Annotated in this window: 93 protein-coding genes; 53 read left to right on the forward strand and 40 right to left on the reverse strand. The window is 69.1% G+C overall.

Features of this window, described 5'->3' with window-relative positions; translation table 11 throughout:
* From B0F77_RS20200 to B0F77_RS20220, 5 genes are all read right to left on the reverse strand, one after another.
* On the reverse strand, positions 1–478 hold a 478-nt coding region (locus B0F77_RS20200), incomplete at its 3' end, for a hypothetical protein (protein WP_086664570.1).
* 11 nt (positions 479–489) lie between these two features.
* Entirely contained in the window at positions 490–1,437 is a 948-nt protein-coding gene (locus tag B0F77_RS20205; protein ID WP_086664496.1) for a respiratory chain complex I subunit 1 family protein, read from the reverse strand.
* On the reverse strand, positions 1,434–3,431 hold the full coding sequence (locus B0F77_RS50575) for a proton-conducting transporter transmembrane domain-containing protein (RefSeq protein WP_086664497.1): 1,998 nt from the start codon (positions 3,429–3,431) through the stop codon (positions 1,434–1,436). Before B0F77_RS50575 ends, B0F77_RS20205 begins: the two co-directional genes overlap by 4 nt.
* A complete protein-coding gene (locus B0F77_RS20215; protein WP_086664498.1) occupies positions 3,428–3,913 on the reverse strand; it encodes an NADH-quinone oxidoreductase subunit B family protein in 486 nt (161 codons plus the stop codon). Before B0F77_RS20215 ends, B0F77_RS50575 begins: the two co-directional genes overlap by 4 nt.
* Before the next feature lie 43 nt (positions 3,914–3,956).
* Positions 3,957–4,346 (reverse strand): ArsR/SmtB family transcription factor, encoded by a 390-nt coding sequence (locus B0F77_RS20220; protein WP_086664499.1) that lies wholly within the window; start codon positions 4,344–4,346, stop codon positions 3,957–3,959.
* Between the two features lie 103 nt (positions 4,347–4,449).
* Here B0F77_RS20220 and B0F77_RS20225 point away from each other — a divergent pair, with 103 nt between their 5' ends.
* Together B0F77_RS20225 and B0F77_RS20230 are read left to right on the forward strand one after the other, a co-directional pair.
* Complete coding sequence (locus B0F77_RS20225) at positions 4,450–4,842, forward strand: response regulator (protein WP_086664500.1); 393 nt, start codon at positions 4,450–4,452, stop codon at positions 4,840–4,842.
* A complete protein-coding gene (locus B0F77_RS20230; RefSeq protein ID WP_086664501.1) occupies positions 4,839–5,246 on the forward strand; it encodes a DUF5313 domain-containing protein in 408 nt (135 codons plus the stop codon). Before B0F77_RS20225 ends, B0F77_RS20230 begins: the two co-directional genes overlap by 4 nt.
* Before the next feature lie 77 nt (positions 5,247–5,323).
* Here the strand turns inward: B0F77_RS20230 and B0F77_RS20235 are convergent, their stop codons facing one another.
* Positions 5,324–5,932 (reverse strand): CBS domain-containing protein, encoded by a 609-nt coding sequence (locus B0F77_RS20235; protein ID WP_086664502.1) that lies wholly within the window; start codon positions 5,930–5,932, stop codon positions 5,324–5,326.
* 10 nt (positions 5,933–5,942) lie between these two features.
* Positions 5,943–6,629, reverse strand: coding sequence for a CBS domain-containing protein (locus B0F77_RS20240; protein WP_086664503.1), 687 nt, complete (start codon positions 6,627–6,629; stop codon positions 5,943–5,945).
* A gap of 259 nt (positions 6,630–6,888) precedes the next feature.
* Between B0F77_RS20240 and B0F77_RS20245 the strand changes: the two genes are divergently transcribed.
* From B0F77_RS20245 to B0F77_RS20255, 3 genes are all read left to right on the forward strand, one after another.
* Positions 6,889–7,884 (forward strand): Acg family FMN-binding oxidoreductase, encoded by a 996-nt coding sequence (locus tag B0F77_RS20245; RefSeq protein WP_086664504.1) that lies wholly within the window; start codon positions 6,889–6,891, stop codon positions 7,882–7,884.
* A complete protein-coding gene (gene ppsA / locus B0F77_RS20250) occupies positions 7,881–10,127 on the forward strand; it encodes a phosphoenolpyruvate synthase (RefSeq protein WP_086664505.1) in 2,247 nt (748 codons plus the stop codon). Before B0F77_RS20245 ends, ppsA begins: the two co-directional genes overlap by 4 nt.
* Before the next feature lie 121 nt (positions 10,128–10,248).
* Positions 10,249–10,800, forward strand: coding sequence for a DoxX family membrane protein (locus tag B0F77_RS20255; RefSeq protein ID WP_086664506.1), 552 nt, complete (start codon positions 10,249–10,251; stop codon positions 10,798–10,800).
* Between the two features lie 93 nt (positions 10,801–10,893).
* Here B0F77_RS20255 and B0F77_RS20260 read toward each other — a convergent pair whose 3' ends face one another.
* From B0F77_RS20260 to B0F77_RS20310, 11 genes are all read right to left on the reverse strand, one after another.
* On the reverse strand, positions 10,894–11,127 hold the full coding sequence (locus tag B0F77_RS20260; protein ID WP_086664507.1) for a hypothetical protein: 234 nt from the start codon (positions 11,125–11,127) through the stop codon (positions 10,894–10,896).
* 102 nt (positions 11,128–11,229) lie between these two features.
* The gene (gene ppk2, locus B0F77_RS20265; protein ID WP_086664508.1) at positions 11,230–12,021 is read right to left on the reverse strand and encodes a polyphosphate kinase 2; all 792 of its coding nucleotides are present in this window, start codon (positions 12,019–12,021) and stop codon (positions 11,230–11,232) included.
* Positions 12,009–14,531, reverse strand: coding sequence for a cation-translocating P-type ATPase (locus tag B0F77_RS20270; RefSeq protein WP_245848436.1), 2,523 nt, complete (start codon positions 14,529–14,531; stop codon positions 12,009–12,011). Before B0F77_RS20270 ends, ppk2 begins: the two co-directional genes overlap by 13 nt.
* The gene (locus B0F77_RS20275) at positions 14,512–14,919 is read right to left on the reverse strand and encodes a CBS domain-containing protein (RefSeq protein WP_086664509.1); all 408 of its coding nucleotides are present in this window, start codon (positions 14,917–14,919) and stop codon (positions 14,512–14,514) included. The genes B0F77_RS20270 and B0F77_RS20275 overlap by 20 nt, the downstream gene beginning before the upstream one ends.
* Positions 14,916–15,362, reverse strand: a complete 447-nt coding sequence (locus B0F77_RS20280; RefSeq protein ID WP_086664510.1) for a universal stress protein — start codon at positions 15,360–15,362, stop codon at positions 14,916–14,918. The genes B0F77_RS20275 and B0F77_RS20280 overlap by 4 nt, the downstream gene beginning before the upstream one ends.
* 132 nt (positions 15,363–15,494) lie before the next feature.
* Positions 15,495–15,989, reverse strand: coding sequence for a universal stress protein (locus tag B0F77_RS20285; RefSeq protein WP_086664572.1), 495 nt, complete (start codon positions 15,987–15,989; stop codon positions 15,495–15,497).
* 77 nt (positions 15,990–16,066) lie between these two features.
* The gene (locus tag B0F77_RS20290) at positions 16,067–17,281 is read right to left on the reverse strand and encodes an MgtC/SapB family protein (protein WP_086664511.1); all 1,215 of its coding nucleotides are present in this window, start codon (positions 17,279–17,281) and stop codon (positions 16,067–16,069) included.
* A gap of 3 nt (positions 17,282–17,284) precedes the next feature.
* On the reverse strand, positions 17,285–17,482 hold the full coding sequence (locus tag B0F77_RS20295) for a DUF1918 domain-containing protein (RefSeq protein ID WP_086664573.1): 198 nt from the start codon (positions 17,480–17,482) through the stop codon (positions 17,285–17,287).
* A 158-nt stretch (positions 17,483–17,640) separates the two neighbouring features.
* The gene (locus tag B0F77_RS20300; RefSeq protein ID WP_086664512.1) at positions 17,641–17,832 is read right to left on the reverse strand and encodes a universal stress protein; all 192 of its coding nucleotides are present in this window, start codon (positions 17,830–17,832) and stop codon (positions 17,641–17,643) included.
* Positions 17,829–18,395 (reverse strand): CBS domain-containing protein, encoded by a 567-nt coding sequence (locus tag B0F77_RS20305; protein ID WP_086664513.1) that lies wholly within the window; start codon positions 18,393–18,395, stop codon positions 17,829–17,831. Before B0F77_RS20305 ends, B0F77_RS20300 begins: the two co-directional genes overlap by 4 nt.
* Entirely contained in the window at positions 18,374–19,066 is a 693-nt protein-coding gene (locus tag B0F77_RS20310; RefSeq protein WP_086664514.1) for a hypothetical protein, read from the reverse strand. Before B0F77_RS20310 ends, B0F77_RS20305 begins: the two co-directional genes overlap by 22 nt.
* Before the next feature lie 125 nt (positions 19,067–19,191).
* Here B0F77_RS20310 and B0F77_RS20315 point away from each other — a divergent pair, with 125 nt between their 5' ends.
* Both B0F77_RS20315 and B0F77_RS20320 read left to right on the forward strand, forming a co-directional pair.
* Complete coding sequence (locus B0F77_RS20315; RefSeq protein ID WP_169730956.1) at positions 19,192–19,419, forward strand: SHOCT domain-containing protein; 228 nt, start codon at positions 19,192–19,194, stop codon at positions 19,417–19,419.
* Positions 19,420–19,496: 77 nt separating this feature from the next.
* Entirely contained in the window at positions 19,497–20,153 is a 657-nt protein-coding gene (locus B0F77_RS20320; protein ID WP_086664575.1) for a response regulator, read from the forward strand.
* Between the two features lie 3 nt (positions 20,154–20,156).
* On the opposite strand, the gene B0F77_RS20325 is transcribed toward B0F77_RS20320, so the two are convergent.
* Positions 20,157–21,830 carry a sensor histidine kinase gene (locus B0F77_RS20325; RefSeq protein ID WP_086664515.1) on the reverse strand — a complete coding sequence of 558 codons (1,674 nt, stop codon included), beginning with the start codon at positions 21,828–21,830 and terminating at the stop codon, positions 20,157–20,159.
* A gap of 140 nt (positions 21,831–21,970) precedes the next feature.
* Here B0F77_RS20325 and B0F77_RS20330 point away from each other — a divergent pair, with 140 nt between their 5' ends.
* From B0F77_RS20330 to B0F77_RS20340, 3 genes are all read left to right on the forward strand, one after another.
* Entirely contained in the window at positions 21,971–22,969 is a 999-nt protein-coding gene (locus tag B0F77_RS20330) for an Acg family FMN-binding oxidoreductase (RefSeq protein ID WP_086664576.1), read from the forward strand.
* A gap of 153 nt (positions 22,970–23,122) precedes the next feature.
* Positions 23,123–23,815 carry a universal stress protein gene (locus B0F77_RS20335; protein ID WP_086664516.1) on the forward strand — a complete coding sequence of 231 codons (693 nt, stop codon included), beginning with the start codon at positions 23,123–23,125 and terminating at the stop codon, positions 23,813–23,815.
* A complete protein-coding gene (locus B0F77_RS20340; RefSeq protein ID WP_086664517.1) occupies positions 23,763–24,356 on the forward strand; it encodes a hypothetical protein in 594 nt (197 codons plus the stop codon). The genes B0F77_RS20335 and B0F77_RS20340 overlap by 53 nt, the downstream gene beginning before the upstream one ends.
* Before the next feature lie 39 nt (positions 24,357–24,395).
* On the opposite strand, the gene B0F77_RS20345 is transcribed toward B0F77_RS20340, so the two are convergent.
* Positions 24,396–24,905, reverse strand: coding sequence for a flavodoxin family protein (locus B0F77_RS20345; RefSeq protein ID WP_086664518.1), 510 nt, complete (start codon positions 24,903–24,905; stop codon positions 24,396–24,398).
* 132 nt (positions 24,906–25,037) lie between these two features.
* On the opposite strand from B0F77_RS20345, the gene B0F77_RS20350 reads away from it, so the two are divergent.
* From B0F77_RS20350 to pflA, 3 genes are read left to right on the forward strand one after another with little or no spacing between them, the layout of a single operon-like run.
* Positions 25,038–26,075: a zinc-dependent alcohol dehydrogenase family protein gene (locus tag B0F77_RS20350; RefSeq protein WP_086664519.1), complete on the forward strand. Its 1,038-nt coding sequence runs from the start codon at positions 25,038–25,040 to the stop codon at positions 26,073–26,075.
* Positions 26,072–28,324 (forward strand): formate C-acetyltransferase, encoded by a 2,253-nt coding sequence (gene pflB, locus B0F77_RS20355; RefSeq protein ID WP_086664520.1) that lies wholly within the window; start codon positions 26,072–26,074, stop codon positions 28,322–28,324. The genes B0F77_RS20350 and pflB overlap by 4 nt, the downstream gene beginning before the upstream one ends.
* Positions 28,321–29,049 (forward strand): pyruvate formate-lyase-activating protein, encoded by a 729-nt coding sequence (gene pflA / locus B0F77_RS20360; RefSeq protein ID WP_086664521.1) that lies wholly within the window; start codon positions 28,321–28,323, stop codon positions 29,047–29,049. Before pflB ends, pflA begins: the two co-directional genes overlap by 4 nt.
* Here pflA and B0F77_RS20365 read toward each other — a convergent pair.
* Positions 29,024–30,349: a wax ester/triacylglycerol synthase domain-containing protein gene (locus B0F77_RS20365; RefSeq protein ID WP_158102771.1), complete on the reverse strand. Its 1,326-nt coding sequence runs from the start codon at positions 30,347–30,349 to the stop codon at positions 29,024–29,026. The genes pflA and B0F77_RS20365 overlap by 26 nt on opposite strands.
* A gap of 137 nt (positions 30,350–30,486) precedes the next feature.
* Here B0F77_RS20365 and B0F77_RS20370 point away from each other — a divergent pair, with 137 nt between their 5' ends.
* From B0F77_RS20370 to B0F77_RS20380, 3 genes are all read left to right on the forward strand, one after another.
* Complete coding sequence (locus B0F77_RS20370) at positions 30,487–32,790, forward strand: phosphoketolase family protein (RefSeq protein ID WP_245848464.1); 2,304 nt, start codon at positions 30,487–30,489, stop codon at positions 32,788–32,790.
* The gene (locus B0F77_RS20375) at positions 32,787–33,812 is read left to right on the forward strand and encodes an acetate/propionate family kinase (RefSeq protein WP_086664523.1); all 1,026 of its coding nucleotides are present in this window, start codon (positions 32,787–32,789) and stop codon (positions 33,810–33,812) included. Before B0F77_RS20370 ends, B0F77_RS20375 begins: the two co-directional genes overlap by 4 nt.
* Before the next feature lie 195 nt (positions 33,813–34,007).
* Complete coding sequence (locus tag B0F77_RS20380) at positions 34,008–35,171, forward strand: globin domain-containing protein (RefSeq protein WP_086664524.1); 1,164 nt, start codon at positions 34,008–34,010, stop codon at positions 35,169–35,171.
* A gap of 45 nt (positions 35,172–35,216) precedes the next feature.
* Here the strand turns inward: B0F77_RS20380 and B0F77_RS20385 are convergent, their stop codons facing one another.
* On the reverse strand, positions 35,217–35,546 hold the full coding sequence (locus B0F77_RS20385; RefSeq protein WP_245848443.1) for an ArsR/SmtB family transcription factor: 330 nt from the start codon (positions 35,544–35,546) through the stop codon (positions 35,217–35,219).
* A gap of 83 nt (positions 35,547–35,629) precedes the next feature.
* Here B0F77_RS20385 and B0F77_RS20390 point away from each other — a divergent pair, with 83 nt between their 5' ends.
* A complete protein-coding gene (locus tag B0F77_RS20390; RefSeq protein WP_086664578.1) occupies positions 35,630–36,031 on the forward strand; it encodes an arsenate reductase ArsC in 402 nt (133 codons plus the stop codon).
* Here the strand turns inward: B0F77_RS20390 and B0F77_RS20395 are convergent.
* On the reverse strand, positions 36,028–37,215 hold the full coding sequence (locus B0F77_RS20395; protein ID WP_086664526.1) for an MFS transporter: 1,188 nt from the start codon (positions 37,213–37,215) through the stop codon (positions 36,028–36,030). The genes B0F77_RS20390 and B0F77_RS20395 overlap by 4 nt on opposite strands.
* Complete coding sequence (locus B0F77_RS20400; protein ID WP_086664527.1) at positions 37,205–38,536, reverse strand: FAD-dependent oxidoreductase; 1,332 nt, start codon at positions 38,534–38,536, stop codon at positions 37,205–37,207. Before B0F77_RS20400 ends, B0F77_RS20395 begins: the two co-directional genes overlap by 11 nt.
* Before the next feature lie 97 nt (positions 38,537–38,633).
* Here B0F77_RS20400 and B0F77_RS20405 point away from each other — a divergent pair, with 97 nt between their 5' ends.
* Complete coding sequence (locus B0F77_RS20405) at positions 38,634–39,470, forward strand: helix-turn-helix domain-containing GNAT family N-acetyltransferase (protein WP_086664528.1); 837 nt, start codon at positions 38,634–38,636, stop codon at positions 39,468–39,470.
* 460 nt (positions 39,471–39,930) lie between these two features.
* Here the strand turns inward: B0F77_RS20405 and B0F77_RS20410 are convergent, their stop codons facing one another.
* The gene (locus B0F77_RS20410) at positions 39,931–40,407 is read right to left on the reverse strand and encodes a DinB family protein (protein ID WP_245848444.1); all 477 of its coding nucleotides are present in this window, start codon (positions 40,405–40,407) and stop codon (positions 39,931–39,933) included.
* 126 nt (positions 40,408–40,533) lie between these two features.
* Positions 40,534–41,763 carry an ArsB/NhaD family transporter gene (locus tag B0F77_RS20415; protein WP_281252530.1) on the reverse strand — a complete coding sequence of 410 codons (1,230 nt, stop codon included), beginning with the start codon at positions 41,761–41,763 and terminating at the stop codon, positions 40,534–40,536.
* On the opposite strand from B0F77_RS20415, the gene B0F77_RS20420 reads away from it, so the two are divergent.
* Together B0F77_RS20420 and B0F77_RS20425 are read left to right on the forward strand one after the other, a co-directional pair.
* On the forward strand, positions 41,758–42,090 hold the full coding sequence (locus tag B0F77_RS20420; protein ID WP_245848452.1) for a RidA family protein: 333 nt from the start codon (positions 41,758–41,760) through the stop codon (positions 42,088–42,090). The two genes, B0F77_RS20415 and B0F77_RS20420, sit on opposite strands and share 6 nt — an antisense overlap.
* Positions 42,087–42,494 carry a nitroreductase family deazaflavin-dependent oxidoreductase gene (locus B0F77_RS20425; RefSeq protein WP_086664530.1) on the forward strand — a complete coding sequence of 136 codons (408 nt, stop codon included), beginning with the start codon at positions 42,087–42,089 and terminating at the stop codon, positions 42,492–42,494. The genes B0F77_RS20420 and B0F77_RS20425 overlap by 4 nt, the downstream gene beginning before the upstream one ends.
* A gap of 19 nt (positions 42,495–42,513) precedes the next feature.
* On the opposite strand, the gene B0F77_RS20430 is transcribed toward B0F77_RS20425, so the two are convergent.
* Both B0F77_RS20430 and B0F77_RS20435 read right to left on the reverse strand, forming a co-directional pair.
* Positions 42,514–42,975 (reverse strand): cupin domain-containing protein, encoded by a 462-nt coding sequence (locus B0F77_RS20430; protein WP_086664531.1) that lies wholly within the window; start codon positions 42,973–42,975, stop codon positions 42,514–42,516.
* A 14-nt stretch (positions 42,976–42,989) separates the two neighbouring features.
* Positions 42,990–43,943 carry a helix-turn-helix domain-containing protein gene (locus B0F77_RS20435; RefSeq protein WP_086664532.1) on the reverse strand — a complete coding sequence of 318 codons (954 nt, stop codon included), beginning with the start codon at positions 43,941–43,943 and terminating at the stop codon, positions 42,990–42,992.
* A 658-nt stretch (positions 43,944–44,601) separates the two neighbouring features.
* Here B0F77_RS20435 and B0F77_RS20440 point away from each other — a divergent pair.
* The 6 genes from B0F77_RS20440 (at position 44,602) to pdxY (ending at position 56,004) form a co-directional block, all read left to right on the forward strand.
* Positions 44,602–51,024, forward strand: coding sequence for a type I polyketide synthase (locus B0F77_RS20440; protein ID WP_086664533.1), 6,423 nt, complete (start codon positions 44,602–44,604; stop codon positions 51,022–51,024).
* A gap of 86 nt (positions 51,025–51,110) precedes the next feature.
* Positions 51,111–51,902, forward strand: a complete 792-nt coding sequence (locus tag B0F77_RS20445) for an SDR family NAD(P)-dependent oxidoreductase (RefSeq protein WP_158102772.1) — start codon at positions 51,111–51,113, stop codon at positions 51,900–51,902.
* Between the two features lie 29 nt (positions 51,903–51,931).
* Positions 51,932–52,768 (forward strand): SDR family oxidoreductase, encoded by an 837-nt coding sequence (locus tag B0F77_RS20450; protein WP_086664535.1) that lies wholly within the window; start codon positions 51,932–51,934, stop codon positions 52,766–52,768.
* Positions 52,769–52,782: 14 nt separating this feature from the next.
* A complete protein-coding gene (locus B0F77_RS20455) occupies positions 52,783–53,673 on the forward strand; it encodes a DUF6206 family protein (protein WP_086664536.1) in 891 nt (296 codons plus the stop codon).
* Between the two features lie 10 nt (positions 53,674–53,683).
* A complete protein-coding gene (locus B0F77_RS20460; RefSeq protein WP_211293895.1) occupies positions 53,684–55,117 on the forward strand; it encodes an MFS transporter in 1,434 nt (477 codons plus the stop codon).
* Positions 55,118–55,152: 35 nt separating this feature from the next.
* Positions 55,153–56,004 (forward strand): pyridoxal kinase PdxY, encoded by an 852-nt coding sequence (gene pdxY / locus B0F77_RS20465; protein ID WP_086664537.1) that lies wholly within the window; start codon positions 55,153–55,155, stop codon positions 56,002–56,004.
* 140 nt (positions 56,005–56,144) lie between these two features.
* Here pdxY and B0F77_RS20470 read toward each other — a convergent pair whose 3' ends face one another.
* The 4 genes from B0F77_RS20470 to B0F77_RS20485 are packed head-to-tail and all read right to left on the reverse strand — an operon-like array spanning position 56,145 to position 59,254.
* Positions 56,145–56,744 (reverse strand): DsbA family protein, encoded by a 600-nt coding sequence (locus tag B0F77_RS20470; protein WP_086664538.1) that lies wholly within the window; start codon positions 56,742–56,744, stop codon positions 56,145–56,147.
* A gap of 58 nt (positions 56,745–56,802) precedes the next feature.
* Positions 56,803–57,180, reverse strand: coding sequence for a hypothetical protein (locus tag B0F77_RS20475; RefSeq protein ID WP_143466834.1), 378 nt, complete (start codon positions 57,178–57,180; stop codon positions 56,803–56,805).
* A gap of 14 nt (positions 57,181–57,194) precedes the next feature.
* Positions 57,195–58,616, reverse strand: coding sequence for a carboxylesterase/lipase family protein (locus B0F77_RS20480; protein ID WP_086664582.1), 1,422 nt, complete (start codon positions 58,614–58,616; stop codon positions 57,195–57,197).
* Between the two features lie 44 nt (positions 58,617–58,660).
* Positions 58,661–59,254, reverse strand: a complete 594-nt coding sequence (locus tag B0F77_RS20485; RefSeq protein WP_086664540.1) for a TetR/AcrR family transcriptional regulator — start codon at positions 59,252–59,254, stop codon at positions 58,661–58,663.
* Between the two features lie 53 nt (positions 59,255–59,307).
* Between B0F77_RS20485 and B0F77_RS49900 the strand changes: the two genes are divergently transcribed.
* The 4 genes from B0F77_RS49900 (at position 59,308) to B0F77_RS20505 (ending at position 63,607) form a co-directional block, all read left to right on the forward strand.
* A complete protein-coding gene (locus B0F77_RS49900) occupies positions 59,308–60,168 on the forward strand; it encodes a GNAT family N-acetyltransferase (RefSeq protein WP_245848454.1) in 861 nt (286 codons plus the stop codon).
* 83 nt (positions 60,169–60,251) lie between these two features.
* Positions 60,252–62,021, forward strand: a complete 1,770-nt coding sequence (locus B0F77_RS20495) for a peroxidase family protein (protein WP_158102773.1) — start codon at positions 60,252–60,254, stop codon at positions 62,019–62,021.
* 9 nt (positions 62,022–62,030) lie between these two features.
* Positions 62,031–63,002: a sensor histidine kinase gene (locus tag B0F77_RS20500; protein WP_158102774.1), complete on the forward strand. Its 972-nt coding sequence runs from the start codon at positions 62,031–62,033 to the stop codon at positions 63,000–63,002.
* Positions 63,002–63,607 carry a response regulator gene (locus tag B0F77_RS20505; RefSeq protein ID WP_211293903.1) on the forward strand — a complete coding sequence of 202 codons (606 nt, stop codon included), beginning with the start codon at positions 63,002–63,004 and terminating at the stop codon, positions 63,605–63,607. Before B0F77_RS20500 ends, B0F77_RS20505 begins: the two co-directional genes overlap by 1 nt.
* Positions 63,608–63,772: 165 nt before the next feature.
* On the opposite strand, the gene B0F77_RS20510 is transcribed toward B0F77_RS20505, so the two are convergent.
* On the reverse strand, positions 63,773–64,636 hold the full coding sequence (locus B0F77_RS20510) for a hypothetical protein (RefSeq protein ID WP_086664544.1): 864 nt from the start codon (positions 64,634–64,636) through the stop codon (positions 63,773–63,775).
* A gap of 250 nt (positions 64,637–64,886) precedes the next feature.
* Here B0F77_RS20510 and B0F77_RS20515 point away from each other — a divergent pair, with 250 nt between their 5' ends.
* Together B0F77_RS20515 and B0F77_RS20520 are read left to right on the forward strand one after the other, a co-directional pair.
* A complete protein-coding gene (locus tag B0F77_RS20515; RefSeq protein ID WP_086664545.1) occupies positions 64,887–66,125 on the forward strand; it encodes a glycoside hydrolase family 62 protein in 1,239 nt (412 codons plus the stop codon).
* A 120-nt stretch (positions 66,126–66,245) separates the two neighbouring features.
* Positions 66,246–67,535, forward strand: coding sequence for an SGNH/GDSL hydrolase family protein (locus B0F77_RS20520; RefSeq protein ID WP_158102775.1), 1,290 nt, complete (start codon positions 66,246–66,248; stop codon positions 67,533–67,535).
* 147 nt (positions 67,536–67,682) lie between these two features.
* Here B0F77_RS20520 and B0F77_RS20525 read toward each other — a convergent pair whose 3' ends face one another.
* A complete protein-coding gene (locus B0F77_RS20525) occupies positions 67,683–68,375 on the reverse strand; it encodes a type 1 glutamine amidotransferase domain-containing protein (protein WP_211293896.1) in 693 nt (230 codons plus the stop codon).
* 344 nt (positions 68,376–68,719) lie between these two features.
* On the opposite strand from B0F77_RS20525, the gene B0F77_RS20530 reads away from it, so the two are divergent.
* The 11 genes from B0F77_RS20530 to B0F77_RS20580 all read left to right on the forward strand — a co-directional run bounded on the left by B0F77_RS20530 (position 68,720) and on the right by B0F77_RS20580 (position 81,013).
* Positions 68,720–69,682, forward strand: coding sequence for a pectinesterase family protein (locus tag B0F77_RS20530; protein ID WP_211293897.1), 963 nt, complete (start codon positions 68,720–68,722; stop codon positions 69,680–69,682).
* A gap of 32 nt (positions 69,683–69,714) precedes the next feature.
* Entirely contained in the window at positions 69,715–70,521 is an 807-nt protein-coding gene (locus B0F77_RS20535) for a rhamnogalacturonan acetylesterase (RefSeq protein WP_245848456.1), read from the forward strand.
* A gap of 257 nt (positions 70,522–70,778) precedes the next feature.
* Positions 70,779–72,398, forward strand: a complete 1,620-nt coding sequence (locus B0F77_RS20540; RefSeq protein ID WP_245848458.1) for a right-handed parallel beta-helix repeat-containing protein — start codon at positions 70,779–70,781, stop codon at positions 72,396–72,398.
* Positions 72,399–72,437: 39 nt separating this feature from the next.
* A complete protein-coding gene (locus B0F77_RS20545) occupies positions 72,438–73,280 on the forward strand; it encodes an SGNH/GDSL hydrolase family protein (RefSeq protein WP_211293898.1) in 843 nt (280 codons plus the stop codon).
* Between the two features lie 197 nt (positions 73,281–73,477).
* Positions 73,478–75,679 carry an MMPL family transporter gene (locus B0F77_RS20550; RefSeq protein WP_086664551.1) on the forward strand — a complete coding sequence of 734 codons (2,202 nt, stop codon included), beginning with the start codon at positions 73,478–73,480 and terminating at the stop codon, positions 75,677–75,679.
* A gap of 98 nt (positions 75,680–75,777) precedes the next feature.
* Entirely contained in the window at positions 75,778–76,449 is a 672-nt protein-coding gene (locus tag B0F77_RS20555; protein ID WP_086664552.1) for a response regulator, read from the forward strand.
* A gap of 13 nt (positions 76,450–76,462) precedes the next feature.
* Complete coding sequence (locus B0F77_RS20560; protein ID WP_086664553.1) at positions 76,463–77,563, forward strand: sensor histidine kinase; 1,101 nt, start codon at positions 76,463–76,465, stop codon at positions 77,561–77,563.
* 109 nt (positions 77,564–77,672) lie between these two features.
* Positions 77,673–78,632: a lysylphosphatidylglycerol synthase transmembrane domain-containing protein gene (locus B0F77_RS20565; RefSeq protein WP_158102776.1), complete on the forward strand. Its 960-nt coding sequence runs from the start codon at positions 77,673–77,675 to the stop codon at positions 78,630–78,632.
* Positions 78,633–78,716: 84 nt separating this feature from the next.
* On the forward strand, positions 78,717–78,899 hold the full coding sequence (locus tag B0F77_RS20570) for a hypothetical protein (protein ID WP_086664555.1): 183 nt from the start codon (positions 78,717–78,719) through the stop codon (positions 78,897–78,899).
* Positions 78,896–79,522 (forward strand): TetR/AcrR family transcriptional regulator, encoded by a 627-nt coding sequence (locus tag B0F77_RS20575; RefSeq protein ID WP_086664556.1) that lies wholly within the window; start codon positions 78,896–78,898, stop codon positions 79,520–79,522. The genes B0F77_RS20570 and B0F77_RS20575 overlap by 4 nt, the downstream gene beginning before the upstream one ends.
* Before the next feature lie 27 nt (positions 79,523–79,549).
* On the forward strand, positions 79,550–81,013 hold the full coding sequence (locus B0F77_RS20580) for an MDR family MFS transporter (RefSeq protein WP_211293899.1): 1,464 nt from the start codon (positions 79,550–79,552) through the stop codon (positions 81,011–81,013).
* On the opposite strand, the gene B0F77_RS20585 is transcribed toward B0F77_RS20580, so the two are convergent.
* Positions 81,000–83,000, reverse strand: a complete 2,001-nt coding sequence (locus B0F77_RS20585; protein WP_086664557.1) for a beta-galactosidase — start codon at positions 82,998–83,000, stop codon at positions 81,000–81,002. The two genes, B0F77_RS20580 and B0F77_RS20585, sit on opposite strands and share 14 nt — an antisense overlap.
* 152 nt (positions 83,001–83,152) lie before the next feature.
* Here B0F77_RS20585 and B0F77_RS20590 point away from each other — a divergent pair, with 152 nt between their 5' ends.
* The 8 genes from B0F77_RS20590 to B0F77_RS20625 all read left to right on the forward strand — a co-directional run bounded on the left by B0F77_RS20590 (position 83,153) and on the right by B0F77_RS20625 (position 91,579).
* Entirely contained in the window at positions 83,153–84,445 is a 1,293-nt protein-coding gene (locus tag B0F77_RS20590) for an ABC transporter substrate-binding protein (protein ID WP_086664558.1), read from the forward strand.
* A gap of 2 nt (positions 84,446–84,447) precedes the next feature.
* Complete coding sequence (locus tag B0F77_RS20595; protein ID WP_086664559.1) at positions 84,448–85,350, forward strand: carbohydrate ABC transporter permease; 903 nt, start codon at positions 84,448–84,450, stop codon at positions 85,348–85,350.
* Complete coding sequence (locus B0F77_RS20600; RefSeq protein WP_245848460.1) at positions 85,347–86,180, forward strand: carbohydrate ABC transporter permease; 834 nt, start codon at positions 85,347–85,349, stop codon at positions 86,178–86,180. The genes B0F77_RS20595 and B0F77_RS20600 overlap by 4 nt, the downstream gene beginning before the upstream one ends.
* A gap of 26 nt (positions 86,181–86,206) precedes the next feature.
* Entirely contained in the window at positions 86,207–87,247 is a 1,041-nt protein-coding gene (locus B0F77_RS20605) for a LacI family DNA-binding transcriptional regulator (RefSeq protein ID WP_086664560.1), read from the forward strand.
* Positions 87,248–87,429: 182 nt separating this feature from the next.
* Positions 87,430–88,440 carry a glycosyl hydrolase 53 family protein gene (locus tag B0F77_RS20610; protein WP_086664561.1) on the forward strand — a complete coding sequence of 337 codons (1,011 nt, stop codon included), beginning with the start codon at positions 87,430–87,432 and terminating at the stop codon, positions 88,438–88,440.
* 11 nt (positions 88,441–88,451) lie between these two features.
* Positions 88,452–89,483 carry a rhamnogalacturonan acetylesterase gene (locus tag B0F77_RS20615; RefSeq protein WP_086664562.1) on the forward strand — a complete coding sequence of 344 codons (1,032 nt, stop codon included), beginning with the start codon at positions 88,452–88,454 and terminating at the stop codon, positions 89,481–89,483.
* Positions 89,484–89,561: 78 nt separating this feature from the next.
* Entirely contained in the window at positions 89,562–90,560 is a 999-nt protein-coding gene (locus B0F77_RS20620) for a family 43 glycosylhydrolase (RefSeq protein WP_086664587.1), read from the forward strand.
* A gap of 125 nt (positions 90,561–90,685) precedes the next feature.
* Entirely contained in the window at positions 90,686–91,579 is an 894-nt protein-coding gene (locus tag B0F77_RS20625; protein ID WP_086664563.1) for an alpha/beta hydrolase family protein, read from the forward strand.
* A gap of 114 nt (positions 91,580–91,693) precedes the next feature.
* On the opposite strand, the gene B0F77_RS20630 is transcribed toward B0F77_RS20625, so the two are convergent.
* The 4 genes from B0F77_RS20630 to B0F77_RS20645 form a co-directional block, all read right to left on the reverse strand.
* Positions 91,694–93,706, reverse strand: a complete 2,013-nt coding sequence (locus B0F77_RS20630; protein ID WP_086664564.1) for a glycosyl hydrolase 53 family protein — start codon at positions 93,704–93,706, stop codon at positions 91,694–91,696.
* A 146-nt stretch (positions 93,707–93,852) separates the two neighbouring features.
* A complete protein-coding gene (locus B0F77_RS20635) occupies positions 93,853–95,367 on the reverse strand; it encodes a family 43 glycosylhydrolase (RefSeq protein ID WP_086664565.1) in 1,515 nt (504 codons plus the stop codon).
* A gap of 83 nt (positions 95,368–95,450) precedes the next feature.
* Positions 95,451–96,815, reverse strand: coding sequence for a right-handed parallel beta-helix repeat-containing protein (locus tag B0F77_RS20640; RefSeq protein ID WP_086664566.1), 1,365 nt, complete (start codon positions 96,813–96,815; stop codon positions 95,451–95,453).
* 20 nt (positions 96,816–96,835) lie between these two features.
* On the reverse strand, positions 96,836–99,562 hold the full coding sequence (locus tag B0F77_RS20645; protein WP_086664567.1) for an exo-rhamnogalacturonan lyase family protein: 2,727 nt from the start codon (positions 99,560–99,562) through the stop codon (positions 96,836–96,838).
* A gap of 116 nt (positions 99,563–99,678) precedes the next feature.
* Here B0F77_RS20645 and B0F77_RS20650 point away from each other — a divergent pair, with 116 nt between their 5' ends.
* The gene (locus tag B0F77_RS20650) at positions 99,679–101,622 is read left to right on the forward strand and encodes a DUF2264 domain-containing protein (RefSeq protein WP_086664568.1); all 1,944 of its coding nucleotides are present in this window, start codon (positions 99,679–99,681) and stop codon (positions 101,620–101,622) included.
* A 53-nt stretch (positions 101,623–101,675) separates the two neighbouring features.
* A complete protein-coding gene (locus tag B0F77_RS20655; RefSeq protein ID WP_086664569.1) occupies positions 101,676–102,746 on the forward strand; it encodes a LacI family DNA-binding transcriptional regulator in 1,071 nt (356 codons plus the stop codon).
* Between the two features lie 10 nt (positions 102,747–102,756).
* On the opposite strand, the gene B0F77_RS47995 is transcribed toward B0F77_RS20655, so the two are convergent.
* Positions 102,757–103,310, reverse strand: a 554-nt coding sequence (locus tag B0F77_RS47995) for a type 2 periplasmic-binding domain-containing protein (RefSeq protein WP_211293901.1), incomplete at its 5' end; no start/stop codon positions are given.

Below are 103,310 nucleotides of genomic sequence, written 5' to 3' on the forward strand. Positions count from 1 at the left end.
CGGTGATCCCGTTGTCCATCAACAGAAACCCGACCAGTTGCGACAGCGCGCGGCGGCGGGTCACCAGCACGAAGAACCCGATCAGCACCACGGTCATCCCGACCGGAATGGCTTGTGTCGCGGGCGACGGCGCCAAGGCCACCAGCGGCTGCGACACCGCGTAGGCCAGCAACGTCAACACGGCGGCGGCCAGCAGCGACGCGGACACGTTCACCAACGGCCTGGTCTCCCGCTGCGACTCCCCCACCAGCGCCCGGCGCAACAGGTACGGCAGCACTCCCGCGCGCAGGATCAGCACACCCACTGCCACAACCCACAGCTCGGCGGAGTTCTCGTGCACCGCCAGCACAGCCACGACCACCGCGAGCGCGACGCCCTGCAACGCGAACACCCGGATGATCACCGCGAGTTCGCGGCGCCACAGCACCAGCACGGCGGTGAGCAGCAGTGCGCCGCAGGCGAGATACAGGAGCTGCACAGGTTTCCCCTCTACGCCAGGAAGAACGAAGCCGCGACGGCCAGCAGGGCGAGCAGGAACGACCCGGCCAGCAGCTCCGGCACCCGGAACAGCCGCAGCTTGGCCACGAACACCTCACCCGCCGCGAGCAAGACCCCGAGCACCCCGACCTTCACGACCAGGGCCAGCACGCCGACCAGCAGCGCCACCGGGGTGGCTGCGGTGGCGATTCCCCACGGTGCGAACAGGTTCGCCAGCAACCCGAGGAACACCGACAGCCGCATCGCCGACGCCAGCTCCACCAGCGCGAGGTCCGGGCCCGCGTACTCCAGGATCATCGCCTCGTGCACCATCGTGAGCTCCAGGTGCGTGGACGGGTTGTCCACCGGCAACCGGCCGGTCTCCGCGATGATCACCACGACCAGGGCGACCGCGGCCAGCAGGCTCACCGGGGAGATCACCCGCGCCGGCTCGTGCAACGTCGAGGACACGATGGCGCCGAGGTTGGTCGACCCCACTCGCACCGACAACGCGAAGATCGCCACCAGCAGTGTGGGCTCGACCAGCGCGAGGATCGTCATCTCCCGGCTGGCGCCCATCCCGCCGAACGCCGTGCCGGTGTCCAGACCGGCCAGTGCGAGCGCGACCGCGCCCAGTGCCAGCAACGCCACCACTGCGAACAGATCCGCCGCCGGGTCGACGGCCGAGTCGGTGGCCACGAACGGCGCCACCACGGCGACGACGAGGGTGGTGGCCACCAGCACCAGCGGCGCGAGACGGAACATCTCGCTCGTGCCGCGCGGGGTGATCCGCTCCTTGCGCAGCAGCTTGCGCAGATCCCGCCACGGCTGACCGATCCCCGCACCGGCACGGCCTTCCAGCCGGGCCCGCACCTGCCGCATCACCCCGACCAGCACCGGTGATCCAGCCACGATCAGCAACGGCTGCACGATCCCGCCGGCCACGCCAAGTGCGCTCATCTGGTCACCGCCAGCAGAATCAGCACCCCGCACACCGCGTAGAAGCCGTAGCCGAGGTAGCGGTGCACACTGCCCGACGCCAGCCCACGCCCCGCCCGGCCCCACGCGGTGATCAGGCTCAGCACCGGCTCGTACAGGCGCCGCTCGATCCGATCAGGCACCTTCCGCCGGTACTCCACGGCCCGCACCAGGTAGCGGGACTCCTCGTGGTGGGACACGTCCACGTCCAGTTCCGGCTGCACCACGTCGTCGAACACCCGCTGCAACGGTTCAGCGAACGAGGTCGCGGTGTACTCCATCCGCGCCGACATCGGCCCACCACCGCAGTCCCACAGCCGGGCCTCGCGCCGCGCCTTTCTCCCCGCTACCGCTCGTACCGCACCGACGGTCACGACCAGCGCCGCGACGAGCCCGAGGGTGAGCAGCACGGGCGACAACGCACCGTTGACCTGACTGAGCCGCAACGTGACGTCACCGGACACCGCCGTGGCGCCGGCGGCGGCCTGCACTGCGGGCAGAACTCCCCCAGGCCACAACGCGAGCACCACGCAGGCCAGCGCGGCGACACCCATCCCGGCGAGCATCGTCGGCGGGCTCTCGTGCGCGCCCACGGCGGCCTCGCTACGCGGTTTCGCCAGGAAACCGACGCCGAACGCCTTCACGAACGTGGCCACCGCGAGCCCTGCCGTCAACGCCACCGCCGCCACCGCGACCGGCATCGCGATCGCCGCCGCCACGCCACCCGCGGGCAAGCCGTGAATCAACGCCTGCAGCAGCAACCACTCCGACACGAACGCCGTCCCCGGCGGCAACGCCGACGCCGCCAGCGCCCCCAGCCCGAACGCGGCCGTGGTCACCGGCATCACCGGCCGCAACCCGCCCAACTCGTCCAGATCGCGACTGCCGGTCGCGTGCAGCACCGACCCCGCCGCCAGAAACAGCAACGTCTTGAACGCCGCGTGACCGACGACGTGCAGCAGCGCGGCGGTCAACGCCAGCCCGGCCAGCACGCGCTCCCCTGACGAGGCGAACAGCCCGGCCGCGCCGACCCCGATGAGCACCAGCCCCATGTTCTCCGTCGTCGACTGCCCCAGCAGCCGCTTCAGATCCGAGCTCATCGCCGCCTGCAGGATCCCGTACACCGCCGACACCGCGCCAAGTGCGAGTACCAGCAGCCACCACCACGCCGCGCCACCGCCGAGCAGGTCGACCCCGACCCGCACCAGCCCGTACACGCCGAGGTTCACCATCGCCGCCGACATCAACGCCGACACGTGACTCGGTGCTTCCGGATGCGCGCGCGGCAACCACGCGTGCAACGGCACGATCCCCGCCTTGGACCCGAACCCCCCGAGCGCCGCCACGAACACCACTCCCGCCGCCGCGGGCGACAGGTGCCGGCCGGCCTCGCGCAACGCGGCGAACGAGTCGTCGCCGGCGTGCGCGACGAACACCATCAGTCCGATCAGGACGGACACGAACCCCAGGTGCGTCATCACCGCGTACCACCGACCCGCCGACGCCACCCGCGGGCCGCGCCGATGCTCGGCGACCACCAGCACCAGCGATGCCAGCGCCATCAACTCCCAGCACACCAGCAACGTGGACACGTTCGATGCCGCGGGCACCAGCACCATCGCCACCACGAACACCGGCAACGCGACCTGCACGCCCCGAGCACGCAACTCCACCGTGTCCGCATAGGACACCCCGTAGACACCCGCCGCCACCGCCACACCGCCGGTCACCGCCACGAACAACCCGCCCAACGGGTCCAACGCCAGCGACACCCCCGACAACGGCAACAACCCCGGCAGTACAACGGAAAAGGAGCCACCGGCCAGCGCCGCCACCCCCGACACCATCGCGGCCACACCCGTCAACGCGGTCCCCACACCGACCACCGCCGCCCGTTCGGGCACAACGCACGCGGCCAGCGCGGTCAGCACTCCGATGGCCACGGCAACAGCCATCCCCGTCGCGGCGAGGTTCATCGGCCGGTCAGCTTCCGCAGTCCCTCGACGATCGCCTCCGGCCGTGGCGGACACCCCGGAATCTCCAGGTCGACCGGCACGATCTCGTGCACCGCGCCAGCCACCCCGTAGGCACCGGCGAACACCCCGCAGTTGCGCGCGCAGTCCCCTACCGCCACCACTACCTTCGGGGCCGGCACCGCGTCGAACGTCCGCCGCAGCGGCTCGGCCATGTTCCGCGTCACGACCCCGGTCACCAGCAACGCGTCCGCGTGCCGCGGCGAGGCCACCAGCCGAGCCCCGTACCGCTCACCGTCGTGAACCGGTCCGAACGCCGACCCGATCTCGACCTCGCACCCGTTGCACGACCCCGCGTCGACGTGTCGGATCTGCACCGACCCGCCCAGCGCGGCGGCCTGGTCCGGCCGGTCGCCGGACAGCAGCGGCGGGGCCGGTTCGGCCACTTGTCCGGTCCGGCGGATCTTGCGCCACAAACTGAGCACGCTCTAGCTCCCACGATGGAGTCGGCAGAGAGGAAGGGTGCGGTCACCCCGCCCTTGGGGAGGGACGCGGGGTGACCGCGGCTCGACCGCCGTGCGGCACGGGCGGATCGGCGGTGCGAAGGTCTTCGAGCAGCTCGGCCTGCCCTGCCAACACGCCCGAAAGGATCTGCCGTGCCGCGGCCAGCAGTCCGGCCACGTACGGGCTGGTCAGCGAGTAGTAGACGGTGGCGCCCTCCTTGCGGGTCGCGACCAGGCCCGCTCGGCGCAGCACCGCCAGCTGCTGGGACAGGTTCGCGGGCTCGACACCCACCTGCGGCACCATCTCCGCGACCGCGTGTTCGTGCCCGCTGAGCAGCTCCAGCACCCGAATCCGCACCGGATGCCCCAGCGTTTTGAAGAAGTCCGCCTTGAGCTGGTAGAGCGGCTTGCTCACCCGCGCACTCCTTCCCGCCACGCGAAGCCGATGCCTGGTCGCAGGCTTCAACACTTGCTAATCTTAGCAAGTCTACAATCACGCATCCCGACAGGACCACACCGTGCCCCGAGTTCCCGAACCGCTCAGAGTTCTCGTGGCCGACGCCTCACCGTTCTTCCAGGACGCCTTGCGGGACGTCCTGCACCGCGCGGCCGACCTCGAGGTCGTCGCCATCGCGGGATCCGCCGACGACGCGATCAGCCTGGCCCAGCACCACCAGCCCACCGTCGCCATCGTGGACGTCCACCTGTCCGGCGACGGGCTGCACGCCATCCGCCGCATGCACCAGCTGACCCCCGAAGTCAGGATCGTCGCGCTGTGCGGCCTCATCGACGCCCCGTCCGAAACCGAACTCCGAGAGCTCGGCGTCGTCGAATACGTGATCAAAGGCGTCCCCAACAGCAAGATCCTGGCGGCCGTCCGCCGGGCAGCCGAGGAAGGCACCACCCAGTGACACCCCGTACAACCCTGCGCGGAACCAGGCCCAACCCGATCCAGTGGCTGTGGTACGCCGTCGGCGGACGCCTTCCCCAGCGCTGCAACCCCTGGGTGCTGCACGACGTCACCTGCCGCACCTGGGCCGTCCGCCATTTCCTCCGCGGCTTCGTCCAGATGTCACCGATCCTGCTGCTGCTCCTGCTACCAGGACCGCTCTACATCAGGATCCTGTCGATCCTGCTCGGCATGTTCGTCGGCTACTTCTACTCGATGACCTACATGTGGCACACGACCGAGCAGCGCCTCGTCAAACAAGGCTTCCCGAGAGGACTCGGCGAGCAGACCCGCCAGGCGAAGCACGCCGAAGAACACGCACGTGCCAAAGCCGCCTACGAACAGCGCTACCGCGGCAACTCCTGAACCTGTTCTACGACCTCCTTCCCCATCGGAAGCAGGAGATCGGCCCGGCGAAGTTCACTCCACTTCTTCGCCACCGGTCAGCTCCCCGCGTACTCGGCGAAGCGCACGTCGGTCACGCCCGCGACCGCGCGTGCCAGTACCTCGGCGACGTGACGGTCGGTCGCGTCGTTCATCTTGTCCACGATGGACACTCGGCCGCCCGTCACCTCGACCGCCCACCGGTGGGAGGAGCCGATCATGTTCAGGCGGTGCCGGATCTCCGCCTCGATGATCCAGTCGTCGCGGCTGATGGAACGCAACATGTCCCGGCGGGTCACAATCCCCACCAGACGGCCCTCGTGGACCACCGGGACGCTCCGCACGCCGTGCCGCAACATCAGGTCGGCGACCTCGGCCAGGTCGGTGCTCCGGGTCGCGGTCACCGGCTTGGTCATCACCTCGCCGACCAGGTTGGCGGGTGTGTTCCTGGGCGCGGCGGGTTCGCCGTGCACCAGCTGTCGTGGGTCTTGGGGCAGCCTGTCCCGCAGCAGCTCTGCCTCACCGACCACGCCGACCAGCGCACCAGAGGTGTCGACCACGGGCAACGCGGTGAAGCCGCGTTCCGCGAGCAGCCGGGCGGCGTCACGGGCCGCCATGTCCGGAAAGACGACCACGACGTCGGTGGTCATCACGTCTCGGGTCCTCATGGGGCTCTCCTCAGCCGAAGATCTCGGTCTGGCGGGTGTGCGTGGTGTCGTTCCACTCGGGCCGCAGCCGGTTGTGCACGTCCACCACGCCTGGCAGCACCCGGACGAGGTGCTCGGCGATGTCGACCTCGCTCTGGCGTTCGAGCTTTCCCTGCAGATCGACCACGCCTTCGGTCACCTTGACGTCGATGGTGTCCGGGTCCACCCACAGCATCCGGCCGAAGATCTCCTCGCGGATCGTCGTGCGCAGTTCCTCGTCCTCACGCAGGAAGAGCTTCAGCAGATCGCGGCGGGACAGCACACCCACGAGCGCGCCGTCGGAGTCCAGGACGAAGAGCCTGCGCACGCCGGCGGATGCCAGCTCGCGGGCGGCGGCACTCGCCGAAAGGTCGGGCGAGACGCTCTTCACCGGTGACGTCATCACGTCGCGGGCGGTCACCCCGCTCGCCTGCTCCCAGCGGTGCTTCGTCTCGCGGCCCGCGAACAGACCGGGTGCGTCCTCGGTGCCGCCGCGGAATTCTTCCTTCGGCATCAGGTCGGTCTCTGAGACGACACCGACGGGGTAACCGCCGTCGAGCACGGGCACGGCGCTGATCCTGTTGCTCTCCAGCAGCTGCACGAGTTCCTTGAACGAGCTGCCGACATCCGCGGTGATCACCTCACGTGTCATCAGCGAGGCGACTGTCGGTTCACGCATGACACCCTCCGGCGATCCTCGGTTTCTCTCTGCCTCAGCCTTCTCGGCGCAACTGCCGCCGCCCACCTGCCAAGGGCGTGGGTGAGCCGGGCGTTCCGACCCGGTGCGAGAGGACCGAAGGGCCCTGCCTCGGAGCGCAGGCCCGTTGATGCCGCGCTGAGTGCCTCGGGTCCCGGCCAGGCAGGGACGTAGGCCCCTCACCCGCAGCCGCCCGTGCTGCGAACTTCAAGACAGGACTTCGACGACGGAGGTGAGCGGGATGGACCGCGGTCAGCCCGACGAGACAACGGTGCGAGCGGCGGTGGCACTCGCCGGACGCGCGCCCTCGGTGCACAACTCCCAGCCGTGGCGGTGGGAAGTCGGTGAGCACAGCCTGCACCTGTACGCCGACCGCACCCGCGGCCTGCCCGCGACCGACCCGCTCGGCGCCGACCTGATCGTCAGCTGCGGGGCCACGCTGCACCACCTGCGGATCGGGCTCGCCGCACTCGGCTGGCGCGCCAAGATCCACCGGCTCCCGAACCCCGCTCAGCCCGACCACCTGGCCGCCATCGAGTTCGAGCCGGTGGAACCGCGTGAGTCGCATGTCGTCCTGGCGGCCGCGATCCCCCGCAGACGCACGGACCGCCGCGCCTTCTCGTCCTGGCCGGCGCCCGACGAACTGCTGCAGGACCTCGTGCAGACCGCACGCGCCGAGGGCGTGGACGCGCACGTCGTGACCGGCAAAGCACGCGACGAGCTGCTGATCGCGATCGGCAAGGCGGCCGACATCCAGGAAGCAGATCCGGCCTACCAGGCGGAGATCCGGCAGTGGAGCGGCGTGTATCCCGGTGCCACCGCCGGGGTTCCCGCCGCGAACATCCCGGCTGGCTCACGGCAGTACGGCAACCTGCGGATGCGGGAGTTCTCGCCAGGTTCTCTGCTGCAGGGCGGGCGAAGCCTGCTTGGTGAGGATGCCGGAACCCTGCTCGTGCTGAGCACGTCGTCCGACGACGACCTGTCGCGGCTGCGCGCCGGCGAGGCGACCAGCGCCGTCCTGCTCGAGGCCACCGCCGCGGGCCTCGCCACCTGCCCGCTGAGCCAGCCACTCGAGGTCGTGGAGACCAGAGAGCTGGTGCGCGACGAGGTCCTCGGCGGCTCCACCTGCCCACAGCTCGTCATCCGCGTCGGCTGGGCCGGGTTCAACGCCGACCCGCTGCCCGCCACTCCTCGCCGTCCCACCATCGACCTTCTCCGCGACCAGGAGCAGAAGTGACCGCCTACATCCGCGACTTCGCATCCCTCAGCAAGAACGACACCGACGTCGCCGGCGGCAAGGGGGCCAATCTCGGCGAGCTCACCAGGGCGGGACTGGCGGTACCGCCCGGTTACGTCGTCACCGCGGAGGCATTCCGGACGTCCATGAGCCAGGTCCGCGACGACCTCGCCGCCGAACTCCAGATCGCTCTCGACCGCGGCACCTCGCCGCAGCGGCTGGAGGAGTGCGCAGACCGGATGCGTGAGCTCGTGCGCAAGGCCGGTGTGTCCGACGACGTGCGGCACGCGGTGCTGGAGGCCTACCGCGAACTGGGCCAGGACGAGTCGGTCGCCGTCCGGTCCTCCGCCACCTCCGAGGACACCGCGGGCTCGTCGTTCGCGGGCATGAACAGCACCTTCACCAACACGCGCGGCGCGCACGCCCTGCTGGACCGGCTGCTCGACTGCTGGGTCTCGCTGTTCGACACCCGCTCGATCGCCTACCGCGCCGAACAGGGCATCGCCGACGAGCCCGCGATCGCCGTCGTGGTGCAGAAGATGGTGAACTCCGAGCGGTCCGGCGTGATGTTCACCGCCGACCCCTCCAGCGGTGACCGCGACAAGATGCTCATCGAAGCGTCGTTCGGTCTGGGCGAGGTCGTCGTCAGCGGATCGGTCGAGCCGGACACGTACGTGTTGCGCCGCAACGGCGACGCGGTATCGCTTGTGGACACACGCATCGGCCGCAAGTCGCACAAGATCGTGCGCGGCTCGAACGGCGGTGACGAGCGCATCGACCTGGACACCGAGGAATCCCACGCTCAGGTGCTGACCGAGGCAGAAGCCGTCGCGATCGGCCAGCTGGGTCAGCGGGTGCAACGGCACTACGGCGAACCGCAGGACACCGAGTGGGCGATCGCCGACGGCAAGACGTGGCTGGTGCAGTCCCGGCCGATCACGACGCTGCCGGACCAGGCCGCGGAGTTGTCGGGCCCGCTGGTGGCAGGACTGGCCGCGTCGCCAGGAATCGCTTCGGGCAGGGTCCGGGTGCTGAACTCCCCCGACGAGGGCGGCCGGTTGCGCGACGGCGAGGTGCTGGTCGCCGAGATGACCAACCCGGACTGGGTTCCGACCATGCGCCGCGCGTCCGCGGTGATCACCGACGGCGGCGGAATCACCTGTCACGCCGCCATCGTGGCCCGCGAGCTGCGCGTGCCCTGCGTGGTCGGCACCGGCTCGGCCACCACGGTGCTCGAGGAGGGCCAGCTGGTCACCGTCGACGGCAGCGCCGGAGAGGTCCGCGCGGGGTCGGCGCCGATCACGACCGCACCGAGGATCGTCGCGCCGGTGGTGCAGGCCACGGAGGCGCTGGGCACGCGGGTGTACGTCAACCTCGCACTCCCCGAGCACGCCGCCGAGGTCGCCGCGATGCCGGTCGACGGCGTCGGTCTGCTGCGGGCGGAGTTCATGCTCACCGAAGCACTCGGAGCCGAACATCCGCGGCGGTTCCTCGCCCAGCGCGGCCCCGACGACTTCATCAACGCCATGACCTCAGCGCTGCTGCAGATCACCCACGCGTTCGCGCCGCGTCCGGTCGTCTACCGCACGATGGACTTCCGCACCAACGAGTTCCGCGAGCTCAAGGGCGGCGACGCGTTCGAGAAGCACGAGCACAACCCGATGATCGGCTACCGCGGCTGCTACCGCTACGTCGACGACCCGATGCTGTTCAGCCTGGAACTCCAGGCACTCGCGCGGGTCCGGGAGCAGACGCCGAACCTGCACCTGATGATCCCGTTCGTGCGCACCAAGTGGGAACTGGAGGCCTGCCTGGAGCAGATCGACCGCAGCCCGCTCGGCCGCCAGCGCGGCCTGCACCGCTGGGTCATGGCCGAAGTTCCTTCCGTGGCCTACTGGATTCCCGAGTACGCCCGGTCCGGCATCGACGGGGTTTCCATCGGCAGCAACGACCTGACCCAGCTCATGCTCGGCGTCGACCGCGACTCCGAACTCTGCGCGGACCTGTTCGACGAGTCCGACCCGGCCGTGCTCGACATGATCGGCCGCATCGTCACCGCCGCACGAGACGCGGGTATCACGTCCTCGCTGTGCGGCCAGGCGCCGTCCAACAAACCCGAGTTCGCCGAAAAGCTGGTCGAGTTCGGCATCACCTCGATCTCGGTCAATCCCGACGCGGTTCCCGCCGCCAGGGCGGCGATTGGCTCGGCCGAACGGCGCCTGTTGTTGCGGCAGATCCGTTAGCTGTCGCGCTGGTACCGGCACAGCAGGTCGTGACGTCCCGACCGGGTCGGGACCTAGGGCCGCGTTCGCGACCGATGTTCCCGAGAAGACTCAGTTCAGAAGAACTCCCTGGGAGGTAACGATGTACGCTGTTCATGCTCCAGCTGGCACCCGGACGGAAACGGGTGCGGTGGCCCTAGCGGTGCTGCGCATCGCGACCGGTTTGTTGTTCCTGTGGGCGTTCGTCGACAAGGCGTTCGGACTCGGCTATGCCACGCAGCCCAAGAACGCTTGGTTCTCGGGCGGCTCACCGACGAAGGGCTTCCTCAGCCGGGTCGACGTCGGGCCGTTCGAGTCGGTGTTCCACGACATCGCCGGCGCCTGGTGGGCCGACGTGCTCTTCATGGCCGGTCTGTTCGCGATCGGCGCGGCGCTGGTGCTCGGCATCGGCCTGCGGATCGCGGCGGCCAGCGGCGCGGTGATGATGCTGCTCATGTGGGCCGCGGAGTGGCCTCCGGCGCAGCACACGGCGTCCGGCGAGGCGACGATGTCGACCAACCCGATCATCGATTACCACATCGTCTACGCCCTGGTGCTCATCGCGGTCGCCGCCACCGCCTCTGGCGCCACCTGGGGCCTGGCGCGCTGGTGGAACGGACTGCCGGTGGTCAAGGCCAACCCTTGGCTGCAGTGAGACCAGAAGGAGGGACGGGCGCCGCGCACGACTGCCGCGCCCGTCCTCTTCGTCGTGCAAGCAATTGCGCGCAGCAGGAAGGATGAAGCGGCTTCACCGCCCGGTCCAGTCCGGCGCGGTCAATTCCCATTCGACCTGCCACCAGCGCAGCCGGATCCTCAGGTGCGCGAACTTGACCAGGACGCCGCCCATCGTCGGAGCGTCCTCCACGAGCACCGCGTCCACCTGGGTCCGGCTCTTCTGCTCGACCTCGACGCGCGCCGTGTGCGTCGCGTAGGTCTCCGAGCCGACCGCGCCGGCGACGGGGACGGCGAGCAGCGCCACCACGACGCCCAGTGCCTGGTCTCGCCGGAAACGATGTCCGGACCGCAGGCTCGCTGCGATGCTCGGTGAGGAAGACGCGGCGCAGAGCTACTACACCGACGACGTTCAGACCAGCTTGGCGGCGTGATCCGGCACCTCGTGCTGCAACGCGCGGTCCGTGCGCTGGTAGCCGCTCGATGGCGGCCGCGCGGGGAGCTTGATCTTCGGCGCGGAGACCTCGTGGTAGTCGATGGTGCGCAGCAGGTGGGCGATCATGTTGATCCGCGCCCGGCGCTTGTCGTCGCCTTCGACCACGTACCAAGGTGATTCGGCGATGTCGGTGTGCACCATCATCTCGTCCTTGGCGCGTGAGTAGTCCTCCCAGCGCGTCAGCGACTCGAGGTCCATCGGGGACAGCTTCCAGCGCTTCAACGGGTCGTCCAGCCGCTTGCGGAACCGGCGTTCCTGCTCGGCGTCACTCACCGAGAACCAGTACTTCCGAAGCAGCACACCGTCTTCCACGAGCATGCGTTCGAAGACCGGGCACTGCCGCAGGAACAGCCGATGCTCCTCCGGCGTGCAGTAGCCCATCACGCGCTCGACGCCCGCGCGGTTGTACCAACTGCGGTCCAGCAGCACGATCTCGCCCGCAGCCGGCAGATGTGCCACGTAGCGCTGGAAGTACCACTGGGTGCGTTCTCGTTCGCTGGGCGCGGGCAGGGCCACGATCCGGGCGACGCGGGGGTTCAGGTGCTCGGTGATCCGCTTGATCGCCGAGCCCTTGCCCGCCGCGTCCCGGCCCTCGAAGGCCACCACGAGCCGGGCGCCGCTGGCCTTCACCCACTCCTGCAGCTTCACCAGCTCGGTCTGCAGCCGCAGCAGCTCCCGCTCGTACACCTCGCGCTTCAGCCCGCCCATGTGCGTTGCCGCCACTTCTCCAGCTCCACGACGACGTACGCCGCCACACTCAGGATGATGACCACGAGCCACGGCTGCCACCCGAGCGGCGCGGCGTGGAACAGCGAGTTCATGAACGGCACATAAGTCAGCAGCAACTGCAGCCCGACGGTGAGCGCGACGCCCACGAGCAACCACCGGTTCGGGCCGGTGCTGGGCCGCCACTTCTCCAACGACCGGCAGTTGGCCAGGTAGGCGATCTGGGCACCGACGAACACGTTGACCGCGACCGTGCGCGCGACCTCCAGCGAAGCACCGGCGGAGAGCTGCCAGCGGAACGCGCCGAACGAGCACGCGAGCAGAATCGCCGACACGAACACGATGCGGCCCACGAGCTGCCGGGTCAGCAACGGGAGCGACGGCGGCAGAGGCGGTCGTTTCATCACGTCTGGCTCACGCGGTTCGAACGCCAGCGTCAGTCCCAATGCGACGGCCGTGGTCATGTTGATCCACAGGATCTGCACCGGCAGGATCGGCAGTGCCGCTCCGAGCAGGATCGCGGTGAGGATCACCAGGCCCTCGGCCATGTTCGTCGGCAACGTCCAGATGATGAACTTGCGCAAGTTGTCGAAGACCGCACGACCTTCTTCCACGGCGGCCCGGATCGAGGCGAAGTTGTCGTCGGTCAGCACCATGTCCGCGGCCTGCTTGGCCACCTCCGTGCCGCCCTGGCCCATCGCCACGCCGATGTCCGCACGACGTAACGCGGGAGCGTCGTTCACACCGTCGCCGGTCATCGCCACGACGTCTCCCCCGGCCTGGATCTCCTTGACCAGCCGCAGCTTCTCCTCGGGCGCAACGCGAGCGTGGACGGACTCGATGCCGAACTCCGCCGCGATCGTGCGCGCGGTGGCCGGGTGGTCACCAGTGATCATCTTCACCTCGATGCCCGCCGCCTGACAGGCTCGCACCGCCTCGATCGCCTCCGGGCGGGCCGGGTCGCTCATGGCGACGACGCCGAGCAGCTCCACGTTGCCCTGAAGGCCTTCCTCGCTCAGCTCCACACCCGCGGCACGGCCGACCGCCAGCACGCGGAGACCCGCTCGGGCCAGTTCGTCGGCTTCACCGCAGTGCTCCGCCCCGGCAAGCGCGAGCACGCGTTCGACGGCGCCCTTGACGAACACGACGTCGTTCGCATGTCTGGTCGCCATGAACAACCGCTCCGAGCTGAACGGCAACGTCTCCACTCGCTCCGGCACGTCCGCGACGTCCAGCCCGGCTTTGCGCGCGGCCACGACCAGCGCCGCCTCGGTCGGATCGCCCACGGGCAGCCAGCGACCCCCGTCCTCGACGATGCGCGCATCGTTGCAGGCGAGCCCGGCAAGCAGGCACTCGCGCAACGCCGGAGTCACCGCGGGCGTCACCCTTCCGGACGGGTCGTAGCCGATGCCGGACAGGTCGAACCGCTCCCCTGCCACGATCACCGTGCTGACGGTCATCGCGTTGGCGGTCAGTGTTCCGGTCTTGTCGGTGCAGATGACCGTGGTGCTGCCGAGGGTCTCGACGGCGGGCAGGCGGCGGATGATCGCGTTGCGGCGGGCCATTCGCGCCACCCCGATCGCGAGCGTCACGGTCACGGCGGCGGGCAGGCCTTCCGGGATCGCGCCGACCGCCAGTGCCACGGCCGCGGTGACCATCTGCGCGAACGGTTCGCCGCGCAGCACGCCGACCACGACGCTGAGCGCCGCGAGGCCGAGGATCACCACGGTCAGCACCTGGCTGAAGCGCGCGAGCTTGCGGGTCAACGGTGTCTGCACGGTCGCCGTCGTGCCGACCAACCGGTGCACGCGGCCGATCTCGGTGTCCGCACCGGTCGCGACCACGACGCCACGGCCCCCGCCCGCCGTCACCAGCGTGCCGGAGTAGGCCATGTTCGCCCGGTCGGCCAGCGCGGTGTCCGAAGGCAGCGCCACCGGGCTCTTCGCCACCGGCAAGGACTCGCCGGTCAGCGCCGACTCGTCGACCCGCAGCTCGCTCGTGCCGACGAGCCGCAGGTCAGCTCCCACCTGATCGCCCGCGTCCAGCAGCACGACGTCGCCCGGCACGAGCCCGGTCGAGGGCACCCGTGCCGGGACACCGTCGCGCACCACCGTCACCTCGGTGCGCACCATCGACGCCAACGCGTCCAGAGCCCGTTCGGCACGGGCCTCCTGGATGAACCCGATCACGGCGTTGATCACGACGACCCCGAACACCACGGAGGCGTCCACGACCTCGCCGAGTGCGGCGGTGATCCCGGCGGCGACGAGCAGCACGTAGATCAACGGGTGGTGCAGCTGGCCCAGCAGCCGCACCACCCAGCCAGGCCCGCGCCGAGCAGGCAGCTCGTTGGGACCGAGTTCGGCCAGACGTTGCCGCGCCTGCGGTGTGGACAGGCCGGCGTGCTCGTCCGTCTCCGCGATGAGCAGCACCTCCGCCACCGGCAGGCCGTGGTGGACGACGTCCTCGCGGTCAGCTGTGGACAGCGGCACGGCCTGCCTCCACGTGCGGCTCGTGGTTGTTCCGGGCAACGGCTTGCAGGATCGAGCGCCTGGTGGCCATGCCGATCACCTGGCCGTCGTCGAGCACAGGCGCGGACAGGACTTCGTAGCGGGCCATCGCGTCGAGGACCGCGCCCGCCGGCGTGTCCCGTGCCGCCACGAGCACCGGCTGTGACATCAGCTGCCGCACGTACGGAGACTGGACGCCGACCTTGCCGCGCATGACATCGACCCGAGTCACGACACCGAGGAACACACCCTGGTCGACCACCGGCAGCATCGTCAGATCGAAATCGTCCATGAGGCCACCCGCGTGCCGGGCGAAGTCGCGTGGCCCGACCGTGACGAGCGGGCGGACCATCGCGTCGCACACGTTCATCGCGTGGTCTCCGCGAACTCGCGATCGCTCACCGGGATGACGACGACCGGCGCGTGCGCGTGGCGCACGACGTGCATGCTCGTCGAACCCAGCACGATCTGGCGGATGCGGTGGCCGGTGTGCGAGGCGACGACCAGCATCGCGGCACCCTCGGAGGCCTGTTCGAGGGTCTCGGCGGCGTCGCCGCGCAGGCTCTTGCGGACGATCTCGGGCAGCTCCTGCCTCGCCCTGGCCGCCTGCAGGGACTTCTCGATCAGCGCTTCCGACTCGGCCTGGGCCCGATGGGCGGTCGTCTCGGTCCAGTCGGTCAGAGCCTCGAAGTTCCAGGCGTTGACCACGTGCAGCGGGCAGCCGCGCACGACGGCCTCGTCCAGTGCCCACTCCAGTGCTCGGTCCGATGCGGGCGTTCCGTCGATGCCCACCACGATCGGCTTGGTGCTCATGGCTGTTCTCCCTCGGTTTCTAAGTGGTGCGCAAGCGGCGCAGGAAGGGGTCGGAGTGTCCGGCCGGTGCGACGCGGTCTCGCGCGTCCACCACCACGCACCCGGTTTCGGTCAGCAACGCCACCGCCGCGCTCACAGCAGCGGTCCGGGCGTGAGCGGGAGGGCGGGCTCGGCGACACGCTCGAGCACCGGCTCCCGGATCACGACGACCGGGCACGCCGCGTGGTGCACGCAGTAGGCGCTGACCGAGCCGATGATCGCCTCGGCGAGCCGGCCATGACCCCGATTGCCCACGACGAGCAGCGCCGCGTCCGCCGAAGCCTTGACGAGCACGTCGCGAGCGTCGCCCTCGACCAGGACGCGGCGGATCTCCACATCCTCGAAGCCCTCCACCGACCGGTCGAGGACGCTCTGCGCCGCCGCCTTCATCGCCTGCGGCGACACGTCGGCGTAGACCTCCGCCGGCAACGGCCCGATCATCACCCCGTAGTCCGCGTGCCACGCCAGCACCGCGTCGACCGCACACCCGCGCCTGCGGGCGTCCTCGACGGCCCAGCGCAACGCCGCCAGGGAAGCGGGTGATCCGTCAACTCCGACCACCACGGGCCGGGACTCGTTCTCGCTCATGTACTTCAGCCTCGCGGGCCGCGCCGCCGCGAGTGAGTGGCCCGGGTCCCGCACCGTCCGGGACCTTCGTCCCCGGCCTACCAGGCCATGCCCAGTCCGACCGCCACCACCACGGGCGCGAGCCACGCGGCGAGCCGCAGCGCGAACCGCGGACCGCCCGCGACCGTGGCCAGGGTCAGCTTCACGACGGTGTTCGTCGCCAGGGCCGCGCCGCACGCCAGCACCGCCGTGTGCACCGAGATCGACTGCGGCGCAAGTGAAGCCGCCGCGATGGCCGCGGCGTGCGCGTCGGCCAGCCCGCCCAGTGCCCCGGCCGCCACCACTCCCCCGCCGCCGAGCCAGTCCGCGGCCGCGCGGGTGACCACCAGGAACAGCACCAGGATCGCGGCCAGCGACAGCGCCGCCTTGAGCGACATCGGTCTGCTCACCACGGGTTCGTCGTTCTCGACGTCAGCGGGCTTCGTGCGCCACACCAGCCAAGCCACCTCCGCGAGCAACACCACCGCGCCCGCTCCGATCGCGGGCAGCAGCCGCAACGCGACCGGCGGGCTCGCGATGGCCGTCACAGCGACGATCTGCGCAAGGGTGGCGAGATTGACCGCCACAGCACCAGGAAAGGCAGCCGCGCCAACGGTTCGATACTTGCGCGCCAGCACAGCCGTCGTCGCCGACCCCGACACGAACCCACCGGCGAACCCGGTGACCAGCAGCCCCCAACGCTCACCGAACGCCCGCGCCGCGACGTATCCCGCCCAGCCGATCATCGTGACGGCGACGACCAGCCACCACACCCTCGCCGGGTTCAGCACCCCGTACGGGCCGAGCGGCCGGTTCGGCAACAACGGCAGCACCACGAAGGCGACGACGAACAGGATCATCGCGTCGCGCACGTCCTGGTCGCTCACCACCTTCCGGGCGAACCGGTGCAGCGGGCGTTTGGCGGCCAACAGCGCGGCGGCCGCGACACCCACCGGCACCGCGAGCTCGGGCCGGTGCCATGCGAGCGCGCCCAGCAGGAACGTGGCGATGGCCGCGATCTCGGTTGTCGCGCCCGGTTCCTCGGTGCGCAGGTACCACGCGATGACCAGCGCGGCGACCGCGCCGAGCGCCACACCGAGCGCGACCGGTGACAACGCGGCGCTCACCGCGCCGGCCAGCGCGATCAGAGGGAAGGTCCGCGAACCCGCGGGCCGGGTGGAGTCGTGCGCGTTGTCGTGCTCGCGTTCCACCCCGAGCAGCAGACCGATCGCGAGCGCCGTCGCGAGGTGGCCGAGTGCGACAGCGGTGTCCACGGCTCAGCCCGCGTGGAGGCGTGCGGCCTCGTCCTCGGCCGTGACGACGTGCGCGTGCGGGCCGGGGAACACCAGGGCCTCGTGCTCGGTGTCCAGCCAGCGCACGACGTAGGGAGGCCCGCCGTCCTCGTGCTTGAGCTGCGTGATCAACCCACGTCGTCCACCGGGGTCAACCAGCCAGTCGCCCGCTTTCGCCTTCATGACGTCCTCCATCCCGCTCTGTGCGATCAAGGGTTCGCCACGCGCGGGTGCGTCAGCAGTGCGGATGGGCTCGCTCGGCTCGTGACGTTGGTCCCTGCCGTCGTCGACGGTTCGGCGGAGTCACGCGCGGCGCTGCGGTGGGCGATGGAAGAGGCCTCTCACCGAGGCGCCATGTGGCTCGGGCGCGCGACGGCGGCGAGCCACTTGTACACGCAGGCGCGGGTGTAGGCGTGCACGAGCCGCAACGGGACCTTGTGCCAGGCGGCCTCCTGCGCTCCCCAGGATGCGGCGGCCAGGGCCGACGCGGATCCGTCGATACCGACGACGATCGGGGCGGATGGGGCCTTCAACGTTGTCCTCCAGCAAGAACTCGGGTGTGCAGGACGCCCGGCACGGCGTCCGCGAGCGCGACCAGGACCCGTTCGGTGTCGTCGTCGGTGGACTCAGCGCCGATCACGGCTTCGCCGTCGTTGACCGTGACCGTCCACTTGCGACCGCCGCCGTAGACGTCGAGCACGCGCTGGACTTCCGCGGCCACGGTGGTGTCCGTCCTGGCGAGCACCCGCACCAGGTCGCGGCGGGTGACCACGCCGATCACGGAGGAGCCGTCGACGATCGGGACGCACCGCCGGTGGTCGTCGATCATCACGCGAGCCAGCATCTCGGCGGGTGCGGCGGCGTCCATCGCGACGGCCGGGGTGGTCATCACGTCGTTGACGACGGCATTGGACTCGTCGAGGTACTTGCCGCGCACCAGGTCGGCCTCGGTGACGATGCCGACGAGCCGCTTGTCGTCGTCGACGACGGGCAGTGCGGTGAAACCGTGCGAGACCATCAGCGCTGCCGCGCCTTTGAGCGGTACGGCCAGGGTCACGGTGATCACCGGGCTGGTCATGATGTCGCGAGCACGCATGGTGGATCTCCTTTCCTCTGTTCCGGTGCCGGCCTGGCACCGACGATCGCCAGGGCCTGTGGGAAGCCGGCGAGCTGGTGCTGTTCGATCAGGCCTGCCCGCCACTCGCGCCGGTGCACCAGATGCACGACCGGCCGGACGGCCACGCCTGCGCTGCGCCCCGCGAGCACCGCTGCCTGCAACGCCGCGCCGCCGCGCACGTGGTCCGGGCGGCGGTCGTCGGCGGTGATCACGACGAGTTCACGGTCGTTGAGGGCACGCAGTTCCGTGCCGGCCCAGTGGCTGGCCCACCGCAACGCGGTCGCGTCGCCTCCTCCGCACGCGTCGCCGAGCCGGATCGCCCGGTGCAGGTCCAGGTCCTGCGAACCCGGTGGCTGGCGGCGGTCGGCCCGGACGACGACGAGCAGGTCGGGGCTGGCCATATCGGTCGGGAAGACGACATGTGGGTGCCAGCCCGCGTGCAGGACGGCGAGCACGACGTGCTCCAGGGCGGCCCCGCACGAGAGCAATCGGTCGAACCCGAGCGGATCCTGCTTCGTACTGCGTCCTGTCTGGAAGAGGTAGACCGACCGGCCGTGCAACTCCAGAGCCCACGGCCGGTCCGCGCTGTACACGGGCGCTTTGTTCGCCACCTCGGCGATCTCCGCGGCCTCTGCTGGGTTCCATCGCATGACTCAACGATTCCGCCGTCCCCGGCCGTGGGGACAGGGCGGTCCTGCTCACCTGGATCGGGCACTTGGACTCTCCGCGCCATCGCGCGGCCGGAACAAGCTGGACACGACAACCCATGGAGGCGATGAGGATGTACCCGTACTACGGCGGCCCGATGGGCTGGGGTGGCTTCGCGATGATGGCGCTGAGCATGGTGGTCTTCTGGGGCGGCCTGGCCGCCTTGGCCATCGTGCTGCTGCGCCGGTTTCCGCACACCCGCCCCGCCCACCGCATACTGGACGAACGGCTGGCCAAGGGCGAGATCGACACGGAGGAGTTCGATCGGTTGCGCAGGGCTCTCGATTCCCGGTGACAGGGTCTTTGGGCCCTGTGTGGCCCCGTCCCGCCGGGAGATCGTGATCGAACGACGTTCGAGGAGAGGTGGTTGTGGTGGTGTCGCGAGTCTTCCTGGTGGACGACCACGAGGTCGTCCGGGTCGGGATCAGGGAGCTGCTCAGCGCCTCCCCCGACCTCGAAGTCGTGGGTGAGGCGTCCTCGGTGACCGAGGCACTCACGATGGTCCCGGCGACCAACCCGGACGTGGCGGTGCTGGACGTGCGGCTGCCCGACGGCAACGGCATCGAGCTGTGCCGCGAACTGATGTCCCGCATGCCGGACCTCAAGTGCCTGATGCTCACCTCGTTCACCGACGACGAGGCCCTGTTCGACGCGATCATGGCCGGTGCGTCCGGGTTCGTGCTCAAGCGCATCCTCGGCACCGACCTCACCTCGGCGGTGAAGACCGTCGCCGCAGGACAGTCCCTCCTCGACGCCCGCTCCACCGCGGCGCTGCTCAACCGCATCCGCCGCGAGCGCGAGCAGGGCGACCCGGTCCGCGCGCTCACCGAGCAGGAGCGGACCGTCTTCGACTACATCGGCGACGGCCTCACGAACCGGCAGATCGCCGAGAAGATGTTCCTCGCCGAGAAGACCGTGAAGAACTACGTCTCGCACCTGCTCGCGAAGCTCGGCCTCGAACGCCGCACGCAGGCGGCTGTGCTCGCCTCACAACTGCGCAAGCCGACCCACGACAACGAGACCGGGTGAGCGTCAGTTCAGCGGAACCCGCCACGTCACGCGTGTGCCGCCGCCCGGCTCCTCGGCCACGGCAAGTGCGCCGTTGAGGTCCGTCGCGCGCTGTTCGAGGTTGCGCAGGCCACTGCGGGCGACTTCGGGCGGCATGCCCACGCCGTTGTCGACCATCGTGATGATCAGCGAGTCGCCCGCCTCGACGGTGAGCGTCAGCTCTGTCGCGCGGGCGTGCCGCAGCGCGTTGGTGACCGTCTCGCGCACGACCGCCTCGGCGTGCTCGCCGATGTAGTCAGGCACCAGACTGTCGATCGTGCCCGACATCCGCACCGCCGGGCTCAGCGCAGCCCCTTCGGTGATCTCCGCGACGATGTTCAGGAGCCTGCGCCGAAGTCCCGTGTCGCTGGCGTCGGCCTGCAGGTCGAAGATCGAGGTGCGGATCTCCAGCACCGTCTGGTCGAGCTGGTTGACCGCGTTCTGCACCCTCCTGCGCGCCTCCGGATGCGTCACCCAGGTCAGCGAGCCCTGCAGGCTCATCCCGGTGGCGAACAGCCGCTGGATCACGTGGTCGTGCAGGTCGCGGGCGATCCGGTCGCGGTCCTCCAGCACGTCGACCAGGCGCCGGGCGTTCTGGTTCTCGGCGAACTCGATCGCGACCACGGCCTGGTCGGCGAACGACGCCAGCAGCGGCATCAGGTCCGCTCCGAACGCCGCCGTGTCCTTGTCCCTGACCGCGAGCAGGATCCCGGTCACGGTGGTGCCGGCCCGCAACGGCAGCACCGCCGCCGCACCGGCCGTGGCGGGCAGGTCGCCGAGCTGGCCGTCGACCTCCTCGATCAACGCCGGTGCTCCCGTGTCCAGGACCTGGGCGAGCACGGGTGCATCCGCGGCGAACTCGCCCGGCGGCGCCTTGTTCCCCGCCTGCGCGGCGCTGCGGAGCTGGTCGCCGTCACGCAGCAGGACCGCCGCCCACGACGCCGAAGCCAGTTCGACCGCGCGCTGAACGATCAACTGCAGCGCGTCCTCCCCCGTCGCACCGGCGAGGAGCTGGGCGTTGATCTCCGCCGTGGCCTCCAGCCACCGCTCACGCATGCGGGAGCGTTCGAACAAGCGGGCGTTCTCCACCGCGACACCGGCCGCGGCGGCCAGCGCCTCCAGCACCACCTCGTCGTCGGCGGTGAAATCACCGCCGCCCTTCTTCTCCGTCATGTAGAGGTTGCCGAACACCTCATCCCGCACCCGCACGGGAACGCCGAGGAAGCTGTGCATCGGCGGATGGTTGGGCGGGAAACCGACCGAAGCGTCGTGCTCGGCCAGGTCGTGCAGCCGAATCGCCCTGGGATCCTTGATCAACAGACCCAGCAGGCCCTTGCCCTCCGGCAGATGCCCCATGTGAGCGCGGGTCTCGGGGTCGATGCCGACGTAGACGAACTGCGAGAGGTTGTGCCGCGAGCCGAGCACACCCAACGCCCCGTACCGGGCTCCCACGAGCTCGACCGCCGCCTGCACAATGCGCTGCAGAGTCGAGTCCAGCTCCAGACCGGCGCCGACCGCGAGCACGGCGTCGAGCAGGCTCTGCATCTTGTCCCGGGTCGACCCGATCTCGGCGAGCCGGTCCCGCATCTCGTCGAGCAGGTCGTCCAGGCGCAACCCGCCCAGCAGGCTGCGAGCAGGCGTCTCCTCGCGTTCTCCCATGGATCAAGCTTTTCACGCCGCCGTGACGCCGCCAAGCGGTCCCGGTCAGGTCAGGACCTTTGATGGTGGGTCCGGCTCGTGGCCTCGCGGACAGTGATGGGACCACAGGTTCGACCAGGCAACACGATGAGGTGAAGGACATGGCTCAGGTGACCGCGGCATTGGGACTGGGGCCTGAACAGATCGAAAGCGCGCTCACGACCGCCTCGCTCGCACCGTCCGTGCACAACACACAGCCGTGGCGGTTCCTCGTCCGACGCGACCGCATCGAGCTGCACCCGGACTCCCGCCGCAAGCTCGCGGCGACTGACCCCGAGGACCGCGAACTGCGGCTGTCCTGCGGCGCTGCGTTGTTCAATCTGCGTCTGGCCCTGCAGAGCATGGGGGTGCGTCCGCTGGTGTCGATGTTGCCCGGCCAGGACGCGCCCGGCGCACTGGCCGTCGTGCGCCACGGCGGCAAACTCAAGATCGATGCGGAGCAGCGAGCCCTTCTCGACGCGGTGCCGCGCCGCCGCACGAACCGCCGGCCGTTCCTCGAAGCACGGCTCGACCCCCGCCAGCGCCACGCGCTGGTGCGTGCCGCCGAGCTGGAGCGCTCGTGGCTGCACGTCGTGACGACGCCGGAGCAACGCGCGCAGCTCAAGCGGTTCGTCCAGAAGGCGCACCAGATCCAGCTCGGTGACAAGGGCGTGCAGGCTGAGCTCGCCTCGTTCACCGGCCACCGGCCCGGCGCGGCTGACGGTGTGCCTCCGTCCTCAGCGGGTGTGCGCCCGGAGATGCAGGACGAGTGGGTGTTCCGCGACTTCCAGGGACCCGAACGCCACCCCGGCAAGGACTACGAGTCCGACCCGCTCGTCGTCGTCCTCTGCTCTCACTACGACGGACCCCTGGGCGACCTGCAGGCCGGGCAGGCGATGCAGCGCGTCCTGCTCACCGCGACCACGCACGGGTTGTCCGCGTCGTTCCTGTCCCAGCCGATCGAGGTGCGCCGCGTCCGGGAGGATCTGCGCCGCGCCCTCGGCGGCATGCTCGTGCCGCAAACCGTGCTGCGCCTGGGATACAGCACACCCGTCCCGGCCACGCCACGCCGCCCCGTCTCCGAACTGCTGGTCGACTCCGACGAGCACGCGCCCTGCTAGCGGCGTCCATCACCGCCGGCAGGGCCACCCGCGCGACCCGTTCACCCGTGTCGGCGTCGGGGCAGCAGGCCCTCCGGTACCGGGACTTTGGTCCTCCCGCATTGGACGCTTCCCGCCCTGCTCCGAACGGCGGCGGCAAACCATTGTCAATGCATGGAACCTGTTGTGATCATCCAAGACGGCGCCAGACGTGACGAGACCGTGCTGCGCTGGGCCTCCGCCCACGCCCAGCTGCTCGGCACCGGCCTCGAGATCCACCGCCCGCAGGACGACTTCCAAGCCCGGCTCGTCGTCGTCGGCTACCGCGGGCCAGGAACCTCTGCGCTCGGATTGGGTGGCCACGTCCTGCCCGTGCTGGCCACGAGCCGCTGCGACACGGTCGTCGTGCGCGGAGCGGCCGCAGCCCTCGACGGCCGGCACCGCCACGTCACCGTCCTGGTGAGCGGTGGTCCTGGTGACGGTCGGGTGCTGCGCCACGCCGCCGACGTCGCCCACCGCCGTGGCGCGGCGTTGCGCGTTCTCCACGCCGCACCGCCACCCCCGGCGCGGTGCGGCGTGGACACGGACCACTCGTACGTCCTCGCCCGTGCGGCCGCGATCCTGAACGGCTTCCCGCACCACGCCGTGCTCGTTCGCGCGCAACCGCACGAGGCGATCGCGCGGTGCGGCGACACCGACCTGATCGTCGTCGGTTCCGGCGAGTCCCACGAGAGCGGTAGCGTCACGAGGGCCGCACTCCACCACGCGCCGTGCCCCGTTCTCGTGGTGCACCAACCGGTCCTGGAGGAACACCATGGCCCCGTCGCCGTCCCCGCTCCTCGCCGACCGGTTCGCACCCAGGCCTGAGTTCGGCCGCACCGACCACCTTCTCGTGAACGCGGATCCCGCAGCCACGTGGACATCGCTGCGCGAGCTGGACCTCATGGAACTGCACGGCAGTGCCGCGGCGTTCGCCGTGTGGTTCCGCGAGATGCCGGAACGGTGGCGAGCACGCAAGCTCGGCCCGCCTCGCGAGCGCACCAGGCTGACGTGGCACGACCTCGACGCCGGCACGGACTGGATGATCCTCGGCGAGAACCCCGGCCACGAGATCGCGCTCGGCGGGATCGGCAAGTTCTGGCGCCCGATCGTGAAGTGGTTTCCCTGCGAGCCAAGGGACTTCCCCGACTTCGCCAAACCCGGGTTCGGCAAGGTGGTGTGGTCGTTCACCGCCCATCCCTACGGCGAACGGCGCACACTGCTCTCTTCCGAGATCCGCGTGACCCTCACCGATCCGCAGGCGTGGCTGAGCTTCCGCCGCTACTGGCGGATCAGCACACCTGCGGTCGCGGTCATCAGCCGTGCCGTTCTGCGCACGGTCAAGCACAACGCCCAAGTCACGAGCTGAGCCGGCGCGCAGCCGCCGCCGGCGATCACGGTGGTGCTTCTACCCCACCTCGGCCGCGCACTTGGCTCCCCAGTTCCTGGCGCGATCGGGTTCACCTTCGAGCAGCGGACCCTGCGTGCCGTCGACGTAGAAGTTCTCCGCTGCGGTGAGCACCGGGAAATGAGCCCGTCGTAGCTGCTTCAGTGCCGCACGGGCAGCAGAGCCGGGCAACTTCGGCCGCTTCACCTTGGTGTCGAACGCGGCGACCGGCGGACGTACCGCACCATTCCCGACCTGCTCGACCCACTCACGCAACCCGGCGCCCGCGGCAGCCTCCTTGCCGGCTCCCTTGGTCGCGGCGTCGGCGCGGGTGCTGGGCCTGCTCATGCTGAACGCGTGCGTCGGACCGCCGACCACGAGCAACCCGACCTCGTCGCTCAGCTCGACCGGGGCGGAGCCGACTTCGACCACTTTCACAGTCATCGCACCACGCAGCCCTTCAGCCACGGCCTCGGCGATTTCCTTGGTGTTGCCGAACATCGACTCGTACACCACAAGCGCGTGCTTCATGCCCCGACCGTAAGTCCGCCCCGCGAAAGCAGAGGAGGTCCTTAGGTCCTGCGATGTCCGGGACCACGGGCTCTCAACCACTCGCGGCGACCTGAGAAGGCTGGAGATGACGAACCGATGAGAGGAACTGCGATGAAGGCGCTGGTCTACCACGGTCCCGGCAAGCGCGTGTGGGAAGACGTGCCCAAGCCGGAGATCAAGGACTCCACCGACGCGATCGTCCGCGTCACCGCCGTCACGATCTGCGGAACGGACCTGCACATCCTCAAGGGAGACGTCCCCGAGGTCGAACCGGGCCGCATCCTCGGTCACGAGGCAGTCGGCGTCATCGAACAGGTCGGAGCCTCGGTCACCGGCGTCAAGCCGGGCGACCGCGTGCTGATCTCGTGCATCACGTCGTGCGGCCGCTGCCAGTACTGCCGTGTCGGCAGCTACGGCCAGTGCCTCGGCGGCGGAGGCTGGATCCTCGGCCACACAACCGATGGAGTGCAGGCGGAGTACGTGCGTGTCCCGTTCGCCGACACCTCCACGCACCTGCTGCCCGACGACGTCACCGACACCGTCGCGGTCGTGCTCGCGGACATCCTGCCGACCTCCTACGAGGTGGGTGTCCTGAATGGACGGATCAAGCCCGCCGACACGGTCGTCATCGTCGGCGCCGGGCCGATCGGGCTCGCCGCGATCCAGACCGCGCAGCTCTACAGCCCGGCCCACATCGTCGCCGTCGACCTCGCGACCTCCCGTCTCGACGCGGCCAAGCAGTTCGGCGCGGACATCACCGCGGCGACTGCCGAAGAGGCGGAGCGCGTCATCGGTGAGCTGACCGGCGGACTCGGCGCGGACGTCGCGATCGAGGCGGTCGGCCTGCCGGAGACCTTCGAGCTGTGCACGAAACTCGTGCGGCCAGGCGGGCACGTCGCCAACGTCGGCGTGCACGGCAAGGCCGCCACCCTGCACCTGGAGAACCTCTGGATCCGCAACGTCACCATCACCACCGGTCTGGTCGACACCAACTCGACCCCCACGCTGCTGCGCATGGTCGCGTCCGGACGGATCGACGGCGAGCGCTTCATCACCCACCGCTTCGCACTCGACGAGATGGAGCAGGCGTACGAGGTGTTCGAAAACGCCGGTGACACCGGCGCGCTCAAGGTGGTGCTGACCCGGTGACTGCCACCACCGAGCGCACGACCACCGCTTCCTGGCGCGGGTTCCGCGCCGGGCGGTGGTGCGACGAGATCGACGTGCGCGGGTTCATCCAGGCCAACTACACGCCCTACGCCGGCGACGCCGAGTTCCTGTCCGGCCCGACGCCCCGCACGACCGCGCTCTGGCAAGGGCTCACCGACATGTTCGTCGAGGAACGCGCACGCGGCATCTACGACGTCGACGCACATACCCCCTCGTCGATCACCGCACACGCCCCGGGCTACATCGACCGCGAGCACGAGATCATTGTGGGCTTGCAGACCGATGCACCTCTCCGGCGCGCGATCATGCCGACCGGCGGGCTGCGGATGGTCGAGACGAGCCTGCACACCTACGGCTACGAGCTCGATCCTCAGGTGAAGGAGATCTTCACCAAGCATCGCAAGACGCACAACGACGGCGTCTTCGACGCCTACACACCCGAGATCCTGCGCGCCCGCAAGGCCGGGATCATCACCGGTCTGCCGGACGCCTATGGACGGGGCCGGATCATCGGTGACTACCGCCGGGTGCCGCTTTATGGGGTCGACCACCTGATCGAAGCGAAGAAGGCCGAACGCGCGGCGCTGGACGACCTGATGTCCACAGAGGACGTCATCCGCGACCGCGAGGAGCTGGCCGAGCAGGTCCGGGCGCTGGCGGAGCTGCGTGACATGGCCGCGTCCTACGGCTACGACATCTCCCGGCCCGCCACCACCGGCCGGGAAGCCGTGCAGTGGCTGTACTTCGCGTACCTCGCGGCGGTGAAGGAGCAGAACGGAGCCGCGATGTCGCTGGGTCGCACGTCCACGTTCCTGGACCTGTACCTGCAACGCGACCTCGACGAGGGCCGGCTCACCGAGCGCGAGGCACAGGAGCTCGTCGACGACCTCGTCATCAAGCTTCGGATCGTGCGGTTCCTGCGCACCCCGGAGTACGACCAGCTCTTCTCCGGCGACCCGACCTGGGTCACCGAGTCCATCGGCGGCATGGGCGACGACGGCAGGCCGCTGGTCACGCGCACCAGCTTCCGATTCCTCCAAACCCTCTACAACCTCGGCCCGGCACCAGAACCGAACCTCACGGTGCTGTGGTCCCCCCGTCTGCCCGAGGGTTTCAAACGGTTCTGCGCCAAGGTCTCCATCGACACCAGCTCGATCCAGTACGAGAACGACGACCTGATCAGGCCGTGGTTCAGCGACGACACCGCCATCGCCTGCTGCGTCTCGGCGATGAAGGTCGGCAAGCAGATGCAGCTCTTCGGCGCACGCGTCAACCTCGCCAAGGCACTGCTGTACGGGATCAACGGAGGCCGCGACGAGCTGTCCGGAGTTCAGGTCGCACCGGCGTTCCCGTCGATCACCTCCGAGTACCTGGACCCGGCGGAGGTGAGGGTGGCGTTCGACCGGATGACTGACTGGCTCGCGAAGACCTACGTCGAAGCGCTCAACATCATCCACTTCATGCACGACAAGTACGCCTACGAACGCATCGAGATGGCGCTGCACGACCATCCGCTCCAGCGGCTGCTCGGATGCGGTATCGCGGGGTTGTCGGTGGTGGCGGACAGCCTGTCGGCCATTCAGCACGCCCGTGTGCGGGTGATCCGCGACGAGAACGGACTCGCGGTCGACTACGTGGTCGAGGGCGACTTCCCCAAGTACGGCAACAACGACGACCACGCCGATGCGATCGCCGTCGAGTTGGTCGAGAGCTTCATGCGCAAGGTGCGCGAGTACCCCGCCCACCGCGGCGCCGTGCACACGCAGTCGGTGCTCACCATCACCTCGAACGTGGTCTACGGCAAGCACACCGGCAACACACCGGACGGCCGCCGCGCGGGTGAGCCGTTCGCGCCCGGTGCCAACCCGATGAACGGGCGCGACCAGCACGGCCTCGTGGCCGCGGCGCTGTCGGTGGCGAAACTGCCCTACGAGCACGCAAAGGACGGCATCTCGCTGACCGCGACGATCACGCCGTCCGGACTCGGCAGCACCGAGGACGAGCAGGTGACCAACCTCGTCGGCGTGCTCGACGCCTACACCGACGCCGGCGGGTTCCACCTCAACGCCAACGTCCTCAACCGCGAAACCCTGCTCGACGCGATGGCGCACCCGGAGAAGCACCCGCAGCTGACCATCCGGGTCTCGGGCTACGCGGTGAACTTCATCCGGCTCACGCCCGAGCAGCAACGCGACGTCATCAACCGCACGTTCCACGAGTCGCTGTGACCACCGGATCAGTCCACTCGTGGGACATCGCCACCGCGGTCGACGGACCGGGCACCCGCTTCGCGCTCTTCCTGAGCGGGTGCCCGCTGCGGTGCCTGTACTGCCACAACCCGGACACCTGGCACATGCGCGACGGCCACCGCATGACCGTCGACGAGGTCATGGCCGAAGTCGCCAAGTACCAGCGATTCATCGAGGTCGCCGGTGGCGGGCTGACGATCAGCGGCGGAGAACCGCTGCTGCAACCCGGCTTCACCGCCGCCGTGTTCCATCGCGCCAAGCAGCTCGGCCTGCACACCGCGCTCGACACCTCGGGCTTTCTCGGCGCGCGAGCATCCGACGATCTGCTCACCGACACCGATCTCGTCCTGCTGGACATCAAGTCCTGGGACCCGGCCACCTACCGGCACGTCACTGGCGGGGAAGTCGCACCAACGCTCGACTTCGCCCGCCGGCTGTCGGCGTCGGGCAAGCCGATGTGGATCAGGTTCGTGCTGGTGCCTGGCCACACCGACGCCGAGACCAACGTCGAAGGCATCGCCTCGTTCGTCAGCACCCTGAACACGGTCGAACGCGTCGAGGTCCTGCCGTTCCACAAACTCGGCGCGCCCAAGTACGCCGCGCTCGGCATCCCGTTCCCGCTGGCCGACGTCCCCTCCCCCGACGCCGAGCTCGTCCGCCGGGTGCACGAACAGTTCGCTACCCGCGGCCTGCCCGTGCGCTGATGAGGTCGAGTTCGTCGCCCAGTGCGCAGGCGATCAGGCCGGGGTCGGGAAACCGTTCCGGATCAGCCATCGCGGTGATGGTGACGGTGCCCGCGTAGGTGAACACTTCGAAGTAGACGGTCATGTTCCCGTCGCCGCCCACTCCGATCGGGATGGCCGACCGGATCGGCGAGCCGCCGAACGAGATCAGCTCGCGAGGACCACGGACGTGGCTCACCAGGGTGTGCAGCCGACGCTGGTGGTTCATGTACCAGCGAAACGCACCGAACGCGGCAAGCGGCCGGAACAGCCAGCCGAGCAGTGCGATCGGCGGCGGTCCCTGGGCCGCGGCCTTGTGCGAGCGAACCACCTCCGCGGTGCACCGCAAACGTTGGGCCAAGTCACCCACAGCCGGAACGGGCACTACGAGTGGGCTGACCAGGTTTCCTCGCGCAGGTTCTCCCGCTGTGTGACCGGAGACGGGCACGCCGATCACCACGGTCTTCAAAGACTCCCCGCTGGACGCCAGCACTCGGTTCAACGCCGCCGCCACCGCCACGAGGATCGCGTCGTTGGTCGTGGCGCCGTATTGGTGCGCCGCAGCCCGAAGTACCGCAACAGGAATGCGGACCACAGCGGGCCTGCGACTTCCTCCGATGCGCCGCAGCAGCGAGCACGCCTCGGCTCGCGGAGAGCGCAGTCCGCCCGCCGCTGCCGTTGATGCGCGCAGCAAGCGCACGGCCGTGCCGATCCGGCCGACAGCGCGGATCCGGCTCGACCACGCGTCAAGTGCCAAGCGCCAGGTAGTTGGACGCGGCCGGGGAGAGAGCGCCGTTCGTCCCGGATCAACGAGTGCGGTCAGGAGCTCGAGGCCACCGACGCCGTCCACAAGTACGTGATGCACCGCGATCACCAGCGCGACCTGCCCGTCGGCGAGCCCCGTCACGAACGCCGCGGACCACCTCGGGCCCGAACTCGGCAACGGTGTCGCCACAAGCGAATACGCCGTGTCGAGCAATGCCCGCTCATCTCCCGGTTGGGCGCACGAAACGACGCGAATTCGCCGCTGAACGTCGAATCCCGCGTCATCGACCCAGATCGGCCCGCCACAGCCGAACGGCGTCGTGACCAGTCGCTGCCGCAGCCGAGGCACCGCGCCGACCCGGTCGGCGAGCAACCTCCGAGCGTTCCCCAGAACGAACCCGTCGGCCTCGTCGAACAGCAGGATCACCCCGAAGTGCTCTGGCGTGCGTCCGCCGTCCATCGCGAGGAACGCGCGATCCGTCGTGCTCGCCCGGTCGATCACCGGCTTCCCTGCCATCTCCATTGCTCCAGAAGACCTCTGCACGCACGGACCGGACAGGGACCAACGCCCCGGCCGACGTGGACCGGATGCCCTGTCCCGCGATCGCCCGGAGCGGCAGCGTGGAGAGCACCAACCCGAGTGAGGAGCGCGAGATGGCGAACGCCGACCTCGAGCTGGTCGACGCGTACTGGCGAGCCGCCAACTACCTGTCGGCCGGCCAGATCTACCTGATGGACAACCCGCTGTTGACCGAACCGCTGACCCCCGACCACATCAAGCCCAGACTGCTGGGCCACTGGGGCACCACGCCCGGTCTGAACTTCATCTACGCCCACCTCAACCGGATCATCCGCGAGCGCGACCTCGACGTGCTGTTCGTGACCGGTCCCGGCCACGGCGGCCCCGCACTGCTGGCGAACACCTGGCTGGAGGGCAGCTACAGCGAGACGTATCCGGACGTGCCGCGCGACGGCGAGGGCATGCGAAAGCTGTTCCGGCAGTTCTCGTTCCCCGGCGGCGTGCCCAGCCACGTCGCGCCCGAGGTGCCCGGTTCGATCCACGAGGGTGGCGAGCTGGGCTACTCGCTGGCGCACGCGTTCGGTGCCGCGTTCGACAACCCCGGCCTGATCGTGGCGTGCGTGGTCGGCGACGGCGAGGCGGAGACCGGGCCGCTCGCCACCAGCTGGCACGCGGGCAAGTTCCTCAACCCGCGGAGTGATGGCGCGGTGCTGCCGATCCTGCACCTGAACGGGTACAAGATCGCCAACCCCAGTCTGCTCGCCCGCATCCCGCACGACGAGCTCGACTCGCTGCTGCGCGGCTACGGCTACGCGCCGTCCTACGTCGAAGGTGACGAGCCGAAAGCCATGCACGCCCGCATGGCCGACGTGCTCGACCAGGTCGTCGACCAGATCCAGCAGGGCGAACGGCCGATGATCGTGCTGCGCAGTCCCAAGGGCTGGACCGGTCCGTCCGAAGTGGATGGTGTGCCGGTGGAGAACACCTGGCGTGCCCACCAGGTGCCGCTGGCCGGGGTGCGCGACAACCCGGAACACCTGCGGCAGCTGGAAACCTGGCTGCACAGCTACCGGCCGAGCGAGCTCTTCGACGAGCACGGCGCGCCGCGCCCGGAGCTCACCGATCTCGTGCCGGACGGTGATCACCGGATGGGCGCCACCCCGCACGCGAACGGCGGGCTGTTGTTGCGCGAGCTGAAGATGCCCGGTGTCCGCGCTCACGCCGCCGAGGTGGTCAAGAACGGCGCCACGCACTCCGAGCCGACCAGGGTGCTCGGCCGGATGCTGAGGGACATCGTCACGCTCAACGCCGACGCACGCTCGTTCCGGATCTTCGGCCCGGACGAGACCGCGTCCAACCGGCTCGACGCCGTCTACGAAGTGACCGGAAAGCAGTGGCAGGCCGAGACGTTGCCGGTCGACGAGCACCTGGTGCACGACGGCCGCGTGGTGGAGGTGCTGTCCGAGCACCTGTGCCAGGGCATGCTGGAGGGCTACCTGCTCACCGGCCGCCACGGCCTGTTCAACTGCTACGAGGCGTTCATCCACATCATCGACTCGATGTTCAACCAGCACGCCAAGTGGCTCAAGACCCACCAGAAACTGGAGTGGCGCCGGCCGATCGCCTCGCTGAACTACCTGCTCAGCTCGCACGTGTGGCGCCAGGACCACAACGGCTTCTCCCACCAGGACCCCGGCTTCATCGATCACGTCATGAACAAGAAGGCCGAGGTCGTCCGCGTCTACCTGCCGCCGGACACCAACACGCTGCTCTCCGTCGCCGACCACTGCCTGCGCAGCAAGAACTACGTGAACGTCATCGTCGCCGGCAAGAACGAGACGCCGGACTGGCTTTCCGTGGACGAGGCGATCCTGCACTGCGCGCGCGGCGCAGGCATCTGGGAGTGGGCCAGCAACGACGAGGACGAACCCGATGTGGTGCTGGCGTGCGCCGGCGACGCACCGACCGTCGAAGTGCTCGCCGCGACGAAACTGCTGCGCGAACACCTGCCCTCGTTGCGCGTCCGCGTGGTCAACGTGGTCGACCTGATGCGCCTGCAGCCCGACACCGAACACCCGCACGGCATGCCGGACCGCGAGTTCGACGCACTGTTCACGGTGGATCGCCCGGTGATCTTCGCGTACCACGGCTACCCGTGGCTCATCCACCGCCTGACCTACCGGCGCACAAACCACCACAACCTGCACGTCCGCGGCTACAAAGAAGAAGGCACGACCACCACGCCGTTCGACATGCTCGTGCTCAACGACATGGACCGCTACCGCCTGGTGATCGACGTCGTCGACCGCGTGCCTGGCCTCGGCCAAAAAGCCGCTCGGCTGCGGCAGCTCATGCAGGACCAGCGCACCCGCCACCACACCTGGATCCGAGAGCACGGCGAGGACATGCCCGAGATCCGCGACTGGACCTGGCAGTGAACGTGCTCGTGGTCAACGCGGGCTCGTCCAGCCTGAAGCTCCGCGTGCTCGGCGAGGACGACATCGTCCTCGCCGGCACCACGATCGAACGCTGGTCCGGCGGGGACGAAACCGGCCCGCTGGAGGAGTTCCTCCGTGGCGCGCCATCGGTGAACGCCGTCGGGCACCGCGTCGTCCACGGCGGCTCCACGTTCACCAGAGCCACCGTGATCAACGACGACGTGCACGCCGATCTGGAGACGCTCACCGGGCTCGCGCCGCTGCACCAACCCCGCGCGCTCGCCGGCATCGACGCTGCTCGCCGACTGCTGCCCGACGTTCCTCAGGTGGCCTGCTTCGACACCGCCTTCCACGCCACCATGTCCGAAGCCGCCACGACTTACGCCCTGCCCGCTGCGTGGCGACGGAAATGGGACCTGCGCAAATACGGGTTCCACGGCCTGTCCCATGCCTACGCGTCACGCCGAGCCGCCGAGCTGGCGGGTAAGCCGGGCGCTCGGATCGTGTGCTGCCATCTCGGCTCCGGGGCGTCGCTCGCGGCCGTCGCGAATGGTCGTTCGGTCGACACGACGATGGGCTTCACCCCGTTGGCAGGCCTCGTGATGGCCACGCGCAGCGGCGACGTCGACCCCGGCCTGCTCGTGTGGCTGCAACGAGCCGGACTGACGCTGGACGAACTCGAAGACGGGTTGGAACACCACTCCGGGCTCGCCGGCCTGTCCGAGGTCGACGGCGACCTGCGCGACGTGCGCGAGGCCGCGGACAACGGCGACGAGCACGCGATTCTCGCGCTGCAGGTGTACGTGCACCGGCTGCGCCAGGGCATCGCCGCCATGGTCGCCTCGCTGGGAGGCATCGACGTGCTCGTCTTCACCGGCGGGGCTGGCGAGCACGACGCCGCGCTGCGCACAGACACCGTTGCCGGCTTGGAGTTCCTCAACCCGATGCAGGTGTTGGTCATCGAGGCCCGCGAGGACGTCGAAATCGCCACCCAGACACGAACGCTTCTGAAGGAGGGATGACCGTGACCAGATCGCGATCATTCGCACGTTCAGCCCGCTGCAACCGGTGATGGCCATGACATGCGTCGCCGTTCTGGTCCGCGCGGGCGTCGGGACCAAGGTCCTCACCCGGAAGCGACCTTCCTAACTGCATCCTCCCCCACCTGATCACGCAGGCTCGAAAGCGAGCAGAACACACCGTCAGAGGAGAAACCTGTGCTTTCAGCTGCTTCGGCTGCCGTTGTTCGCGCGACCCTGCCCGTCGTGCGCGACCACGCCGCCGAGATCACCGCCGAGTTCTACCCGTCGATGTTCGCCGCGCACCCCGACCTGCTGAACCTCTTCAACCAGGGCAACCAGGCCAGCGGCAAGCAGCAGATCGCGCTCGCCGCGGCGGTCGTCGCCTACGCCCAGCACCTGCTCGACGGAACCCCGTTCGGACCGATCGCCGACCGCATCGCCCACAAGCACGTCTCCCTCGGCGTGCGCCCCGACCAGTACCCGATCGTCGGCAAGCACCTCATCGCCGCCGTCGCCACCGTCCTCGGCGACGCCGTCACCCCCGAGATCGCCGCCGCCTGGGACGAGGTCTACTGGCTGTTCGCGGTCTCCCTGATCGCCGCAGAGGCCCGCCTGTTCCAGCAGGCCGGCGTCACCCCCGACACGCTCTGGCGGCCCTGGCGCGTCGCCAAGCGCGAGAACGAGGCGGTGGACACCATTTCCTTCACGCTGCTGCCCGACGACGGCGGCCCCGTTCCCACCTTCGAGCCCGGCCAGTACGTCTCCGTGGCGGTCGGCCTGCCGGACGGCCGGCGGCAGCCGCGCCAGTACTCGCTGTCGCAGGCACCGGGCCGTGACGAGCTGCGCATCACCGTGCGCCGCGTGCGCGGCGCGGGTGACTCCCCGGACGGCGCGGTGTCGAACTTCCTGCACGACCACGTGCACACCGACGACATCCTGCTCGTCGGCCCGCCGGCCGGTGAGGTCACGCTCGACCACGGCGACCGGCCCGTGGTGCTGATCAGCGCGGGCATCGGCATCACCCCGATGCTGTCGATGCTCGACCACCTGGCCGCCACCCAGCCCGAACGGACGGTCGTCGCAGTGCACGCCGAGATCTCCGCGGACCGGCACGCACACCGCGAGGAGTACAGCCGCCTCGCCGACTTCCAGCAGCTGACCTGGTATGAGAACGGCGACGAGGGAGGCCGCCCCGGCCGCATCGACGTGGAGGCGATCCCGTTGCCCGCCAACGTGATCATCTACCTGTGCGGCCCGATCGCCTTCATGCGCGACGCGCGCGCCGGACTCCTTCGCCGCGGTGTGCACACCGACGACATCAGGTACGAGGTCTTCGGACCCGGCATGCTCGAACAGTGAACTCGAAGGCGGTCCGACCACGCCGGCGGTGTTCTCGTGTTCAGGTCAGTCGCAGCACGCGCTGGTGTCGCGCAGCGGTCCTCCTGGCGCCAGCACCGCCGCGAGGGTGTCGATGGCGTCGTTGTCGATGCGGTACCAGCTCCAGGTGCCGCGCCGTTCGCGGCTGAGCACACCGGCCTGCACAAGGATCTTGAGGTGATGGCTCAGCGACGACTGCGGCATGTCGAACTGGTCGGCCAGGTCGCAGAAGCACGCCTCCTGCCCCTCGGTCCTCCGCACGAGCCCGACCAGCTCGACCCGGATCGGATCGCCGAGGGCCTTGAACAGGCGTGCGGCGGCCGTCGAGTCGAGCAGTGTCTGGTCCGGGCTCGTCATGACGATTACCATATCGGCTTGGATTGACAAAAGTCGATACACGCGTGCGCGACGACATCGACCGCCGCAACGAGGAGATGACCGTGTCCACAACCCCCGAGGTGCTGTTCGTCTGCGTGCACAACGCGGGCCGCTCCCAGATGGCCGCGGCACTGCTGCAGCACTACGGCATGGGCCGCATCGCCGTCCGCTCGGCCGGTTCCGAGCCCGCGGAGAAGGTCAACCCCGCGGCCGCCGCCGCGCTCGCGGAGTGGGGACTCGACATCACCGCCGAGGTGCCGTCGAAGCTCACGACCGAGGACGTCGAGGCGTCCGACGTGGTGATCACCATGGGCTGCGGCGACACCTGCCCCGTGTTCCCCGGCAAGCGCTACCTGGACTGGCAGCTCGACGACCCGGCCGGTCAGGGCATCGACGCGGTGCGACCGATCCGGGACGACATCGACCGCCGGGTGCGCGGCTTGGTCGCCGACCTTCTCGGCTAACGCGGCACGCTGGCGGTCGACAACACGGCCGCCAGCACTCCGACGGCGCCCAGCACCACGAACACCGCCGGGAAACCACCCAGCCACGCCGCCAGGGCGCTGCCTGCCCACGGCGAGATCGCGGCCGTGAGCATGACGGGAGCGGTGAGCAGGCCGTTGAGCTGTCCGTAGTGGACGGCTCCCCACCGGTCGGTGATCGCGGTCGCCTGCACCAGCGTGAAGATCCCGCGCGTGACACCGGCCAGGATCGAGCCCGCGATCAGCAGCAGAGCCGGGCCGGGCACCACGCCCAGCAGCGCCGTCACCACCGCGCTCACCAACAGGACCAGCAACGTGCGGGTGCGCACCGAGGTCTTCGCGGCCAACCTGGCGTAACCGAGCCGGCCGAGCACCTGCCCCAGCCCACCCAGACCGAGCGCGACCGCGGCGGCCGAGGTCGTCATGCCGCGTTCGGTCAGCAGCGGGACGAGGTTGATCACGACGGCGTACACGCTGAACGCGGCCAGGCTCATCGCCACCACGAGCACCAGGAACGGCCTGCTGCGCGCCACCGCCGACGGAGCGTGCGCGGCCTCGTGCTCAACCGCCGGCCACGGCAGCCGCAGTCCCCACAGGTGCAGCGGAATCGTCGTGACAGCAAGGAATCCAGCCAGCACGAGGTAGGTGCCGCGCCAGTCCAGGTGATCGTTCAGCACCGCGGTCAGCGGCGCGAACACGGTGCTGGCCAGCCCGGCGACCAGCGTGAGCGCGGTCAGCGCGGACACCCGGCGCGGCCCGTACCAGCGGGTCAGCGCGGCGAACGCCGGTGCGTAGAAGATCCCCGCCATCGCGACACCGGCCAGCAGCCACGCCGCGGTGAACCACACCAGCTCCTTCGCCGTCGCCAACCCGACGAGCGCGAGCACAGCGACCACGGAACCACTGGTCATGATGACGCGCGGGCCGTGCCGATCGAGCAGCTTGCCCACCGGAATCCCCACCAGACCCGCGACGATCTGACTCGCCGAGAACCCGGCCGTGATCACCGCGAGCGACCAGCCCGTGCGCGCGCTGATGGTCGGCAGCAGCACCGGGAAGGCGTAGTAGACCACGCCCCAGCTGATGATCTCGGTGGTGCACAACACGATCAGCACCCGGCGCAGTCCGGCGTCGATGCCGGGCCGCGCCGTTGTGTCAGCGTGCACTGGGCGCGAGGCCGATCGTCAGCTCACCGCGCTCCGGCGAGGCGCAGCAGCCACCCTCGTTCTTCTGCTCGGCCGGCGCGTCGAACACTCCGGCACCTCCGCACACCCCGGTTTCGGGCAGCACGAGCTCGACACGCCTGGCTGCCTCGTGGTCACCGGTGATCGCGGCCACGACAGAACGGGCTTGCTCGTAGCCGGTGAGCGACAGGAACGTGGGTGCGCGACCGTAGCTCTTCATGCCGACCAGGTAAACACCCGGCTCGGGGTGCCGCAGCTCGTTTTCACCGTGTGGGTAGACGGTGCCACAGGAGTGGACGTTCGGGTCGATCAACGGCGCCAGCTTCGTCGGCGCCTGCAACACCGGGTCCAGGTCCAGCCTGATCTCCGAGAGCCACGACAGGTCCGGTCGGAATCCGGTCAGCACAACGACTTCGTCGACACCCCCGACCCGGTGGCCGTCGAACGACTCCAGCGTCAGGCTGCCATCCGCGGCACGCTCGACCGCCGCCGTGCGGAACCCGGTCACGGTCTCGATGTGCCCGGCCTCCGCCGCCTTTCGTGCCCGCAGTCCCAACGCACCACGCGCCGGCAGCTGGTCGGCCTCGCCGCCACCGAACACGTTGCCGACCACGCCGCGCCGCAACAGCCACACGACCTTCGTGCCCGGCTCCTGCTCCGCGAGCTCGGCCAGCACCACCAACGCCGTGAGTGCGGAATGACCGCTGCCCGCGACCGCGATCCGCTTGCCCGCGTAGCGAGCGCGTTCTGCCGTGAGATCCGGCACGCGGTAAGTGATCTGCCCGGCGGCCGCCTTCTCGCCGGCCGCGGGAAGACCGTCGCCACCCAGCGGGTTCGGCGAACCCCAGGTACCCGAAGCGTCGATCACCGCACGCGCCGTGATCCGCTCTTCCCCCTCTGCGGTCTGCACATGCACCGTCAGCGGCTCGTCCTCACGTCCGGCATCGACAATCCGGTCCCTCCCGCGCCGCGCCACACCCACCACGCGCGCACCGAATCGCACCCGGTCACCCAGCACCTCGGCCAGCGGGCGCAAGTACTGCTCCGCCCACTCGCCACCGCTCGGGTAGGTGTCACCATCGGGCCGCACCCATCCCACCCGACTCAGCAGCCGCTCGGCCGCCGGGTCGACCAGCTCGCTCCACTGCGAGAACAGCCGGACATGGTTCCACTGCGACACGGCTGCACCAGCCTGATCGCCCGCCTCCAGCACGAGTACCCACTCGCCTCGTTCGACCAAGTTCGCCGCCGCGGACAAACCCGCAGGTCCGGCACCCACCACAACGACTGGCAACTCGCTCACCGCACACCCCTTGCATCGAAGAATTTCAAATCAACGCCCGGACTGTATCGACCGGGATCGATTGACGCAACCATCGATTTGCGTCGATACTTCAGCCATGACGACCACAGCGTCCACCCCAGCCGTGCTGTCCACCGGCGATGCCGCGACCTACGCGGAGTGGTTCGCGTGCCTCGCCGAGCCGACCCGAGTGCGGCTGCTGCACGCTGTTGCCATCTCGGGCCGCGCGATGACCGTGGGTGAGCTGACGGAACTGCTGGGCATCAGCCAGTCCACCTGCTCGCATCATGTGCGCAAGCTCGCCGACGTGGGCTTCGTGCGGGTGCACAAGGAAGGCACTGCCACCCACGTCAGCGTGAACCCGTCGTGCTGCACCGGCTTGCCGCACGCCGCTGACGTCGTCATGGGGGTGCTCGCACCGCGCCCGTGCTGCCCGGAGAACCTGCCGCTCGACGTGACCGTCCGCGCGATGCGCGACGAGGACTGGACCGCCGTGCGCCGCATCTACGCCGAGGGCATCGCCACCGGCGACGCGACCTTCGAAACCGACGTCCCCCAACGCAGAGTGCTCGACGCCAAGTGGCTGCGCGACCACCGCTGGATCGCCGAGATCGACGGCACGGTAGCAGGCTGGGCAGCCGCCACACCGGTGTCCACACGGGACTGCTACGCCGGTGTCGCAGAGCACTCCGTCTACGTCGCCGCCGACTTCCGCGGCCGAGGTGTCGGCAAAGCCCTGCTGCACCAACTGGTCACCGCGGCCGATGCCGCCGGCCTGTGGACGTTGCAGACCTCGATCTTCCCCGAGAACCGCGCGAGCCTCGCCCTGCACCACTCCGCGGGCTTCCGCACCCTCGGCGTCCGCGAACGCATCGCCCAACACCACGGTGTGTGGCGCGACACCGTGTTCCTCGAACGCCGAACAACCAACTAAGCAGGCTGCCAGAAGTTGTGTCCGTAACCCGATCGAGCACACCCCCACCTTGCGTTGATGGCGTCTGCAAGTACCACCAACTCAACATCAACAGGCACTTACCTACAACCAACAGGGCAATCACGCCAGGCACGCCGGTCCGGCGCACGGCGACCAGGTTGAGCGTCGTATCGCGGTCATGGTCGACTCGGCGGCAAGCAGATGTGCATCTTCATGTGGCGCGGACGGGGATCGGACATACCGGGCGGTGCCCATCTGTCCGCTGGACGTTGATGAGGGGAGCTTTCATCAACCTCAGCACAGCGGGCACACTCGGACATGCTGAACAATCCCGGCTCCAGCTCCGGGTCGAGCGCGATCAGCCAACAGGGTCCCCGCAGGGCTCATGGCACCAACGGAGGCCACACGGTTTCGGACAGGACTTCCGGCCAGTTGCTTAGACCCCAACCACACCACCGGCTCAGCTCAGTGAGAGCTGCTCACGGTGGAAGTCGAAGTGTTGCACCGGGAAGCGGTACAGGTCCGCCACCGTCATGAACTCGCGGAAAAACGGATCCCACCGCGTCGGATACGGCATCCCCCGCGCCAAGCTTCTGTCGTTCTCCAGGTCTAGACGCCGGTGCAACGCCGCGATGGTGCGGTCGCACAGGACGACCATCGCTTTGCGAGGCATCACACTGCCTCCGAGCCAGGAGCCGACGAAGTTGACCACGTCGAACGGCTTCGCACCCACGTTGAGCAGCCTCGCCCAGCCACGGCCGAACCACGCCGGCAGCCGAGCAACGAGCTTCGCCAGAGCCAGCAGCGCCCGCATGATCAGGAAGCCGAGCAACATGTGGAACAGCAACTGCCGATTGTTCCAATGCGTGCCGTTCGAGCGACGACGGAGCTGAGCCTCCGCCGCGCCAAGGAGCAGCGCGCGAAACGTCTCTCTCACGCGCTCAAGGTCATCGTGAACCGCTTGCCTGTCCACAAGTCGAGTGTGCGCCACGGGCGAAGAGAAAAACAGGCTTCTTGCCGTTGGATCATCCGAGTTCCCTTCAATCGCCCGCGTTGCCGCAGTTCAGGCAAGCACGAAGTACCTCAGCCACAGATAGGGCGCTGCGAGCAGGAGGGACAGGCCGGCGACGATCGAGCCGTAGCGGGTGAACTTCCAGAAGCTGATCGGGGTGCCGTTGCGCGCGGCGAGACCGAGCACGACGACGTTCGCGCTCGCGCCGACCGCGGTGGCGTTGCCACCGAGGTCCGCTCCTAGGGCGAGCGCCCACCACATCGACTGCGATTGCGGCGACTGCCCCTGTGCGGCAACGAGTTCGCTGACGATCGGGGCCATCGTCGCGACGTAGGGGATGTTGTCCACAATGGCCGACAGCAGTGCTGAGATGACCAGCAGCGCCATGACGGCGAGGAGTGGCTCTCCGCCGACGGAGTTGGCGAGTGCGTGGGACACCTCGTCGATGACGCCGGTCTTCACGAGTGCGCCGACCATGACGAACAGTCCCATGAAGAAGACCAGGGTCTCCCACTCGACATCGGCGATGGCGTCCTCCGTGGTGACCTTGGAGATCAGCACCAGCAGCCCGGCGCCGAGCAGTGCCACGACGGAGGGCTCGATGTGCAGCGCGCTGTGCAGTACGAAGCCGACCAGGACGAGGCCCAGGACGATCAGGCTCTGCACGAGCAGGGTGCGGTTGCGGATGGCCTCCCGTTCGGACAGCGCCATGACCTCGGCGACGCGTTCCTCGTTGTAGTCGAACGAATCGCGGAACAACCAGCGGCACACGACCACGAAGACGATCATCAGCACCACGATGAACGGCGCCAGGTGGAGCAGGAAGTCGTTGAAGGACAAGCCGGAGCGGCTGGCGATGATGATGTTCGGCGGGTCACCGATGAGCGTGGCGGTGCCGCCGATGTTGGACGCGAGCACTTCGGCGATCAGGAACGGGATCGGGTTGAGGCCGAGGCGGTCGCACACCAGGAACGTCACCGGCGCGATCAGCAGCACGGTCGTCACGTTGTCCAGGGCGGCCGACGCGGTCCCGGTGATGATGACGAACATCGCCAGCACCGCGTAGGGCTTTCCCTTGGCGCGCTTGGCCGCGGCGATGGCGAGGTACTCGAACAGGCCGGTCTGCTCGATCACCCCGACGATGATCATCATGCCGAGCAGGAGGAACACGACGTTCCAGTCCACCCCCGCGTCGAGAGAGTGAAACGCCGTCTCGCCGTCGGTGAGCCGTAGCGCCAGCATCAAGGCAGCGCCACCGAGTGCGGCCGCGACGCGGTGCACGCGCTCGGTGGCGATCAGGACACGTTCGTCGGCGTCGAGGTCGACGAGATGGGTACGACGACGCTCGACATCCGTGCACAGACCCGTGCCGTGATCGAGAACATCCGCGACGTCCTCGGCGCCGTCGGTGCACGGCTGCAGGACGCCGTCCAGCTCACCACCTATCTCGTGTCCATGAACGACTACCCCTACCCACTGGGCGAACGCCCGGCCGGCGCCGTGGTGCGCACGAGCGAGCACCTCGACACCGTGACCCGACACAAGATCTACCGCGGAAACGCCGAGCGGTTTCTGGACCGGAACCTGAGGAATGGAGAACAGAAATGAAAGAACTTCTGGACCTGGTCGACCAGAGCGGAACGACGGACAGCATCGCCGTCGAGGTCGACGGGAAGAAGACAGCCGTGATCCTGCTGCACACCACTGGCGCGAAGTCGGGAGCAGAGCGGCGAACGCCGGTGATCCGGATCGAACGAGACGGCGTTTATGCCATCGTGGCTTCGGCAGGTGGCGCCGACACCAATCCGTCGTGGTACCACAACGTCAAAGCCAACCCAGACGTCGTGGTGCAGGACCGGGCCGAGATCTCCCGGCGCACCGCACGCGAGGTCACCGACGACGAGCGGGCGCGGTGGTGGGACGAGGCTGTGCTGACCTTCCCGCCCTACGCGGACTACGCGAGCCAGACCGGGCGAACGATCCCCGTGCTGGTGCTGGAACCCCGCCGATGACGGTCGTGTCGAAGGCGCTTCACGTGGCGTACTCGTTCGAGATCTCGGTGGCGTAGTTCTTCCAGAGCGGTTCCATGGTCTCTGCGTTGACCGGTTGCCCGGAATCGATCATGGCCTTGAAGTCGCGGAAGTACTGCACATACAGGTCCGGCGTGAAGGTGTTCAGCATGACCGCGTTGTCGTCGCCGACGTTGGCGAACGTGTGCGGCGCCCCGGTCGGCACGATGACCCAGGTGCCCGGCCCGGCGTCGTAGTGGTCCTCGCCGACGGTGAACCGGAAAGTTCCCGCCAGCACGTAGAAGCCCTCGTCGTGCTGGGCGTGGCGATGCTGCAACGGGCTCGGCGTGCCCGGCGGAATGGTGACCTCGGCGAACCCCAGCCGGTGGTCGGTGTGCTCGCCGTTCTCCAGGATGCGGATCTGCTGCGCACCGCTGCCGAGGATCTCGCCCTCACCGGGGCGGACGATGTTCACCTTCGCCACGACTTCTCCTTTTGCTATTGCCTGCCTTGGTCACCACCATCCTTTCCCGGGCCGGCTGTGTGCGTCTTGGTCGTCTGTGCACGGTTGTTGGTCACCAGTGCGCGGGCGTTGTAGCCGTACGTCGCCTTGAACAGCTTGCTGAAATGGGTGGGATCGGAGAACCCCCACCGGGCGGCCACGGCGGTGACCGTACGTCCGCTTCCAGCCAGTTCGGCCCGGCAGCGCTCCAGGCGGCGACGGCGGATCAGCGCCGCGACGGTGAGCGGCTGGTCCTCGAACAGCTTGTGCAGCCGGCGTACGGAGATGTGATGGGCGGCGGCGATGCCGGGCGGGGACAGATCGGGATCGGCCAGCCGAGCCTCGATGTAGCCGGCGATCCGGTCCCGCAGCCACTCGTCCGGGGCCGGTTGTTCGTCGCCGAGCCGGGCCTCCAGTGCCACCGCGATCAGCTCGACGACCGCCGCCGCCGACCGCAACGCCTCCGCCTCGCGGAACCCGGTCGCCGACCGCGCCGACTCCCGGGCCAGCACGGAGACGAGAGCGCCCGGGCCGCGGCTGCCATCGATGCGTACGCCGATGAGCCGGTCGATCTGCGCGGGCCGGATCCGAAGCTCCCGGCGCGGAACCAGGATAGTGACATGCGCCGCGGCGGTGCTCTCGAACCGGAGCGCACGCGTGGGATCGAGCAGCACCAGGTCGGTCGGCCCGAGTTCGGCGTCGCCGCGCCCTTGCTCGATCCGCGTCCGGCCCCTGGCCATCACCTTGATCGCCAGGTTCTCGCCGTCGGAGGCGTCACGCTCCCGCCCGACGCAGGCGCTCTCGGGCGTGTCCAGGGAGACCAGCCGCAGCGGCCCGAGGTCGCGGGTGGCGATCCGGCCCCGGAAGCCGGCCCCTGCCAGCTTGTTGACCAGCGGCGGAAACCCGCTGGCCGCCAGTTCGTCCTGGAACGTCTCGAGGTTGCTGATCACCGGTCAACGATAACCGCGACACTTCTGCTCGGGCACGGTGCTCGGCAGACCCGCCACATAAGACCACAATGGACTGTCAACAGTCCATTGTGGTCGACTTAAGCCGGCATCGCTCCATTCAGCTTGTACAGCAGGCATATGATCACCCGGACGTGCTGTGATCGGATGACACATCCATTGCGATCCCTTTGGCACACAACCAAAAGGTCATTCGCAACGATGAAGAGAACGAAACGACCATATCGACCCCGGTCTGCGTGGACGAGGTTCTCCTGGGGACGACTGGCCTGTTCGAGTGAACGAGATGAACGCGACTTGTCGCACAGGTGAACAGGACTTACGGTTTCCTACCGACTCCGATTGACAGTTGCCACGCGCAGCTCGGGTCGCCTGCACCGGGGGGTTGCAATGAACGATCAGCTTGTTTACGACACCGATCTTTCCACGGCCGCTGGGGTATCCCTGCGGGGCCATCGCTGACGAACGGGTTCGAGCGAAGATCGGATATTCCGCACGGCTTCAGGTGTCAGGACACCGCGAGTAGCCGTCCTCGTGCGTCATCGACGCTGTGGACGGGTCCCGCAGGCGGTCCTGCTGCCTTGAAGGGTGCCCACCGACACCACCTTGGGGAGGGTGCAGTCATGGGTCGGGATCGAAGATGAGCAGTACCAACACATCCGCGTCAGCCACGATCGCAGCGTTGTTGCGCGCCAACGTCGAACGAGCGCCCGATGCGCTCGCCTACCGCTTCGTCGAGGACTCGGACGCCAGCCAGACGTGGACCTACCACCAACTCGACAGGTACGCGCGGGCCGTCGCGGTTCGCCTTCAGCGAGAAGGGTTGCGCGGCAAGCCGGTCTTGCTGCTGCACCAACCGGGGCTGGACCACATCGGGGCTTTTTTCGGTTGCCAGTACGCGGGTGCCATCGCCGTGCCGGCGTATCCGGTCGACACCAACCGCTTCAGCCAGTCGATGCAACGGCTGGCCGCGATGGTGCGGGACTGCGGGGCGACACACGCGCTGACCACGGGCAGCTTCGCCCAGCACGCCGAGACCCACGAACGCGAGATGGCAGCGATCGGGCTCGACGCGGTGCGGTGCCTGATGACCGACGCGGTGGACACGTCGCTCGCGGACCAGTGGGACGATCCGGGTACCAGCCGCGACTCGCTGGCGTTCCTGCAGTACACCTCGGGGTCGACCTCGGCCCCGAAGGGCGTCATGCTCAGCAACGACAATCTCCTGCACAACCTGGACGCGATCCACCGCAGGATCGGCCACGACGAGAACTCTGCGATCGTGTCCTGGCTGCCGCCCCATCACGACCTCGGCCTGATCGGGTGCGTGCTCAACGCCCTCTACGGCGGCATACCGCTGCACTTCATGTCTCCCATGGCTTTTGTCCGGCGACCGGTGCTGTGGCTGGAGACCCTGTGGCGGACCGGCGCCACCACCTCGGGCGCCCCCAACTTCGGCTACGAACACTGCCTGCGCAAGGTCACCGAAGAGCAGCGGGACGCCCTCGACCTGTCCCGGTGGAGACACGCCCTCAACGGCGCCGAGCCGGTCCGATCAGAGACCCTGGACCGCTTCGCCGAGTTCTTCGCGCCGTGCGGCTTCGACCGCCGCGCCTTCGCACCGTGCTACGGGCTCGCGGAGGCGACCCTGATGGTGACCGCGACCGAACCGGAGGCCCTGCCGACGCAGCGTGCTTTCGACGCGGCCACGGTGGCTGAAGGTGCTCCCGCGCCGGCAACCGACCAGTCCGTCCGCAGCACCTGGTTGGTCGGCTGCGGTCCCGCCGCCACCGGCGTCACCGTCGCCGTCGTCGACGAGGTCACCGGGAACCGGGTTCCTCCAGGCCACATCGGGGAGATCTGGGTGGCGGGGCCGAGCGTCGCCCAGGGCTACTGGGGCAAGGACGAGGACACCCGGCGGACGTACCGGGCGACCATCCCCGGTGAGCCCGAAACGTCCTACCTGCGCACCGGTGATCTCGGATTTCAGACCGAGGGCGAGCTGTTCGTCGTCAGCCGCGCCAAGGACGTCGTGGTCGTGCAGGGCAACAACTACTACCCGCAGGACATCGAGGCGACGGTCGAGAGGGCGATCAGCGCGTCGAGGACGAACAGCGTTGTCGCGTTCTCGATCGACGTGGACGGCGCCGAGGAGATGGTGGTCGCCCTCGAGGCGGCAGGCAGCCGGCTGGACGACACCGATGGCCTGCTCGCGGCGGTGCGGGCCCGGATCGCGGCCGAGCACGAGGTTTCGCCGCACGCCGTCGTGGTGCTCCGCCCTGGCGCGCTGCCCAAGACGACCAGCGGCAAGCTGCGACGACGCGCGTGCGCGGAATCCTTCCGCGACTTCGCGTTGCCTGTTGTGGCAGCGAGTGTGGTGCGGAGTTCCCTGCCACGAGCCGGTATCGGCCGGACGAGTGCGGCCACGGCGCTCGAAGTACTCGCGGACATCACCGGACGGACGGAGCTCGCGGGCCGCGACTTCGCCGAGCTCGGCCTCGACTACTCCCAGCTCCTCGCCGTGCTCCGGACCACCGAAGCGGCTCTGGGCTCGTCCCTGCCGATCGGACCACTGCTGGTGGCGCCCCGAGTGGACACGCTGCTGGCCCTGGAGCGCCGGGAGAACCAGCGCGATGTCCCGGCGCCGGCCGCGATCCAGGAGTGGCTGCGCGCACGGCTCGCGGACGTGCTCGGCCTGCCGACCGGCGCGATCGACACCACGGCGCCGCTGACCGCGATCGGCGTGAACTCGCAGCAACTGGTGACCCTCGCCGACGAGTTCGGCGCCTGGCTCGGCCAGGAGGTGACACCCGCGGTGCTGTTCGACCACCCGACCATCCGGGACCTGGCGCGACGGTTCGGCCGCCCGGCACCGACCAGGCCGGCCGCCACCACGAGCAGCGACCGCGGCGACGACGAACCCGTTGCGATCGTGGGCATCGGCTGCAGGTTCCCCGGCGCACCCGACGTGCAGTCCTTCTGGGAGCTGTTGGTGGAAGGACGTGACGCCATCACGGAGGTCCCCCGTCAGCGCTGGGACGCCGCTTCCTCCGCCGGCCCGGGGTACGGCGGGTTTCTCGATCACGTCGACGAGTTCGACGCCCGCTTCTTCGGCATCTCCGCCCGCGAGGCCCAGCGGATGGATCCGCAGCAGCGGCTGCTGCTCGAAGTCGCCTGGGAGTGCGTCGAAGACGCCGGGACCGCCCCGACCGCCCTCGCCGGCAGCGACGTCGGCGTGTTCATCGGCATCAGCAGCAACGACTACGCGACCCTGCCATCGGGCCGGCACGACGACCCCGACCTGCACACCGCGACGGGCAACGCCCACGCCATCGCGGCCAACCGGCTGTCGTTCCTGCTCGACCTGCGCGGTCCGAGCATCGCCCTCGACACAGCGTGCTCCTCATCGCTCACCGCGGTGCACCTGGCCTGCCAGAGCCTGCGCGAGCACGAATGCGGCCTCGCTCTCGCCGGCGGTGTCAACCTCATGCTGTCACCGGTGCTGACGACGGCCTTCGCGAAGGGGCGGATACTCGCGCCGGACGGCCGCTGCCGCGTGTTCGACGACGATGCCAACGGCTACGTCCGCGGAGAAGGCGCGGGGATCGTGTACCTGAAGCCGCTCTCGCGCGCGCTGGCCGACGGTGACCGCGTCTACGCGACGATCAACGGGTCCGCCGTCGGGCACGGCGGCCGCACCAACGGGATCACCGCGCCGAGCGGAGCCGCGCAACGACGGGTGATCGAGCGTGCGCTCGCCAAGGCCGGGCTCAGCGCCGAGCAGATCGACTACGTCGAGGCGCACGGCACCGCGACCAAACTCGGTGACCTGGTCGAGTGGGAGACGCTGACCGCCGTCTACGGCGCGGGCCGCCCCGAGGACAAACCGTGCCTGATCGGGTCGGTCAAGAGCAGCATCGGTCACCTGGAGGCGGCCGCGGGGGTCGCCGGGCTGATCAAGGCGGCGCTGGTCGTGCATCACGGTGAGGTGCCACCGCAGCTGCACCTGACGACCCCGAGCACCCGGCTGGCCTGGACCGACTCGGGGCTGTCCGTGTCCACGCGGCGAATCGCACTGCCGACGCGCGGTACCGCCCGCGCGGCGGTCAGCTCGTTCGGTTTCGGTGGCTCGAACGCGCACGTCGTCCTCGAGCGGGCCCCGCGCGTTGAGGTCACCGCCGACACACCGGAGCGCACCGCGCACGTGTTGTCCTTGTCCGGACACACACCCACCGCGCTGCGCACGCTGGCCGAGCGCTACCGGCGGCACATCGCGGCGAACCCCGCCACCAGGACGGCCGACCTGTGCCGCGCGGCGAACACCGGACGCGCGCTGCTGCGCCATCGCGCGGCGGTGGTCGGCAGGACCGCCGCGGAGCTCGACGCCGCACTGGCCTCGCTGGCGCGCGACACCCCGTCGACCGCGCTGGTCCAGGACGTCGACGCCGCGCGCGAACGGCAGGTCGCGTTCCTGTTCAGCGGCCAGGGCGCGCAGTACCCGGGGATGGGGCGCGAGCTCTACGAGGGCCATCCGGTGTTCCGGAACACCATCGACCACGCGGATTGCGTGCTGCGGCCGTTGCTCGACCGCGCGCTTCCCGACCTGCTCTTCGCCGAGCAGGACGCGGACCTGCTGGCGCGGACGCGCTACTGCCAACCGGCCCTGGTCGCGCTGGAGGTCGCCCTCGCCCGGCTGTGGACGGCACTCGGGGTGCGACCGGTGGCGGTGCTGGGACACAGCGTCGGTGCCTACAGCGCCGCCTGCGTGTCGGGTGCGGTCCGGTTCGACGACGTGCTCACCCTCGTCGCCCTGCGCGCCCGGCACATGGACGCGCAGAGCGCGACCGGCGCCATGATCGCCTGCGTGGGCGACGCGGAGATCATCCGTGCGGTCGCCGAGGAGGAGCCCTCGGTGGTCGTCGCCGCGGTCAACTCACCCGATCACCTGGTGCTGTCCGGGCCGATCGATGCCGTCTCCCGCGTTCAGCGCGAGCTCGAGGCCGGTTCGGTCGCGGTCCGCCGCCTCCAGGTCTCGCACGCGTTCCACTCGCCGACGATGACCGGTGCGGCGCCACTGCTGCGCGACGCCGTCCGGACCGTGCGGTTCGGCATGCCGGCGACACCGTTCGTCAGCGACATGACCGGCAAGGTGGTTGACGACCTGGGCGGGACCTACTGGGTGGACCACATGCTCAGCCCGGTGATGTTCGCGGACGGGTTCACCACCCTGCAGCAGTTGGGGTGCGACGCCTTCGCCGAGATCGGTCCCAGGTCGACTCTGCTCACGCTCGGCCGGGGCATGAGCTCCGAGGACGACGACGTGCTCTGGTTGCCCTCACTGCGTTCCGGGCACGAGTGGGAGATCCTGCTGCGTTCGCTGGGACGCCTGCACTGCTCGGACGGCAGCGTGGACTGGGCGGCACTGGATCCGGACCGGCCCCGCGTGGCCGTGAGCGTTCCGCACGCCGTCTACGAACCGCAGTCGTACTGGTTGGACACGACGACCACGAGCGAAGCCTCCGGAGCTCTCCGCGTGCCCGCAGGTGCTCCCTCTGCCCCGGCGGTCGCCGGTCGCGTGCTGAACCGGCAAGAGGTTCTGGACCACCTCTCGCACGTGTCGGGATTCGCCTTGGACCAGATCGCCCCGCACGCGCGACTGGGCGCCGACCTCGGCTTCGACTCGCTGATGGCGACCGAGTTGCACCGGCGGCTCGTGCCGCGGACCGACGGCCAGGCCGATCAGTTGCGGCAGGTGCTCACCAGGGATCCCACCGTGGCCCAGTTGATGGAGCTGCTGGACGTCGGTGAGGACGCGCCCGCTGCCACACCCGAGGCCGAGGTTCTCCCAGCTAGGGCAGGAACGAGGTTCGAGCAGTGGCCGGAGTACGTCGCCCTGCGGCAGCGCCGGCAGCAGGTCGAGCTCACCGGTGCCAACCCCTACAACCGCGTCCACGACGGTTACAACTCCGGGCGCACGACGGTCGCCGGGGAACGGGTCGTGAACTTCGCGGCGTTCAACTACCTCGCGCTGTCCAACCACCCCCGCGTCCGCGAGGCGGCCAAGGCGGCCATCGACCGCTACGGGACCTCCGCGTCGGCGACTCCGCTGCTGTGCGGTGAGACACCGCTGCACGAGGAGCTCACCGCGGAGATCGCCGAGTTCCTGGGCACCGAGTCCGCGATGGTCTTCGCCGGCGGCCACGCCACCAACGTCGCCACCGTCGGGCACCTGTTCGGACCACCCGACGTGATCCTGCACGACCAGTGGATCCACGACAGCGTCGTGCGCGGCTGCGTGCTGTCGGGAGCGCAGCGCCAACCGTTCCCGCACAACGACTGGGCCGCGCTCGACGAGCGGCTGCGTCTGGCGCGACACCGCCACCGCAGGGCGTTGGTCGTGATCGAGGGGGTGTACAGCCAGGACGGGGACGTGCCAGACCTGCCGCGGTTCATCGAGGTCGCGAAGCGGCACGACGCGATGATCATGGTCGACGAAGCCCATTCCGTCGGCGTGCTCGGCGCGACGGGCGCGGGCATCGGTGAGCACCACGGCGTGAACCGCACCGATGTCGACCTCTGGATGGGAACGCTGAGCAAGGCCTTGGGCAGCCTGGGCGGGTACATCGCCGCCCGTGACCCCGTGATCGAGTATCTCCGGTACACCACGCCGCTGCACATCTTCAGCACCGGGATCTCACCGGCCAACGCCGCCGCGGCGCTGGAGGCCATCCGCGTCGTCCGCGACGAGCCCGAACGGGTCTCCAGGGTGCGGCAGCTCGCGGAGTTCCTCAGAACCGCCGCGCGGGCCAGGGGGTTGGACATCGGGGTTTCCCGTGAGTCGGCCGTGATCCCGATCATCCTGGGCCAGTGGGAGCTGACGATGAGCGTGTCCAACGCGCTCCTCGCCGCCGGGGTCAACGTAATGCCCATCGGCTACCCCGCGGTCGCCCAGGACCAGTGCCGGCTGCGCTTCTTCGCCAATGCCGACCACAGCGAGGACGACGTCGAGTACGCCCTCGACCGGCTGGTCGAGGCCACGCGCGCGGCAGGAGACCGACGGTGACCGGCGAGTCCGCGATCGGAGTCGAAAAGCACTGTGCCGCAACGCAACGACCGGAAGGCGGAGCAATGGAGGGACACGCCGCAGTAGTGCTGATCACTGGTGCATCGGCGGGCATCGGCCGCGCCTGCGCGGATCGGTTCGCCGCGTCGGGCTGGACGGTGGTCGGGGCGAGCCGCCGCGGAACCGGCGGCACCGGCTGGACCGGTGTGGTCGTGGACGTCGACGACACCGAGGCCGTCACCAGCGGTGTCGCCGAGGTCGTGCGGCAGCACGGCCGCCTGGACGCGGTCGTCGCCGCCGCTGGTCACGCCCTGGCCGGGGCGGTCGAACACACCGGCATCGACGAGGCGCGGGCGGAGTTCGAGACGAACTTCTGGGGCTGCGTCCGGCTCGTCCAGGCCGCGCTGCCGCACCTGCGCGCCCAGCGCGGCGGCCGCATCGTCCTGATGAGCTCGATCGGCGGCGCGATCGGCCTGCCGTTCCAGGCGTTCTACAGCGCCAGCAAGTTCGCTCTCGAGGGCTACGCGGAGTCGCTCGCGTACGAGGTGCGGCCCTTCGGCATCGCGGTGACGCTCGTCGAGCCGGGAAACGCGGCGACCGACTTCACGGCCAACCGCCGGATGGCGGCCAAGGCGGCCGCCGACGACGTCTACGGCGACGCGCTCAAACTGGCCATCGACGTCATGGAACGCGACGAAGCCAACGGTTGCACCGCCGACCAGGTGGCCGCCGTCGTGCAGAGGGTCGTGCAGGCGCGACGCCCGCCGCGACGGGCGTCGGTCGGCAAGGCGGGCGAGCGGGTCGGGCTCGTCGCCAAGCGGCTTCTCCCGTTCAGCGTGTTCGAGAAGGCGGCCAAGAGCAGCCTCGGTGTCAGCTGACGCACTGGTCGAAGAGGAAAGGCGGGATCATGGCTGAGCTTTCCGGACGGACGTTCCTGATCACCGGGGCCAGCACCGGGATCGGCCTCGCGACCGCGAAGGCGCTGGCCCAGCGCGGCGGCCGGTTGTACCTGGCCTGCCGTTCGGGCGCCAAGGGGCGCGCGGCGGTGGCGGACGTCGTTGCCGGCACCGGCAACAGCGACGTCGACCTGCTCGAGCTCGACCTGGCCGACCTCGCCTCGGTCGACAGGTGCGCGCGCGACTTCGTCGCCCGCGGCGAACCGCTGCACGTGCTGATCAACAACGCCGGCATGGCGGGCCACCGCGGTCTCACCAAGGACGGCTTCGAGCTGACCTTCGGCGTGAACCACCTGGGCCACTTCGCGCTCACCACGGGACTGCTGGACCTGCTGATCGCCAGTGGACCGTCCCGAGTCGTCACCGTGTCCAGCGATGCGCACTACAGCGCCAAGGGCATCGACTTCACGGCGTTGCGGCGGATGACCCGCCCGGTCACCGGCTATGCCGAGTACCGCGTCTCCAAACTCTGCAACGTGCTGTTCAGCCAGGAGCTGGCGCGCAGGCTGGCCGGGACCGGAGTCACCACCTACTGCGTGCACCCCGGCGTGGTGGCGTCCGACATCTGGCGGAAGGTGCCCTGGCCGGTGCGGTCGCTCATGACGAGATTCATGATCAGCACCGAACAGGGCGCCGAGACCACGGTGTACTGCGCGACGTCGCCGGAAGTGGCCACCGCGAGCGGACTGTTCTACGACAAGTGCCGGGAACGGGAAGCCAGTTCCCGTGCCACTCCCCAGCTGGCCGAGGAGCTCTGGGCGCACAGCGAGCGGTGGATCAAGCAGTAGCCGCGGAGGCGACCATGTCGATCACTCTTTCGCCGGCCGAACTGGAAGGCCTGGAGGAACGCGTGATGGCGGCCTTCCGCACGGGCCGCGACTCCTCGCTCGACGTCATGGGCTACGGCGAGAGCTCGGTCGTCCTGCGCCTGGAGACCGAGCACGGCGTGCTGGCCTGCAAACGGCTGCCCACCTTCGACGACCAGGCCCGGTTCGACCGGTACCACCAGCGGTTCGGGCAGTACCTGCGACGGCTCCGGCAGGCAGGCCTGTCCGTCGTCGAATCGGAGCTGAAGTCGCTGACGTCACCGTCCGGCGAGGTGGTGGCCTACTGCGTGCAGGAGGCCCTCCCGTCCCGGCGACTGTGCTCGGAGCTCCTGCGCACCGAGGACGAGGCATGGGCCCGCGGCTTCTTCACCCGTTACCTCGATGCCGTCGGCCGAGTCGTCACCCCCGCGCTGGGGCTCGACGCACAGGCGTCGAACTGGATCGACGTCGACGGCGAGCTGCGCTTCGTCGACGTCACCACGCCATTCCTGCGTGATGAGCATGGCCGGGAGTTGTTGGACGTGCGGCTGTTCCTCGGCTCGCTGCCGTGGGTCCTGCGCACACCGGTCCGGGTGACGATGACCAAGCGGATCCTCGACAAGTACTACTCGTTTCGCGGCGTCGTCATCGACTTCCTGGGCAACCTGCACAAGGAATCGCTCGGCGATCTGGTGCCGGCCCTCGTCGAGGAGGCGAACGCGCGGCTGGACCCGCCGATCAGCGTCCAGGAGGTCCGGCGGTACTACGCGGGCGACGCCACGACGTGGAAAGTCCTCCAGCGGCTCCGCCGGGCCGACCGGTTTTGGCAGCTCAAGGTTCGGCGCAAGCCCTACTGCCATCTGCTGCCACCCGAGTTCAACCGATAGGCGAGGACGGGTGATTCCGCTGACCGACCTACAGCGCCGTTGCGCGTTCTTCGCCGTCATCAGCACGACGTTCATGACGTACCTGGACAACAACATCGTGAACGTCGCCCTGCCGTCCATGCAGCACGACCTGCACCTGTCGGTGTCCGGGCTCGAATGGGTGGTCAGTTCGTACGTGCTGGTCTTCGGCTGTTTCCTGCTGGCCTGCGGCAAGCTCGCGGACCTCTACGGCAACCGACGGCTCTTACTGGTGGGAACGGTGGTCTTCACGCTCGCGTCGCTGTCGGCAGGACTGGCCTGGAACCCGGCCGTCCTGATCGGGAGCCGGGCGGTGCAGGGCCTGGGCGCGGCCGCCGCCACACCGGCCACACTGGCCATCATCTCGGTCCTCTACCCGTCGCAGCGGCAGCGGTATCTGGCGATGGGCGTCTGGGGCGCCGTCGGCGCGCTGGGCCTGGCGCTGGGCCCGCTGCTGGGGGGCGTTCTCAGCCAGCACGCGAACTGGAGCTTGATCTTCTTCATCAACGTCCCGGTCGGCGTGGCAGGCGTCGCTCTGGGTGCTTGGGCGATCCGGCCACCGGCGGCGGATCGGGCCGGCGCACGGGTCGACGTCGCCGGACTGACCAGTTCGGGCTGTGCGCTGCTCGCTCTGACCTACGCGCTGATCCAGGGCAACCAGGCAGGCTGGAACTCACCCGTCATCCTGGGCTGCCTGGCACTCGCCGTGCTCTGCGGCATCGCCTTCGTCGTCATCGAGCGTCGCGGCACCGACCCGATGATCGACCTCTCCTGGTTCCGGGACCGCGTCTTCGGCGGGGGGATGGTCGCCGCGTTCATCTGGGCGTTCGGCATCTACGGGATCTACTTCTTCACCTCGCTCTACCTGCAGGACGTGCTCGGGTTCTCGCCGACGCGGACCGGACTCGCGTTCGTGCCCATGGCGCTGCTGGTGATCCTCGGGTCCGTGCTGAACGGCCAGGCGGCACGCCGGTTCGGCGCGCATCGGTCCGTAGCCTGCGCCATGGCGGTGATGGCCGCGGGCATGGCCGGCGGCCTGCTGCTCGGCAGGAACGCGAGCTTCATCCAGGTCACCGCGGTGTTGGTGGTGATGGGGATCGGGGCGGGTTTCACCACATCACTGCCCACCACGATCCTCGGTGTCATGCCCGCGGAGAGGGTCGGGGTGGCCTCCGCGATCTTCAGCACCGTCCGCCAGATCGGCGGGCTGCTCGGCATCATCTCGATCGGCGCGGTACTGGTCGCCCGTCAGAGCTCGGCGCGCAACGCGGGCCACCCGGCGGGCGACGCGTTCATCGAAGGGTTCCACCTCGGCCTTGTCACTTCGGCCGGACTGGTGGCCGTCGGTGGCGTCGTCGCCTACCTCGCCTTGCGTCCGGCAGCGGCGACCGTGCGTGATCAGGACAGCCTCAACCAGGCTCGGTAACGGCGATGGTCAGGTGCCCGTTCTAGGGTGGGCGGATGAAGGTTCTGTCCATCCAGTCGGTCGTCGCCCACGGCCACGTCGGCAACTCCGCCGCCGTGTTCCCGCTGCAGCGCATCGGGGTCGAGGTCGTCCCGATCCCCACGGTGAACTTCTCCAACCACACCGGGTACGGCGCGTGGCGCGGTCCGCTCCTGCCGCCGTCGGAGGTGGCCGAGATCCTGCTCGGGGTGGAGGAACGCGGGGTGTTCGGGCAGGTCGACGCCGTGCTGTCCGGTTACCAGGGCGGCACGGGCATCGCCGATGTGATCATCGACGCGGTGCGCAGGGTGAAGGCCGCGAACCCGGCGGCGCTCTACGCGTGCGACCCGGTGATGGGCAACGCCAAGTCCGGCTGCTTCGTCGCGCCCGAGATCCCCGTGCTGCTGCGCGACCGGGTCGTGCCGGTGGCCGACATCATCACCCCGAACCAGTTCGAGCTGGGCTTCCTCACCGGCACCGAGCCCGCGAGCGTCGAGGAGACGCTGGCGTCGGCCGACCTCGCCCGCGCGATGGGCCCGTCGACCGTGCTGGTCACGAGCGTCGAGCGGCCCGACCGTGAGGAGGGCACGATCGAGATGCTCGTCGTGGACACCGCCGGGTCGTGGCTCGTGAGCACCCCGCACCTGCCGTTCAAGGCGAACGGGTCCGGCGACGTCACGGCCGCGCTGTTCACCGCCCACTACGTGCAGACGAAGGACGCGGCGATGGCGTTGGAGCGCACCGCGTCGAGCGTCTTCGACCTGATCGACCTGACCCACCGCTCCGGTGAGCGCGAGCTGCGGCTGGTGCAGGCCCAGGAGTTCTACGCGACGCCGCGGATGCAGTTCAAAGCCGAGCAGGTGCGCTGAGCCCGACCCGCGCGGTCGCCGCGCGGGACGACCCGCGACCGTCCGGCCCGCCACCCCGCGCAGGTCGGTGCCGAGGCACGAGACCGACAGCACCGGGTGGCGGGCCGGACGGCGAGCAGACCGTCAGCCCCCCGCCGTCCTCATCGCGCGAGCGCCGAGTCGATCGCGGCCTTCAACACGTCGTAGGTGGGCTTGGAGTCGAACTGGGTGCCGTTGATGAAGAACGTCGGCGTGCCCCGCACCCCCGCCTTGGTGCCTTCCGCGTGTTCCCGCGCAACGCGCTCCAGCACCGCGGGGTCGGTCAGTGACGCCTCGAAGCGCGCCACGTCGAGCCCGAGTTGCCCCGCATAGCCGACGAACGCCGACCGCTGGGGCGTCTGCTGCTTGCGCCACGACTGCTGGGTCTCGAACAGCAGCTTGATCATCTCGTCCCGCTTGCCCTGCACACCCGCCGCCTCGACGGCGGTGGCGGCGAGTTCGGCGTTGGGGTGCATGGGGAGGGGGAAGTGCTTGAGGGTGAACGTGACGCGGTCGCCGTACTCGGCGCGCAGCTTCTCGACGCCTGGGTAGGCGGCGCGGCAAGGCGGGCACTCGAGGTCGAGGTACTCGACGACGGTGACCTTGCCGGCGGACGACTGCGGCTGGGCGGTGGTGCTGGTGCGGCTGAAGAAGAGGAAACCGGCGACCACCGCCGCGACGACCGCGATGACGATCAAGGGCAGCCTGGCGTTCTTGGGCATGACGAACTACCTCCACGAGAGGAAGAAAGACGGGAAAGGCCGAACGAACCGGTTCGGCCTACGTGCGCAGCACGCAGAGCTGCGCCAGCCGTACTTCCTGCCGACGTGAAGGACGAAGCGCTGTCGAACTCCAGGCGAGACGCCACCTGACGTGACCGGGCAGCCGAAGCCCGGTCAGCGCGATCAGCACCGCGAGTGCGACCCCGAGGAACATCCCCGCGACCAGGATGGCGTCGAGCAACGCCGGCCCATCGGAGTCGACGGGTGCGATGGTGGTCACGTGCGCGGCCGACGGGGCGCACTGCGGCATCCAGGCGATCTCGGTCTCGCACGGGGTGCCCTGCATCAACGCGACCCCGGCGACCAGGGCGAGCACGGCGAGGACCCGCACGAGGCTCCACCTCGCACGGGTCCGCTGGTCGCTCGGGCCTGGCACGTGATGCAGAGTAACTACCCCCAGAACGCGAGCTTGTGGGTGGCCGCGTAGTCCGTCCGGCCGATGGCTCCCGGCGCGAGCGACTGCACGTAGTGGCCGTCAGCGAACTTCGGCCAGCCGGGGTCACCGGCACGTGCGAAGTCCGTCCACGCCTTGATCATGTGGTCGGACAGCCCCCGATCCTTCGCGAAGTCCGCGTCAGGGAACAGGTAGTCGATGTCGGACGCGTGGTTCGCGCCGTGCAACTCCTTCGGGAACTCGGGGTTCGTCGCCGCGTTGCGGTCCGCGAACTCGAACGCGTACACCGGCGCCTTCTTCGCGTAGAGCTCGTTCTGCTTGAACGTCGCCCTCGCCCACATCCGGTCCGTCAGGACCGTCGCCCACGCCTGCTTCGGTGACGCGTGCGCGCTGACCGGGTATTCACGCTCGATCTCGGCCGCCCGCTCCGGGAACGCGTCCTTGATCAGCTGCGAGTACTGCTCGGCACTCATCGGATCCGGCCGGAACAACCCGACGAAGCTGTTGTGCTCGTCGCGGGTGGCGCCGGCGAGGATCGGCACGTTCGCGAACTCGCCCGCCTCCAGCGACTCACCGGGAAGTTTCGGCAGCGCCGAACCGCCGTAGCCGACCGACTGGAAGATGTTCATGATCTGCGGGTAGTCCAGCAGCTTCTCGACCGGCAGCCGCCGCAGGCACTCGGCGTCCGCGCAGCCCAGCTCGGCGGCGATCATCGAGCCGATCTGCTCGATCTCCGGCACCGCCCGCCACGCGAGCGACGGCAACGCCTCCAACTCCGGGAACCAGGCGCCCTTCGGCACGTCCACGAGCGTGAACGAGCTGTGCATGATCGCCTTGTGGAACAGCGGCTGCTGCCCGATGAGGTGAGCGCCGACCGCGGTCGCGCCGAACGACACCCCGAACAGCGTGACGTTGCCCGGATCGCCGCCGAACGAGAAGATGTTGCGCTGCACCCATTCCAGCGCGGCCCGCTGGTCGAGCAACCCGAACTCGCCGGAGTTCGCGAGCCCCGGCAGCCCGAACCCGCCGAACACGCCCATCCGGTAGTTGAACGTCACCACGACGACATCCCCTTGCCGCGCAAGACGTTCCGCGTCGAAGTAGTGCCCGGCGCCGATCGCGCCGTCGCCGTGCACCCACACCAGGACCGGCTTGCGCCCGGTGGTCTTCGGCGTCGTGACGTTGACGAACAGACAGTCCTCGTCCGTGCTCCTGGTCTGCGAGTAACTGGACCCGACCTGAGGACACGGACTGCCCGGCTTCGTGGCCTCCCGCACGCCGCTCCACCCCTGCGGCTGCTGCGGCGGCATCCAGCGCACCGGCTTCGCCGCGTACGGAATGCCTTGGAACACCCGGTGTCCTTCGTGCACCGTCCCCCTGACCTGCCCGGTGTCGGTCGTGACCACGTCCGATGGCATCGCTTCCCCCTTCCCGCACCCGCTGATCAGCAGCATTGCGGCCATTAACAAGATCCCCCGGCGCAACATGACCAACCTCCTGTTGCCAGCTCGACGGCCGTGACGAGCTCGCGCTCGCAGACGTCGAGATCGAGTGCCCCTGACCGCAGCACGACGCCGTTGCGCATCGCGAGGATGAACACCGCCATCACGTCCGGGTCGAACACGCGGAACCCGCCTTCTTCCTGCCCCTGCCTGAGCAGCTCGGCGAGTGCCACGTGATCGGAGTCGGCGATGCCCCCGTCGGTCACCGCCGCGTGTGTCCTGATCCGCAGGAACGCGAGCATGTCGGCGCGGTGCGCCCGGACGAACTCGATGTTCGCCTCGAGGAACGCCCGCAGCTCTTCCTTCGCGGTGCCCTGTCCCATGCGCTCGGCCACGAACTCCTGGAACCGGCCGAGGATGTCGGCGAACACGACGTCGACGAGCTCCTGCTTGTTCTTGAAGTGGTACGAGATCAGCCCGGTGCTGCTCAGCCCCGCACGCGCCGCGATCGCCTTGAACGACGTCTCCGCGTAGTCCAGTTCCGCGATCGTCTCGATCGCCGCCCGCACGATCTGCGCACGTCTGGCCTGCTCTGTCACCGATTTTGCTCGCATGAGCAAAAGTTAGCACGCCCGAGCAAACCCCGTCGGTTCAGTAACCTCAGGCCGTGTCCAAGATCGTGCTTCGCCCCGCGACCACCACGGATGTCCCCGCTGTCCTCGCCTTTTGGCAGAACGCCGCAGAAGACGCGCACCGGCCGGCTGACAGCGCCAAGGCGGTGGAAGCCCTCATCCGCCGCGACCCCGACGCACTCATCCTCGCCCTCGACGAGACCGAGATCGTCGGCACGATCATCGCCGGCTGGGACGGGTGGCGTTGCCACATCTACCGCCTCGCCGTCGCACCGCGGCGCCGCCGGCTGGGAATCGGCAGGATCCTCATCGAGGCGGCCGAACAACGCTTCGCCGACCTCGGCGGAACCCGAGCGGACGCGATGGTCCTCGACGACAACGAGCTCGCACACAGCGCGTGGAAGGCGCACGGGTACGCGCCACAGCCCGAGTGGTCACGGTGGGTCAAACCGCTGCCGCAAGGATCAGCGTGGAAGACGCGCCCCGCCCAGCCCGACGACGTCGATCAGATCGCGGACCTGCGCGCCGTGGTGCTGCGTCCGGACCTCTCACGACTCGGCCGCTACGACGAGCAGCGTGTGCGGCAGCGGCTTCGCGACGAGTTCGTGGCGGAGCACACCTCGGTGCTCGAGGTGGCGGGCGCCTTCGCGGGCTGCATCGCGCTCCGGCCGGCCGACGACGGGCACTGGCTGGAGCACTTCTACCTGGCCCCGGAGCTGCAAGGCCGGGGAATCGGCTCGGCCGTGCTCGGCGAACTGCTCGAACGATGCGATCGTGAGCGCCTCACCGTCCGGGTCAACGTGCTGCAAGGCAGCCCGGCCCGGCGGCTTTACGAACGGCACGGGTTCACCGTCGTCACCGAGGACGCGATCGACGTCTTCATGCTGCGCACCTGAAGGTCCGGGACCATTTGGGCTAAGGGGTCGGCGCGGGCCGTCTACGGATGTGTGGACCGGTGGTCCTGTCGAGCATGAACCCCATGGGACACAGGAGATCACTGGCGGTCGTGCTGGCGGTCGTGGCGGGGTCGTCGTTGCTGACCGGCACGGCTCAGGCGCGGATCGCGTTCGAGGTGCAGAGCCTCGACGGGACGGGGAACAACCGGGTGCACCCGGAGTGGGGGGTGGCGGGGGCCAACTACTCACGGGTGGCTCCCGCGCACTACGCGGACGGGATCGGGCAGCCCGTGACGGGGCCGAGCCCGCGGTACCTGAGCAACCGGGTGTTCGCCGACGGTGGCGTGACGCAACCGTCGGCGCGGGTCAGCCAGTGGGGAACGGCGTGGGGGCAGTTCCTCGACCACTCGTTCGGGCTGCGGGTGGGCGGTGGGCCGCAGGTGGACATCCCGTTCGTCAACGGCGCGCCGATGGAGGACTTCCACAGCGACCTCCCGTCCGTGCCGTTCGGGCGCAGCGCGGCGGCGCCGGGGACCGGCGTCACGACACCGCGGGAGCAGCCGAACAGGCTGAACTCCTACCTGGACGCGGAAGCGGTGTACGGGACGAAACCCGACCGGTTGACGTGGATGCGCGACGGGGCGAAGCTGCTGATGCCGAACGACCTGCTGCCGCGGCGGGACGCGCGCGGCGACATCAGCACCGCGCCGGGTGTCGACGACCCGATCGGGATGGGGGCGCGGGCCGTCGTGACGGGTGACGACCGGGGCAACGAGAACGTGTCGCTCACGGCCGTGCAGACGCTGTTCGCCCGCGAGCACAACCGGATCGTGTCGCTGCTGCCGTCGTGGCTGCCCGAGGAACAGCGGTTCCAGCTGGCCCGGCGGGTCGTGATCGCGACCCAGCAGTACATCACCTACACCGAGTTCCTGCCCGCAATGGGCGTTCGGCTGTCGCCCTACCGGGGCTACGACCCGTCGGTGGACGCGACCCTGTCGAACGAGTTCGCGACCGTCGGCTACCGGGCGCACAGCATGCTGCGGGGCAACGTCCTGGTGACCACCGCCGCCTCCCGGTACACCCCGCAGCAGCTCGACGCGCTGCGGGCCAAGGGCGCTCAGGTCGTGCCACGCGGGAACCGGGTCGAGATCACCATCCCGCCCGCGCTCGGGGCGTTCCGGCCCGAACTGGTGGGCGAGGTGCAACTCGGGCCGCTGCTGCAGGGGCTCGGCTCGCAGGCGCAGTCGCGCAACGACGAGCAGATCGACGACGTGGTGCGCAGCCTGGCCCTGACGCCGACGGGGTGTGAGCCGAACTGCCCGACGGTGATCTTCGACATCGCCGCGATCGACGTGGAACGCGGGCGCGACCACGGGATCCCGTCGTACAACGAGTTGCGGAAGGCGTACGGGCTGGCGCCCCGGGGCTCGTTCCAGGCCGTCACCGGAGAGTCCACCGAAGCGTTCCCGGTCGATCCGGAACTGACGCCCGGCGCGGAGATCGACGACCCGGACAGCATCGACTTCGTGCGGCCCGGTGTGCGGCGTACGAGCGTCGCGGCCCGGTTGAAGGTCCTGTACGGGGACGTTTCGGGGCTGGACGCGTTCGTCGGGATGGTCGCGGAGCCGCACGTGCCGGGCACGGAGTTCGGCGAACTCCAACTGGCCATCTGGAAGAAGCAGTTCGAGGCCATGCGCGACGGCGACCGGTTCTACCTGGGCAACGACCCCGTGCTGGCGGTGGTGAAGCAGCGGTTCGGCATCGACTACCGGCACCAGCTCGGCGACCTGATCGCGCTGAACACCGACATCCCCCGCCGCGACCTGGCCCGCGACGTGTTCCGCACGTCCTAGCATCGGGGAATGCGCATGGGGTCGCGCGGCTTGGTCGTGCTGGGATGCTTGGGCCTGCTGGGTTTCGGCGGGCTGCTGTGGGCGATCGTCCACACGTCGCGGCCTCCCCTTCCCGCCGTGGTCGTGATCATGCTGGTGGTGGTCGCGCTCGCCGTCGGGCCGTGGGTGGCGCTCGTGCACCGCAAGCTGCGCGACGACCCGGAGGCGGGCGGGCTGTTCCGGGTGGTGGTGGCGAGCGCGGTGGCGATCGCGGTCGGCGGGATCGTGATCGCAACGGGACTGCGCTACCGCGAGGAACTGGCGTCGCCCGCGGTGATGCTGTCCGTGCTCGTCGCGGGCGCGGTGGCGCTGGTCGGAGCGGCGGTGTTCCCGTGGCTGTTCCTCACCACCCGGATGCTCGCCAGGGAACGCGCCGCCAGGGCCCGCGCCGAGGAGCGCGCGGACCTGGCGGCGCACCTGCACGACTCGGTGCTTCAGGCGTTGACGCTGATCCAGAAGCAGGCCGACTCGACCGAGGTCCGCAGGCTGGCCCGCGGCACCGAGCGAGATCTGCGGACATGGCTGTACGGCCGGCAGCCGTTGGCGGGCAACGACTTCTCCGCCGCTGTGACCGCGACGGCCGAGGTCGTGGAGGACACGTTCGACGTGGTCGTGGAACTGGTGTCCGTCGGCACCTGCGCGATGGACACCCGGTCGCGCGCGGTCGTCGGCGCGGTGCGGGAAGCGCTGACGAACGCCGCGAAGCACGGCGGGGTGGGACGGGTGTCGGTGTTCGCCGAGGTCAGTGAGTCCGAGGTGTTCGCATTGGTCCGCGACCGCGGCCGCGGCTTCGACCCGGCCGTCCACAGCGGGGCGAACCGGCGCGGCATCGCCGACTCGATCGAACGGCGGATGCGCCACGAGGGCGGCAACGCGACCATCCGCACCGCGCTCGGCGGGGGCACCGAGGTCGAACTGCGGATGCCCTTGGGGCGCAAGTGATCCGCGTCCTGGTGGTGGACGACCACGCCCTGGTCCGGTCCGGCGTGCGGACGGAACTGGGCGATGGCCTGGACGTGGTGGGCGAGGCCGAGGACGTGGCGTCCGCGCTGGCCGCCATCCAGGCGCTGGTCCCGGACGTGGTGCTGCTCGACGTGCACCTGCCCGGCGGTGGCGGGCGGGCGGTGCTGGAAGCCGCCGTGCCCGCGTTTCCGGCCGTGCGGTTCCTCGCGCTGTCGGTGTCGGACGCCGCGCAGGACGTGATCGGGGTGATCCGCGCGGGTGCGCGGGGGTACGTGACGAAGGCGATCACCGGCTCCGACCTGCGGGCCGCGGTCCACCAGGTCCACGAGGGCGACGCGTGCTTCTCGCCGCACCTGGCCGGGTTCGTGCTGGACGCGTTCCGCGGCGACCCAGACCTCGACCAGCTCACGCCCCGGGAACGGGACGTGCTGCGGCTGGTCGCCGCGGGGTACACCTACCGCGAGGTCGGCGAACGCCTGTCGATCTCCGGTCGCACGGTGGAGACCCACGCCGCAGCAGTCCTGCGCAAGCTGCGACTCCCGAATCGGCGCGCGCTGTCCCGGTGGGCGCGGACCCGCCTGTAGACCCTCGTTGCGAACAACGGGATACCGCTCGCATCTTGTTGCACACCACAAGAACGGGGGTCAGAACTCGCGCCACTGGCCCCGGTCGCCGGCTTTGATGCCGTCGAGCCGCTGCCGTACCGCGGCCGCGAACGTGCTCTCGTGCGTCACCTAAGCAAGGTTGCCTCAGCCGGGCGCTGAAACGTCTCGGGTGATCTGGCCGCGGTTGCGGGCCCGGACAGCCCGGCGCTCCCCGGCCTCGGCGAGCACCGCGGCTCTGGCTTTCTCTCCGGCGTCGAACGCCGCCGGAGAGAAGCGGTCGCTGGCTCTGACGTGTCGTTCCCAGTCGTCCTGCCAGAACTCCACAGTCCAGCCTGGCCACAACTCCGGTACCTGGTAGGCCTGTGGCGAGGAGTAGAGAGACCACCAGCCCAGATGTCGGCGTTCCGGGTCGAGGTGGATGCCGGCGTTGACGTGCAGGTGGCAGCTCCCGTGCCCAGGGGCGTTCGCCAGGCGGTCGAGCAGGGCGACGCCCTCGCGGACAGGGTGGTCGAAGGCGCCAGAGGCGATGTGACAGCGGCCGGCGCCTACCGTGATCACCACACCGCCCGGGTCGGGCCCGGCCAGGTCCTCGTCGTCGGGGGCGAGGAACGGGGCCAAGGAGGGGTCCGAATCGCGGCAGCGGACGTACTCCGGGTCCAGCCCGACGTACTCACGCAGTTCGGCCGCGCCGTCGTACAGCCAGCGGACCTCCCAGCCCGGCCACGCGGCTCGGATCAGCTCGAACATGGCCGCGCGGTGGCGGAGCTCAGTGCTGGGCCCCTCCCAGGCGAAGAACAGGAGCACTTTCCGGCCGAGGTCGAGCAGTATCCCGCCCTGGGCCATGGTGTCGTCCAACCACGAGCCGTCTTGGCGGAGTCCGGGAAGCATGGCGAGAACCGGCGTCGGCCCTTCCAGCAGGTCGAGGTCGATTCCGACCGCCCAGCCCGTTCGGTACAGCTCATGTGTGCCGTTCTCGCGGACCACGATGACGTTGGCTCTGTCTCCCATTGGGTCAGGATGACCGGGCGGGAGGCTGTCGACCATCCGTTTTCGGCGGCTTCGACGCTCCGGCTGGTCGATCGGTTCGACGAACTCTTTGACAGTCTTTGACATCTCCGCTCCGGCCGGGCCGGAGCGAGCACGGAGAAGTTATCGTTCCACCTGCCGCCACTGCCTTCCGAATTCAAGCGATTGCCGTGCGCGCGGATCGTTGGGGTCCACGTCCCTGCGCGGATCTTGCAGCTGTTCAGGAGGAACGATGGCTCGCACCAAGCCAGCCCTGCGGCGGGTCACCGCCGCCCTTCTCGGGCTCGGTCTGCCCGTCGCCGCGTCGCCCTCCGCCGCGGCAGCCACAACGGCCACAGTGGACGGTGCGCGCACATCAGCAGGCGAAGCAGCGCGAGATCCTCGACCTCCTGCTGTCACGCACGTCCGGCGCGGGACTGTCGGCGGCGCCTTCACCGCCAAAGCCTTCATCGCGTGCGCGGGCCTGCTGGCGAGCATGTTCCTCGCCCAGCAGCCGGCCGCGCAGGCCGCCGAACCGCCGTCGAGCTTCCAGTGGCGGTCCAGCGGCCAGCTCATCGCGCCCAAATCCGACGCCACGCACAACATCCGCGGCATCAAGGACCCGTCGGTCGTGTACGCCAACGGCCGCTGGCACGTGTTCGCGAGCACCACGAACCAAAACGGCTCCTACAACATGGTCTACCTGAACTTCACCGACTGGTCGCAGGCCGCCAACGCCAAGCAGTACTACCTCGACCAGACCGCCATCGGCGCCGGGTACAAGGCCGCACCGCACGTCTTCTACTTCGCCCCGCAGCGCAAGTGGTACCTGGTCTACCAAACCGGGAACAACGCCACGTACTCCACCACGACCGACATCGCCAACCCCCAGTCGTGGAGCACGCCGAAGAACTTCTACGCCGGCGGCATGCCGCAGATCATCAAGGACAACATCGGCAAGGGCTACTGGGTCGACTTCTGGGTGATCTGCGACAACGCGAAGTGCTACCTGTTCTCCTCCGACGACAACGGCCACCTCTACCGGTCCGAGACCACGGTGGCGAACTTCCCCAACGGCGTCGGCGACACCGTGATCGCCATGGCGGATCCCGCCAGGTATCCGCTGTGGGAGGCGGCCAACGTCTACAAGCTCACGACGAGCAACACCTACCTGCTGATCGTCGAGGCGATCGGCACCGGCGGCCGCCGCTACTTCCGGTCGTGGACCGCACCGGCGATCACCGGCCCGTGGACCGCGCTCGCCGACACCGAGGCCAAGCCGTTCGCCGGCGCCGCCAACGTCACCGGCACCACGTGGTCCAAGGACATCAGCCACGGTGAAGCGATCCGCGCGGGCGTCGACCAGAAGATGCTGCTCAACCCGTGCAAGCTGCGGTACCTGTACCAGGGCAAGGACCCAGGCGCGACCGACCCCTACAACCTGCTGCCGTGGCGGCTCGGCCTGCTGACCCAGACCAACTCCACCTGCTGACAGCACGCCTGGTTTGTGAAAGCTCCCCTCCACAAGCACGTTCTGGCCAAAGTCAAGAAGACCCGATGAGCCCCGGCCGGGCAGCGCCGCTGGGTCTGGAACAAGATGGGCAGGGGAACCATGCATTCCACCCCTCGGCCGACCAGCCGACTTCTCCGGCCCACGGCCGTCGCCGTCCTCGTGGCGGCGGTGGTGGCCGCTGGCGCTCCCGGGGCGAAGGCGGCCGGAGTTCTCATCGACGAGACGTTCAGCGCGCAGACATCCCCGGCGAACTTCGGCTTTCCCACCGGAGCCGCGGTGACCAACGGGCTGCTGAACGTCACCAGAGGGATGGGCAACTACACGACCTCGGTGAAGAGGTTCGACGCGAACGTCGTGGGAGAACGCACCCTCGACCTGACGTTCGACTGGAAGACCGCGGTCGCCACCAGCGGGAACAAAACGGGTGTCGAACTGCGGGACAGCCAGGGCAACCTGGTCTTCTCGCTCGCCGGCACCGCCACCGAGCTCCGCTACGGAGCGACCGGGCCCGTGTCCGACTCGACGTCGGCCCCTGATTCGCTCAACCCGGCCTGGACCAAGCTCTCCTTCGACCGTTCCAAGTGGTACACGGTGAACCTGCACCTGGACTTCACCCTGCGGCGGGCGCAGTACCTGATCTCCACCAAGGAGACCGCCGCGCGGGTCATGGCCTCCGGAACGGCGAACATCAGCGGCACCAACCTCGCGAAACTGGTTGCCTGCAACTACTACGGATCCGGCGTGCAGTCGATCGACAACGTCCGCCTCAGCGCCCCGGCGAAAGCCGCGAACGGGAGCCTGCGGGGCAAGACGATGTACGCGTTCGGCGACAGCATCGTCGCCGGCCACACCTATCCACGCGGCTTCGCCGACCTCACGGCCGAACGCGAGGCCATGACCCTGACCAAGTACGCCGTGAACGGCGCGACGATCACCCCTGGCGGCAACCAGATCCTCAACCAGGTGCGCAACGCCTCCGCACAGGTGCCTGACTACGTGGTGTTCGACGGCGGCACCAACGACGCCTACCCGGACACCTTCGACAGGTCCGCCTTCGCGAGCGCGTTCGAGTCCACGGTCCGGGCCATGCGGGCAAAATGGCCGGCCGCGCGGATCGTGTACGTCGCCGTCCACAAGCTCGGCTCCCGCGACTGGAACACCCAGCTCGCCATCCGCGAGGTGACTCGGCAGATCTGCGCCGAGCTGGGGGTGACGATCGCGGACGTCTTCAACGACGCCACGATCGACACCCGCATCGACAGCCAGCGGGTGGCCTACACCTTCGACGGCACCGTCAACGGCTACCCGGGATCCGATGGCACGGGCACCCATCCCAACCTGGCCGGCATCGGCTTCTACGTTCCGGTGCTCACCGCCGCGATGATCTGAAGAGCGGCTACCTGATCACGGCCGGGTCCACCGCCACGTAGTTGTCCGTGCTTCCGTAGACGTTCCCCGCCTTGTCGGTCCAGTTGCCGTGCGATCCGGACACGGTCAGCTTCAACGTATAAGTGCCGGCGGCCAACAGCGGGCTGATTACGCGCGCAGGGCCTTGACGAGGGCTTCGGCCACCGCGCGGGCGCTGCCGGGGTTCTGGCCGGTGATCAGGCGACCGTCCTCGACCACATAGGACTCGAACGGTGCGGCGGCGATGCTGTAGTGCGCGCCGAGCGCCGTCAGCTCGTCCTGCAGGCTGAACGGCACCGCGTCGGCACGCTGGGCGAGTTCTTCCTCCCGCCACGAGAAGCCGGTGACGTTCCTGCCCCTGACCAACGGGTCGCCGTTGCTCAGAGGCACGTTGAGCAGGCCGGCCCCGCCGTGGCACACCGAGCAGACGATCCGGCCGCTGTCGTGGAACTTCGCCGTCAACGTCCCGAGGTCGTCGGCGCGGAAGTCGAACATCACCCCGTGGCCCCCGGTGAAGTAGATCGCGTCGTACTCCTCGACCTCGACGTCGGCCGCCTTCCTCGTGTCCCTGAGCAGGTCCATGAACTCGCGGTCCCGGTAGCGCCGATCGGTCCCGAGTTCGGCGAGCATGGTGTGGCTGAGGCTTTCCGGGTCGATCGGCACGTACCCGCCCCGAGGACTCGCGAGATCGACGGTGAAGCCGTTCTCGGTGACGTGGTCGTAGAAGTGGGTGAGCTCCCCCAGCCACAGGCCGGTGCGGTAGCCGACCGCCTCGTACTCGCCCGCGTTCGTCACGATGGTCAGGATCCTGCCGGTGGCCACGAGGAACTCCTTGCGATCAGGTCTGCTTCGTTGTCCGGAAACCGCATCCGGCGAGCCAACCGTATCCGAAAACCGAAGAGTCCACTTGGGACAAGTTCCAAAATCAGCGTTACAGTCAAACCTCACGGGTCGCCGCGCGGTTTGCTCATGGCGGTTCTGACCAGAACCTGTTCGACGATCGATTCGAACGTCGAACAACTGGAAAGCGCTTCCCAGCATTCCCGCAAGAGGTAGCATCGGCTCTCGCATTCGATCCACTGGCATTGCACGCCGGACGAAAGCACTCGCCGCCGACGAAACACCGTCGCCACGAGAAGAGGTTCACAATGGTGAACAGCAGAGTCGTGAGCACCACCACCATGATCACCGCGGCACTGGTGAGCGCGGTCCTGGCTCCAGCCGCACAGGCGGTCGGCACGGCGGCCACGCTCACGGTGGCTGCCGACGGCTCCGCCCAGTACCGCACCGTGCAGGCCGCGATCAACGCGGCACCGGCCAACAGCTCCGCGCGCACGCTGATCACGATCAAGGCGGGCACCTACCGCGAGGTCGTGCGGGTGCCCGCCAACAAGACCGCGATCACGTTGCAGGGCCTGGGTTCCACGCCGGCGCAGACCGTCGTCGTGTTCAACAACAGCGCGACCACCCACGGCACCTTCAACAGCGCCAGCATGTTCGTCGACGGCCGCGACTTCGGCGCCACGAACCTCACCATCTCCAACGACTACGTCGAGAAGCCGGGCTCCGAGGGGAACCAGGCGCTCGCGCTGCACCTCAACGCCGACCGCGCCGTGTTCCGCAACGTCCGACTGCTCGGCGACCAGGACACGTTGCTGGTGAACGAGAACACCCGCGCCTACATGGCCGACTCCTACGTCGAGGGCACCGTCGACTTCATCTTCGGCGGCGGCACCATGGTCTTCGAACGCACCAGCGTGCACGAGAAGCGCACGACCGGCGGCCCGATCACCGCCGCCAGCACCCCGGCCACCAGGAAGTACGGCCTGCTCTTCTACCGCTGCACCGTCACCAGCACGACCAGCAACACCACCCAGCTCGGCCGGCCGTGGCGCCCCGCGGGCCAGGTGCTCTTCCGCGAGTCCACCCTGACCGCCGCGATCAGGACCTCCCAGCCCTGGATCGACATGAGCGACAACTCGTGGAAGAAGGCCCGGTTCTTCGAGTACCGCAACACCGGCGCCGGTGCCGGCACGAACGCCAACCGTCCCCAGCTGCCGGAGTCCCAGGCCGCCGACCACACCCCGCAGAAGTACCTGGCCGGCACCGACGGCTGGAACCCGCGATGACCCTGCCTCCCGACCGCGAGAGAAGATCACTCATGCGCCTGAAACGCCTGTCCGCAGTCATCATCGGCGTTGTCGTGACCGCGATTGCCGCAAGCGGGACGAGCGCCTCCGCGGCGACCCCCGTCCAGGTCTTCATCGCGGGCGACTCGACCGCGTCCACCTATCGAACCTCGGAGGCGCCCCGGGCCGGTTGGGGGCAGGCACTTCCGGTGTTCTTCACGCCGAACGCCGTGGCGGTGAACGAGGCCCTGTCCGGCGCCAGTTCGAAGAGCTTCATCGACCTGGGACGGCTCGACCGCATCCTGTCCAGGATCAAGCGCGACGACTACCTGCTCATCTCGTTCGGGCACAACGACGAGAAGAAGGAAGACCCGGCGCGGTACACCGAACCCTCCACGACCTACAAGTCCTACCTCTCGCAGTACATCGACAAGAGCCGGGCCAAGGGCGCGAAGCCGGTCCTGGTCACCTCCGTGGAACGGCGCCGGTTCGACAGTTCGGGGAAGATCACCCCGACCCACGGCGCGTACCCGGCGGCGATGCGCGAACTCGCGCGAGCCAAGGACGTGCCGCTGATCGACCTGACCGCGCAGAGCACGGCGCTGTACAACCGCGTGGGCGTCGAAGGCACCAAGAAGTACCTCATGCACCTGAAGCCCGGCCAGTATCCCAACTACCCCAACGGGGTCGAGGACAACACGCACTTCCAGGCCACCGGCGCGATCGAGATCGCACGGCTCGTCGCGACCTCCCTGCGCAACCAGTACGTGATTCCGGTCCAGGCGTTCCGGAAGCTCGGCGACCAGATCCCCACGAACGCGATCGTCTGGCCACGATAAGCGCTCACACGATGCACCGGGTCGCGCGCGACGAGCCCCGCGGACGACCCGGTGCACCGTCGGGCATCGGGTCGTCTGTCCACAACAGACTATCGTGCACGCGCCGAAAACCTGTTCAGCCCAACGGTTTCGACTCGATTCGACGGTATTTCGGCGAATCAGCAACGCACCACGCGGAATGCGTTGACGGCGCTGTGCCGCGTTCATAGCCTCGACCCATGCGGCGATTAAAACGTTTCACGAGATGCGCTGCGATCGTGATCGCGCTCACCACGATCACGCCGCAGGCGGCCCATGCCGATCCAGGGCGACTGGCGGCCACCACCTACCACGTCGATTCCGTGAGCGGCAGCGACACGGCGTCCGGACTCGACAGCGGACACGCCTGGCGCTCCCTCGCTCGCGTGAACAGCACGACCTTCCAGCCGGGCGACCGGATCCTGTTGAGCGCGGGCAGTCGCTGGACGGGTCAGCTGTGGCCCAAGGGGTCCGGCACGGCCTCCGCACCGATCACGATCGACCGCTACGGCACCGGCGCGGCTCCGCGCGTCGACGGTGCCGGGCAGGTCGCCGACGCGGTGCGCCTGTTCAACCAGCAGTTCTGGACCATCCGCGGCCTGGAGGTGACCAACCAGGCGCCGGCCACCGGCACACCCGGTCAGAACCTGAAGGACCTGCGCGGTATTCACGTCAGCGGCGACAAGGGCGGGAAGCTCGAAGGTTTCGTCGTGGACGGCGTGCGCGTCCACGACGTGACCGGCGAAGTGAACTGGATCAGCGGTGACACTGCGGGCGACAAGCCCGGCATCAAGTTCAAGATGGGCTGGGACCGTTCCAAGAGGACCGGTGGCATCGTCTTCGACGCCGGCGTGGCCAACATCGGCACACCCTCGGCCACACCGACCACGTTGAACGGCATCACGGTCCAGAACTCGGTCATCGCGAACACCTCGTTCGCCGGCATCGTCGTCAAGCAGTACACCGGCGACGCGCCCGGTGCCGTCGCGACCGGCTGGGGCACCCGGACCAAGGCGGACGACCCGAAGTTCGCCCCGCACACCAACGTCGTCATCCGCGGCAACCACATCAGCCACCCGAACACCGAGTACGGCTGCAACGGCATGTACATCACGAACGTGCGCCACGCCGTCATCGAACGCAACGTCGTGAACCGCACCGGCACGTCCGGCATCGAGACCTACTTCGCCGACGACGTGACCATCCAGTTCAACGAGGTCTCCGAGACCAAGCCGCGCGCGGGCGGCGCCGACTCCAACGGCATCGACCCGGACAAGGCCACGACCCGGCAGGTCGTGCAGTACAACTACACCCACGACAACGGTGACGGCATCCTGTTGTGCCAGTTCGCCTTCGGCGACGTCATCCTGCGTTACAACGTGATCGCCCGCAACACGCGGTACCAGATCTACCTGCACTCGGACAAAGCAGCCCGTGCCTCGGTGTACAACAACACGATCTACAACACGCGCAGCAACTACGCGATCTACGGCTACGGCAAGAGTCTTGAGTCGACCTACACCATCACCAACAACATCATCTACTCCACCGTGGCCAACGCGGCGATCACCACCAGCCCGACCGTGCGCTACCGCAACAACCTCTACGGCGGCACCCTGCCGGTCCCCGGCGACGACACCAGCGCGGTCAAGGGCGATCCGCAGTTCGCCGCGACGCTCGGCCAGGGCACCGGCACCCCGGAGTCGGGTCCGCGCCTCGACATCGCCGGCGCGCTGAAGCCGCGGACCGGCTCACCGGCCATCGGCCGTGGCGCGCAGATCGACGACCCCGGCGGTCGTGACTTCGCCGGAGTGCCGCTCTACCAGGGCAAGCCCGACATCGGGGCGTTCGAGTCGTAACCGTCCGCATCAGACACACCCTGCCGTCTGGAGACAACCGTGAGGAAACGCGTTCTGACCCTGGCCGTGCTCACCGTCCTGCCGCTGCTGGCGGTGGCCGGGCCCGCATCGGCCGACAAGCCCGACTGCGCCCCTGCCAAGGAGGCCACCGCGTCGGCCAGCGCCGCCGCCGTGAAGGTCTGGCTCGCCGGCGACTCGACGATGGCCGAGCCCAAGTCCAGTTGCCCGGTCGGCTGGGGCAACCAGTTCGACCAGCTCTTCAACAACGACGTCACCGTGGTGAACAGCGCGGTGTCCGGCCGGAGCATCCAGACCTGGCTGTACGAGTCCAACGTGAAGAACACCAAGGACTCGTCCGGCGAGTGCGTGGTGAGCCCGAAGACCTTCCACCAGCGCTGGCAGAACATGCTCAACCCGTCCACCGGCATGAAGGCCGGTGACTACCTGGTGATCCAGTTCGGCATCAACGACGGCAGCGCGGACTGCCCGCGGCACGTGGGACGCGCCCGGTACAAGGAACTGCTCGCGCTGATGACCAAGGCGGCCAAGGACCGCGGCGTCACCCCGATCCTCCTCACGCCCGTCTCGGCCATCAAGTGCAGCGGCAACTCCGCCGTGGGAACTCGCGGCTTCCTGACCGAGACGTTCGACGCGGGCAGGGCCGCCGGTGCGGCCGTCATCGACCTGCACAAGCTGAGCTACACCCTCTACAACACGCTCAAGTTCTGCCCCAACAACGGCGACTTCACCAAGGGCCCGGTCGGTGCCTTCTTCTGCAACGACCACACGCACTTCGAAGCCGCTGGAGCCAGGCAGATCGCCGGGGTCGTGGCCAAGGCACTGCGCGACCAGAAGATTCCGCTTTCCAGCTATCTCAAGTGAGCCGGGTGGGTGGTCCGGAGACCGGACCACCCACTTCGCCGGACGACGGGCCCCGCGCGCTGAGGCGCACGAGGCGGAGACAGCGGCACGACTACCGCCAACGCGGTACACGGGATCACCGCGCGAGGCTGACGCCGGGACGGCCGCCGACCGCGAGGCTGGGCAGCAACAGTTCCAGTCCTCGAAAGGTCTCTGCCGTGAACTCTCTCGCACGTTGGTGTCACCGGTGGCGGGGCGCCGTCCTCGGCGGATGGCTCGTCGGGCTCGTCGGGCTCGCGGTCCTCGCGCTGGGCCTGGGAGCCGCGTTCACCGACTCCGCGGACATGCCCGACAGCGAGTCCGCGACCGCGGCAGCCCTGCAGGCCGAGGCCGGCGGGAAGACCGGGGTCGCGCTCACCCGCGGCACGATCGTCTGGCACACCGGCCAAGCCGTCGGCTCGGGCCCGGTCCGCGACGAGTTCACCGCCGCGCTGACCGGCATCGCCAAGATCCCCGGCGTCAAGCAGGTCGTCAGCCCGTACGAGCACGCGGATCAGCTGAACGAGCAGGCGAACACCGCCTACGCACAGGTGACGCTGGAGAAGGGTGCCGACCCCGCACCGGTGGTCCAGGCCGCGGAACGGTTGCGGGCGAACGACGTCCAGGTCGAGGTCGGCGGGCAGGCGTTCACCGAGAAGCCCGGCGGTTCGAACGGCACGGAGGCCATCGGCATCCTCGCCGCGCTGGTGCTGTTGTTGCTGCTCTTCCGGTCCGTGTGGGCCGCGGTGCTGCCGATCATCACCGGCCTGGTCGGCGTCGTGGCGTCACTGCTGCTGGTCGTCGTGGGTTCGCACGTGGTCGACCTCGCCGCGACCAGCCTCACCATGGGCGCGCTCATCGGTCTGGGCGTCGGCATCGACTACGCGTTGTTCATCGTCAACCGGCACCGCAAGGCGTTGCTCGCCGGGACCTCCGTGCCCGACGCGATCGCGCAGGCGGTCAACACCTCGGGACGCGCCGTCGTGTTCGCCGGTGTCACCGTCATCGTCGCCCTGCTGGGAATGTTCGTGGTGAACCTCGGCCTGCTCACCGGCATGGCGCAGGCCGCGGCCGTCACCGTCGCGTTCACCGTCGCCGCCGCGATCACCCTGCTGCCCGCGCTGCTCGGGATGCTCGGCTACCGGGTGCTGTCCCGCAAGGACCGCAAGGCCATCGCCGCCGGACGGTTCCCGGTGCCGCAGCGCACCGGCGAGCGCACCCTGGCGAGCCGTTGGGCAACGGTGGTCCAGCGTTTCCCGGTGGTCGCGGGCGGGCTCGCCCTCGCCGCGACGGTGCTGCTCGCCTCCCCCGTGTTCGGCATGCGGGTGGGCAACGCGGACGCGAGCAGCGCACCGGCCGGATCGCCGGCCCGCGCCCACTACGAGCTGATGTCGACCGCGTTCGGCGCCGGGTTCGACTCCCCCGTGCTGCTGGTCGCGCGCACGCCGGACCAGGCCTCCGCGCAGGCGTTCCAGTCCCTGGTGGACCGGCTCGGCTCGGTGCCGGACGTCGCCCACGTGACCGCCGCGCCCGCCAAACCCGGTCAGCAGATCAGGTCCGCGACCATCACACCGGGCACCTCGTCGCAGGCCGAACAGACCGCGGATCTCGTCAGGAACCTGCGCGAGGACGTGATTCCCGCTTCCGGGGTGCAGGCCTACGTCGGTGGAGCGACCGCGAGCAGCATGGACGTCGCCGACGCCCTGATGAGCAAGCTTCCGCTGTACCTGGGTCTCATCGCCGTGCTCGGGTTCCTGTTGCTGGCCGTGGCGTTTCGCAGCATCCGGGTGCCGCTGGTCGGCGCGTTGAGCAACATCGCCACCATCGCGGTCGGGCTCGGCGCCGTCACCGCGATCTTCCAGAACGGCTGGGGCATCGCGCTGCTGGGCGTCGGCGCCGGGGCTCCGGTGATGTACCTCGTGCCGGTGCTCGTGGTCGGCATCATGTTCGGCCTGTCCATGGACTACCAGGTGTTCCTGGTCAGCCGGATGCACGAGGAGTGGACGCGCACCGGGCGCAACCGGCACTCGATCCGCACGGGCGTCGTCGAGACCGGACGGGTCATCGCCGTCGCGGCCACGATCATGCTGTGCGTGTTCGCCTCGTTCGGGTTCAGCGGTGAACGCATCGTGTCCATGATCGGCATCGGACTGGCGATCGCCGTGGTCGTCGACGCGTTCGTGATCAGGCTGACGCTGGTGCCCGCGGTCATGACCCTGCTCGGCCGGTCGAACTGGGCGTACCCGCGCTGGGCGGAGAAGGTCACGCCGCACCTGTCGGTGGATGGCCCCGCTGATCCCGAGCCGCCTTCCGACCCGACCGAACGCATCCTCGTGGGCGCGGTACCGGCCTCGCACCGGCAGTTCACCGGCGAACTCTGACCAGCTGCGTGGTGCCCGATGGACGAGTGTCCACCGGGCACCACGCCGTTCGCGTGAGATCATCGCCGTATCCCTCCTTGCCGCGGAAAGGCCCTGTTTTGACCATTCGCGTCCTGCTCGCCGACGACCAGGCCCTGCTGCGCGCGACCTTCCGGCTGCTCATCGACTCCTGCCCCGACCTGGAGGTCGTCGCCGAGGCGTCCAACGGCCAGGAAGCGGTGGACCAGGCCGTCGAGGCGCGGCCGGACGTGATCGTGATGGACATCCGCATGCCCGTCGTGGACGGCATCGAGGCGACCCGGCGCATCGCCTCGGACGAGCGGCTCGCCGGAGTGCGGATCCTCGTCCTCACCACGTTCGAGACCGACGAGTTCGTCGCCGCCGCACTGCGGGCCGGTGCCGGCGGGTTCCTCGGCAAGGGCGTCGAGCCGGAAGCCCTGCTCCAGGCCATCCGCACGGTGGCGGCGGGCGAGTCGCTGTTGTCCCCCGCCGCGACGACCGCGTTGATCGGCCGGTTCCTCGCCCAGCCGGACGCGCGCACCGTCGACGTGCGCGCCGAGCTCGGCGAACTGACCGCGCGCGAACGGGAGATCACCGCGCTGGCCGGCGCGGGCCTGTCCAACGCCGAGATCGCGGAAAAACTGGTGATCAGCGCGGCGACCGCGAAGACCCACGTCAACCGCGCGATGATGAAGGTCGGCGCCAGGGACCGGGCCCAGCTGGTCGTGTTCGCCTACGAAACCGGCCTCGTCACCCCTCGCACGCGGTGAGAGGATCTTCGTGATGCACGAGCCCGAGGCCGCGCCCCCGTGGTGGCACGCCGCGCTGCCCGCGTTGCTCGTGGCCAACATCGCCATGTTCCAGCTGGCCTACCGGGGCGGCTTCCACTTCACCGCGCCGACGTTCTGGCAGATGGCCGTCACCCTGGCCGCGTGCGCCGCGCTGCTGGTGCGCTACCGCCAGCCGGTGGCCGTCACGTGGGTGACCATCGTGCTCGGCACCGCGCTGCCGGTGTTCGCGCCGCACACGGTCATCATCGACACGCCGAGCATCGTCGCCCTGTACACCCTGACGCGGCTCACCGACCGCCGCACGTCGTGGACCGCGGGCGCCGGCGCGATCATCCTGCTGACCGCCAGCTCGGTGATCTGGCCGCCGGACTCGTTCAACGTCCGCATCGTGCTGCCCGCCAACTACGTCATCATCGCCGTCGCTCTCGGCGAGTCGGCGCGCAACCGTCGCGCACTGCTGTGGGAAGCCCAGCACCGGGCCCGGGAGGCGGAACGCATCCGCATCGCCCAGGACCTGCACGACGTCGTGGCCCACCACATCACCCTGGTGAACGCCCAGGCAGGCGTCGCCCACCACCTGCTGGACCAGCATCCCGACCAGGCACGGCGGGCGCTGGCCGACATCAAGCAGACCAGCCGCGCCGCCCTCGACGAGCTGCGGGCCACGGTAGGACTGTTGCGGCACAACGACGACTCGCCGCAGAGCCGGGAGCCCGCACCGGGTCTCGACCAGCTCGGCCGGCTCGCCGACTCGTTCCGCGCGGCCGGCTACACGGTCAACCTGACCCGGCACGGTGTTCCCCAGCTGACCGGCACCGTCGACCTGGCCGCCTACCGCATCGTGCAGGAGGCGCTGACCAACGCGAGCAAGCACGGCGTCGAACGCCGCGTCGACATCGCCCTCACCTGCTCCGGCGACGCGCTGGAGATCGTCGCCGTCAACCCGGCCTCACCCGGCCACCGAGGTGCCGGCACCGGACACGGTCTCATCGGGATGCGCGAACGCGCGGAGTCCGCGGGCGGGCGGTGCACCGCGGGAATGCGTCCCGACGGCTGGTACGAGGTACGGGCCTCGCTCCCCCTGCGCGGCTGACCCGCGCGCGATCGGGAACCCGGCGCGGGGCGGCGTACCGCGAACGCCGTACGCCGGATACCGCCTCGCGCCGACGTTTTCCGCGCGCTCCCCGGCAAGCATGGGGAACATGATCGCAAGGCTTCCGGCCACCGACGGCCGCAACCAGATGAACGTGCTGGTCCGGTTCGTGGCGGCGGCGGCCGTCGCGGTGGCCGTGGTGGCCTTCGTCAGGTACGCCGCGCAGGCGGACATCGCAGGCGTCCTGCGCCAGATCGATCCGCTCTGGACGGCCGTGGCGCTGGCGACCTTCCTGGTTCCGTTGCTGGGCAACGTGATCACCCTGCGCGCGGTCGCGCCGATGCGGCTGCCGTGGGGACCCACCGCGGCCGCGCAGCTGGCCGGGACGTTCGGCAACCTGGTGGCGCCCGCGAACATCGGCGGGATGGCGATGAACGTCCGGTTCCTGTGCCGGCGCGGCGTCTCCGCCGCTGGTGCGGCCGGTGCGGTCGGGGCCACCCAGATCGTCGCCGCGTTCGTGACGGTGGCGCTGGCCGTGCCGAGTCTCGCGTCGTCCGGGCAGTTGGCGGACGTGGCGCGGTCGGCGGTCTCCGGTCCGGTTCTCGCGATCGTCGTGGCGGTGGTGCCGATCGGCATGGTGTTGCTGCGGCGTACGGCACCGGGACGGCGGATCTCGGCCAGGCTGCGGTCCGTTCTCGCGGACGCGCCGAAAGCCGCCCGGCGAGCACTGGCCAGTCCCGGGAGCGCGGCGCTCACCGTGGCGGGGAACCTGTTGGTGACACTGGGTACCGCCGCGACGCTGGGTGCGGCGGTCCAGGCCTTCGGTGGCACCGCCTCGTTCGGCGATCTCCTGCTCGTGGTCGCGGGTGGCACGCTCGCCGCCGTCGTACCGCTGCCCGGCGGTGGAGGCAGTGCCGAGCTGATCCTGACGGCTCAGCTGGTCGCGGTGGGACTCGACGCGCCGGTCGCCCTGGCGGCGGCGGTGCTCTACCGGCTCGTCACGTTCTGGTCCCGCATTCCCCTCGGATGGCTCGCCTTCTCGTGGCTGCGGCGATCGGGGCAGCTGTGAGGTCAGGCCGAACCGCGTCGCACGAGCTGTGGCCCGGCCGCGTCGGAGGACGGCCTGGGTGGCCGGCCCGCCAGTGCGGCCACGATGGCCTCGGCACGCCACCGGCCTGCCTCGGACGACGTCGCGACGGCGAACGCCGGCTGCCTGCTGCAGATCCGGCGGTTCCTCGACGCGGGTGTCCCGGTCGTGCACCCGGCCCAGCTGCTCGACGCCTCGATCACAGCAGCCGACGTCACCCGGACGACCCGACTAGCCTCCCTGGGATGACCCGCAGCAGGACGCCGGAAAGCACGCGACGACGCATCCTCGAGACGGCCGAACGCATGTTCGCCGAGCACGGCGTCTTCTCGGTCTCGAACCGGCAGATCAGCGACGAAGCGGGCCTGGGCAACAACACCGCGGTCAGCTACCACTTCGGCAGCAAGGCCGACCTCCTCCGCGCCATCTACCTGCGCCACAACGAGCCGATGGAGATCCTCCGCGAGAAGCAGCTCGAGAGCCGGGCGGGCAGCACCGGCCTGCGCGACTGGCTGACCTGCGTCGTGCGGCCGTTCACCGACCACCTGGCGTCGCTCGGCTCGAACAGCTGGTACGCCCGTTTCGCGGCGCAGCTCATGACCGAGCCGAAGCTGCGCGAGCTCGGTCTCCTCGACGTGGGCAGGACCGAGCTGCAGCGGACGATCACCCTCGGCCTGCACCGGTGCCTGCCCGATCTGCCGCCGGCTGTGCGGGCCGAACGCGACGAGATGGCCCGTGTGCTGATGGTGCACATGTGCGCCCGGCGGGAAGCGGATCTGCCCGACGACAGCGCGGCGATCTGGGACGCGACCGCGATCGGACTGATCGACGCTCTCGCGGGTTTGTACGAGGCTCCCAGTTCGCTACTTTAATTCAATCGATTGACTTACGATGAGGCCATGAGCACCATCACCGCGCCACCGCGGCGGAAGGTCCTGCAATCGCTCACCGGACTGCTGCTGGCCCTCTTCGTCTCCACGCTGAGCAGCACCGTCGTGGCCACCGCACTGCCCAGGATGATGGGTGACCTGCACGGCTCCCCCACGCAGTACACCTGGGTCGTCACAGCCACCCTGCTCGCGTCGACCGTGACCACCCCGATCTGGGGCAAGCTCGCCGACCTCTACGACAAGAAGACCCTCGTCCAGACCGCGACGGTGGTCTTCCTCGCGGGGTCGGTCACGGCGGGGCTGACCCAGGACGCCGGTCAGCTGATCGCCGCGCGCGCTCTGCAGGGCGTCGGCGTGGGCGGTGTGCAGGCCCTGGTCCAGATCGCCATCGGCGCGATGATCCCGCCCCGCGAGCGCGGCAAGTACGCGGGCTACCTCAGCAGCGTCACCGCCGTGTCCACGATCGGCGGACCGTTGCTGGGCGGCTTCCTCGTCGACACGTCGTGGCTGGGCTGGCGCTGGTGCTTCTTCGTGGGCGTCCCGGTCGGACTGGCCGCTCTGGTGATGCTGCAGCTGACCCTGCGCCTTCCGCTGGTGCGCAAGGAGAACGTCCGCATCGACTTCTGGGGCGCGTCGCTGCTCACCGCGGGCGTCGGCGTGCTGCTGATCTGGATCTCGTTCGTCGACGACGCCTTCGCCTGGCTCTCCTGGCAGACCGCGGCCATGGTCGGGAGCAGCCTGCTCCTGCTCGGACTCACCGCCTGGGTGGAGACCAGGGTCGCGGAACCGGTCGTGCCACCGGCGATCATCACGCGGCGGACCACCGCGCTCGCCATTCTCGGCAGCCTCGCCACGGGTACGGCCATGTTCGGCGCCGCGGTCTTCCTCAGCCAGTACTTCCAGCTCAGTCGCGGTCACACCCCGACGCAGGCGGGCGTGCTCACCATCCCCATGATGGCGGGCATCCTGATCTCGTCCGTCGTGGCGGGACGACTGCTCAGCCGCACCGGCCGGGTGAAGCCCTACCTCGTCACCGGTGCCCTGTGCCTCGCGGCCGGCTTCGCGTGTCTCGGCTTCCTGGACGAGCACACCCCGTTGGTGCTCATCGCCGTGCCGATGGTGTTCATCGGGACCGGCGTCGGCATGACCCTGCAGAACTTCGTCCTCGTCGTGCAGAACGCCGTCCCGCTCACCGACATCGGCGCGGCCAGCGCCACCGTGTCGTTCTTCCGCTCTCTCGGCGGCACCATCGGCGTCACCGTGCTCGGCGCCGTGCTGGCGCGCCAGGTCGCCCACCACACCGCCGCGGGGCTGCCGGTCCCGGCGGCCTACGGACAGGCCACCGCCACGGTCTTCGCCATCTCGGCCGGTGTCGCGCTGCTCGGCGTGGTCGCCGCGATCCTGCTCAAGCCGGTGTCGCTGCGCACCAGCCTCGATCTGTCCGAAGAGGACAAGCGGCTCAGCTCGGCGTGAAGACCACCCGGACCGCGCCGGGAGGCAGCTCGAGGTGTCCGTCCACGCCCTCACCGGTGAGCAGCTCGGTGCCGGTGGCCGGGATCAGCTCGGTCTTCCCGGTGTGGTTGATCGCGAACAGGTAACGCCCCTGTTGCCCCGCCCGGCGCACCACCTCGACGCCGCGGGGCAGGTCGCGCGACGGGATCCCGGCCTCCGCGCTCGCCGCGAGCAGCACCGCGTCGAGCCCGGTCTCCTCCAGGCAGGTCGACACGTACCAGGCGCTGCCCTGGTCGAGCGGATGCCGGGTGACGGCGGGCAGACCGGCCGCCGGACCATCCACATAGGACCAGACCGGCACGGCACCGCGCAGGGTCAGGACCTCGGACCACACTTCACCCGTCATCCCGCTGTCCATCCGCACCCGCTCATCGGCGCGCAGTGGGGTGAACTCCTCCACCGTCAGACCCAGCAGGTCGCGCAGCGCACCGGGGTGCGGTCCCTCGTGGATGGTGTCGTTCTCGTCCACGATCCCGGAGAAGCACGACACGACCAGGACGCCACCGTTCTCGACGTAGCGGTGCAGGTTGGCCGACGCGGCCCGCGTCATCGAGTACAGCGCGGGCACCACGACCAGCGGATAGCCGCTCAGATCAGTTTCGGGATGGGCGAAGTCGGCGGTGAGGTGCAGGTCGTACGCGGCGGTGTACCAGGCTTCCGCTCGTTCGCGGGCGTCGAGATCGGAGCTGGGCCGCCACTCCAGCCGGTGCGCCCACCAGGACTGCCAGTCCCACAGCAGCGCGATGTCCGCCACCACGCGGCTACCGCGCACCGCGGCGAGCGCGCCGAGGTCCTGGCCGAGGCGCACGACCTCCTGCCAGATCCGGCTCTCCACACCGGCGTGCGGGAGCATCGCCGAGTGGAACTTCTCGGCGCCGAAACGGGACGCGCGCCACTGGAAGAACATGGCGCCGTCCGAGCCGCGGGCGACGTGCGCGAGGCTGTTGCGCGCCATCTCGCCCTGGCTCTTGGCGATGTTGCGGCGCTGCCAGTTCACCGCGCTGGTGGAGTGTTCCAGCAGCAGCCACGGCCCGCCACCCGCCAGTGACCGGGTCAGGTCGGCGGTCATCGCGAGGTTCACGTGTGCCCGCTCGTTCTCAGCGACCAGGTAGTGGTCGTTGGTGACGACGTCGACCTCCCGCGCCCAGGCCCAGTAGTCGATCGACTCGCACTGGGTCAGCGCCGCGTGGAAGTTGGTGGTCACGGGGACACCGGGGGACGCCTCGCGCAGGACGTCCCTCTCCCGCTTGAAGTTCGCGAGCATCGCGTCGTTGGTGAACCGCTCCCAGTCGAGTTGCTGGGCGGGGTTGCCGGTGGTCGGGGTGAGGCGCGGCGGCTGCACCTGCTCCCACCGGTTGTAGGTCTGGCCCCAGAACGTGGTGCCCCACGCCTCGTTCAGCTCCTTGACCGTGGTGTAACGGCCGGCGAGCCAGCGGCGGAACGCGGCCGCCGCGAGGTCGCAGTAGCAGGCGCTCACCGGTGCGCCGTACTCGTTGTGCACGTGCCACATCGCCAGCGCGGGGTGCTCCCCGTAGTGTCGGCCGAGCTGCCGGGTGATCGACACCGCGGCCGACTGGTATGCGGGCGCGTGGTGACAGATCGTGCCGCGGCCGCCGAACGCGTACCGCACGCCCTCACGGCTCACCGGCAACGCCATGGGGAACTGTTCGTAGAACCAGGCGGGCGGCACGACCGTCGGCGTGCCGAGATCGACGCGAATCCCGTTGTCGTGCAACAGGTCCATCAACGCGTCCAGCCACCCGAAGTCGTACTGGCCCGGCTCTGGCTCCAGCAGGGCCCAGGTGAAGATCCCGATGCTGACCATCGTGACCCCGGCCTCACGCATGAGGCGGACGTCCTCCTGCCACACCGGTTTCGGCCACTGCTCGGGACTGTAGTCACCGCCGTACGCGAGAACGTCCAGCCCAACCGGCCAGTGGCGCTCCATGCGCACTCCTCTTCTGGGATCGTTCACAGTGAAGATGCCCGTCGAATTGCCGCTGATGACAGTACATACAGCCTATTGCCGGTGTCGAGAATCGGTCCCTACTGTGAACGTGCACAGTCCAGCACCTCCCCACCCCGACACCGGAGGAACGGATGCAGCGCCGCACCGTCATCACCGCGATCGCACTCATCGGGTCCTTGACGCTCGCCGCGTGCAGCGGCGAACGAACACCTTCCGCCGACGGCCCGGTCGAACTGACCATGTGGTCGTGGGCAAGCCTGCAGAACGTCGCGGAAATGTGGAACGCCGACCATCCCGACATCAAGGTCACCGTGCAGGAACAGGGCGGTGGCGACGACCTCGTCACCAAGGTCATCACCGCCGCGAAGTCAGGTGGCGGACCGGAACTGGTGCAGGCCGAGTACCAGATGATCCCGACCCTGGTGTCCAACGACGTGCTCACCGACGTCGCCGAGTTCGCGGGCGACGCCAAGCCGAAGTTCACCGACAACGTCTGGAAACAGGTCAGCCTGGACTCCCCCGCGGTCTACGCGATCCCGCAGGACACCGCGCCGCTCGCGTTCTTCTACCGCGAGGACCTCTTCACCCAGTTCGGTCTCACCGTGCCGAAGACGTGGAGCGAGTTCGCCGACACCGCGCGCCTGCTCAGGCAGAAGGACCCCGCCCGCGCGCTGACGACGTTCTCCAGCAACGACGCCGGCCTGTTCGCGGGGCTCTCGCAGCAGGCGGGATCCACGTGGTGGCGCGCCTCGGGCGACTCCTGGAAGGTCGCCATCGACGACGAGGCGTCGCGCAAGGTCGCCGACTTCTGGGGCGGGCTGGTCAAGGACGGACTGATCGACAGCCAGCCGATGTACACGCCCGCCTGGAACAAGGCGCTCAACGACGGCAGCCAGCTCGCCTGGGTGAGCGCGGTCTGGGCGCCCGGCACGCTCACCACCAGCGCGCCGGACACCAAGGGGAAGTGGAAGATGGCCCCGATACCGCAGTGGAGCGCGGGCTCCGCCGTGACGGGCAGCTGGGGTGGTTCGGCGACCGGTGTCACCGCGAAGGCGGCCAAGGACGGCAAGGCGCAGGCGGCCACGAAGTTCGCCACCTGGCTCAACACCGACCCCAAGGCCGTCGCGGCGCTGGTGAAGGAGGCGGGTGTCTACCCCGCCGCGACCGCCGCGCAGTCCGGCGGTGCCCTGACCACGCCGGAGTTCTTCCCCAACCAGCCGGACTTCTACCGGCTGGCCGCCGACATCGCGAAGGGCACCGCGGCAGCGGGCTGGGGACCCAACGTCAACGTCGCCTACGGCACCTTCAAGGACGCGTTCGGCAAGGCCGTGACGGAGAAGACGCCGTTCCCCGCGGCACTCAAGGCGATGCAAGAAGCGACCGTCGCCGACATGAAGAAAAACGGCTTCAAGACAGAGGGCTGACGATGGCGTCCACCCGCACCTCCGCACGGCTGGCGCCGTACGGGTTCCTCACCCCCGCGATCATCCTGTTCGGACTGTTCTTCGCACTGCCGATCGGCTACGCGGTGTACCTGAGCCTGCACTCGTTGCAGGTCAGGGGGCTTGGTCTGGGCCGCAACGCCCGTGCGGAGGTGTGGGTCGGGCTCGACAACTACACCGCGGCGCTGACCGATCCCGAACTGCTGGCGGGCGCGGGCAGGGTCCTGCGGTACGGGGCCATGCTCGTGCCCGCGATGCTCGGTCTCGCGCTGCTGTTCGCGCTGCTGCTGGACCTGCCGCGCACCCGGTTCCGCGCCTTCTCCCGGCTCGCGATCTTCCTCCCGTACGCGGTACCGGGCATCATCGCCACGCTGCTGTGGGGCTTTCTGTACCTGCCCAGCGTCAGCCCCGGCTACTTCCTGCTCGACGCCGCCGGGTGGAGCGGGCCGGACCTGTTGCAGGGCGACGGCCTGTTCCTGGCGTTGACCAACATCGCGGTCTGGGGCGGCACCGGCTTCAACATGATCGTCATCTACACCGCGCTGCGGGCCATTCCTCCTGACCTCTACGAGTCCGCGCGGCTGGACGGCTGCTCGGAGGCCCAGATCGCGTGGCGGATCAAGATCCCGCTGGTCAGGCCGTCGCTCGTGCTCACGTTCTTCTTCTCCACCATCGCGACGTTGCAGGTGTTCGCCGAACCGATGACGCTGCGGCCGCTGACCAACTCGCTGCCCTCGACCTGGAGTCCGTACATGAAGGTCTACCGGGACGCCTTCGTCCAGGGCGGTCTGTACTCGGCGGCCGCGACCGCCGTGGTGATCGCGCTGGTGACGCTCCTGCTCTCGTTCGGCTTCCTCAAGCTGGTCAACAGGCGGGCCGCGTCGTGAATCGCCGCACGCACTGGCTGCCGACGCTCACGCTGCTGCTGGGCGCGGTCTACTGCCTGATCCCGGTGATGTGGGTGGTGATGGCCGCGACGAAGAGCCGCGGCGAGCTCTTCTCGACCTTCACGTTCCTGCCCGGCACCGGCCTGTGGGCGAACCTCGCCGAGCTGACGGCGTACCGCGACGGCGCGTTCTGGCGGTGGATGCTCAACTCCGCGCTCTACGCCGGGGTGGGTGCCGTGCTGTCCGCGGCGGTGTCGGCGGTGAGCGGGTACGCCCTGGCGAAGTTCGCCTTCCGCGGCCGCGGCCTCATCTTCACGGTGATCCTCACCGGCGTCCTGATGCCGCCGATCACCCTGGCCGTGCCGCAGTACCTGCTGCTCGCGAAGGCCGGTCTGGCCGGCTCCTACTGGTCGGTGCTGCTGCCCAGCGTCCTCAGCCCGTACGGCATCTACCTCGCGCGCGTCTACGCCCAGGCGGCGGTGCCCGACGAGGTCCTGGAGGCCGCCAGAGTGGACGGTGCCCGCGAGCTGCGGCTGTTCACCTCGATCGCGTGGCCGATGATGCTGCCGGGCCTGGTGACCATCTTCCTGTTCCAGTTCGTCGCCATCTGGAACAACTTCCTGCTGCCCTACGTCATGCTCTCCGACCACGAGACGTTCCCGGTCACGGTCGGCCTGTTCACCCTGCTGCAGCAGGGGTCGAGCAGACCCGCCCTGTACACCCTCGTGATCACCGGTGCGCTGCTGTCGATCATTCCCCTGATCGCGCTGTTCCTGGGTCTGCAGCGCTACTGGCGCGTCGACCTGCTGTCCGGAGTCGTAAAGTCGTGACCACCGACCGGAGCAGATGAGGGCCCATGACGGACACAGCGCCACGACGACGGGCACGTGCTCAACGACCGCCGACGATCATCGACGTCGCCGAGCACGCCGGTGTCTCCCGTGGCACGGTGTCACGCGTTCTGCAGGGCGGGCACAACGTGAGCCCCGCTTCCAGGGAGGCCGTCGACGCCGCGATCCGCAAGCTCGGGTACGTCGTGAACCGGGCCGCCCGCAGCCTCGTGACCCAGCGGGCGGGCTCGGTCGCGTTCCTGCTCTCGGAGACCCAGGACCGGCTGTTCGCCGACCCCAACTTCACCACGTTGCTGACCGGGTGCACGACGGCGCTGGGCGAGCACGACGTCCCGCTCATCCTGATCACCGCGGGCACCGAGGCCGAACGCCGGCGCATCCTTCCGTTCCTGTCCGCGCATCACGTCGACGGCGTGCTGCTGATCTCGTCGCACCGCGGCAACCCGATGATCGACCACCTGCGCCAGGCGAACCTGCCGTTCGTGTGCTGCGGCAAACCGCTCGGTGAGCGCGGCCCGCTGTCCTATGTGGCGTCCGACGACTTCGAGGGCGCCAGGACCATGATGCGCCACCTGATCGAGTCCGGCCGCCGGCGCGTCGCGACCATCGCGGGCCCGCAGGACATGCCGGGCGGGCTCGAACGGCTGCAGGGCTACCGCGAGTCGCTCGCCGAGCACGGCATCGCCTACGACGAGCGGCTGGTGGCGACCGGTGACTACACCAGGGCGAGCGGTGACGCCTGCATGCAGCAGCTGCTCGCCGCCACACCGGACATCGACGCGGTGTTCGTCGCCTCGGATCTGATGGCCGCCGGCGCGCTGGCGGCGACGGAGCGGGCAGGCCTGCGCGTACCCGAAGACATCGCTGTCGGCGGCTTCGACGACTCGCCGGCCGCGACCGCCGTCCAGCCTTCGCTCACGACGATCCGCCAGCCGTGGAGCCGGCTCAGCGAGATGATGGTGCGCCAGCTGCTCTCCCAGATCGCCGGCGAGGGCCCGGCAACGGTCATCCTGCCGACCGAGCTCGTCGTGCGCGAGTCAGCTTGACAATTCTTGACGAATAGCGCGTTGTTCGACGCCAATTCGACTGTGCACGTTCACAATATTCGATGTTTTTACTCTTGAAATGATCTCCTGATTGCGGTTCTATCAACGTAGATAGCGCACTTACAGGCGCTGTGCACGTTCACAGAACCCTGTTTCGATTTCCTTTACGGCAGGAGCTCACCATGACCGGAATCTCCCGCCGCAGCCTGATGATCGGCGCGGCCGCCGGAGCAGGTGCCCTCGCGCTCGGCACGGCCCCGCAGGCGTCCGCCGCGACGTTCGTCAAAGGCGCGGACATCAGCTGGATGCCGCAGATGGAGGCCAACGGCTACTACTGGCTCAACAAGTCCGGCGTGCGGCAGGACCTGTTCACGATCCTCAAGAGCTACGGCATCACCGCGATCAGCCTGCGCACCTGGGTCAACCCGTCCAACAGTCCCACCGACGGCCACTGCAGCATCCAGGAAACCGTGAAGATGGCTCAACGTTGCCGTGACGCGGGCCTGCAGGTGCTGCTGGGCTTCCACTTCGGCGACACGTGGAACTCCGTCGGCGTGCAGAAGCCGCCCAAGGCGTGGGCGAACATGAGCTACGCGCAAATGCGTGACGCACTGCGCAAGTACGTCGACGACTCGTTGAAACTGCTCAAGGCCGGCGGTGTCACCCCGGGCTGGGTGAAGATCGGCAACGAGCAGAACAGCGGCATCTGCTCCCCCGTCGGCAGTGTCAGCAAACCGGCCCAGATGACCGGCCTGCTCAACGGCGCGTACGAAGTGTCCAAACAGGTCTTCCCGAACACGCCGGTCATGGTGCACCTGGCCCAGCCGCAGAAGATGGACAGCATCCAGCGGTTCTTCAACGCCTACCGCGGCAACGGCGGCAAGTGGGACATCACCGCGCTGTCCTCCTACGCCCAGGGCAGCAACGTGCAGCCGATCATCGGCAACATGCGCACGATCCAGTCCACCTACGGCAAGCCGATCATGCATGTCGAGTACGGCGGGCCGCGTGGCAACGCGGGCCAGGTCCGCGACGGGCTGCGGCAGTTCATCAGCGGCACCAAGAGTTTCGGCGGCCTCGGGACGTTCTTCTGGGAGCCGGCCGGCTACCCGCCGTTCACCGGCTACAACATGACCGCCTGGGGCAGCGACCGGCGCCCGACCGCGGCCATGGACGGTTTCCTCAACGTGTGACAGGAGAATCCGTGTCCCTCAAGCGCCTCGCGCTCCTCACCTCCGCACTGAGCGCGGCCGTGCTCGTCCCGGTGCCCTCGGCGGCCGCGTTGCCACCGCAGTGCTCCGGTTCGGCGCCGATCAAGTGCAGTTTCAACATTGCACCCGGCAACTACGACGTCACGGTGGAACTGGGCAGCACCACCAAGGCCGCCAACACCTCGATGTCGGTGGAGGCCCGCCGGCAGGTCCTGGGCGCCGTGTCCACCACCTCGGGCCAGGTCGTCCGGATGAAGGCCACGGTCAACGTCCGCAATCCCGAAGGGCAACCCACCGGACAGGGCGGCAACGGCACACCGGGCCTGCAGATCACCTTCGGTGGCAGCGCTCCCGCGATCGGCACGCTGACCGTCACCCCGGCCCAGGCCCCGCTGGCGGTCTACCTCGCGGGTGACTCGACCGTCTGCGACCAGCCCGCCGCGCCGTACACCGGCTGGGGCCAGTACCTGCCGGCCCGGGTCCGCGACGGCGCCGTGATCGCGAACTACGGCGACTCCGGCGAGAGCTCCGGCAGCTTCCTGTCCAACAGCGCGCTGTTCCCGACGATGAAGCCGCTGATCAAGAGCAAGGACCTGGTGTTCATCCAGCTGGGGCACAACGACAAGAGCACCAGCGCGAATACCTTCCGGGACAACCTCACCCGGTTGGTCAACGGTGTCCGGGAACGCGGCGGTGTCCCGGTGCTGATGACGCCGCCGGTGCGCAGGCTGTTCAGCGGCACCAAGCTCACCAGCACCGCGTTGCACGTCAACAGCGTCGGCGCCGACCTGCCCGCGGTGATCAGGGCGCTCGGCCGCAGCGCGAACGTGCCGGTGATCGACCTGACCGCGAAGAGCAAGGCACTCGTCGAGTCGATGGGGCCGTCGGCCTCCCAGGCGCTGTACCTGACCAAGGAGGCGAACGACAACACGCACTTCTCCGCGCGCGGCGCCGAAGAGATGGCGGGCCTCGTCGTGCAGGGCGTGCGTGAGCTGAACCTGCCGTTGGCCGGTCACCTGCGCTGAGCACACCCGATCGCCGGCCCTGGCGTGGCGGCGCCAGGGCCGGATTCCATTCTCGCCAGTTCGCTGGAAGGACCCGTGATGCGACGACTACCCGGTGTGGCTGTGCTCGTGTTCGCGCTTCTCGCCGTTCCCATCACGGCATCCGCCGCTCCGGTGACGGTGACCAACGGGACTCAGTTCACCGACACGTCCGGCAAGGTCGTGCACGCACACGGCGGTGGCATGACCAAGGTCGGCTCGTACTACTACTGGTTCGGCGAGAACCGCAACGCCGACAACACGTTCAAGGCGGTGTCGGTCTACCGGTCGACGGATCTGAAGACCTGGGAGTTCCGCAACAACGTCCTCACCAGCTCCTCGGCCACCGAGCTCGGCCGCGCGAACATCGAACGGCCGAAGGTCGTCTACAACAGCTCCACCGGCCAGTTCGTCATGTGGATGCACAAGGAGAACGGTCAGAACTACACCGAGGCCAGGGCCGCCGTCGCCACGTCGTCCACAGTGGACGGGAACTACACGTATCGCGGCAGCTTCCGCCCGCTCGGTCAGCACATGTCCCGCGACATCACGTTGTTCAAGGACGACGACGGAGCGGCCTACATGGTCTCCGCCGCACGCGAGAACGCCGACCTCAACCTGTACCGGCTCACCGCCGACTACACCGGGATCAGCTCGCTGGTGCGGACCCTGTGGCGAGGCTCCTCCCGCGAGTCCCCGGCCGTCTTCAAACGGGACGGCGTCTACTTCATGGTCACCTCCGGCTCCACCTACTGGAACCCCAACCAGCAGAAGTACGCGACCGCGTCCAGCATGACCGGGACGTGGAGCGGGCTGTCGAACCTCGGTGACTCCACCGGTTACCGCAGCCAGACCGCGTACGTCCAGCCCGTGCAGGGTTCGTCGGCCACGTCGTACCTGTACCTCGGCGACCGCTGGGCCGGAGCGTGGAACCGTCCGGTCAACGAGTCGCAGTACGTGTGGCTGCCGCTGAAGTTCCCCACTCGCACCACCGTCACCATGACCTGGCACCAGCGGATCAGCGTCGACACCACCACCGGGATCGTGAACGGCCTCTGAACGCGGGTCAGCCGCGCGCCGGCAGCAGTGGCAACTGGTCAAGATCTCCTGAAATTCGAATTCGAGTGAATTCGATTCTTGCTCTTCTCGTTCCACGCATCTTCATTCCCTGCAAGGAGTCCATCATGTCAATGCAACGGCGTACCTTCCTGAGGCTGAGCACCGCCGCGGCGGTGACCGCGGGAAGCGCGACCCTGCTGGGCGCGGAGCACGCCCTGGCCGCCCCCGCCGGTCCCCTGGGCACGGCGCCGACCACCCCGTTCGCGGTCGGCGTGCGCCGGTACAACTGGACCCGCGGCAGTCGCCCGTGCACCACCTACGTCTACTACCCCGCCACCGGCACCGCCGGCGGCAACCCGACGACGGACGCCCCGGCCGCCGGCGGTGTCTTCCCCGTCTACAACTTCACCCACGGTTTCGGCAGCAGCCCGCAGAACTCGCTGTTCATCATCAAGGCCCTGGCCGCGGCGGGCTTCGTCGTCCCCGCGCCGCACTTCAACCACAACTTCGGCGACGTCAACAACGGCAACACCTCCAAGGACGTCTCGCAGATCCTCACCAACACCCTCGCCCTCAACGCGAGCGGCCCGCTCGCCGGGCACATCAACACCGGCATCGGGGTCGGCGTCTCCGGCCACTCCCTGGGCGGCATGGTCACCCACGGCCTGCTCACGTCCTGGCCCGACAAGCGGATCATCTCGGCGAACCCGCAGTCCTGTGTGGACATGGGCAACCCGTCCAGTGCGGTCACCGCCAAGGTCCTGTTCGTGCACGGCGACAAGGACTCGACCACGAGCTACTCCTCGGCCCGGCAGGCCTACAACGAGATCAAGTGGCCCAAGGCGTTCGTCACGTTCGTCGGCGGCAGCCACACCAGTTTCTGGAGCGACCAGCGCTTCCCCAGGACCGTCGTCGACTGGGCCCGCTGGACCATGTACGGCGACACCGCCGCGCGCAACCGCCTCCCGTCCGACGCGTCCGGATCGAAGATCAGGTGGGAAGCCCAGCTGGGCAGCTGAACCGGCCGGCACGACACACCTCAGTGCCACCGACTCGATCACGAGTCGGTGGCACTGAGTCTTTCCAGCTTGTTCGCGCTGACTCCGCGACGAAAAGGTTGATGGGGATGCCGTCTACGTGACCTCGACTGTTGCTTTCACAGCCGTCATCGCCTTGCCTTTACCGCTGCCGCCGCCGGGGACGTTCGCGGTGCCGCTGACCGTGAAGGTGCCCGGCGTGGCGTAACTCGCCGGGTTGATGGCATTCCAGGTGACCTTGACAGTCGAGCGGACACCCGAACGCAGGTCGAGGCTTGTCACGGTCGTGGGGAGCGTGGGAGCCACGCGCACCCGCGTCGCGGCGAAGACGTGGCTCTCGACGACGTTCTTGGCGAACGCGTCGTGCCAGACCTTGAAGGAGGCGCGCAACGTGCCGTTCGCACCCGACCCCGTTCCGAACACGTTGGTGCCGGCCCACGGCCACACACCGGTGCCCGCGTTGTTCGGTACGTCGTTGATCGTCTTCATGGCGGCCATCGTGTCGTCGCCCTGCGACTGCACCGTGTAGGTGAAGCCGACCGGATGGTTCGGATCCGACAACGGATCGGTGACCTTGCCACTCGACGGCGGAGACATCTCGGCGATGTTGAGCTTCACCCCTGGCATGACCTTGGCGATCTCGACGAGCTCACGCTGCAGGACCGAGTAGCTCCCGTGCCAGTCCGGGTAGTAGGAGAGGCCGATCCGGTCGACCATGCCGCTCATGTCGTCCAGGTCGCCCGAAAGTGTTTTGACCAACGTCATGACTTTCGCCAGAACCTGGTCCGGGTCGAGCACCACCCTGCCGGTCGGCGTTTTCTCGATGACGTTGAACGCGAAATGCAGCATGCCCTGGATGTGCGTGCCCCTGGTCGTGTTGACCTGTTTGACGGCGCGGTTCCCGGCGTCGACCAGCCGGGCCAGGTTGGTGATCGAGCCCAGGAATTCCCGGTAGGCCGCCGAGTTGGTGTCGCCTCTCGCTTCCTCGTACTTCATCCACTTCACGCCACCACCCGGCGCGAGCCGGTGACGACCCGACGTGTAGTAGTGGTGGTGGTCGACGTACGGTGTGATCGCGTCGTATTCCTGACCCCACATCATGCCGTTCGTGATCTCGTTGCCGAACTGGACGATGGAAGGGGGCGTTCCCTGGTCGACCAGGCTGCTGACGAAGTCGTACGTCCATTGGTAGGTGGTCTGCACGAGAGCGTCGAACGGCCGATCGGCCCAGGCGTAGGGCTTCGGCTGGTTCTGCGGATCGGCCCAGCTGTCGGCGTAATGGAGATCGACCGCGAGCTTCTGCCCGGCCCCGATGACCGCTTTCGCAACCCGGCGGGTGTTCGCCGGCGAACTGTTGCCCGCACCCGTGCTCGCGCCGCCCGTGCTCTCGTTCCTCGGCTCGTTCCAGACGCGCAGGCGAGTCGTGTCCCAGCCGAGATCCTTCGTCAGGCCGAAGAAGTTGTTGCCGTTCTCGATGGATCCGCGGTCGGTGTACTTGCCGCCGCGAACACCTGGGACCGGTGGCTTGTTGCCGGCGTTGTAGTAGTAGGTCGTCGTGTTGCCGCCCTGCTCGGACGTGTCGGAGCCGTTGTCCATGTCGGGGCGCAGGTAGTTGAAGACGTTGAACTCGCGCACGCCGTCGGGCGAACCTGCGTTGATCACGAGTCGGAGGTAGCGCAGTCCTCCGAAGTCGAAGACATCGGTGAAGACGCCGCCTGGCCGGGCATTGCCCGTGCGGTCGGCCAGCACCGTCCAGTCGTTCGCGTCCCTCGAGCCCAGCAGCTGGTACTTGCACACCGCCCGGTTGCCCGCGAAGACCGTCTCGACCTTGTGGATCGCGTCATAGGCGCCGCCCAGGTCGACGGTGAGGGTGGCGGGCTGTGAGGTCGGCACCCACGCTGTCGCCGCCGAGCCGTCCAACGCGAGCCTCGCGTCACCGCTCGACGCCGTCGCAGAGACCCAGTACTTGCCCGAGATGTTGCTCTCGGCCGGCGTGTAGTCGGCCGTTCCGCTCAGTGCGACCGCGGCACGGGGTGCGACGGCAAGGAATGCCAGGACAATCGAGGCGACCATCAGCGCACCGCCTCGTCGCTTCAAAGACTTCCGCATACGAAGCTCCTACTTCCCAACGGTCTCAGGACGTATTGCCCTTTTCCTCGACGGGCTCCCCGGTCGTGAGCGGGAACAAGGTTCTTGCCCGCCCACGACCGTGCGGCGAATCGCCGGAAGCCCGGCGGACATGTCAGGTCTCCGCGCTAACCGTTCTGCACCAGGCTGAAGTCGTCCACGTTCACCCAGTTGCCCGCGTTCGCGTCGGAGGACACGCCCACCTGGATCGACCCGTTGGTCACCGTGATGCCGGAGATCGTGACCTTCGTCCAGCTGCCCATCGCCCGGTTGATCGACGAACGCATCTCACTCCCACCGAAGTTCTTGGCGAAGATCGCCGCCTGCTTCTGGCCGCCGCTGCTCTTCACCCAGGCCGACAACGTGTAGGTCCCGTTCGGCAGCGAGATGTTCTGGTACCGCGAGGCGTTGTACGCCGACGACGAACTCTGCGCGAACGCCCAGCGCCCGGTGTACCCGCCCTGCTTGTTGCTGTTCACGTTGCCGCCGGAGATGGTCCAGCCGGCGAGGTTGTTCTGCGCCACCCGGTCGGCCTCCGCGCTCGGGTTCAGCACGTGGTTGTTGCCCCTGCCAGCCGACCACGTGCCCGCGGCCGCGTCGACGTTCCACTGGCTCAACGAGTGGAACACCGGCGTCGTGCCGTTGAACGTCACCGGCAACCACTGGTTGTAGCCGATGCCGTTGCCCGCGAAGTCGCTCCAGCGGTCACCGCCGAACATCACGAACGACCCCTGGGAGCCGGTCACCGTGAAAGCCAGGCCGGTCTGCGTCACGTGCGAGAAGTCGGCGTCCGTCCCCTGCATCACGAACTCGGGTGAGTACCCGCTCGAGACCTTCTTCGACGTGTTGCAGTACGTGTGGGACGCGTTCCAGCCGTGCAGGTCGGAGGAACAGAAGTAGTAGGTCCCGTTGTACTTGAACATGACGTTGCCTTCACGCCCGCCCGCGGAGCTGTTGTAGATGTTCGCGGCGGGTTCGACGTGCAGGTAGTCCGACGGCCGCAGCGCCGCGACGTACAGGTGCGACCGGCCGCTCTTGTTGCTGAAGGCCAGGTACGCCTTTCCGTCGTCGTCGACGAAGACCGACTGGTCACCGGACATGCCGGTGGTGACGTTGGCGATGTTCGACTGGGTGGCCGCCCTGGTGAAGTGGCCGTTCGGCGTGCTGCTCGTCGCGAACACCAGCTCGCTGTTGAGCTGGGAGATCAGCACGTACTTGCCCGTGTTGGGGTTGCGCGCGACCCCGATCCGGCCGACCCAGCCCGCTCCACCGAGGTCCGAGGCGGTCATCGCGTTGCCTTCGAACTTCCAGTTGGCCAGATCGGTGGACGAATAGATCGTGATCGCGCTCAGGGAAGTGTTGCCGTTCTTCCCGGCGGACGGGTTGTTGTAGTAGGTGACCGCGCCGTTGTACTTCGCCCCGTACCAGTAGTAGGTGTTGCCGACCTTCAGGACTCCCCCGCCTTGGGAGTAGATGGGGTTCCCGGACGTGTCCTTCCAGAACACGTCGTTCTGGATCGTGGCGGCCGCCTGCGGCGCCGGAGTGGCCGCGCCGGCACCGACGGAGCCGCCGACCGACGTCAGCGCGACCGCGGCGGAGAGCACGACCGAGGCGATCGTTCGCCTGGAAGTTCTTCCCAGCATTTCATGTCCTCCGATTGGACGGAATCTGGACGATTCCATGGTTTCCGGTCCGATGTGGACCAACTCAGCGCGGCGGCGGGATGTCACTTTCCATCGCTCTCGAAGGCACCGAGATCCGGCGCGCTTCCGTTGTAGGGCAGGCCGACGGCCGTACCCTTGTCGATCAACGCGCTGGTGCCCGCAAGGCGGAGGTGCGGCAGCACGGGCAGGCTTCCGTCGGCCTGCCGGGGTCCGTCCCAGCCGGACGTCGACACGCTCCGGAACTGGGCGTCCGACAACGAAACGCCGAGGTTCCAGGAGTTGTACGAGGCCGTCGTGCCGGGCATGTTCGACAGCAACGTGCCGGTGTAGGCGATGTTGTTGCGCAGGTTGCCCTTGCCGACCGCGTTGCCGCTGGAGTCGATGCCCTTCATGTCGAAGTCGGGCCGGTTGCCGTAGCTGGTGTTGTTGAAGTAGTCGTTGGCCACCGGGTGGTGGTTGGAGTAGAAGCCCGCGGCCTTGTTGTTGAACGCCACGGAGAAGCGGACGGTGTGCTTCACCGCCCCTGCGTCGTACTTGGCACCGAAGCCGCCCATCTTGAACCCCGCACCGTTGCCCGCCGGGGTCGTCGTCCCCGGGATGAACCCGTTGCGCCACGACCACGAGTTCTCGATGAGCACCGACGAGTAGGTGTGGATCAGGTCGAACCCGTCGTCGGAGTTCTGCCACGCCCGGCAGCCGCGGAACACGTTCGACGGACTGCCGGCCGGCGAGTAGTGCGCCCCGAAACCGTCACCGCTCTCGCCCGCGCCGTTGGAGCTGCGCGAGTCGTAGTTGTCGTGCGAGTCGGAGTTGAGGACGAGGTTGCCGCCACCGCCGCTGATGAACAGCCCCGGCCCCATGTGGTGGTGGGTGTTGATGAGCTCGAAGACGCTGTTGCTGCCGGAGATCCAGATGCCCCACGACTCGTGGTTCTTGTTGTTGTTCTGCGGTACTCCGGTGACTTCCAGCCCCTTGAGGTGCAGAGAGCTGCCGGTGACGTCGAACCCCTTGATGCGGCAGTCTTCCTTCATGCCGGAGAAGTCGAAGACCGGCTTCTCCCCCGGCTGCGCCCAGTACCGGATCGGGTTGCCCGAGGCACCGCTCTTGTTCAGGACGATCGCGGAGACTCGGCCCGTCTGGCCCGAACAGGCGCTGGTCGCACGGGTGTAGGCGTACCGGCCGCCGCGGAAGTAGACGGTGTCACCCGCCTTGGCGGCCGTCTGGGCGCGGGCGATCGTGGCCCACGGAGCGGCCTGGGTGCCGGCCGCGCCGTCGTTGCCGTTCGGGGCCACGTAGTAGACGCTCCCGGCCGCGGCGACCGGCCCGGCGGTGAGCAGGAGAGGAGTCGCCGTGATCACCGCGACCACGAGGGCGCGAATCACGTAGATCGTGTTCTTCTTGGTCAAGACCTTTGTGGACAGTTCCATTGGTCCTCCCCGGTGCAGGGTCAGGGCAGGTGATCACCGACCAGAGCCAGGCACTGGATCGCGGCCAGGCCGTACTGCGCGGTGGCGTTGGTGGACACGAAACCCGCCTCGTCCACCGGTTTGAGCACGGCTGGGCCGTCGACTCGCACGGTGCTCCAGGGCGAGTTGCGGGGGTAACCCGCGTGGCCGGTGTAGAACTCCTGCCACGCTCGGGTGGCGAGCGCGGTGTCACCGGTCCGCACCGCGGCGTACGCGGTGAGCCGGGAATGGGCCTGTCGCAGGTTCAGGTTGCCGAACGACTGACCGGTCTCCGCCTTCTGCTCCTCGGCTGTGGCGTTGTACAGCCGGCAGTACTGCAGCCAGGCGTGGGTGAACTCGGGGATGCCGAGCAGGCCGACGAGCTCGCTGCACACCTCGACGAGTCCGAACACCGCACCCAGCGCGCCCACGGAGACGGCCGGCGCGGCCTGAGCGAAAGCTCCGGTGTCCAGGTCGTACAGTCCGTTGCCCTGGACGAAACCGTTCGGCAGCGCGCCGATGGACCGGGCGCCCGCCTGCAGCTTGCGCAGTGCGATGGGGTCGCCGCCGCGTTCCCACTCGGCGAGGAACGCGGCGGCGAGGCCACTCCAGTCCGTGCCGAGCGACACGGACAGTGCGTGCGGATCCGGCTGGTAGGGCTCGGTGCGGATCTTGCGGAGCGGGTCGAGGACGAGGAACGTGCGGTCGCCGTCGACGAGGTCGCGCATCAGGTCGCCGACCCGTTCGTCGGCGGTGAGGAAGTAGTGGAACCGGCGGTAGGCGGCGGTGCTGATGCGCAGCTGCTTGGCGCTGTCCGCCCAGTGCTGCACGCCGTGCCGGGTGCCGAGGTCACGCCACTTGCCCAGGTGGTAAACGTCCACCTCGCCGGTGTGGCGGGTCATGGCCTCGGCGAACCGGAACACGTCGGCGCGGCCGGAGCGCAGGTACTGGTACCACAGCCAGAGATCGGTCGAGAGTTCCGAGTTGTCCCAGGCGTATCCGCCGATGTCGTAACGCCACACGTGCCGGTCGGTGTCGTAGGTGTGCATGATGTCGCCGTAGTTCCAGAACCCGTACCAGCTGCGCTGCTCGACCTGATCGCGGTGGTAGTCGAAGAGGAAGTCCAGCCGGTCCTCGATCTCGCGCCGTGCGGGCGTGCTGCGGTCGACCGGGCTCCAGTCACCGAAGACACCGGCGGCGTGCAGGTGTGCCGGTGGGGCGACGATCAGCGGTGGCGTGCGGGTGGCCCCGGCCAGCTGGGCGAACCGCTCGGCCGACGGCGTGGCCCCCAAGGCCCAGAACGACAGCTCGGTGGTGCGGGCGATCCCGTACGGCGTGCCGAAGCCGGGTTCGTAGTCCTCGTAGGTGATCTCCAACCCTTCCAGCTGTTCCGGGAACGTGTCCTGGCCCATGCCGTCGTGGTAGAAGCGCAGGTCCATCGGGGTGGCGTCGGGTGACCAGAGCCAGATCGTCACCTCGGCGTTGTCGCTCCCCGCGCCGCGGACGTCGAGCTGGGTGGGGTGCAGCTGCCAGAAGTCGCGCATGCCGAACGCGAACCCGCCGCTGATCCCGCCGACGTACCCCAGTCCGGACGCCCGGCGTCCTGAGTCGACCTGGATCCAGCCGTGGCCGGCGCGGGTGCGCTTGCGGATGTCGAAGCAGCCGTCGGACAACTGCCGCAGGCTGTAGTCGCCCCAGGCCGGGACGTACTGCAGCCGGCTGCTCACCCGAGTGTCCCAGGTGGACACCGGCGGAGTCGCCCGCCCGGCGATCTGCGCTTCCCGCACCGCCGCACCGGGATCGCGACGCAGGCCGGTGATGCCCTGGACGGCCTCGCCGAGCACGCCGTTCCCGTCGCCCGCGAACCGCACGTGCCGGTTGTACGGCTCGTCGGTCATCGGCACCTGGAACCGAATGCCGAGACCGGAGATGAAGTCCCTGTTCGCGTCGCCGTCGAAGACGAAGGTGTGGATCATGCGGATGCCGTCACTGCCCGCGTACAGGTACAGCCGGATGGTGAACGGCAGCCACACCCGCGGGCCGCGATCGGCGCGGTGCACGCCCTCGACCCGCACCACGGCGCGAACGGGGCCACGCTGCTCGACGGTCACCTTGCGGATCTCGGAGGTGAACCGCTCGGTGCGCACCACCTCCGGCGCGTCGTCCGCGGTGTTCTTGCGCAGGCAGACCAGCGTGCCGCCGGTGGCGACGGTCCGGTCACCTCTGGAGATCGACGGCACCAGGACGCGCCCGGAACGGGCGATCCGGCAGCGGACGACGCCGGTGTCGACCTCGATCTCCTTGCGGTTCTCGGTGATCCGCAACGGAGCCGCGGGCGCGGCCGGCTTTCCCCTGTGCAGCAGGTACTCCTGTGCCGGCGGGACCTCCGCACCGATCGCGTGCGCGGTCCACTTGACCGTCCCGTCCGGCCAGAACCCGGTCGGCCACGACTGCACCGGCACGGCCTGCCCCGCCGCGGTGGTGAGGGACAACTCGCTGTCGCGGGACAGGGTGCCCCGCGGCCACGGCACTCCCCAGGTGGCGCCGGTCAGAGCCGCCGGCGCCTCGTTCTCCAGCCAGCGCAGCGACACCCCCGCGTCGGCGGCGGGAACCGGTGCGGGCGGCTGCCCATCCGGCGCGGCCGCAGCGTCGGCGGGTGCGCGCAAGGTGCTCGCCGCGCCGGCGATCGCGGCACCGACCAGAAGCGTGCGGCGGGACAGTTCGGGCATCGTCGCCCTCCACCTGAGCAGAGTTGAAACGGTTACTATCGCCGGGTGAGCGAACCAAGGGTTTCTTGATCGAGTCAAGGCCCGTCTGGACCTTTCTGTTTGACAGCAACGGGTTGATGTGTCTAATTCCGACCCCTAAGCTGCGAACCATCGATACAAACGTTTTAACTCGAATTCGACTCCCTTCGACTGACGGGCTGCTGTCGCCCTACACGGGGTGGACCAGGGCGCACTGGGAAGCGGTGGCCGATCACCTGCTGGACGCCGTGGCGCCCCACGCCACACCGGGCGGCGCCCAGTACCGCCTGCCGGGCCGGCCGGGTCGCGCGGGCCTGCACAGCGACGGATTGGAGGGCTACGCGAGGACTTTCCTGCTCGCGGCCTTCCGCATCGCCGGCGCTGGCGGGGACGTGCCCGCCGGACTGGTCGAGCGGTACGCGGACGGCATCGCCCACGGCACCGATCCCGGCCATCCGCACGCCTGGCCGGCGATCGCCGACTGCTCCCAGCAGCTCGTCGAAGCGGCTTCGATCGCGCTGGCACTGCACGAGACCCGTCGATGGCTGTTCGACCGATTCGACTCCTCCGTGCAGGAGCGTGTCGTGGCCTGGCTCGCCGGCGCGGTGGGCAAACGGACGTGGCAGAGCAACTGGGTGCTGTTCCCCGTGGTGGTTCAGCAGTTCCTCGCGAGCGTCGGCGGACCGCACGATCCCGCCGCGATCTCCGAAGGGCTCGACCGGATCGAACAGTGGTACGTCGGCGACGGCTGGTACACCGACGGTGCCGGGCGGAGCTTCGACTACTACGCCGGGTGGGCGCTGCACCTGTACCCGTTGCTGTGCACCCGCATGTCGGGTGACCGGCAACGCGGCGACGTGTACCGCGAGCGGCTGCGCGCTTTCCTCGAGCAGTACCAGCACATGTTCGCCGGTGACGGCGCACCGGTGCATCAGGGACGGTCGCTGTGCTACCGGTACGCCAGCGTCGCCCCGCTGTGGCTGGGCGAGCTGGTGGACGCGAGCCCGTTGCCCGCCGGGCGCACCCGCCGGATCGCCAGCGGTGTGCTGCGGCACTTCGCCGAACGCGGGGTGCCCGACGAACGCGGCCTGCTCAGTCTCGGCTGGTACGACGGCTTCCTGCCGAGCACGCAGCCCTATTCCGGCCCTGCCTCGCCGTACTGGGCGAGCAAGGCCTTCCTCGGCCTGCTGCTGCCCGCCGACCATCCCGTGTGGACGGTCCCCGAGAGCGCCGCGCCGATCGACGACGGCGACCGCGTGGTCGCGATGCCGGGCCCCGGCTGGCTGCTGCACGCCACCCGCAACGACGGCGTGGTGCGGTTGGTCAACCACGGCAGCGACCGGGCGCGCCACCTGCCCGCCGACGGGATCGACGACCCGCACTACACGCGGTTCGGGTACTCGTCGCACACGGCTCCGGAGACCGGTGAGGACGGCCGCGTGCGGGCGGTGGACGGTCATCTCGCGGTGATCGGCCCGGACGGCGTCATCTCGCGCCGGCGGCACATCGAGCCGATCGCCGTCGGTGACCGGTTCGCGGCGTCGGCGTACCGGGACGGCCCGGTGCGGGTGGAGACCACTTCGATCGTGCGGGGAGCGTGGGAGGTGCGCGTCCACCGCGTGGCCGCCCCGCCCGGCTGTGCGGTGCGGGACGGCGGCTACGCGGTGGCGGATCACCGCCCTCCCACGGTGCGCACCGGTGACCGGTGGAGTGCGGCCGGCCGGTCGGACGGCCTGGCCAGCGTCACGGTCGCCCTGCACGGTTTCACCTCCAGCGCGATCGCGGAAGCTCTGGACGCCAACGCGTTCGGGGTGTGCTCCGCGACGCCGTACCTGGTGGGAGAGCATCCGGGCGGCAGCGCCGTCTACGTCTCGTTGATCGTGCTCACCGGTGACCGGGTCGACCCCGCCGCGTTGCTGGCGTCGGTCCGCGCGTCCGTCGACGGCGACGAGGTCACCGTGCGGCTGCCGGACGGTGAGCGGATCGAGGTGGGGTTCGGTGCCTCGGTCGCCTGCCACGCCGAGTCGCAAAAGGCGCAGTAACCGTTTTCTGAAACAATGCTCCCGGTACCGCGGTGACGGGAAGGCAGTGGGACATGACGCGACGGACGAGCGACTCCCCCGATGGGCGGCGACGGTCCACGATCCGCGAGGTGGCGGACCGGGCCGGGGTGTCCGTCGCGACGGTCTCCCGCATCCTGAGCGGCGACTACCCGGCCTCACCCGCCACCCGCAAGCGGGTCATGCGCGCCGTCGAGGAACTGGACTACGTGGCCAACGCCCACGCCCGCGCGCTGGCGGGCACGTCCGCCAAGAGCATCGCCATCGTGCTGAACTCCGTCGTGTCCCCGCACTACGCGCACGTCGCCCAGGGCGTGGAGGCCCAGACCGCCGCCGAGGGCAGACTGTGCCTGATCGGCACCACCGGGGGCGATCCCGAGCGCGAGCTGGCCATGGTGAAGTTCATGCGCGAGCAGCACGCCGAGGCGGTCATCCTGGTCGGCAACGTGGTCGCCGACGAGAAGTACCGCAAGCGCATGAGCCAGTACGCGCACGCCTTGACGGGGATCGGTTCCCGGCTGGTGCTGTGCGGCCGCCCGCCACTCGGCCCCGACGTGCCCGCCGTCGTCGTGGAGTACGACAACGACGGTGGCGCGTTCGCCGCGACCAGTCACCTGCTCTCCGCCGGCCACAAGCGGATCCTGTGCCTGGGCAAGCGTCCCGGCCACACCACGCAGGAGGGCCGGGTGGGCGGGTACCGCCGGGCACTCGCCGCACACCGCGTGCCGCACGACCCGGCGCTGGAGGTCGAGGGCACGACGATGGAGTGGCACGAGGGCTACCGGATGATGAAGGAGCGCCTGGCCACCGGTGCCCACGACTTCACCGCGGTCTTCGCCCTCAACGACCTCATCGCGAGCGGCGCCTGCCGGGCGCTGGCCGAACACGGGATCCGGGTGCCCGACGACGTGTCGATGGTGGGATTCGACGACCTGCAGCCGTCGCTCGACCTGAACCTGACCAGCGTGCACCTGCCGCACGAGGAGATCGGGCGCACCGCGGTGCGCCTCGCGCTGGAGCACGAGGCGCGCGGCGGTACTCCTCCGCACGTGGTGCTGGGCACGCACCTGGTGGTGCGCGAGTCGGTGCGGCCCCACCTGTCCTGACGCGGCGGGCTCACTTCGCGGCGGCGTGCTCCTTCGCCAGTTCCTCCGCCACCTTGTCGCCACCTGCCTGCCGCCACTGGGCGACCGCGTCCTTCCACGCGGACACCGGCTTTCGCCCGAACACGATGCCCCCGATCGCGTCCCCGACGGTCCTGGTCAGCTCCGCCCCCTTGCTGGTGCGCGTCGCCGACCGCAGACCGGACTCCGGATCCGCCACGCTCTTCGGCAGCACCGCCTTCTCCCACTCGTGGACGGCCTTGGCCGCGTCCGGGTAGCCGGGCAGGTGCAGCACGGCGGGCGCGGCGCCGAGGTACTTGATCGGCAGGTTGACGTTGTTCTCCACCTTGAACAGGTCGGTGGTCTTGATCCCGCCGGCGTCCTTGGTGAAGTGCGCGCCCTCGACGCCGTAGTTGACCAGCTCGTACTCGGAGCTGCCGAACGGGGCGCTGAGGTAGTTGGAGACACGCAGCAGCAGCTTGATCCGGTCGGCCGGAGCCTTCTTGAACGTGACGTAGCCGAAGATGCCCGCGCTCTGCCACGGTGTCGCGTTCGGCCCGTACGGGC

Origin of the sequence: Lentzea kentuckyensis (genome assembly GCF_002150765.1) — a bacterium.
GTDB lineage: Bacteria > Actinomycetota > Actinomycetes > Mycobacteriales > Pseudonocardiaceae > Lentzea > Lentzea kentuckyensis.

What these genes read in the sequence shown, in the direction of transcription:
- B0F77_RS20580 (WP_211293899.1), top strand. Translation starts at nt 79,550, where the DNA reads ATGAGCACCATCACCGCGCCACCGCGGCGGAAGGTCCTGCAATCGCTC.
- B0F77_RS20450 (WP_086664535.1), top strand. Translation starts at nt 51,932, where the DNA reads ATGGCTGAGCTTTCCGGACGGACGTTCCTGATCACCGGGGCCAGCACC.
- B0F77_RS20330 (WP_086664576.1), top strand. Translation starts at nt 21,971, where the DNA reads ATGGCTCAGGTGACCGCGGCATTGGGACTGGGGCCTGAACAGATCGAA.
- B0F77_RS20315 (WP_169730956.1), top strand. Translation starts at nt 19,192, where the DNA reads ATGAGGATGTACCCGTACTACGGCGGCCCGATGGGCTGGGGTGGCTTC.
- B0F77_RS20305 (WP_086664513.1), bottom strand. Translation starts at nt 18,395, where the DNA reads ATGCGTGCTCGCGACATCATGACCAGCCCGGTGATCACCGTGACCCTG.
- B0F77_RS20485 (WP_086664540.1), bottom strand. Translation starts at nt 59,254, where the DNA reads ATGCGAGCAAAATCGGTGACAGAGCAGGCCAGACGTGCGCAGATCGTG.
- B0F77_RS50575 (WP_086664497.1), bottom strand. Translation starts at nt 3,431, where the DNA reads ATGAACCTCGCCGCGACGGGGATGGCTGTTGCCGTGGCCATCGGAGTG.
- pdxY (WP_086664537.1), top strand. Translation starts at nt 55,153, where the DNA reads ATGAAGGTTCTGTCCATCCAGTCGGTCGTCGCCCACGGCCACGTCGGC.
- B0F77_RS20620 (WP_086664587.1), top strand. Translation starts at nt 89,562, where the DNA reads ATGCGACGACTACCCGGTGTGGCTGTGCTCGTGTTCGCGCTTCTCGCC.
- B0F77_RS20325 (WP_086664515.1), bottom strand. Translation starts at nt 21,830, where the DNA reads ATGGGAGAACGCGAGGAGACGCCTGCTCGCAGCCTGCTGGGCGGGTTG.
- B0F77_RS20480 (WP_086664582.1), bottom strand. Translation starts at nt 58,616, where the DNA reads ATGCCATCGGACGTGGTCACGACCGACACCGGGCAGGTCAGGGGGACG.
- B0F77_RS20635 (WP_086664565.1), bottom strand. Translation starts at nt 95,367, where the DNA reads ATGCTGGGAAGAACTTCCAGGCGAACGATCGCCTCGGTCGTGCTCTCC.
- B0F77_RS20425 (WP_086664530.1), top strand. Translation starts at nt 42,087, where the DNA reads ATGAAAGAACTTCTGGACCTGGTCGACCAGAGCGGAACGACGGACAGC.
- B0F77_RS20625 (WP_086664563.1), top strand. Translation starts at nt 90,686, where the DNA reads ATGTCAATGCAACGGCGTACCTTCCTGAGGCTGAGCACCGCCGCGGCG.
- B0F77_RS20500 (WP_158102774.1), top strand. Translation starts at nt 62,031, where the DNA reads ATGCGCATGGGGTCGCGCGGCTTGGTCGTGCTGGGATGCTTGGGCCTG.
- B0F77_RS20440 (WP_086664533.1), top strand. Translation starts at nt 44,602, where the DNA reads ATGAGCAGTACCAACACATCCGCGTCAGCCACGATCGCAGCGTTGTTG.
- B0F77_RS20455 (WP_086664536.1), top strand. Translation starts at nt 52,783, where the DNA reads ATGTCGATCACTCTTTCGCCGGCCGAACTGGAAGGCCTGGAGGAACGC.
- B0F77_RS20575 (WP_086664556.1), top strand. Translation starts at nt 78,896, where the DNA reads ATGACCCGCAGCAGGACGCCGGAAAGCACGCGACGACGCATCCTCGAG.
- B0F77_RS20365 (WP_158102771.1), bottom strand. Translation starts at nt 30,349, where the DNA reads ATGGCAGGGAAGCCGGTGATCGACCGGGCGAGCACGACGGATCGCGCG.
- B0F77_RS20645 (WP_086664567.1), bottom strand. Translation starts at nt 99,562, where the DNA reads ATGCCCGAACTGTCCCGCCGCACGCTTCTGGTCGGTGCCGCGATCGCC.
- B0F77_RS20605 (WP_086664560.1), top strand. Translation starts at nt 86,207, where the DNA reads ATGACGGACACAGCGCCACGACGACGGGCACGTGCTCAACGACCGCCG.
- B0F77_RS20295 (WP_086664573.1), bottom strand. Translation starts at nt 17,482, where the DNA reads ATGAAGGCGAAAGCGGGCGACTGGCTGGTTGACCCCGGTGGACGACGT.
- B0F77_RS20255 (WP_086664506.1), top strand. Translation starts at nt 10,249, where the DNA reads ATGTACGCTGTTCATGCTCCAGCTGGCACCCGGACGGAAACGGGTGCG.
- B0F77_RS20565 (WP_158102776.1), top strand. Translation starts at nt 77,673, where the DNA reads ATGATCGCAAGGCTTCCGGCCACCGACGGCCGCAACCAGATGAACGTG.
- B0F77_RS20535 (WP_245848456.1), top strand. Translation starts at nt 69,715, where the DNA reads ATGCGCCTGAAACGCCTGTCCGCAGTCATCATCGGCGTTGTCGTGACC.
- B0F77_RS20285 (WP_086664572.1), bottom strand. Translation starts at nt 15,989, where the DNA reads ATGAGCGAGAACGAGTCCCGGCCCGTGGTGGTCGGAGTTGACGGATCA.
- B0F77_RS20650 (WP_086664568.1), top strand. Translation starts at nt 99,679, where the DNA reads ATGTGTCTAATTCCGACCCCTAAGCTGCGAACCATCGATACAAACGTT.
- B0F77_RS20345 (WP_086664518.1), bottom strand. Translation starts at nt 24,905, where the DNA reads ATGAAGCACGCGCTTGTGGTGTACGAGTCGATGTTCGGCAACACCAAG.
- B0F77_RS20275 (WP_086664509.1), bottom strand. Translation starts at nt 14,919, where the DNA reads ATGAACGTGTGCGACGCGATGGTCCGCCCGCTCGTCACGGTCGGGCCA.
- B0F77_RS20280 (WP_086664510.1), bottom strand. Translation starts at nt 15,362, where the DNA reads ATGAGCACCAAGCCGATCGTGGTGGGCATCGACGGAACGCCCGCATCG.
- B0F77_RS20560 (WP_086664553.1), top strand. Translation starts at nt 76,463, where the DNA reads ATGCACGAGCCCGAGGCCGCGCCCCCGTGGTGGCACGCCGCGCTGCCC.
- B0F77_RS20235 (WP_086664502.1), bottom strand. Translation starts at nt 5,932, where the DNA reads ATGAGGACCCGAGACGTGATGACCACCGACGTCGTGGTCGTCTTTCCG.
- B0F77_RS20335 (WP_086664516.1), top strand. Translation starts at nt 23,123, where the DNA reads ATGGAACCTGTTGTGATCATCCAAGACGGCGCCAGACGTGACGAGACC.
- B0F77_RS20240 (WP_086664503.1), bottom strand. Translation starts at nt 6,629, where the DNA reads ATGCGTGAACCGACAGTCGCCTCGCTGATGACACGTGAGGTGATCACC.
- B0F77_RS20570 (WP_086664555.1), top strand. Translation starts at nt 78,717, where the DNA reads ATGGCCTCGGCACGCCACCGGCCTGCCTCGGACGACGTCGCGACGGCG.
- B0F77_RS20205 (WP_086664496.1), bottom strand. Translation starts at nt 1,437, where the DNA reads ATGAGCGCACTTGGCGTGGCCGGCGGGATCGTGCAGCCGTTGCTGATC.
- B0F77_RS20515 (WP_086664545.1), top strand. Translation starts at nt 64,887, where the DNA reads ATGGCTCGCACCAAGCCAGCCCTGCGGCGGGTCACCGCCGCCCTTCTC.
- B0F77_RS20610 (WP_086664561.1), top strand. Translation starts at nt 87,430, where the DNA reads ATGACCGGAATCTCCCGCCGCAGCCTGATGATCGGCGCGGCCGCCGGA.
- B0F77_RS20640 (WP_086664566.1), bottom strand. Translation starts at nt 96,815, where the DNA reads ATGGAACTGTCCACAAAGGTCTTGACCAAGAAGAACACGATCTACGTG.
- ppk2 (WP_086664508.1), bottom strand. Translation starts at nt 12,021, where the DNA reads ATGGGCGGGCTGAAGCGCGAGGTGTACGAGCGGGAGCTGCTGCGGCTG.
- B0F77_RS20405 (WP_086664528.1), top strand. Translation starts at nt 38,634, where the DNA reads ATGACGACCACAGCGTCCACCCCAGCCGTGCTGTCCACCGGCGATGCC.
- B0F77_RS20370 (WP_245848464.1), top strand. Translation starts at nt 30,487, where the DNA reads ATGGCGAACGCCGACCTCGAGCTGGTCGACGCGTACTGGCGAGCCGCC.
- B0F77_RS20245 (WP_086664504.1), top strand. Translation starts at nt 6,889, where the DNA reads ATGGACCGCGGTCAGCCCGACGAGACAACGGTGCGAGCGGCGGTGGCA.
- B0F77_RS20590 (WP_086664558.1), top strand. Translation starts at nt 83,153, where the DNA reads ATGCAGCGCCGCACCGTCATCACCGCGATCGCACTCATCGGGTCCTTG.
- B0F77_RS20655 (WP_086664569.1), top strand. Translation starts at nt 101,676, where the DNA reads ATGACGCGACGGACGAGCGACTCCCCCGATGGGCGGCGACGGTCCACG.
- B0F77_RS20340 (WP_086664517.1), top strand. Translation starts at nt 23,763, where the DNA reads ATGGCCCCGTCGCCGTCCCCGCTCCTCGCCGACCGGTTCGCACCCAGG.
- B0F77_RS20630 (WP_086664564.1), bottom strand. Translation starts at nt 93,706, where the DNA reads ATGCGGAAGTCTTTGAAGCGACGAGGCGGTGCGCTGATGGTCGCCTCG.
- B0F77_RS20350 (WP_086664519.1), top strand. Translation starts at nt 25,038, where the DNA reads ATGAAGGCGCTGGTCTACCACGGTCCCGGCAAGCGCGTGTGGGAAGAC.
- B0F77_RS20520 (WP_158102775.1), top strand. Translation starts at nt 66,246, where the DNA reads ATGCATTCCACCCCTCGGCCGACCAGCCGACTTCTCCGGCCCACGGCC.
- B0F77_RS20495 (WP_158102773.1), top strand. Translation starts at nt 60,252, where the DNA reads ATGGGACACAGGAGATCACTGGCGGTCGTGCTGGCGGTCGTGGCGGGG.
- B0F77_RS20595 (WP_086664559.1), top strand. Translation starts at nt 84,448, where the DNA reads ATGGCGTCCACCCGCACCTCCGCACGGCTGGCGCCGTACGGGTTCCTC.
- B0F77_RS20510 (WP_086664544.1), bottom strand. Translation starts at nt 64,636, where the DNA reads ATGGGAGACAGAGCCAACGTCATCGTGGTCCGCGAGAACGGCACACAT.
- B0F77_RS20470 (WP_086664538.1), bottom strand. Translation starts at nt 56,744, where the DNA reads ATGCCCAAGAACGCCAGGCTGCCCTTGATCGTCATCGCGGTCGTCGCG.
- B0F77_RS20310 (WP_086664514.1), bottom strand. Translation starts at nt 19,066, where the DNA reads ATGCGATGGAACCCAGCAGAGGCCGCGGAGATCGCCGAGGTGGCGAAC.
- B0F77_RS20585 (WP_086664557.1), bottom strand. Translation starts at nt 83,000, where the DNA reads ATGGAGCGCCACTGGCCGGTTGGGCTGGACGTTCTCGCGTACGGCGGT.
- B0F77_RS20385 (WP_245848443.1), bottom strand. Translation starts at nt 35,546, where the DNA reads ATGACGAGCCCGGACCAGACACTGCTCGACTCGACGGCCGCCGCACGC.